Raw genomic sequence first — 85937 nt, forward strand, 5'->3', positions numbered from 1 at the left:
ACAGCATTGGCAGTTCGAAATAAATTGTGCTGAATAATTACTGACGCAGAATACAAGGAAGCATCCAATGGCAAGAATGATTGGCATCTACAACAACAAGGGGGGCGTCGGCAAGACGACCCTGGCGCTCTTTCTTGCGGATTTTCTGTCGTCCGTCACCATAAAGGGGAAAAAATCAAGGGTGCTGGTGATTGATTTTGATCCCCAGGCGTCCTGCTGCAATGCCATACTTGGCCCGGAAAAGGTTGCTGGTCTCAGGGAGACGGGGAAAACCCTTCCCCACGCCCTGAAGGAAAGGGCAGAAGGAAAAAATGGCCCTGATCTTCTGGGGTATATTTTTACAAGAAAGGAAAATCTCCGTTCAAAAACCAAAAAAACACGGCTTGGCAATCTGGATGTCATTGTATCCGAGGCCGAGCTGGCTCTGGCCTTTGAAGAATCCGCATCCATGGAACATGTCGCGGACATGGCTTCATGGATCAAAACATCCCTTTCGGAACACTACGATTTCATCTTTATCGATCTGCCGGGGAGCCTCTCCAAAAGGAACGGTTTTTCTCTGATTGGTGCTTTTCTGGCGGATTATTTTCTTGTCCCCATAGAACCCAACAGAATGAACATCAATGCCATTCCCCTGACCCTTAAAATGCTCAACGACATCAGAGGATGGCGGGGAAACAAAAGGCCGTTCAGGCTTTTGGGTTTTGTTCTGAACAAGGCGGACAGAAGAACCCGGCAGTACAAACTCCATAAGGATGCGCTTGTGCATTATGCAGACGTGGCATCATGCAAAATCTATGACAATATCCTGCCCCCCACCCCCAAGCTTTCCAATGCAACGGATGATTCCATTCAGTTCATTACCCTCTCCGACCGCTATGATACCTATTATGCCCATGTGAAAAAACTGGTGCTGGAAGTCATTGACGATCTGGGTTTTTCGGTGAAGCCCAGACAGGAAAAATCCTGATTGTTTTGCCGTTAAAATACAAGTATGAAACCTGCATTTATTTCCGTTGAATGCAGCCCGAGGTTCTCATGGATTTTGCCTGGAAAAAAACAGAACCTGTGCTTTATTTCCATGGCAGAACGGCTGTCTGACTGAATGCATGAATTTTTCCCGACCAGTCAAAATGACCCTTTGTGGTATTATTCAGTACCACTGGAAGGAATGATCTTTTTATGAAGAATGTTCACCATGATTCCGGTAAAAAGGGAGCGCCTCCCCTCTCTGGTCTGAACATGAAGACCCTGGCTCTTTTTCTTGAGGATCTTGCGGACAGGGATGCCAGAATCCGTGAAAGGGTGGAAGCCCTTTATCTTTCTTCGGATGCATCGGCCTTGTCTGCCCATCTGAAAAAGCGACTGGACGGATTCTATGGTCTCCCTGAGACCCTCGGGTTCAGGGATCTCATGCCCCTGGCCCGGGATTTCAGGGCTTTTCTCTCTGATACGAAAATTCTGATGGCCCCGCTGGAAGCAGGTGTGGCCCTGGATCTTGTGGATCGTTTCCTTGATCTGGACAGCCTGCTGGAAGGTCTCGAAGAAAACGGCGGACCTCTTCAGCCGGTTTTTTCAGAAGCCTGTGACCTGTGGCTGGCCCTTGCTGCCCAAAGCGGGCTTGCCATGGACTGGGGCGAAAAAATTCTGAAACATTTTCTTAAAGACCGTTTTGGTGTCCGGGTCAATCTCATGCGCCATGCGGACAGGCTTCTCGGTCCGGAGCAGCTCACCCGCCTTGCGGACCAGATGCTTAAAGATGCCGGAGAAAAAGCCATGGATGCAGGCGGAGAATGGCAGAGATACCGCCTTTCCATGGGCTTACGTTACCTTTCCCAGGCACTTAGAAATCCGGACCTGATGGCACAGAGCGTTACCCTTGTGCAGACAGACCCCAGCCCCCGCCAGATCGGAGATATCGTGCAGGCCTATCTGGACTATGAAGGGCCGGAAGCCGCCCTTTCATGGCTGGCTGGCGACTGGGGAGAAAGGGAACTGGAAAGACTGGATCTGCTGGATCAGGTGTATGCTGCCATGGATGACGCTGAAATGCTTTTTCAGATCCGCAGGGAGCGCTATGCAGCCCAGCCTTCGGCGGATTATCTTCTCGCCCTGCTGGAAGTCTGTGATGCGGACGAGCGGGAAGGCTTTCTGGCCTCTGCACCGGAAACGGCCCGCTACACAAGCAGTCTTTATTCCGGGCTGAACCTTCTTCTTGCCATCGGTTCTGTAAGGGAAGCAGAAGCCCTGCTGGTGGAGCGGCTGGAAGCACTGACGGCCTATGATTATACGGCTGTCCTGCGCATACAGGAGAAGTTTGAATCCGCAGGCGCTGTGCTGGGTCGCATCCTGTGCTATCGCACCCTCATTGAGGGGATTCTGGATGAAGCCCGTTTCAGAGCCTATGGAAAGGCAGTGGCGTATTGCAGAATTCTGGAAGATCTGGAGGTGGCGGCCGTTTACCATGGGGGACTTCCGGGCCACTCGTCATATATGGATCTCCTGCGTCAGAGGTATGGAGACAAACAGGTTTTCTGGCAACGCCTGGATGGAAGGGATGAAAGCCCCGAAGCGGATGAGATTATCCCTGATGCCCATGATTTTGACAATGAAGCGGACCTTTCAGGCCATGATGGGGTCGGGGATGGAATGGATTTTTCTAAACCCGGCACCGATCCTGTGGCCAAAAAAACGGAGGCTTCTTTCTGGGGTGCTGGCAAGTCTGTCCACGGAGATTTTGGGGAAAAGGTTTCACGTGAAACATATGGGAAAAATATCCGGAAAAAGGTTCCACGTGGAACAACAGGGGGAGGAAAAGTACCAAAGGTTCCACGTGGAACATCCGGCGGCGTGCTGGGTTAGGTTTTTCCCACGCGGCATCCCATTCAAAGACTCAGCATGAAGATATGGGATCTTTGGTTGAAGCCCCCTGTTTTGGGTGCTATAGGAAGACGGCATGTAAAAAAAGACCAGCAGCCTGAACGGTTGCTTTTAAGGAAAGGATACCATGGATTTTTCACCATTTTTCAAACAGTATGAAGTGCTGGTTGCCTCTGCGGAAAAAGCGTTCAACCGCGTAAGGGAGATGCACCCCGAAGCCGTTCGCTGTACCACCCGCTGTGCAGACTGCTGCCATGCCCTTTTTGACCTCAGCCTTGTGGAAGCCATCTATATCAAACAACAGTTTGATGCCCGTTTTTCAGGGGCAGAAAAACACAGTATTATGGAGAGAGCAAACCGGGCAGACAGGAAAATTTACCGCATTAAAAAGGATGCTGCCAAGGCCCGCAATGAAGGGGTTTCTGAAGTTGAGCTTCTGGGTCGTATGTCCATGGAACGGGTACGCTGTCCCTTTCTCGGAGATGACGATATCTGCCAGCTTTATGATTACAGGCCCATCACCTGCAGGCTTTATGGTATCCCCACCTCCAGTGACGGTATCAGTCACAGTTGCGGAAAATCCGGCTTTGAACAGGGCAAACCCTATCCCACGGTGAATATGGATACCCTGCACGAAAAACTGTATCAGGTTTCCAGGGAAATGGTGGAAGCCATGGGTACACGCTACACCCGCATGGCGGAAATGCTGGTCCCCCTCTCCATGGCCCTTCTTACGGATTATAATGATGAATATCTGGGAATAACACCGGAAACTCCGGAAACAAAGGAGGAAACCCCCTGATGCAGGGTCCAAAACCAAAGGCCGAAGCCCCATTGTTTTCTCCCGAGGAAATCGCCACAAGAAAAAAAGCCATTTTCGATGCCATGGGAAAAAGGGGACAGCAGAAAATTCTGAAAGACGGTTATGATGAATGGGATCCCTTTGCAGAGCCCAAGGAGCCCATTGATATCCGCACCGAGGGCACGCGCAGAACAACCCATGACCTGATCCATGAGTTTCTGAAAACAAAGCCCCACGAGAGTATTTCAACCTCCTTTGGCAAGGCTGCCTACGAAATGGCACTGGGCATCGTTAATAATGATGACCGTGTCCGGGGCCTGTATGAATTCTCCCTCTGGTACAGGGATCTTCTTATCCGCGAGGGGAAAAATCCGGACTCCCTGTGATCGGATAAAAAACAGGGAGAACCCTCCATTGGCGGCAAAGGATGCTTCTGTATGAATCACATCAATTTAGCAGATCAGATGCTGCAGCGGATTCTGGATGCAGAAAAGGCATGGAGCCCTGCAGAGCTTTTGCGGCAGATGGCTGTGGAAACTGGTGCTTCCCGCCGCATGCTTCAGGATACCCTTGCCTCTCTGGTGGCAGCAGGAGACCTTGCCTATCTCGTCCGCCACGGTCAAACCTGTATCCAAAGGGGCTGGCACAAACCCCTTCCCGTTGGAAAGAAAACCCAGCTCCTTGCTCCGGGACTTTCATCCCTTCCCGGAAGGGAGTCTGTGATTCTGCTGCCGGGAGCCAGTTTTGGCGGGGGGGATCACCCCACAACAAGACTTTGTCTTGAAGCCATTGAGATCTGTGTCAAGGAGAATGGTACCATGCTGGACGTGGGGACAGGAACGGGAGTCCTTGCGATTGCTGCGGTGCGGCACGGTGCGAAAAAAGCACTGGCCGTGGACAATGATCCCCTGGCCGTCCATGAGGCAAAGGAGAATGTCCGCCTCAACGGGCTGGAAGATGCCGTACAGGTGGAAGAGGTCTGGCCGTTAGGATGCAGCTGGGATCTTGTGGCTGCCAATCTGAGGCCCCCTACCCTCATGGAGCTTGCAGAGGCACTGTCAGGCAGTCTTTCTTCCGGAGGCTTCCTTGTGCTTTCCGGGATGAGAAAGGAAGAAATGCCACTTCTCATCCAAACCTATGGGCGTTTGCTGGAAACCGTCTGCAGCAAAGAAGAAAAGGGCTGGGGCAGCCTGATATTCATAAAAACACAGGATCGCCCCAGGTCGCCCTTTCCAAAGGGGCTTGATTTGCCTTCTGGCTGGTGCTGTGTCTGATGCAGGCCATGGCCTCCGTCTTTGGGCTATCGCAAGACAGGCTTGATTTTATAAAGCCTTTTTTGGGGGCAGTTGACATAAAAAAATCCCTGCCACTTCCTTTTCAGGGTAAGGCAGGGATTTTTTTATCATGGAAAGATGAAGAGCTTTTCAGCAGGCACTTCGTTTGTTCGCTGCATATCCGTCAAAGGGTCATGCGGTGGCCATCAGCCCCGTTTGGCAAAAACCAGTTTACCACCCAGGTGTCCGGCAAGGCCCGCAGCTCCCAGGGCAATCAGGTGCAGGAGAATGAAGAAAAAACCACCCGCATCCGCACTGAAGCTTCTCCAGATCACAAGAACTGTAACACAGAAGGCCGTGATGGCAGCACAGAGAATCTTGGTTTTAAAAAGGGAGGTCATGGCAGATCTGTAACGATCCCGCCATTCCACAAAGCCCGTATACAGAACCAGAGGCAGGGCCAGAAAAACCATGGTCATATTCAGATAGGCCGCAATCTTAAAGGTCTGGGCATTGAAAAGGCTTCCAACAAGCACAAAAAATACGGCAATGGGAAGCACTCCATTGGGAATATGAACGGAAATGGGATGGGCATGGTGAACAAGGATCTGTTCATCCGCCCATTCCCTTGGATGGCTCTGGGGTGTGAATTTCTTTTTTTTCTCTCCCGAAAACGGGGGCGGATCATTCGGGTCTGCAGTATCTTCAGCAGCCTTGTCACCGGGCTCTTCCACGGGCTCAAAGGCGCTGCGGTCTGCACCGCATACCGGACAGGTTTCCGGTGGCCCTTCACCTTCATGGATATACCCGCAGACAACGCAGCGCCAGCGGGATGAAGCCCTTGCAGCTCCGGTTTCTTTTTCACCCGAAGACATTTCCCCGGCTTCCGCAGCTTCAAAAAGACTGCTGCCTGCCCCACAGGCAGGGCAGGATTCAGGGGGATACGGATCTTTTTGCTTGTAACCACAAACGGTACATGTCCATTCCTGCATATTTTCTCTCCTTTCATTCTGTTAAAAAGGACGGTCTTCCGATGCCATGGACGATACACCATCCAAAGGGCTTTGCAAAGCCCTGTGCTACATGATTCTGATGGATGTGAAGGTGGAAGGGGCAAGGGGGGAGACATGCGTGTTTTTCAGCATAAAAAGACTTTCTCCGGTTCCTTGAGAGATGCCGGAGAAAAAAGGCAAGGGATACATTTTACTTTTTGGTAATTTTCAGCGGATAGCCCCGTGGGTGTCCTGAAGACGTTTTAAAAAACCACGGAATACTTCCTGCTCTTCGGGTGAAAAATCGGCCAGAAAAGCCTGATGGGCTTCTTCAAAGCGCCGGTCAAGATCCAAAGCCTTTGTCCTGCCAAGATCCGTCAGAAAGAGAAGAATGGCCCGGCGGTCTTCGGGGCTGCGTTTACGTGTGACAAGCTTCATGCCCACCAGCCTGTCTATGATGCCTGATACCGTGGCGCTGTCCAGCTGGGTCTGCTCGCCGAGCTGCCGGGAGGTCTGCCCTTCTTCGCGCCCCAGAAGAATGAGAAGCATGGCCTGTACCGTGGTCACTTCAAGGTCTGCGATATAGTTCCCCCAGAAGCGATAGCCAGCCTGACTGTTTTTTGCCAGGAGAAATACAATGCAATCCTTGAGTTCCATCACCCGTCTTTCTGCAGTATGGATATAGGGTATCCGCAGCACCCTGGGGTGCAGCGGATACCGGGCTGAAGGATAAAAATTATCCTTCCATGGTTGCCTGAACAAACTCCAGCGTGGCTTTTACATTGGGATCAAAGAAGCCGTGGAGGGAAGCCCGCCAGTCAAGCTCATCCAGCTTGGTGCGGATACGCTGGGCGCTGTCGTACTTGAGGGTTTCCTTTAATGTGATGAAGGCACGTCCGGGATTGTCAATCCAGGAGCAGATAATTTCCTTGGCTCTGGGAATCAGCTGATCCGCCTCCAGCACCTCATCCACAATTCCCCTTTCAAGGGCTTTTTCAGGACTGATCATCTCACCAAAATACATGACATCCCGGAATTTTTTGTCCGTATCCAGACCAAAGCGCATCACCTCAAGTTCAGCGATGGTCAGGGCAAGGCCCAGTTTGATTTCGCTCATGCCAAGCTTCACCTTGGGATGGCTGGTTACAAGGCGGTAATCCGATGCCATGGCCATAATCATGCCCATGGCTGCGGTGTGACCGTTCATGGCGGAGATGACGGGTTTTTTGCAGACAAAGAAATTCAGAAGAAATTCTTCTTCAAATTCAAAGAAGTTTACCGCATCGGCATGATCTTTGAAGTTGATGAAGGTGGGCAGGTGGAATCCACTGGAAAAGAACTTGCCTTCTCCGGTGAGGATAATGCCCTTGATGCTGTCATCCGTATTGGCTTTATCCACGATCACAGCAATTTTTTCCATGGTTTCCCGGGTAATGGAATTGGTTTTTCCATGGCTCAGGGTGACAATAATGATGCCGTCTTCCAGGCTTTCCTTAATCATACACGCCTCCTTCACAAGGATAAATACAGTTAGAATCAAACCACTCTCAGAAAGGCTTGCATACTAATCAAAGGGGGCTGGACTGTCAACAATCCGGAAACCACAGCCCTGCCCCCACCGGAGCCTTTCTGCCCTTTTCCCATGGAGATACGAGGTCATTGGAACAGAGCCCTTGCCAAGGGACCTGTGATTTTATAAGGTAGAAAGCTGTTCAGGGATGGCCTGCGCTGCCTCCTGAAAACACCTTTTCAGCAGGATGTGCCACCATGCTTTTTGGAAAGATCGCCGAAGAAAAAATTAAAGAAGCCCAGCAAAAGGGGGCCTTCAACAACCTTGAAGGGGCAGGCAGACCCCTGCCGGAAGAAAACATGGCTATCCCGGAAGACCTGCGCATGGCCTACCGCATGCTGAAAACCGCGGATTGTCTGCCACCGGAACTGGAAATGCGCAAAGAAATCCACTCCACCGCAGAGTTGTTGACAGCAACGCCGGATCTTGCGGAAAAACAAAAAATTCTCACCCGCCTCAATGTTCTTATACGAAAAGCCAACATGAGCCAGCCGACACGTCCGGACAGGGAAATACCGGAGTATTATCTGCCCGCACTTGTGGAACGCATGGAAAAATAACAGCTCAACTTAAAAAAGCAGACGGAATCTATGTTCTTCAGACGAAAGAAAAAGGAAGAAAAAGCAAAGGCAGCTCCCAGATCAAAAAGGCCTCCGAGGCCCAGGCGAGAACCTTTGCCCACGGAAGGAATTGCCAGCAGTATTTTCATGGCTTACGGCATTGTTCTTCTCAATGTGATGCTTGTAGCCGTCATCGGCCTTCTTGTTCTTTTTTTCCGGGGCATTGTCCATTACATGACCTGGATTTTCATTGCAGGCATCCTTGCGGTCTTTGGTACGGGTTACTATTTTCTCCGGCGCATGCAGGCAGAAAAAAGATCCCTTAAGGAGATGCTGGCCCTGCCGGAATTTTCCGGCAGAAATGTGGAAATCAGTCTGCTGGGTGGCTTTGCGGCCCTGCGCATGGGAGAAAAGGAAAAAAATCCCAATGCCATGCTCCAGCTGGAATCCTCTGAGGGTATCAGAGTCCGGGAGCTGACCGAGCTTGGCCGCATGTATGAAAACGAGCTGATCAGCCGTGAAGAATATGAAATTGCCAAAAAAGAGATTTTCCGGCATACGGATCACAGGGCCCTGCCCGGATCCACAGGCGCAGATGTCAGAGAAGATTCTGATATTGTGGATGTTTTTCCTTCAAAGCCGGAAAATGGAAGGTAATTATCCGTATTATGAAAAAGCTTAACCTTGCCCTTATTACCGGCGGCTCCTCCAACGAAAGGGAGGTTGCCCTTGCAGGGGCAGCAGCCGTGGAAGCCGTCCTTGATCCCGAAGTTTACAGCATCAACCGTTATGATGCGGCAACGGATATCGCCCGCATTGTTCAGGATAAGGAAAAAATCGACTTTGCCTTCCTTGTCGTACACGGTGAGAACGGTGAAGACGGCAGGCTGCAGGGCCTCCTTGATCTTCTCCACATCCCCTATCAGGGGTCAGGTGTTCTCGGCAGCGCCATGGCCTGCAACAAGCCTGCGGCCAAACAGGCCTTTGTGTGCAGCGGCCTGACAACCCCCTCCTGGATGACCTTTGATGGTTTCAGCCCGGAAATTGAGGCGGAACTTATCCGGAAAATCGGGCTTCCCATGGTGATCAAGCCCGCCCATGGCGGCTCCAGTCTCGGCATGAGTATTGTCCACAATAAAGAGGATATCCAAAAAGCCTGTGAGCTCTGCCTTTCCTGCGGTTCTTCCGGCATTGCGGAACCCTGTATCCGGGGACGGGAGGTGACCTGTGCCGTATGGGGCAATGACCCCGTAGAAGCCCTGCCCGTCATAGAAATCCGTCCGGGCAGGGAGTTTCAGTTTTTTGACTACACAGCCAAGTACACCCCCGGCGCAACGGAAGAAATCTGCCCGGCCCCCATTTCAGAAGCCCTGACCCGCAAGGTGCAGGAGGCCGCCATCCTTGCCCACAAAAGCCTTTACTGTGAAGGCTACAGCCGTTCGGATTTCATTCTTGGGGATGAAGAGCTTTTTATTCTTGAAACCAATACCCTGCCCGGCATGACAAAAACCAGCCTGCTTCCTCTGGCTGCAAAAACAGCTGGCATTTCCTTTGCAAAATTGATTGACGAACTGATCCGCTTACGGTTAAAAAAAAGCCCGTTACAGCTTTAGGGAATCCAAATAAAAACAGGCCAGCTCTCCGGCTCTGGTGAAAACCAGAGCTTTTTTATACTAAAAAACAGATGCTACCCAAGGAGTCACCATGAATATACTTGTCATTGGAAGCGGCGGAAGGGAACATGCCCTTGTCTGGAAAATCAGCCAGAGTTCCAGAGCAAAAAAAATCTTCTGTGCACCGGGTAATCCCGGTATAGCTGCCATGGCCCAGTGCGTGGACATCCCGGCAGATGCCATTGAGGAACTTAAAACCTTTGCCCTCTCCAATGCCATCGACCTTACGGTTGTGGGCCCCGAAGTCCCCCTGGCCGCAGGCATTGTGGATCTCTTTGAGGCTTCCGGCCTTAGGGTTTTCGGCCCTTCGGCAAAGGCGGCGGAACTGGAAGCTTCCAAGGCCTTTGCCAAAGATATCATGGTCCGCTACGGCATTCCCACGGCAAAGGGACAGAGTTTTAAGGATGCAGATCAGGCACTGGCTTTTGCCCAAAGCCTCAAGGGTCAGGTTGTGGTCAAGGCCGACGGCCTTGCGGCGGGTAAAGGGGTTGTGGTCTGCTTTGCCATGGAGGAAGCGGAAAAAGCCATACAGAGCATGCTGGGAGACAAGGCCTTTGGTGAAGCCGGTGCCACCATCCTTGTGGAAGAAAGACTGGAGGGCGAGGAGGCTTCCATCATCGCCCTCACCGACGGAAAAACCATCCTCACCCTGCCCTCCTCCCAGGATCATAAAGCGGTTTATGACGGTGATAAAGGCCCCAATACCGGCGGTATGGGAGCCTACTCCCCTGCCCCTGTGGTGGATTTTTTCATGCAGAATAAAATCGCAAAGGAAGTGCTGGAACCCGCTGTCAGGGCCATGGCAGCCGAAGGCCGGCCCTTTAAAGGGGTACTCTATGCGGGAATGATGATCCACAGGGATCAGATCCGGGTACTGGAGTTCAATGCCCGTTTCGGTGATCCTGAAACCCAGCCCCTGATGCTGCGCATACAGTCTGACATTGTGGAATTAATGGAAGCCGTGGTGGAAGAACGTCTGCACACCTGTTCCCTGAAGGTGGACCCAAGGGCTGCCGTATGTGTTGTCATGGCAGCAGGCGGATATCCCGGCAGCTATGGAAAGGGCGAAAGCATTTCCGGCCTGAACGAGGCCGCCTCCCTTCCGGACACCATGGTTTTCCATGCGGGCACGACCACGGATAAGGATGCCATCGTATCGTCGGGCGGAAGGGTTCTTGGGGTCAGTGCCCTTGGGGACAGTGTGCAGCAGGCCACTGTCAATGCCTACAAAGCTGTCTCCTGCATTTCATTCAATCATTGCCATTACAGAAAGGATATAGCCATGAAAGCCATTGAAAAACAGGACCGTGCGCCCAGAGTGGGTATTGTCATGGGCAGCGATTCTGACCTTCCCGTCATGATGGAAGTGGTCAGTGTACTCAAAAAATTTGATGTTCCCTATGAAATGACCATCGCTTCCGCCCACAGAACACCGGAAAAGGCCGCCCTTTTTGCCTCTTCCGCAAGGGGCAAGGGCATGGGTGTGATCATTGCCGGTGCGGGCCATGCCGCCCATCTGGCAGGTGCCATGGCCGCAGGCACCACCCTGCCCATCATCGGTGTACCCATTGATTCTTCCGCCCTTCAGGGGCTGGATGCCCTTCTCTCCACGGTTCAGATGCCCCCCGGAGTGCCTGTGGCCACGGTGGCCATCGGCAAACCCGGTGCCTACAATGCGGGCATTCTTGCCGTACAGATGCTGGCCATTGCCGATGCGGAGCTGGCCGCAAAACTGACGGAATACAAAAAGGAAATGGCAGACAAAGTAGAAGCAAAGGCAAAGGCCCTTGTTTCCTGATACGCCATGGTCCCAGCACAGAATATTTTCCATGGCTTCTTCTTCTGAGGACGCAGAAGTGGTGGAAAGGGCCGGTCTCTGCATCCGCAAAGGAGGTCTGGTTATTTTCCCCACCTTCTGCCTCTACGGTATGGGTGTGGATGCCATGAATCCGGAAGCCATTGAAAGGGTTTTTGCGGCCAAGGGCAGACCGGAAAGCAATCCTCTGCTCATACTGGTGAAAGACAGGGAAGCCGCCCTGAGCCATGTGCAAGCGGTTTCCGAAGAAGCCCGGCTGCTGATGGATGTCTTCTGGCCGGGTCGCCTCACCCTTGTTTTCAGGGCAAAGGATCATCTGCCGGAAAGTCTGACAGCAGGCACGGGTAAAATTGGTATCCGCGTGCCGGAACATCCCGTGGCAGCGGCCCTTGTCCGGGCTGCAGGCGGTCCCATCACAGGAACCAGTGCCAATCTGTCCGGCAGACCGGGCAGTTCATCCGTAAAAGATCTGGCTCCGGAACTGCTCTCACTTGCCGACTGTGTTCTGGATGCAGGTCTCCTTCATGGCGGTAAAGGTTCAACTGTGGTGGACACCACATTCTCCCCTCCCCGCATTTTGAGGGAAGGTGCGGTTTCTGCCGCAGCCATTCAGGAGGCCCTCTTGTGGAAAACAGCAAAGTGATTGACAAAAACAGGGCTTTGCACTAAAAAAGCAACGCAGATGCCGGAGTGGTGGAATTGGTAGACGCAGCGGACTCAAAATCCGCCGGGCTTATGCCCTTGAGAGTTCGAGTCTCTCCTCCGGTACCATTTGAAATCCCTAAAGATCCTGAAGGCCAGAAACAGGCTTTCAGGATCTTTTTTTGTAATTATTCAGCACCTTTTTTTATGCATGATTATGCTCTAATTTCAAAGCATTGGTTCCAGCAAAAGACAATCGGGCTGTTTGTGAGTGACATTGCAATCGTTTCGGATCAGAGCTTTGCAGACCTGTGCGAAAGAAGCGGCAAACTGTCTGAGCCGCCACAAAGGCAGCGTGCTTAAGCCTGCTATGGTAATCAAAAAACTTATCCTGCCTGTGGCGGCGAGTTTTGCCGCTTCCGCACAGGGCAAGAAGCTCCCGAATAAGATTGCGTCACGAACAAATGGTCCGGTTGCCTATGCACCTGATTAATTGTGTTGAACAGTTACCTTTTTTTATGGCTCTCAGATGGTACACTCGCAAAAAACTCTTTTTCAGAATTTGGGTATCAATAATATCAGCCTGTTATAATCCTGCCAGCGCCTGCGGAATGGCCCGGACAATTTCTGCCACCTGGGTTGCGGGTGTGGGCCTTGTCAGCATGCCTGCATGACGGTTGGCAAGGGCTGCCATGTGGCAGGCCTTTTCCATGTCCATGCCGGAGGCAATGAGGGCGGAGGCCATTCCCGTGATGGTATCTCCCGTGCCGCCCATGGCTTCCATCACTTCGCAGCCGGGGCTGTCTATGCGCCAGTGAATTTTTTCTCCTGAGGCAAACATGTCAACAGATCCCTTCACCAGCAGGCGGGCGGCGGCATTGTCGTGGGCATAGGCCCTTTCGATGAGTTCCGGTACGCTCTGATCCCGATGGAGAATAAAGCCTCTGGTGTAAAAGGGGTGGGGGGCCTTTTCATCGGCAAGGAAGGCCAGCTCGCCCACATCCGGAGTGAAAAGATCATAGGATGCGGCATAACCGCTCATTTTTGCCGCATACATGAATCCTGCATCCGCAATGCGCACAGGCGGCAGGGAAAGGGCGTCCAGAGCCATGAGGATGCGGTTGTGCCAGTCCACGTCGGGCTGGAGATAGTGAAAGGTGAGGGTGGTCTCTGCAAAGCTCCGGGCGTTCTCCACGATGTGCTGATAGACAAGGCGGCTGCCACTACCCCGGCCCGTATCTCCGGCCAGAATCACGTGGGGAGGCTGGTTTCCCGCAACTTCCGCCGTTTTGATGGCCGCAGCCACAAGGGCCGGTGTGCCCCTGAGAACGGGGATGAGGTGGCCTTCCACCTTCAGGCTGTCGCCCTCAAGGCAGGCCGGTCCTGTAACCAGTGGGAAATCCAGATCCGGTACGGTTCCTGCAATCACAAGCATTGGCGTTTGATCTCCTCATAGGCAAGCTGCAGGGCATATCCGCAGAGGGTATGCCCGATTTCCCTTGGCTGGGGGGCTTCTTCCAGAATTTTTCCCGTGAGCTGGTCTGCCAGAAAGGGAACATCGGGGCAACCCCCGCCGGAAATATTGACTATCATGCGGCTTTTTTTCTCTATGGTGATTTTCATGTTGGCGGCCCGGACCATGAGGTATTCCCCGAAATCCTTGGTGTGGAAAAGATCCACCGGGGAAAGGAGGGGGCCGGTTACGGGCACCACATCCACGGGATGCACCTTGGCACTTTTCAGGGTTTCCAGAATACGCATCTGCTCCATGAGGGGAAACTCCACCACAAGGTCGCAGCCCCTCTGGATTTCCGGTGGTGGTCCCATGACTTTAATGGTCCAGCCTTCGGCCTTGAGCAGGTTTTCCGCCCGAATCACATCGGAGGTGTGGTCAAAGAGAAGCATGCCCCGGTCTGCCCGGGAGGCCTTTGCTTTTTTTCTGCCGAAGAGTTTTTTGAAAAACATGGACTTTCCTTGAAGATGGCAGCAGGTGGGTAATTTTTAAAAACACCCGCCGAAAGAATTTTCAGCGGGTGGTCTTTTTCAGGATTTTTTTACCAGATGCAGGGTGTAATCTCCATCTTTTTCATCCACGGATGCCAGCTGCCATCCTTTGGATTCGGCGGCTCTGGCCACGTTTTCCCTGGCGGCTTCCGTATCCACCAGCACACTGAGTTTTCCCCCCTGCACCGAGGGCAGGGTTTTCAGGGTATCCAGTACGGGCTGGGGGCAGGAAAGGCCCCGTTCATCAAGAATTTCTGTCATGGAAAATCTCCTTTATGGATCAGCCGGATACCGGCCGTGAAAGTTTTTTGGAAAAGCCTCTTTTTTTCTCCCCTCTCCCTCCCGGTGGTGGCTGAGGCTCGTAAAGCCAGAGGGGCCGGGAGTGAGGGGGAAGGCCCTGGAAGGGGCTTTTTTGCCTCAGGCCTGCTTCCGCATACCGAAGAACCCGATCCCAAGGCAGACCACAAGGCCGATGACAAGGCCCGTGATGCCGTTGGCACCGATGCCCGCAGGGGAGCTGGCCATGGCAAAATTGTGGGCAAAGGCAGCCCCCACAATCATGCCCACCACAAAGATGGCCGCATCTCCGTCTCCCTCTCCGGAAAGAAAAAGCTGGCGGCCGGGGCAGCCCCCTGCAAGGACAAAGGCGAGGCCTGCCAGCACCATTCCCATGAAATTCCATATGCCCATGCTGTGGGCTACGGGCTGTCCTTCAAATCCCGGTTTGAACTGCCCGAAGGCAAGGTTGGCCAGAAAGGCCACAGCCACAAGGGCAATGAGACCGGAGAAGAGATGTATCTGTTTAAAGAGGATGAGATCCCGCAGGGCACCCATGGTGCAGAAACGGCTTCGCTGGGCAAGGCCACCCACAAGAAGGCCGATGGCAAGGGCGATGAAAAGGGGGGCATACATGGAGCCAGGGCCACTTAGGCTGTAAAAGAGTACGCCACTTTTTCCTTCTCCTGCAACCGGCGGATTCATAAAGGCCAGAACCAGAAGCCCTGCCATGATAAGGGGCATGGCCAAGCCCACAAACTTCGGTGCTTTTCTGGCAGGCCCCAGATTGTAGCCGCCCTTCAGGAAAAGGGTGCCGATGAAAACACCGCCCGCAAGCCCCAGAAGTCCGAAGATGGCGTTCCAGTCCCCACCGGCCAGCCGGAGCAGGGCCCGCCATGGGCAGCCGAGGAAGATCAGGGCGCCGATCATGGCAAAAAAGCCAAGGGCAAAGCGGATGACGGGTGCGGATCCCGTGCGGGGCCGGAAGTCTCTGGCCAGAAGGGCCGCCACAAGGGAGCCCAGCACAAAGCCCATGATCTCAGGGCGCATGTACTGCACCACTTCCGCCCTGTGCAGACCTAAAGCCCCTGCGATGTCCCTTTCAAAGCAGGCCACACAGATACCCATGTTGGGCGGGTTTCCCATTTTCTGCAGCAGTGCCGCCAGAAGACCGATGAGGGCACCTACGCCAATGATGCCCCATCGGGTGGAAAAATAGTTTTTCATCTCTCTTTCTTCTCCTATTATTCAGGTAATATGGATGATGTCACCGCAGGTCTTTGGAAAATAGCGGTGAAAACGTAAATTATGAGGCCAGTTTTCTGAACGTCTCCGTTCTCCGGAGTGTGGCCCCGTTTCCTGCTGGCCGGGGCCAAGATTTTTTGTATGAAAACCTGCATGGCTGATAGATATAGGCAATGAGGCCGGCGAGGATCAAATCGTTCCTTTCGATGGGCATTGGTTTTGGGATAGATTTTTTCTATTTTCGTGCAGGCGTGAAATTTTTGTACAAAATTTGTATGGTGTTTGTTCTTTTTATGGTGGGGCTTTTGTTGTGCTTGAAGGAAGTGGCTGGGATGTTAAAAAAATAAAAGGCAGGGGGGCTGGTTTTTTTTTATTGTTTTTTATATCAATTGTTTATTTTTGGCGTTGCGTTTTTTTGGCTGGCTTGTCTGAAGTTTTTTCCGGGCGTGGCATTGAAAATGCTTTTGAAGGCGGGGTGTTTGTTCGGGAGTCCTGTGTGTGATCCTGAACAGAAGCACGGCAAGGGGAGAACCCCGATACCTCCGCAGGCCGCCAGAGGCGGATGAGCGGTACAACCCATGTTTTATAAGGAGTCTACAATCATGTTTTCCCTCACCTTTCGCAGTCCGGATTATGACATCAGTGCCATTCAGCCCGTATTTACAGGTCAGAACAAAGAACAGAAGACAGAGCTTCGCAAGTGGGCCGATGAAGTGGCTGCCTTTTCCGAGCGCATGGACAGCCTTTCGGCCAAGTCCAAAGTTCTCTCGGAGCTTTTTGCGGAAGCTTCTCTGCCTTCCCTTCCCAATGGCGGTATCCGGCAGTTGAAAAAGGAGCTTTTTGCCATCCATGATCTCATGAGCCAGGCCCTTGTGATTGCAGGACGCATTGAAAATGACCTGATCCAGCCCCGTCTCCACTGATCCTCACCTTATTTTAATAAAAAAGACCGGTTATGTTCTTTTGAGAACCTAGCCGGTTTTTTGTTTGGACCAAACCTACTGCCAGACTGTTTTTACTGTAAGTACAGGCTGTTCATTGTTTTTGAAAAAAAGGGGTTGGATTCTTACTCAGCGTCCATGGAGTCAGTAAATCTGCCAATACCATCTGCAATGGCAGCTGCCAGGGTATTCTGGTTATTGGGGTCTGCCAGCCAGAGGGCATCCCGGGGGGAACGAAGATTGCCGATTTCCAAAAGAACCGAGGGCATGGTCAGGGGTTTTAAGAGGAAAAGATCTGCTGTCTGAACCTTTATTCTTTGGGGAAGATTCCTTTTTTCCATGGCCCTTGCAAGGCTGTGGGCAAGTTTTGTGCTTTGCTCTGTATGGGGGATATGGCCCTCATCCCAGATACCGGAATCCCTGCTCTGGATGGTATGGGACGGGAGGTGAAAAATCCTTATGGTACCGGATATCTGCGGAGGAGAGCCTTCGGTGTGCAGGCTGATAAACAGGTCTGCTTTTCCCCTGTTGGCTGCGGATGTGCGCTGCACTGGATCCGGGTTGTGGTCGCCCTCCCGGGTGAGAAGAACCCTGCTGCTGTCCTTCAGATTCTCTGATATTTTTTTTGCCAGTAGAAAGCTGATATTTTTTTCCATGCTGCCGTCCGGTCCCTTAACGCCAGTGTCATTGCCGCCATGCCCGGGGTCCAGCATGACTATGGCTTTTCTCTCCTGAAAACCATTTGCCGGGCTAAGGTTGGCGAAGGTACAGGTCAGAATAAGGAATAAAAAAAAAGCATATTTGATTCGCATGTTTGTATGTCCGGCAGCTGCCTTGATCCGTCGTTGGTTTTTTCTTGACACATATAGGCGGCATGATTAAATTTGAAAGATTGCTTCGTGTTTTGTTCTATGGAACTGATACGGGCAGAGTATCCTTAACTAAAGGAGATACTTTAAAGGAAAAGCCTGGATTCCGTCAAGCAACGAACGGATACCCTGTAGCCCCCGTTATAGATTAAAGGTGGCTGCTGTAAGGTAAAAGTCACTAGAAACAATAAATGATTTGGGTATTTTCTTTTTTTTTATGTTAAAGGCATTCCCGGTACTTATGGGTCTGTCTGTCCAGGCAGGTTCTGATAATTTGAAAAGAATGTAAGTTTGGTTCGCTTACCATAGACCCCCATGGGCTTTTAGGGTTTTTACGAAGAAAGGATCATCATGCAAGTTACGGTAGAAGATCTTAGCACGGTCAAAAAGGCCCTGCACATAGAGATCCCGGGTGAAGCAGTGGCAAAGGCAGTGGATGCCGCATATCAGGATCTGAAAAAAACCGTGAAGATCAAAGGTTTTCGTCCCGGAAAAACTCCCCGTTCCGTTCTGGAGCGCATTTATAAAAAGGATGTTCACGCAGATGTCTCCCAGAAGCTGATTCAGGATGCCTTTGTGGATGCAATCCGGAAGGAGAACCTGAACTTTATCGGAACACCGGACATGGATCTGCCGGATCTGGAGGCCTTTGATGAGAAGGGTCCCCTGAAGGTGGGAATTACCGTTGAGGTTCGTCCGGAGATCGGTGAAATTGATTTTAAGGGTATCCCCGTTAAAAAGACCCTGCATGTCTTTAGTGAAGATGACGTGGATGCGCAGATTCAGATGCTGCGCAGAAATCTTGCCAAAAAGGTTCCCATTGCAGAGGAAAGACCTGCACAGTCCGGAGATTTTATTCTGATGGACTATGAAGGCCTTGTGGAAGGTCAGCCCTTTGACGGTACCCCCAGAACGGAAAACCATGCCTATCTGATTGGCCGCAACACCCTTTCCCCTGCCTTTGATGAAAATCTTGAGGGCATGAATATCGGGGAAACCAGAGCCTTTGACGTTGCCTATGATGATCAGTACGTGAATAAGGCCTTTGCTGGCAAGACCATTTCCTTTACGGTGACCCTGAAGGCCATCCACGAGGAGATTCTTCCGGAACTGGACGGGGATTTTGCAAAAAATTTCGGAGACTTTGAAAGTGTTGAGGATATCCGGGAAAAAATCCGTGACAATCTTCAGCAGGGCTATGCCAAGCGCATTGAGCAGGAGATGAACGAGCAGATTTTTTCTGCCCTCATCGAAAAAACCAGTTTTGAGGTGCCCGATGTCATGGTAAACTATGAACTCGAAGGTATTCTGGAAGAGGCGGAACGAGCATTTTCCGCCAATGGGGTTACCTTTGAACAACTGGGACAGACCAGAGAAATGCTGGCTGAAGAATATCGTGGGCTTGCAGAGAAGCAGGTACGCCGCCATCTGATTCTGGGAGCCATCATTCAGCAGGAAAAGCTGGGGCTGGATGGTGATGAGATGGTTGAAGGCTTTGAAGAACTGGCAAGAAATTTCAACCAGCCCGTAGACCTGATCAAGGGGTTCTATGAGAGTAACCCTGAAAAGCTTGAATTTTTCAAGCACACGATGCTTGAAAAAAAGGCGATTCAGCTTATTTTGGATAACAGTTTGATTGAGGAGGTCTCTCCGGATGCCGCTGAAGATGCGGAAGGTACGGAAGACCAGACTGCCTGAAGCCTGATGCGTTGCCTGTGTGGGAGGATTTTTCCTTCCGGACCGTAAATGCAGATGTCGGGCCCAACAAGGAGAAAAAAGGGAGGTTCGTCGTGCCGCTGATTCCCATGGTTGTGGAACAAAGCAGCAGAGGCGAGAGAGCATACGATATTTATTCGCGGCTTCTCAAGGATCGTATTATTTTTCTTGGTTCCGCAGTAAATGACGAGATTGCCAATCTCATTGTGGCCCAGTTGCTGTTTCTGGAGTCCGAAGATCCTGAAAAGGAAATTAATTTTTACATCAACTCTCCCGGAGGCGTGGTAACGGCCGGTATGGCCATTTATGACACCATGCAGTACATCAAGCCGGATGTGGTGACCGTATGTATCGGTCAGGCCGCCAGCATGGGAGCCCTGCTCCTGGCTGCAGGAGCCGATGGCAAGCGTTATGCCCTGCCCCATTCCCGTATCATGATTCATCAACCCCTGGGCGGTGCCCAGGGCCAGGCATCGGATATTCAGATTCAGGCCCGGGAAATATTAAGGATTAAAGATACCCTGAATCATATCCTTGCAAGACATACCAAGCGGGATCTGGCATCCATAGAAACGGATACGGATCGGGATCACTTTATGAGTGGCGAGGAAGCAAAAGCCTACGGTATTGTCGATCATGTGGTGGCAAGCCGGGATGACCTTGCGGCCACTATTGAGAAAACGGAGGGCTAAATGACGGATAACGGCGATACCGAAGACAAGCTTCACTGCTCGTTCTGCGGCAAGAGCCAGAAGGATGTCCGGAAGCTCATCGCAGGCCCTGCTGTCTATATCTGTGACGAATGTATCCAGCTTTGCAGTGAGATCATTGAGGAGGAAGGAGACAAGTCTCCGGAGGCCCCTGAGCATCTGCTGACGCCCAAGGAAGTGAAAAAGAAGCTGGATGATTACGTGATAGAGCAGGATGCGGCCAAAAAAACCCTGGCGGTTGCGGTAAGAAATCATTACCGGAGGCTGGAATCTGCGGCCGGTCTGGATGTCCATGATGATGTGGAAATTCAGAAAAGTAACATCCTTCTCATTGGTCCCACGGGCAGCGGCAAAACCCTTCTGGCCCAGACCCTTGCCCGTTTTCTGGATGTCCCCTTTACCATAGCGGACGCCACCACCCTTACGGAAGCCGGTTATGTGGGAGAAGATGTGGAAAATATCATCCTCTCCCTTTTGCAGAATGCCGACTATGATGTGGAGCGGGCCCAGCGGGGTATTGTCTATATTGATGAAATTGACAAAATTGCATCCCGGGGCGACAATCCTTCCATCACCCGTGACGTGTCCGGGGAAGGGGTGCAGCAGGCTCTCCTTAAGATTATCGAGGGAACCACAGCCAGTGTTCCGCCCAAGGGCGGACGCAAGCATCCGCAGCAGGATTTTGTGAAGGTGGATACCTCCAAGATTCTTTTTATCTGCGGTGGAACCTTTACGGGGCTGGACAAGATTGTGCAGCGCAGGATCGGTCAGAAGGCCATGGGTTTTGGGGCCAAGGTAACAAAGCCCGGTGATAAATCTGCCTCTGAGCTGCTTCACATGGCAGAGGCAGGGGATCTTGTGAAATTTGGTCTGATTCCGGAATTTCTTGGACGCCTACCTGTAATTGCCATCCTGGAGGAACTGAAGGAAGACGCTTTGGTAAAAATTCTGAAGGAGCCGAAAAATGCGCTGGTCAAGCAGTTCCAGAAGCTTTTTGCCTTTGAGGGTGTGAGCCTGCGCTTTACGGACGGTGCCCTGGAGGCCATAGCCAAAGAAGCGGTGCGAAGAAAATCCGGCGCAAGGGGCCTGAGGGCCATTCTTGAAAATATCATGCTGGATATCATGTACGAGATTCCATCTCTGGAAAACGTCAAGGAATGTGTAATCAGTGAAGAAGTGGTGCTGAACAAGGAAGAACCCATTCTTTTGTATGCGCAGTCCAGGCAGCAGGCATAGATTCGATTCGTACCAGTAAAGGGTTTAGGGTCGCGGGGCTTTTTTTAAGACTGCGGCCTGAACCCTTTTTTTAATATCTGTTTGCTCAAATTATTTATATTCCGGGAAAGTTTATTTTTTTCGGATATATCCAATCCGAGGATAACACTATGGCGGTATTGACGCTTCCCCTGATTCCCTTGCGGGATATGGTTCTTTTTCCCCACATGGTTGCGCCCCTTTTTGTCGGGCGTAAAAAATCCATCCGAGCCCTTTCTGCCGCCATGAATGGTGACCGGCGGGTTTTTCTTATCGCCCAGACCGAGGCCGATGTGGATGATCCGGAAGAAAAGGATCTTGCTGAAATAGGTTGTGTGGGCCGGGTGTTGCAGCTTCTTAAACTGCCCGACGGAACGGTGAAAGCCCTTGTGGAAGGGGAGGGCCGGGCCCGTATGCTTGCCTGTGATGAAGACAGGGAGGATTACGGCCGTGCCGATGTGGAGCTTTTCACGGAAACGGGTGTGCAGCCATCCGAGGCCCAGGCCCTTATGCGGGCGGTGATGGAAAGTTACCGGGAATATGCAAATCTGAACAGAAAAACCTCTTCAGAAACCCTGGATGCCATTGCGGCAATTCAGGATCCTGTCCATTTTACGGATGCGGTGTCTGCCCAGTTTTCTTTTAAGATTGTCGATAAGCAGCAGCTCCTTGAAACGGAAGATCTTGCGGAAAGAATGCTGCTTCTGGTGAATCTGATCCGTACAGAAACGGAAATTTTCTCCATGGACCAGAAGATCCGCACCCGGGTGAAGCGGCAGATGGAAAAGAATCAGCGGCATTATTACCTGAATGAGCAGATCCGGGCCATACGCAAGGAAATGGGAGATGCCGAAGATACCCTTGAGGAAATAGAGGGGCTGGAAAGAAGGCTTGAGGAAAAACAGCCTCCGGAAGAAGCCATTGTCAGGGTCCGGTCGGAAATCCGCAAGCTGAAAATGATGCCCCCCATGTCGGCGGAAGCGACGGTGGTGCGCAATTATGTGGACTGGATTCTGTCTCTGCCATGGAATGAGATCTCTGAGCTTTCTTCGGATCTTGATGCGGCGGAAGATGTGCTGGATGAAGATCACTATGGTCTGGAAAAGCCCAAGGAGCGCATTCTGGAATATCTGGCCGTACAGACACTGGTGCAGAAGATCAAGGGACCCATCCTTTGTCTGGTAGGCCCTCCGGGTGTGGGCAAGACCTCTCTGGCCAGAAGTGTGGCCAGGGCCACAGGCCGTAAATATGTGCGTCTTTCTTTGGGGGGAGTCCGGGATGAGGCGGAAATACGGGGGCACAGGCGTACCTATATCGGTGCCATGCCGGGCAAGATTATTCAGAGCCTCAAAAAAGTGGGCACCAGAAATCCGGTTTTCTGTCTCGATGAGGTGGATAAGATGAGCATGGATTTCAGGGGAGACCCCTCGGCAGCCCTTCTGGAAGTGCTGGATCCGGAGCAGAATGCCACCTTCAGTGATCACTATCTGGATCTGGATTATGATCTTTCGGAAATTCTCTTTATCACCACGGCCAATACCCTGCACAATATTCCTTTGCCCCTGCAGGACCGTATGGAGATCATACGTATTCCCGGCTACACGGAGATAGAAAAGTACAATATTGCCATGGAGCATCTGATTCCCAAGCAGATTGAGCAGCATGGTCTGGTCCTTTCCCAGATACATTTTACCAGAAATGCCCTTTATCATATCATCCGCTACCATACCCGGGAGGCGGGGGTAAGGAATCTGGAAAGGCAGCTGGCGGCTGTCTGCCGTAAGGTGGCAAGGGATCTGGTCCGGGAGCGGGGAAAAGCGCCTTTTTCCATTGATGTGGCTGCGGTGCGTAAATATCTGGGGGTGGATCAGTACCGTTTCGGCTCTGTGGAAAAGGAACATTTTGTGGGAACGGTTACCGGTCTGGCCTGGACCCAGGTGGGCGGAGAGCTTCTTACCATTGAGACGGTACTCATGCCGGGCAAGGGGGAGGTTACCGTAACGGGTAAGCTTGGGGATGTGATGAAGGAGTCCGCAAGAGCGGCGGTGAGCTATGTACGGTTTAAGAGTGAAGCCCTTGGCATTGACCCGGATTTCTACAAGGAAAAGGATCTGCATATTCATTTTCCCGAAGGCGCCATTCCCAAGGATGGTCCCAGTGCAGGCATTGCCATCTGCACGGCACTGGTTTCTTCCCTTACGGGTCGGCCAGTGGACAGAAACGTGGCCATGACCGGAGAAATCACTTTGCGGGGCAGGGCGCTGCCCATCGGAGGTTTGAGGGAGAAGGTGCTGGCCGCCCACAGGGGGGGGATTGACCGGGTTCTTTATCCTGCGGAGAATGAAAAGGATATCAAGGAGATACCTTCGTCCGTCCTGAAGAAGGTCCGTATGATAGCGGTCAGCCATATGGACGAGGTGCTGGAGCAGGCCCTTCTTCCGGCAGAGCAGCAGAAAAAAAGTAAGAAGAAAAAATAAAAACGTGTTTTTTTGCTTGACGGGAAAAACGCATGCTGGTAGATAGATCTCGCTTTTGTGACGGAAAGATTGTCGCAAAACGGGCGAATAGCTCAGCTGGGAGAGCAACGGCCTTACAAGCCGTAGGTCACAGGTTCGATCCCTGTTTCGCCCACCACCTCAAGGGGGTGTAGTTCAGTTGGTTAGAACGCCGGCCTGTCACGCCGGAGGTCGCGGGTTCGAGTCCCGTCGCTCCCGCCAACAAAAAAATAAGGACTTACGGGTTGATCCTGTAGGTCCTTTTTTTTGTTGTTGGAATCATTTTTTGATCCACAGGTTTATCCTTCTGGTCTGACCGAAAAGGAGCTTTTTTTGATTCCTGCCCAAAAACCTTTTATTATTCCCCTTTTCCTGCCCCATGCCGGATGCCCCCACCATTGTATTTTCTGTAACCAGAAGACCCTGCACCCGGAAAGCGGGAAAAGGGATCTTTCCATGCTGCGCAGGGAAAGGGACCGCTGGCTGGCATTCCCAAGGGATTTTCAGCGGCCTGTGGAGCTGGCATTTTTTGGGGGAAACTTTCTGGGACTTCCGCCAGGGGAGCTTGAAGCCTGTATGGAGCTGGTACAGGAAGTTCCCGGAGCAGGCTTAAGGTTTTCCACCCGTCCCGATACGGTGAACAGGGCATCCCTTGAGCGGTTCAGGGCATCGGGTCTCCATGTAACTGCGGAGCTGGGGATTCAGTCTCTGGATGAAAGGGTGCTGCGGCTTTCTGCCAGAGGGCATGGCGTGGATGCGGTTGTGGCGGCATTTAAGGCGCTGAAGCAGGCTGGAATACGTGTAGGCGCCCAGATGATGACAGGTCTTCCGGGGGCCTCTGCGTCTTCGGATCTGGAAACGGCGGCAGGGCTTGTCGCCCTTGGGCCGGATTTTGCCCGTGTGTCACCGGCACTGGTCCTGAAGGGGAGTGGGTTGGCAAAGCTTTATGCCAGAGGGCGGTTCAGGCCCCTTGAATTTTCAGAGGCCGTGGAACGGACAGCGGCCTATGTGAATATTCTGGAAAAAGGGGGGGTGCCTGTGGTGCGCATTGGTCTTCAGGCGGATACCCATCTGGAGGAGAGCCTTCTTGCCGGTCCCCATCACCCCTCGCTGGGGGAGTGGGTGCGGGGGCGGATACTGGGGGATGCTGTTCTGGAGGCCTTTGGCCGCATGGGAGGGAAAAGGGCCGGACAGCCTTTGCGGATTCGGGTTTCTTCGCACTTACGCAGCCGTATGCAGGGCATGGAAAGAAGCAATGTCTCACGTTTTGAGAAGGCTTTTTTTCCGGCTCCCTTTTCCATTGTCACGGAAAAAAATCAGGGGCCGGATTTCTGGATCATTGAATATGCAGGCGGTTTGTTTAAAGACCCTGCTTGAAAAAATCCTTTTCATCCTCAATCTGTCCGGATCTGGGTGAAAAATCCACAGGCTCATGGCCTTTTTTAAAATACTCAAAGGTGGTGGACCTGGATTCTGCAGTGGGCAGAAGGCCTGTATCCGCATCGATATTGACGGTAACAATACCCGGAGGCGGTGGTGGAAAGGTTTTTGGTATCCGGTTTTCATGGACGGCCTCCATGAAGTCAACCCATATGGGGGCTGCGGCTCTGGATCCGGTTTCTCCCTCCCCAAGGTTTGCCTCTTCATCCATGCCCACCCAGACCCCTGTGATATAGGCAGGGGAGTAGCCCACAAACCAGGCATCCTGAAGGTTATTGGTGGAGCCGGTCTTAGCGGCAACGGGCCAGCCTTTCTGAATTATCGTCCGGGCCCGCCATCCCGTACCGTTGGTCACGGCGCTTTCCAGCAGACTGGTCATGAGGAAGGCCGTTTCATCGGAAATAACTTTTTCGCTGAACGGTCGGTTTTTCTCAAGAAGCTTACCGTCCCTGTCCCTGATTTCCGTAACAAAGATGGGATCTGAAAGCCTGCCCTCATTTGCAAAGACGGCGTAGGCATTCACCAGTTCAAGCAGGGAGTGGCCAGAAGACCCCAGGGCAATGGAAAGATCCCTGTTGATGGGTGAGGTAAGTCCCAGCTTCCGGACATAACTCAAAGTATAATCAATGCCGATATCCTGAAGGACTTTGACGGTAATGACGTTTCTGGATTTGTTGAGAGCTTCCCTGAGCATGGTGGGACCATAGAAGGTCTCCTGATAATTTCTTGGTTTCCAGGTAAAATCCCTTTCCTGATCCCTGAAAACAAAGGCCGTGTCTACAATGATGGATGCCGGGGTGTACCCTTTGTCCAGGGCTGCAGCATAGACAAAGGGTTTAAATGCCGAGCCCACCTGCCTTCTGGACTGTATGGCCCGGTTAAACTGGCTGGCTCTGAAATCCCGACCACCCATGATGGCCCTGACTTTGCCATTGCCAGTTTCCATGCAGAGGAGGGCGGCCTGGGCCTTTGGGATCTGTTCCAGACGCAGCTCCCATAGACCGTTTTCCAGTTTTTTTACAAGGCGGACCAGAATTTCATCCCCTGTTTTCAGGGCCTGACCGGGGCGTTGCAGGCGGACATTGTAATGGGCCACTTCAGGATTGGGTCTGCGGGCCCAGCGCATGGAGGACAAGGGAATTTCCCCTGTGTGTTTTCCAAAACGTACCCGGGTTTTTCCGTTCTGGTTGTCCACATCCACCACGATACCGTGGGTCAGAGTGTCCGGACCGGGATTGTCAAGGGTTTCTCCGATGGCAGCCACTGCCGCTTCTATACCCGTGATTCCGACATGGCGCAGGGGGCCGCGGAAGCCCTGCCGTTTATCCAGATCATCAAGGCCTTTGTGAATGGCTTTTTCCGCATTTCTCTGAATGGAAAGATCCAGTGCCGTATGAATCTGAAGCCCGTCTTCGTAAAGGGCTTTTTCTCCGTACCGGTTCAGTACATACTGGCGGACATGTTCCGTATAATAGGGAGCCATTTCAATATAGATATTCTGGCGCGGATGGATTTCCAGTTTTTCATTTCTGGCTTTTTTTGCTTCTTCCTGTGATATGACTCCATCATGTACCATGCGGGAGAGGACATAGAGCTGGCGTTCCTTTGCCCGTTCCGGGTGGCGGAAGGGAGAATAACGGCTGGGGGCCTGGGGAAGGCCTGCCAGTATGCTGGCCTGGGCCAGGGAAAGATCCCTGGCTGAGGTACCGAAATAGTTCTGGGCCGCAGCTTCCACACCGTAGGCGCCGTGCCCCAGAAAAATCTGATTCATATAGAGGTGAAGGATGGCCTCTTTTTCCAGTGCCGTCTCAATCCTGTAGGCAAGAATGGCTTCCCGGATTTTTCTGGCATAGCTCCGTTCCGGAGTAAGGAAAAAGTTTTTTGCTACCTGCTGGGTAATGGTGCTGCCGCCCTGTGTAATGCTTTTATCCTGAGCCGCCTTAACCAGTGCCCGTGTAATGGCCAGAGGGTCAATGCCCCGGTGTTCAAAGAAGCGGGAATCTTCCGCAGACAGAAAGGCCTGTACAAGCTGTTCGGACATCTCTTCAAGGGGAATGACAATACGCCTTTCCCTGAAAAACTCCGCAACAACGGTGCCGTCCTGGGCGTAGACCGTGGAAATGGCGGGAGGGCGATAGGATTTAAGGCTGGCAACGGATGGCAGATCTTTGGAAAAGTATAAATAGGCAGCAGCAAGGGTGATTGATGCTCCGAGGATAAGAAAAAACAGGCTGAAAAAAAGCCATTTACCTGTTTTTCTGAGTAGGCGTCTGGGTGCCGGACGGTCTGCTTTGGGAGAAGGGGATGTCATATTTTGCTCTCTTAAATTGATGCCTGAAGATTCCCTGTCTGGGTTTTGTATCTTCTGATGTCTGTTTTCGTAGCAGATTCGGCCTTCGGGGGCAAGATAAGCTTCCTGAATGACCGAGCTGTTTGACAGCTTTGGCAAAGGCAGCTTAGATAAAGCCTGAAAAAAAGGGAAGAAGTTCTTTTATTTTTGATATTATGCATGGGTCCGGGAGGAAAATTGTGATAGATTTTGAAAAATGCGGGGGACTTATCCCCGTCATTGCACAGGATGTAAACTCAGGGGAAGTGCTGATGCTGGCCTATATGAATGGGGAGGCCCTGCAGCAGACCCTTGAAACGGGAAAAGCGACTTATTACAGCCGCTCCAGAAAAGCCCTCTGGGTAAAGGGGGAAACTTCCGGTAATGAGCAGGAAGTGAAGGAGGTGCTTCTGGACTGTGACGGAGACACCCTGCTTTTGCGGGTGGTTCAAAGGGGCGGTGCTGCCTGTCATACGGGACATGCTTCCTGTTTCCACCGGCGGGTGGCAGGGGATGGCAGTCTGGAGACCGTGGGGGTTCCCCTTTTTGATCCCAAAGAAGTTTATGGAAAATAAAGGTTAAGGGTAAGTGCTCAGACAATTTTTCTTTGGTAAATCGAATGCCTATAATCAGGTCTATAGACAACCGGACCATTTTGTTCGTGACGCAATCTTATTCGGGAGCTTCTTGCCCTGTGCGGAAGCGGCAAAAACTCGCCGCCACAGGCAGGATAAGTTTTTTATTACCATGGCAGACTTCAGCACGCTGCCTTTGTGGCGGCTCAGACAGTTTGCCGCTTCTTTCGCACAGGCCTTCAAAGCTCTGATCCGAAACGATTGCAATGTCACTCACAAACAGCCCGATTGTCTTTTGCGGGAATCAAAATTTTGAAATTAATGAACAATTTTTTAAAATAAAATGTACTGAATAATTACGGTTAAGGATGGTTATGCATATAAAATCCGCAGAATTTATTACCAGTGCTGTAAAGCCAGCCCAGTATCCGCCACCGGATTTACCGGAAGTCGCCTTTATCGGCCGGTCCAATGTGGGGAAATCATCCATGATCAACTGTCTGGTTCAGCGCAAAAGCCTTGTTAAAACCAGTCAGACGCCGGGAAAAACGCAACTGGTGAATTTTTTTCTGGTAAACGGATGCATGCGTTTTGTGGATCTTCCCGGTTACGGGTATGCAAAGGTTCCCAAATCCGTACAGCAGCAGTGGGGTCCCATGATTGAAACATACATTGATCAGCGGCCCAATCTTTGCGGACTTTTTCTGCTTCTGGATATCCGCAGGGATGTCAGGGAGGAAGAAGGCCATATTCTGCAGTGGCTGATGAAAAAGAAGCTTCCCGTGCGTCTGGTTCTGACCAAGGCGGACAAGTTCAGCCGGTCTGCAGCCCAGAATCGCCTTAAGATACTGCTGGAGCAGACAGGACTTGAGAAGAACGATCTGCTTCCCTTTTCATCCGTGACCCGTCAGGGCCGGGATGAGCTATGGAGTCTTGTTTCATCCATGACAGGTATTTATGAAACTCCGGTATAATGAAAAAAAGGTCTTTTGTGCAGCATAAACAGTCAGCAGAGGAAGAATCCATGTCAGAAAGCCCGTCTTTCCGTTCCGGTTTTGTGGCCATCATCGGTGCCCCCAATGCGGGAAAATCCACCCTGATGAATCGTCTCATTGGTGAAAAAATTGCCATTACATCGAAAAAACCCCAGACCACAAGGAACAGAATTCTGGGCATTGTTCACAGGCCCCTGTGTCAGCTTGCCTTTGTGGATACGCCGGGTGTGCATAAAGCGGGTAAAATACTGAACCAGCGGATTGTTGAAGCCGCCCTTGGCGCCATTCCCGATGCGGATGTGGTTTTATGGCTGATGGATGTGAGCCGTTCGTTTTCCGGGGAAAACGATATGATTCTCGATCATCTCAAGTCCTTTAAAAAACCCGTTATCCTTGGCTTGAACAAGATTGACCTTGTGGCAAGGCCTGAACTTCTTAAATGGATGGAGCACTGGAACAGCCGTTTTTCCTTCCGGGAGATTGTTCCTGTTTCAGCACTGGCAGGGGATCAGCTGGACATTCTTCTGGACGTCCTGGAAAAATATCTGCCCGAAGGACCGCCGCTTTTTCCCGAAGACAGCCTGACGGATATGCCCATGCGCTTTATTGTGGCAGAGCTGATACGGGAAAAGGTATTGCGCCGTACGGGCGAAGAAATACCCTATTCCATTGCCGTCACCATTGAATCTTTTCAGGAGGGAGGCCCCGGAGAAAAGGCGGAGATCCATGCGGCCATCCATGTGGACAGGGATTCCCAGAAGGGGATTCTGATCGGTAAGGGAGGGAGCCGCTTAAAGCAGATAGGTATTGATGCCCGCAGGGATATAGAAGAGCTTGTGGGAAAACAGGTTTTTCTCAAGCTCTTTGTACGGGTGCAGAAAAACTGGACCCGGGATACCAGGGCCATGGAAAGGTTCGGGTATTGACCGGACTTCGGAAGGATATCCCGAGGAGTATCAGGATGATGGAATATCAGTGGTTTGAAGATGATGTTTTTATAAAAAAAGAAAGGCAGAAGGCCAGGGAGCTGCGTCAGACCCAGTGGTGGAAAAGGCAGTGCGCCAAAGGAAGCTGTTCTTACTGTGGCGGTTTCGTTGCTGCTGCTGAGCTTACCATGGACCATGTGGTACCCCTGGCAAGGGGGGGCAGGAGCACAAAGGGAAATGTGGTTACGGCATGCAAGGCCTGTAATACAAAGAAAAAGCAGATGATGCCCCTGGAATGGGAAGCATGGATTCTGCAGATGAAAGAAGGCAGGGAGAAGGACTGATGCCTTTTCTTTGAAAGTGGGGGGGTTGTTATCTGATGAGCATGGTCTTTCAGCCACAGGAACCTTCAGCCAGAAAAGTTGCACGGGAAGATTCTGCCCTTGCCTGTGGGCACCCGTAAGGGTGCCCCTGCAAAACAGGCCCGTAAAAACCATTCACAGGGGCAGGCCTTCAAGCCTGCCCCATTTAGGTATCCGCTGGCACCATGGTCTGGCAGTAATTTTGACCTGCACCTGCAGGCTGGGTCCGGGTGGTATCTTATCTGCACAGCCTGTGTATGGTCTGGGCATGCCAGCGTCCACGGCCGGAGAAGGTGGGGTAATCATTGTCCGTCAGATAGGCCGCAATCTGCTCATAGGTCATGTTGTCTTTTCTGAGCTTTTCGATGAGCTTCAGAATGTATTTACGGCTGGTTTTTCTTACATCGTCTTCGGTGGTGTCAAGGAACTCCGGGTCTCTGACAGGATTCTCTCTGGCTGGTGTTCCATTGTTTTCTTCTGCTGGGGGGGGAGGCGCAGCAGAAGGAGAGGATATGTTATCCAGCAGCCTGTCCAGGCTGTCTGCAAGGCGTTCAAGGGCCTCTGCCTTGCGTTCTTCTGCCTCTGCCTTGCGATCCTCCATAAAGATACGATCCCGCTGGGTCTCTATGAGGCTTTCAAGGGAAGCCTGCAGGGCAAGGATGGTTTCTTCCCGGATGACGGGCGCTTGTCCCTGAGGCATGCGGGACGCCCTGCGGTCCTGGCCGGTTCTTCTTTCCGTATGGCCGGGAGTGTTCGGGTTGTTGTCATGGCTGCCCTTGGCTGGTTTGTTGAAGCGGCGTTCCTTTGCCGCAGACTGGTTCCTGAGGTTCTGCAGAAAATCATTCATGGGGTATCCTGTTATAAGCTCGCACGCAGGCGATGAGAAGTAGGCTCTCTACTGGAGCATGGGGCGTTTAAGAAATACAATAAAATCTGTAAGTATTTTTCCTTATGGGAGAAAAAAACAAATTTTCCTGTATTGATATATCAGATAATAAAAGATGTCAAATCTGCTTTGTTTAAATAAATAAGCTTCTTTTGTAAAAGATGGTGGTTTTTTTCCACTCCTGAACTATAAAATAATAATCGGACCAGAAACGCTTCTTACGTTCTGGTCCGATTGTTTTTTTGTCAGGTTATCTGTTTGAAAAACAACTGGTTATCAGAATCGGTAGGTAAAGGTGATTCCGGCTCCCAAAAGATACCCTTCGGCCTTCGCGTGAACCCGTGTGGGTTCAGGGGAAACCTCTCCTGCAAAAACCTTGTTCAGATTGACCGACTCTCCGCCAACAATGCGAGTCTGCTCAATGGCTGTGTACTGGAAAACCGTATCAATGGTGAATCTATCAAAGTTGAAGCCAGCACCAAAGGAATAGGTCTTTTTGTCCGCATCCGGCCACATGGTGTCCAAGGTGTCATCGGGGATGGGGGTGGGGTCATAGAAATAGCCCGCTCGCAGGGTGACAAGGTCATTCATGATGTATTCACCACCAAAGCGGAGCTGCCTTGTGTTTTCCCAGTTACGAGGGGATGAAATTTCTTTTTTTCCTAGGGCTTCCAGATCAATACCAAGGCTGTTTTGAATGGTTGTGATGGGTTCTGTCTGGTTTTTGTTGATTGACCACTCAGTCCATACTAAGTCCATCTGTATGGAAAAACGTTCATGGGGGGTATAACGGATACCTGCATGAATCTGCTGAGGGTGGTTGTAGTCCAGGGTGGCTTTAGCGACTTTGATACCATTTACATAGGCATCGCCTTCAAAGTCCACGTCTGTTTCACTTCTGTAGGTAAGTCCCAGGGTAATGGTTTCCACGGGCCTGTACATCATGCCAAGATTAAAGGAGTAGTTGAGTTCATCTTCAAGTTCTATCTTCAGATGTGCACCGTCCAGAGTGCGGAGCATGTCTGGTACTGGACCCTCGCTGGTTAGATTCTGAGCGCCAACGTAGTATATCTTTTCTGCTGCGGATTTGGTTTGGCCAATGGATACACCAAAACCTAAAGACAGCTTGTCGTTGACTTTATAGGCAAGGCCGGGATTGATCACTTTACGGAAGTAGTAGGAATGGAAGGAGCTGTATGCTGTGGGGTTGATCCTGGGGTCGCTGGGGAACTCCACCTCAAGGCCAAAGGGAGAATAAATGGCAACACCCATGGCGAGCCTGTCCGAAAGAGGCATGGCAAAACCTACATGGGGGGCATAAAGATTTTCCGAGGTGTCGGAAAAACGCATAGCTTCATTTTTGCTTCTGGGAAAATCAGGGTTGCTGGACCCTTCTATGTAAAAATCCTTTAGCTTGATGGTCGGATCAATCATGTGAAGTCCGCCAGCTATCGTCGGTCTTTTTATCTGGGTAAGACCTGCGACATTATAATAGACTGCAAAGGGATCATCCGCATAGGCGCTGTAGGCGCCGCCCATGGAAGTTGCCTTGGCTCCTATGCCAAAGGTGTCAACGCAGCCGGCATAGGCCGTACCTGCACCCAGGGCTAAAGCTGTCGCCAGACAAAGAATCTGCTTTTTCACGTAGGCCTCCTTGATGATGGTTTTAAAACGATGGTTAGACAAGCAGTACATTAAAAATTTCGGATTTTAAAAATCACATCCGCCTGTTTTTTGATGGAGCCAATGTCGTGCATGGATTTCTTTTTTAAAACCCGTGTTGGTATGGGCTTATCCGGTTTTTTGCCTGAAATATGCATTGTGAAAAGCGAACGGTGTTTCAGATTTAGCGGAGACAAGTGGGGAAGTCAAGAAAAAAGGAAGCTGTCAGGATGAAAAGGGGGCATGCCCCCTTTTTTCAGATCGTGGTTCAGTGGAAAAGGACACAGTTCACAAAGCGGGTTTCAGGGGAGAGGGAGAGATCTCCTCCGCCCTTTACAAGGGCCAGGATGATTCTGGCAGGCTCCCCGTCTCTGGCAGGAATATGAATAAAATCTGCAATGTATCCGTCAAGATCCGGTGTCCGGGCACTTACTTCCATTTCATAGCCATTCCATGAAAGCAGGTGAAGACTGCCCGTGCGGAAGATGCGCAGTCTTTGAAAAAGACCGCCTGCGGCTTCCGCATTGTGAATGGCAAGAAGATCTTCACTGTCTCCGGTCGGGCTAAGAATCCGGGTACGGCCGGAAAAATAATAACGGCTTTTTTCATCATGGCGGCTCTGGGTCCGGCTAAAATCCATGGATACGGGAATCCCCCCATAGGACTTCCGGCTTTCCCACAGGGTTTCTTCTGTTCCGGAAACCAGAGACAGGGTTCCGTTTTCTGCAATGAAAAGGCGGTCTCCCGGCATATCTGTCCGGAAACGGACGGGGATGGCATCAAAGAGGTGGTTTTCGGGGTGGGAGCTTTCCCGCAGATCAATGCCTTTTTCCCCAAGAACTGCTTCCATCACGGGTCCGGAAAAGAGCCTGTCCCGGAAACCCCGCAGGCGGGTCAGTATGACATCCCCTCCCTCGGCGTTGCGGCCCCGGGCAAAAAAACGGTTTTCCGGACCTGCGGCGACATGGATTGTATTCTTTTCCAGAACCAGCACCCTGGAGCGCATTCTCTCATTGCCGGGATTCACGGCGGTCAGCCAGATTTCTGCCCGGCCGTTTCTTTTGGTATCCAGCACATGCATCTGCAGGATGTTTTCATGGTGGGGCAGGGAGAAGGAGGCGAGGGTGCTCTGCAGTGCAGCGTCCATGATGCGCACTTCCCGCCGGTCCGCAAAGACAATTTCCATTTCCCCGTTTCCTGTGAGGTCGCCCTTGTCCATGGCCACCACAGCTCCTTTATGGGGGCTGCTGATACCCAGAACCTCAAAGGAGGGTTTTGGGTCTGCTGCGGTCTGCGGTTCCGGAATCTGGCTGGCGGACTTTACAGTGGGGGCAGGCCTTGTTGTCTTCTGTAAAAAAGCAAGCACCTGATCCCCAAAGGCCGTGACTTCGGGAAGGATCTCTGTCTCATCCTTTGTGCTGCGTCTTTGGGATAGGTGAACATTGTCTGTTTTTCTGCTGATCAGGGCAAAATCCGTGATCATTGTGCCGCCAAAGGCGGTGATGCGGGTTCGGATTTCAAATGAGGCCTCTTCCGTATTCCGGGTCAGCCACCCTTCAGCATCCAGTTGGGCATCCAGAAGGGACTGTACGCCGTCGGCCAGAAAGGACAGGTCTTCGGATGCGTGGACGACGGGGGGGAATATGACTACCTTTTCCTTTGCCTGCAGGGGCTGCAGACCTGCAAAGATAAAAAACAGAATGACAAAAAGAACGCGCCGTTGCATGGAAAGGCTCCTTAAGGGTTTGGACGGGATTGGCATGGGGTGACATGTTTTCGTGTACCTGAGAGCAGATTTGTGATTCAGCATTCAAGCTATAAGCAATTTTTTAATGGATGCAAAGGGAGGATGGTAAAAAAAGGTTAAAATATAATATGGGGAAATTTGCGGGTTGACTTTAGGGGTTTGCCTTGCTAAGCATAATCCTGAATTTTTCCTTTGGAAGGAGAAGGGTCAGGCCTCCAGAGGAACAGGCTGTATTTTTCTATTTTATAACTAAATAATCAGGAGAATGCCCATGAAAAAGCTGTTTGTTTCCGCCGTTGCGGGTCTGGCCATGCTTGGTCTTGCCCTTCCGGCATCTGCCTTTGAAAGTGAGTTCGGTGGTTACTGGAGAACCAGAGCCTTTACTCAGGGAGATTTCGGGGCTGACGGATCCCAGGATCTTTCAAGGGTGGATACCCGTACCCAGTTGAATTACACGGCAAAGTTTTCCGACAACCTCAAGTTTGTAAACGTCTTCCAGATGAATGCTGTCTGGGGAGATGAAGCAAACCAAAACACTTATGGAAAAGTCGGTGCTAAGGGTAATAATGATGTTCAGGTAAGAAGATCTTATCTGGATGCTGGTTTTGGTGACTTTAATGTCAAAATTGGTGTCCAGCCTGCGACAGTTGCAAGAGGATTCCTCTTTGACGATGAAATGGCCGGTGTCAATGTTACCTATGCTGGGAGTGGTTTTGACGTTCCAGTTATGTGGGTGAAAGCCGTTGAAGGTGGTCGCGGGAAAGACATGAACAAGCAGGATGTGGATATGCTCATCGTATCTCCCAACCTTGAAGTGGCTCCCAATATTAATATAAATCCTGTTTTAATGGGCCTGTATTCAGACGATTCTCGGCTTGGATTTAATGAAGAAGGTGATTTTTTGCTTAGAGGTAGCAAGCACTATGATAATCCTGGAACAGAGTATTCTTCTGAAATAGCCCTGCTATATCTTGGTATGAATGCGGATATGGACTTTGGAGTGGGTTCTGCCTGGTTTACTGGTATTTATCAGTTTGGTAGTATGGACTTCTATAAATCAGGTTGGACAGGTGCTACTGAAAGCCATGATGTACGTGCTTTCCTTGTAGCCTTGGGTGGTGAAGTGAATATTGATCCCTTCAGTATCCATGGCCAAATGTTCTACGCTTCCGGGCAGGATGAGAAAGGTTGGAAAGACGGTGATGATATAAATGTTTTCGTGCAGCCCTATGGTCAGTCTTATTACTGGTCTGAAATTATGGGTTTCGGAATCTTTGATAATCAAGCTTCTCACGGATCTCCTGCTGATCAGATTGGCAACATAATGGCTGTTAATTTGGGAGCATCTATGTCTCCTATGGAAAGACTTACCGTTACGGCTGACATTTGGTACGCTGAGTTGGCAGAAGATGCTTATATGGGTACCGTTGATGGTGTTGAAAAATGGGAAAAAGAGCTGGGTACGGAACTGAACCTGAAAGCCACCTATAAACTGATGGATAACCTGACCCTGGACGTTGTGGGTGCCTATCTTTTTGCTGGCGATGCTACAGGCAAGGATGACCCCTACCTTGTGGGTACCCGCCTTGCCCTTAGCTTCTAATCTGACTTTCTCTTCCTGAAAGAGGAATACAGAGTGTAAAATGAGCCCCGGGAGACAAAGGTCTTCCGGGGTTTTTTGGCTTTATGGGACCACGATAAGACTGGGGCAACGGGCAGTCCCATCAAAGGGCAGGGCGCAAGGCCTGCCCTTAACGTTTGGTTTTTACGGCCCTGTTTTGTAGGGGCACCCTTTACGGGTGCCCGCACCGGGACTGCCCGTTGATGTGTCAATGATCCTCTCTGCAAATACAGCTTTCATCTGCAAGACTTAAAAATACCATCACTTGTCTCTGGTGATTCTCCCATAAAAAAGGGTTCCGGAATGAAAAAAAATTCCGGAACCCATATCTGTATGTTTTATGATAAGGCTTTTTATCCCAGCATACGCTGCAGCAGCTCCGTTACCACTTTCGGGTTGGCCTGACCCCTTGTGGCCTTCATGACCTTGCCCATGAAAAAGGACATGAGCTTGGTTTTGCCGCCTTTATAGGCTTCCACCTCTGCGGGGTTTTCTTCCAGCACCTTCTGCACAGCCGCTTCCAGCTCGGATGAGTCCGACACCTGTGAAAGCCCCTTTTCCCTGATGATCACCTCTGCGGGCCTGCCGCTTTTCGCCATATCCTCAAAGACTTCCCTTGCAATTTTATCATTGATATCTCCCTTTTCCAGAAGCTGCAGCAGTTCTCCAAGGGCTTTAGCGGATACGGGAGTCTTTTCAATGGAAAGCCCCCTGGCATTGAGAAGTCCCAGCAGGTGCACCGCTACCCAGCTGGTGCAGCGGCGGACATTGCTGCATTTTTCAAGGCAGGCTTCAAAGTAGTCCGCCAGTTCACGGGAAGCGGTGAGTGTGGCAGCATCGTCGCCTTTCAGGCCAAGACTTTCCATAAAGCGGGCCTTGCGGATTTCCGGTAGTTCGGGAAGGTTTTTTTTGAGCTCTTCTATCCAGTCTTCATCCAGTACCAGAGGCACAAGATCCGGATCCGGGAAATAACGGTAGTCGTGGGCTTCTTCCTTGCTGCGCATGGAAAAACTCTGATTTTTCACACTGTCCCAGAGTCTGGTTTCCTGAATGATTTTACCGCCGCTGCGCAGAATGCTTTCCTGACGTTTGATTTCATAGTGAATGGCTTTTTCAATATAGCGGAAGGAGTTGAGGTTTTTCAGCTCCGTCCGGGTTCCCAGCTTTGTTTCTCCCTTTGGCCGGAGGGACACGTTGGCGTCACAGCGGAAGCTTCCCTCTTCCATGTTGCCGTCGCAGACATCCAGATAGCGGACAATGGCATGGAGCTGGCGCAGATAGGCCACGGCTTCGGCAGGGGAAGACATGTCCGGTTCACTGACCACCTCGATGAGGGGAGTGCCTGCCCGGTTCAGGTCCACAAGGCTTACCGGACGAAAGGGGTCGTGGCTGGATTTGCCCGCATCTTCTTCCATGTGAATGCGGGTGATGCCGATGCGTTTTTTTTCAGGTCTGCCTTCCACCTCAATGTCCAGCCAGCCGTGCTCGCCGATGGGCATGGCAAACTGGGAAATCTGGTAGGCCTTGGGAAGGTCCGGATAAAAATAGTTTTTCCGGTCAAAACGGCTTTCTCTGTTCAGGGTGCAGTTGGTGGCCAGCACGGCTTTGGCGGCCATTTCAGCGGCTTTTTTGTTGAGTACGGGAAGGCTGCCGGGAAGGGCCAGACACACGGGGCAGGTATGGGCATTGGGACCGGCACCGAAGGCTGTGGAGCAGCTGCAGAATATTTTACTTGCGGTCTTGAGCTGCACATGTACCTCAAGACCGATGACCGTTTCAAAATCCATGGAAATATCCTCATTTGGGGTAAGCTGTGTATATCCAGTCAGGAAAGAAAAATTAGTATGCAGAAGCCTTTGTGTCAATCTTCTTGCGTGCTTCAGGCTGAGAAAGCCCTTCTTTTATCCTTTACATGCCGGGTAAAAAATCGGAAAAGAACCCCTGTGGTGTAGATGTCCGCAAGGGTATTTCCGGCTGAATGCTTTCTTAAGGAGGATATTTGTGGCTTTTTTTCTCTGTGTCATTGGTATGGTCATGATTGTGGAAGGCATTCCCTACTTCGCTTTTCCGGATAAGATGAAGGCCATGATGGCGGAGATTCTCAGGCTTCCTTCGGCAAGGCTGCGGCGTTTCGGCTTTGTTCTCATGATGGCAGGGCTGGCTCTGGTTTATCTTGGTCGGGGGGCTTAGTGCTTATTAAATACGCAGAGGACCTGTTTTTTGTTTGAAAGGGTTTTTCATGTTCAGCCTCTCGGATTATGGCTATGATCTGCCTGCGGAACTGATAGCGGACCGCCCGGTTCCGGAGCGGGATACTTCCCGTCTTCTGGTGCTGGATCGCAGGAAGGGTGATGTGGCGCACCGCCATTTCAAAGATATAAAAAACATATTTCAGCCCGGAGATCTTCTTGTTGTCAATGATACCCGTGTGATACCGGCCCGTCTCCATGGCGTGAAAGCCACGGGTGGCAGGGTGGAAATTCTGCTGCTGGATTATGTGGGGGGCTGTCTTTGCCTTGAAAGGGAAGGGGTTTTTCAGTGCTCCTGTCTGGTGAAGGCATCCAAAAGACCGGCTGTGGGCAGTGAGCTTTTCATAGGGGACCGCATACGGGTCCGGGTGGAGTCCCTTGAAAGGGATGGCTCGGCCATCCTTTCCTTTCATACGGAAGATCCCATGCCCCATGCCCTTTTGGATGCGGGCAGCCTGCCCCTGCCGCCCTATATTGAAAGAAAAGAGGAAAATCCTGACGATGCTATCCATTACCAGACCGTATATGCCAGCAGACAAGGGGCTGTGGCTGCGCCGACGGCAGGGCTGCACTTTACCGACGCCCTGCTTGGGGAGCTGCGGACAAAGGGTGTGGAGTTGCGGCATCTGACCCTGCATGTGGGGTATGGCACCTTTGCCCCGGTGCGGGTGGAGGATATACGCAGCCACAGCATGCACAGCGAGCGTTTTGAGATCAGTGAAGAAACAGCGGAGGCCATTTACAGGGCAAAGGCCGAAAAAAGGCGTGTGATTGCCGTGGGCACCACCTGTGTGCGGACCCTGGAATATGCGGCCATTCAGGAGGGCGGGCTGAAGCCGGGGGCGGGTTTTTGTGATCTTTTTATTTATCCGGGCTTTGAGTTCCGGGTGGTGGATGCCATGCTCACCAATTTCCATCTGCCGGAAACAACGCTGATGATGCTGGTCTCCGCCTTCGGAGGCTATGATCATATCAGAAAGGCCTATCAGGAAGCCATCGCCGAAAGGTACCGTTTTTTCAGCTATGGGGATGCCATGCTGATGCTTTGATTCCTGTGGGGTTTGTAGCTGTTTTGCATATTTTTTTCTGGTTAACACTCTCTTTCAGCCATAGGAATTTTAAGCCATTGAAATTACATGACCAGATTTTACGATTGTTGGCGGGCACCCGTAAAGGGTGCCCCTACAAAACAGGGGCCGTAAAAACCAAGCGTTAAGGGCAGGCCTTGCGCCTGCCCGTATTAAAGCCTGCACCATAGGCCTGGCAATAACCTGACCAGCAAGCTGTGGCTGAGTCAGGGTAGTAATCAGAAATGAAAAGGGCAGGAAATAATGAGGTATGTCTGTAACCGTTTTTCCCTTTGAACCTGTTGAAAAGAAATTATAAATACCATGCTCACCTTTAAACTGGAAAACCGCTCTTCAGACTCTTCGGCCAGGGCCGGGAGTATCCATACGGCCCATGGAGAAATACAAACCCCCATTTTTATGCCCGTGGGCACCCTTGGTACGGTCAAGGGCCTGACTCCCGAAGACCTTCTGGACTGCGGCAGCCAGATTATTCTGGGCAATACCTACCATCTCTACCTGAGGCCGGGGGCGGAGCTTCTTTCCCGTTTTGGCGGTCTGCATTCTTTCATGCACTGGGATAAGCCTCTCCTCACGGATTCCGGCGGATTTCAGGTTTTTTCCCTGGCGGCCCTTTCTAAAATCACGGATGAGGGGTATCGTTTTCAGTCCCACATCGATGGCTCCTCTCATCTTTTCACCCCGGAATCCGTGGTGGCCATGCAGGATGTCATCGGCTCTGATATCATGATGTGTCTGGATCAGTGCATCCCCTATCCTGCCGACCGGATTCTGGCAGAAAAGGCCCTTGAGCGCACCACCCTCTGGGCCCGGCGCTGCAGAAAGACCTGGCAGGAGGAAACGGGATGCAGAAACAGCCTCTTCGGCATTGTGCAGGGGGGGATGTTCACGGATCTGAGAAAGCGCTCAGCGGAAGAACTTGTGGCCCTTGATTTTCCGGGATATGCCATTGGTGGCTTAAGTGTGGGGGAGCCTGCGGAGCTGATGTATGAAATGGGGGCTTTCACCCTGCCCCTGCTGCCGGAAAACAGGCCCCGTTATATCATGGGCGTTGGCACTCCTGAAAATCTTGTGGAACTGGTTTCCCATGGTGCGGATATGTTCGACTGCGTGATGCCCAGCCGCAATGCAAGAAACGGCAAGCTTTTTACCCGTTATGGTGATATCAATATTGCCAACAGCCGTTTCCGCATGGATGAAAAGCCTCTGGATGAGACCTGCACCTGCTACACCTGCCGTCATTATTCCAGGGCCTATCTCCGGCATCTTTATAAAAGCAGGGAGCTTCTGGCCTACCGCCTGAATACCCTGCACAATATTCATTATTATCTGGATCTGATGCGATGCATGCGTGCGGCCATTCTTGGGGACAGATTTGCCGCTTTCCGCAGAATTTTTACGGAAGAACGGGCCCGGGGCCTCTAAATGACTTTAACCCGATCACGAAAGGAAGGGACATGAGCATTACCGCAAAAATGGAAGGATTCATTGAAAAATCATCCTGGATCCGCAAGATGTTTGAGGAAGGGGCCCGCCTGAAGGGGCTTTATGGTGCGGAGAATGTTTTTGATTTCAGTCTGGGCAATCCCAATGTGCCACCGCCTGAGCTTTTTCAGAAAACCCTGATGGCCGTTGCTGCGGATAATCCTGAGATGATCCATGGCTATATGCCCAATCCGGGATACCCTGCTGTCCGTGCCAAGGTGGCGGCCCAGGTCAGTCTGGAACAGGGAATGGAGGTCAGCGGGGATGAAATTCTCATGACCTGCGGTGCTGCGGGTGGCTTGAATGTGATTTTTAAAAGTATTCTGGATACAGGGGATGAGGTGGTGGTGCCTTCTCCCTACTTTGTGGAATACAATTTCTACGCAGATAACCACGGCGGCAGCATCCGTGCGGTTAAAACAAAGCCGGATTTTTCCCTGGATCTTTCTGCCATTGAGGCTGCCATCTGTGAGCGGACCCGCGCCGTTCTGATCAACTCCCCCAACAACCCCACAGGTCAGGTGTATTCCCGGGAAAGCCTCGAAGCCCTTGGCCGGATGCTGGAGGAAAAGAGTGCGGCCCTTGGTCGGACCCTTTACCTGATTTCCGATGAGCCCTACAGAAAAATTATATATGACGGTGTGGAAGTACCGGGGCTTTTCACCTGTTACCGCAACACCATGGTAACCACTTCTTACTCCAAGGATCTTTCCCTTGCAGGAGAGCGCATCGGTTATGTGGCCCTCTGTCCTGCGGCGGATGCACGGGATGCCCTTCTCGGTGGCATGGCCCTTGCCAACCGGATTCTTGGCTTTGTCAATGCACCGGCCCTGATGCAGCGGGTGGTGGGTGAGCTGCAGGGCGTTACCGTGGATATCGGAGAATATGCAAGGAAGCGCAGCCTGCTCTGTGACGGCCTGAAGGATGCGGGATATGAGTTCACCGTTCCCGGTGGTGCCTTCTATCTTTTCCCGAAAAGCCCCATTGCCGATGACGTGGCCTTTGTCCGTCTGCTGCAGGAGGAGAAGGTGCTGGCCGTACCCGGTTCCGGTTTTGGCGGTCCCGGTCACATCCGTTTGAGCTATTGTGTTGCCGATGCCACCATCACAGGGGCCATGCCCGGATTCAGAAGGGCCATGGAAAAGGCCAAGGATCTGTAATTGTTCAGTACCGTTTATTTTGAAGAATTGTGTTTTAATTTCAGGGTCTTGATTTCAGCAAAAGACAATCTGATTACCACTGTCTTTCAGCCATACAAACCTTCACCATGGAAATTATATGACCAGATTTTCGCATGTTAGCGGGCACCCGTAAAGGGTGCCCCTACACAAAACAGGGTCGTAAAAACCATTCGTAGGGGCAGGCCTTGCGCCTGCCCGTGTTAAAGCCCGCACCATAGGCTTGGTAACAACCTGACCAGCAAACTGTGGCTGAGTCAGGGTAGTAATCAGAAAAGACAATCGGGCTGTTTGTGAGTAGCTGGATTGTGTCACGAACAAATAGCCCGGTTGTTTTTATGTCATGGGCGGGTGGTTTGATGCGGGCAGGCACAGGGGCCTGCCCCTACAAAACAGGGACTGCACAATTCATTTGCAGGTGCAGATTGTGTCTGCCTTACCTGCTCCTTTATGGCGTTGAGGCCGGTCGTGCGTATGTCGTTAAGGACCTTAAGGACTTTAAGGTCATTAAGGAAAATGAGGGAAAAAGGTAACTGTTCAGCACAGTTTATTCTGAACTGCCAATGCTGTAATTACAGCAGCATCGTACTGTTGCAAGGCTCCGTGGCTATTTGCAAGTGACATTGCAATCGTTTCGGATCAGAGCTTTGCAGGCCTGTGCGAAAGAAGCGCAAAACTGTCTGACCCGCCACAAAGGCAGCGTACTTAAGCCTGCCATGGTAATCAAAAAGCTTATCCTGCCTGTGGCGGGGAGTTTTTGCCGCTTCCGCACAGGGCAAGAAGCTCCCGAATAAGATTGCGTCACGGGCAAATAGCCGGGGCCTGTGCATCTGTCTTGCAGGTATGGTACTTGAAAACGGTGCTGAATAATTACATTGTTTTTTCACAGCAGACTCTGGATTTATGGTTTGAGTGCCGGAAATTGAAATGATTGCAATGTCACCCACAAACAGCACTGGGTGCCTTGTGTATGAACCGTCTGTAAGTAATCACGCTCCGTAATCAAAGAAATACAGTCCGTTTGACGGAATTTTTGGATTTTTAGGAGTATATAATGGTTTTATATAAAATAATATCTGTCCTTCTGCTGCTTTGTTCCATGGCTTTTCCTGCCATGGCCGCAGATCAGGTTCTGCGGGTGATGAGCCACGACAGCTTCAGCATGGATGCTGCCCATGTAAGGGCCTTTGAAGAGGCCCACGGCGTCAAGGTACGCTTTCTCAAGGCTTCGGGAACGGGGGCGGCCCTGAATCAGGCCATCCTGAGCCGGGGAAAACCCATGGCCGATGTTTTTTATGGTGTGGACAACACCTTCATGGGAAGAGCGCTGGAGGCGGATATTTTTCTTCCCCATGCATCGCCCCTTCTGGAAAATGTGCCGGATCACCTGAAGCTGGATCCTTCCTTCAGACTGACACCCATGGCCCATGGGGATATCTGCATCAACTACGACAAGGCATGGTTTGCACAGAAGGGGCTTCAGCCTCCGGCCAGCCTGAAGGATCTGCTGAAGCCCGAATATAAGGGCCTGCTGGTGGTGCAGAATCCGGCCACATCCTCTCCGGGGCTGGGCTTTCTGCTGGCTACGGTGGATGCCTTTGGTGAAGATGGCTGGCTTGCCTTCTGGGAGGGTCTGCGGAAGAACGATGTCCGTGTGGTGGCTTCCTGGAAAGAAGCCTACTGGGGCCATTTTACGGCGGCATCCAAGGGAAAAAGGCCGCTGGTGGTGAGCTACGGAGCCAGTCCTGCGGCGGAGGTGCACTTTGCCGAAAACAAGCCCGAAAAAAGCCCCACCGCCGCCATAACAGCCAAAGGCACGGGATTCCGTCAGGTGGAGTTTGCGGGTATTCTCAGAGGAACAGCGCTGCCGGAGCTGGCGGCCCTGTGGCTGGACTGGATGCTGGATAAGCCGGTTCAGGAAGCCATTCCCCTTTCCATGTTCATGTTCCCTGCCAATGAAAAGGCAGAGCTGCCGGAAGTTTTTCAGCGCCATGCCGTCAAGCTGGAGGGAACAGGGGGGCTTTCTTCAGAACGGATTCATGCCATGCGTGAAGTCTGGATGGATTCATGGACACGGGCGGTTCTGCGGTGAGAAAGGCTGTTTTTTTTAAGGGCCTGCTTTTTCTCATCCCTGCTCTTTTTCTGGCGTATTTTTATTTTTATCCCCTGCTGCGTATGGCAGGTCTTGGTTTCTCCGGTATCTGGGCCGGAGATCCGGGGCTTGCCCGTTTTTTTGGCAGCAGGGATTTTGTTTCCGTTCTGGCCTTTACCTTCTGGCAGGCCCTTTTGTCCACTCTCCTTACCCTCGTCTTTGCCCTTCCCGGAGCATGGGTCTGGGCCCGCTTCCGTTTTCCGGGCAGGGGGATTTTTGCCCTTGTGGTGAGCCTGCCCTTTGTGCTGCCTGCGGTGGTGGTGGCTGCGGCCTTCCTTTCCCTTCTGGGACCATCGGGAATTCTTGCGGATCTATCCTCTTTTCTGTTCGGTCGCCCCCTTTATCTGGAAGATTCCCTGATACTGGTTCTTTTGGCCCATGGCTTTTTCAATTATGCCGTGGTGTTTCGTATTGTGGGCGGATTCTGGGCCAGAATTCCTGAGTCCGTCTGGGAGGCGGCCCGGATTCTTGGCGCAGGTTCCTTCCGTTCTTTTTTGCATGTAGCCCTGCCTCTTTTGGCACCGGCCCTCTTATCCGCCTCTCTGCTGGTGTTTCTTTTCTGTTTTTCCAGCTTCGGCATTATTCTGATGCTGGGCGGACCCGCCATGTCCACTCTGGAGACAGAGATTTACCGCAGGGCCATGCATCTCTTTCAGCTGCCCGTAGCCACCCTGCTGGCCTGTGTGCAGCTCATTTTGAATTTTGCCGTGATTTTTGTTCAGGGCCGCCTTGAAAAAAGATTCCAGACGGCACTCGCCTTTTCCGGAAAACCTGAAAACTCCCTTTCCCATGGAAAAAAAAGACTGCCTGTGCTGCTGGCCCTTGTGTCCGGCACTATCATGGCCCTGCCCTTAAGCGCCATGGTGCTGGCATCCCTGCGTGTGGGGGATAGCTGGTCCCTTGCCGCCTACACCCAGCTTTTCCGGGAATCCGGGGACGGGCTTTTCCTGATTTCTCCGGCTGCGGCCATGGGGCATTCCCTGATATTTGCCCTTGCATCCATGTCCGTTGCCCTGCTTACGGGACTTTGTGCGGCGGCCTTTCTGTCCCGCTCCGATCTCCGGGGTAAAAACCTCATGGAAACCTTTTTCATGCTGCCCCTTGCTACCTCTGCCGTGCCTCTGGGGCTTGGGTTCATACTGGCCCTGCACTGGCCCATTGATCTTCGGGGAACGCCCCTTCTGATTGTCATGGCCCACAGCCTTGTGGGCTTTCCCTTTGTGATGCGGGTGCTGCTGCCCGCCTTCCGCAGTGTTCCGAAAAATCTTATGGAAGCAGCCATGACGCTGGGGGCTTCTCCGGCCCGAACCTGGCGCCTGGTCCTTTTTCCTCTGGTGCTGCCCGCCGTGGGGGCTGCGGCCATTTTTGCCTTTACCATCAGCCTTGGAGAATTCGGAGCCAGCCTTTTTGCCGTGCGGCCGGAACTGGCCACCCTGCCCGTGAGCATTTATCGCTACCTTTCCCATCCCGGCGCATTGAATTACCCCAAGGCCATGGCCATGGGTGTCTGGCTGATGGTCATGACTGCGGGCAGTTTCTGGCTGCTTTCCCGTCTCATGGGGCTGATGAAGACCCGAAGTACACAGGATGAAAAATGAAATGCCTTCTTGAGGTGGAAAATATTGAAAAATGGCATGGCCTGCTGAAAACACTGGACGGCATTTCCCTCTGCCTTGGGGAAGGGGAAATTCTTACCCTTCTGGGGCCTTCCGGAGGCGGAAAAACCACCCTGCTGCGTATCCTTGCGGGCCTTGAAGCTCCGGACAGGGGGAGGGTCTGTCTGGACGGCAGGGATCTGGCCCCTGTGGAACCCCACAGGCGGGGGGTGGGGCTGGTTTTTCAGGATGCGGCCCTCTTTCCCCATCTCAATGTGGAGGCCAATGTGGCCTTTGGTCTGCGCATGGCAGGGATGAAAAAAAGGGAAAGGCAGCACCGGGTCTTTGAAATGCTGGAACTGGTGGGGCTTTCCGGTTTGGAAAAAAGGCGGGTGGATGGCCTCTCCGGCGGAGAGCGGCAGCGGGTGGCCCTGGCCCGGAGTCTGGCTCCGTCTCCTAAGCTCTTGCTGCTGGATGAACCGTTGGGGGCACTGGACCGCAATCTGCGGGAGCGTTTGGCAAGGGATCTGCGGACGATCTTAAAAAAGCAGCAGCTTACGGCCGTTTTTGTCACCCATGATCAGGAAGAGGCCTTTTCTCTGGGAGACCGCATTGCTGTTCTTCTGGATGGCCGTCTGGAGCGCATGGATACGCCGGAGGCCCTTTCCGCATATCCCGGAAGCCCTGCCGTGGCCCGTTTTCTGGGGGAACCCAATGTTTTTACCTTAAAGGATCTGCCCGCAGCTTTTCGGGGGCTTTTTGGGGATTCTTCCGAAGAAACGGCGGTTCTGATACGGCCCGAGGGTATCGTCCTCCGGCCTCTGATTCCGGTGGATGGAGAGGCTGGCCCATTCCCTGTTTTGGCATCCGGGGAAAAAGATGCCGCTTTTCTGTCGGCCCATGTGAAAGAACGCCGGTTTTTTGGCGCATTTTTCCGGGTGGAGCTGGACTTTGGCGGGGGCTTTGTTCTCACCGCAAGGCTTCCCGTATCCATGGTGCCGCCGGATGAGGGAGCAAGGGTGGGGGTTGCTTTGAAAGAAGGCATGTTTTTTGCATTGAACGATGTTCAGAAGGATCGCTGAAGGAATGGTTCTTCAAGCTTTGGACCAAAGATGCCGAAAAAGGGTACAGGAACTTAAAAGGACTGTCCGCAAATGGAGATTTTTCCAGCATGTCGGACAGACCGGATAATCCAGAAGAGGGGAGGTTCCCCATGTGTCCCGTACAGATATTCCTCATATCAATGATCCTTTCACTGGATGCCTTTGTACTTTCTTTGGCTCAGGGCCTCAGGACAGAAGGTCTTTCATGGAAGCACTTGCTGCGTGTTGGCGTTTTTTTGGGTGTTTTTCAGGGGGGAATGCTGATTCTTGGCTGGATGGGGGGCCTTCTTGCCGGGATGTGGCTTTCGGGCTGGTATCCCTGGCTGGTTTTTGGCATACTCCTTTTCATCGGATGCAGCCGCATCCGCTGTGGTCTGCGGCGAAGGGGCAATCCTCCCCGCAGGGTGGTATGCTGCCGTATGTCCCTTTTGATGCTTGCCCTGATTCTGAGCCTTGACGCCTTTGCCGTGGGCCTTGGTCTGGGGCTGGGTTCAGCAGTCATACCTGTTTTGACGGGCTTTGTGATTCTTGCTACCATGGGCATGGTGGTTACGGGGATGTCTCTGGGATTGTTTATGGGTGATATTCCATGGATGCGGAATCTTTCCGAGTGCGCAGGCGGAGTGTTTATTCTGGCGCTGGCTTTCCGCTCCATGCCCGTTCTTCCTTTTTTTCTGATTTAAGCGCCATTGCCATCAACGGGCCTAAGCCCTCAGAATGATAATTTATGACACTTTTCCATCTCTTTGCCATATCCCTGGCCCTTGCTGTGGACGCCTTTGCCGTTGCCCTTGCTGTGGGTGTCCGGATGCAGCATCTGGGACTCAGGGATATTTTGCGCCTTGCCTGGCATTTTGGTTTTTTTCAGGCAGGCATGGCAGGCATCGGCTGGAGTTTCGGTATGGGCCTCAGGGACTGGATACAGCCCTGGGATCACTGGCTGGCCTTCGGCCTGCTCTGGCTGGTGGGCCTGAACATGGTACGCTGTGGAATTTTTGGAGAAGAAGATGTCAGGTATGTGGCTGATCCTACACGTGGCGTAACCCTGCTGATTTTATCGCTGGCCACCAGTATTGATGCCCTTGCCGTGGGTATTTCCCTTTCCGTTCTGGAAATTTCCGCCACATTTCCCCTGTTGGTCATCGGCAGTGTGGGATTTTTCATGACAGCTCTGGGCATGGTCTGGGGGTATCGCATGGCAAAAAGTTTTGGTATTGGTGCCTGGGCAGAGGTGCTGGGGGGGCTTGTGCTGATGGGCATTGGCGTGCGCATTGTCATGGAGCACACGACAATTTTTTAGGGGCATGGGCTTGCGAGGCAGGCCGGAAAGCCTGCCTCACCTTTTCAGTCCGTGGCCTGTCCGGAACTTTCTGGCATAAGTCCGTAACTTTTTAGTTTTTTATGCAGGGTCTTGCGGGTGATGCCCAGCTGCCGTGCGGTTTCGCTCTTGTTGCCGTCCAGGGCATGCAGGGTTTTGATGATGGTGGCCTTTTCCACTTCTTCCAGGGGAAGAATGGCCTCCGGCTCTGCCATGGCAGGCAGAGGCTTTTCATCGGAAAAATCCGGCAGCATGAGACCGGCTTCCAGATAGGCACCCGTAGAAAGAACAACGGCCCTCTCTATGCTGTTCATCAGCTCCCGGACATTGCCTGGCCAGCCATGGCGAAGCATGCGGTCCATGGCCTGGGGAGAGAATCCCTTGATGTCCTTTCTGTTTTTTTCGGAAAAATCCTTAAGAAAACGATCCGCCAGCAAGGGGATGTCCTCCCGTCTTTCCCGGAGGGCAGGCAGTTTAAGGGTCACCACATTGAGGCGGTAATAAAGGTCTTCCCTGAAGCTGCCCTCTTTCACCATCTCCTCTAAGGGGATGTTGGTTGCCGCCACCACCCGGACATCCAGCCGGATCACATCCTCTCCGCCTACCCGTGTCAACTCCCTTTCCTGAAGAACGCGTAAAAGCTTGGCCTGCATGCTCATGGGCATGGAGCTGATTTCATCCAGAAAAAGGGTGCCGCCGTGGGCCTGGACAAAGCGGCCTTCCTTTCTTTTGTCGGCACCGGTAAAGGAGCCCCGTTCGTGGCCGAAAAGTTCGGATTCCAGAAGGGTCTCCGTGATGGCCGCACAATTGATTTTAACAAAGGGCCCGTTTCTTCTGGGGCTGTTGTAATGGATGGCTCCGGCCACCAGTTCCTTTCCCGTACCGGATTCCCCCGTGACCAGCACCGTGGCTTCCGCAGGGGCTGCCTGGGTAAGGGTTTCCAGAAGCTGGCGCATGGCAGGACTTTTACCCACAATGTTTCTGCGGTCAAAAAGTTCCCCGGCCTGGGCTTTCAGCCGGTAATTCTCATCCTTCAGGCGCACATGTTCCATGGCCCGGATCAGGGTGATTTTGAGTTTTTCAAAATCCAAAGGCTTGGTGAGATAATCATAGGCCCCCTTTTTCAGGGCTTCCACAGCCGTATCCACGGAGGCATAGGCCGTCATGAGTACAATGGGAATGGCGGGGTTGACCTTCTGTATGGCATCCAGAGCTTCAATGCCGGACATGCGCACCATGCGGATATCCATGAGAATGAGGTCATAGGCCCGTTTTTCCACAGCCGCCAGGGCCGTATCCCCGTCATCGGCCGTATGGGGTTCATAGGCCCAGCTTTTTACCATGGTTTCAAGCATGGTTCTGTGGGCAAGGTCATCATCCACGATGAGGATGGCAGGACGCATCCTGAAGATCCTTTCCGGAAAAAATCAGCGTAAAGGTACTGCCCTGCCCGGGTATGGAAGAGACCACGATTTTTCCGCAGTGGGCTTCCATGATGTTATGGGCAATGGCAAGGCCAAGGCCTGTACCCGAAGACCGGGTAGTAAAATAGGGGTCAAAAATATGGGGCAGGGCATGTTCATCTATGCCTATGCCCGTATCCCGTATTTCTATGCATACTTTTCCATCCAGAAGATAATCTGTGATGGTCAGGGTGCCCCCGGTGTCTTTCATGGCATCCATGGCGTTGAGAAAGAGGTTCAAGAATACCTGCCGGATGCGGTCTTCGTCAAGGGACATGAGAAGATCTTCTGAAATCCGGTTTTCCATGGCCTGCCTTGCATCAGCGGCAAGGGAGCTGACCAGCTGCAGCGTGGCTTCGGCAAGGTCCCGGATACGGATACAGCGTTTTGAAAGGACAACGGGTTTTGAAAAGTCCAGCAATTGTCCCACCACCCGGTTCAGGCGGTCCACTTCCTGTATCATGATATCCGCAATCCCGCTTTCTTCCGGGCTGTTGCCCTGTCTCTGGCGGAAAAGGGTGGCAAAACCCTTGATGGAGCTTAAGGGATTGCGGATTTCATGGGCAACGCCTGCCGCCAGTTTGCCCACGGTGACCAGTCGCTGGTTTCGCAGTATTTCCTTTCTCAGGGCATCGATTTCCGAAAGATCCCGAAGTAAAAGCATAATGCCGCCGGGTTCTTCTTCCGTATCCGGAGAAATTCTCGAAAGGCCTGCTTCCAGATGCAGGGGTTTTTCCTTCAATGTGCAGGGAATTTCCCGGTAGAAACCTTCTCCGTCCAGAAGGGGGGAGCTGAGGTCAGCAGATGCGAGAAAATCAAAAAGGGGGGCAGGCAGTACTTTTTTTGCGGGCGTGCCCGGTCGGGGCGGATCAATGCAGAGCAGTTTTTCTGCGAAAGGGTTGAGGGTTTTCAGCATGAGTTTATCATCAAAGGCCATCAGACCCATGGGCATGTTTTCCACCAGATGGTTGGAAAAGGCCCTTACCCTGGACAAGGTGGTTCGGGTCAGCTGAAAACTCTGGAATAAAAGGATGAAAACAATGCCCGCAAAACCCACGAGCAGCATCATGCCGCTCATGAGCAGGGAGTGCCACATGTCCGAGCTTCTGGCCCTTTCCACATTGTGCATGTCCAGACCGATGAAAATCATAAGATTTTCCTGATTCAGACGGGAAAGGGAGGCCAGGGAGGGATCCATGCTGGCCAGCATGCGAAGGCGCTGCTGGATCAGGCTGTCTTCATCGGGACTGGGAAGAAAGGGGCGATAAACCTCAAAAACCGGGGGGTTGTCTCCGTTCTGAAGAATACGCCAGTAAAGAATATTTCTTGTGCTGTCCGGATGTTCAATCCCTTCGCTCCGGATCTGGGGAGAGGGAGGCAGGAGGGCCTGCTGAATTTTCATGCCCACCCTTTCGGGCTGGCTGTGGGCAATGATCGTACCGTTTTCCCGGATGACAAAAAGGTAACGGATGTCCGGCTGCCTTGCGGTTTCTTCCAGCAGATGCTGCAGTCGGAATCCCTGCCAGTGGGCTGTGGCCATGCCCGTGCGGGTGCCTGCTTCAAAGGCCCGTATCAGGGCGGCCCCCTTTTCCAGCAGCAGGCGGTAGGCACTTTCCTTCTGGCTTTGTATGGTATTGAAGGTGGCAAAGCCCACCAGGGGAAAGAGGACGAGGGAGGCTCCGGCAACCACCCAGGGAGGCAGGGAGGCCCAGAATCGTCCGGAAAGCATTTCCTTACTCATAAATATTTCAATCCCGTCGGTCTTTGGTTTGCGTTCAGCAGCCTTTCTGTTGGCAGCAAAAATCAGACCATGGTAAAATACAGGAAATACGGTGTTTTTATGGGTGTTTGGATACAAAATAACCACATCGTCCCCGGACCCAAGGACCTTTGTGGTTATTTTGTATCCATTATGGGCAGGGCATTCCCCTCAGGAAGCCACCAGTTTTTTAAGGGAAAGGGAGATCTCCGTCAGCTGGCCTGCTTTGGTATCCACATGCTGGCCGTTTTCGGCGAGTTTACGGCTGGTTTCACGGATATCCCGGATGTTTTCCGTAATGGCGGCGGCATTCCGGGCATTCTCACCGACCCTTGTGTTCACCTCTCCCACCCCTGCGGTGGCCTGACCGATGTGACCGGCAATTTCCTGCATGGTCACGGACTGCTCCTCAACGGCGGAGGCAATGGCAGAGACCCCCTCGTTGGCTTCATGGACCACGGTGGAAATTTCCCGGATATCGGTGATACTCACATGGGTGGCATTCTGAATTTGTTCAATCTGCCTGCGGATATCCAAAGTGGCATCGGCTGTCTGTCTGGCCAGATTTTTGATTTCATTGGCCACAACGGCAAAGCCCTTGCCCGCCTCACCGGCTCTGGCCGCCTCTATGGTGGCATTGAGGGCAAGGAGATTGGTCTGTTCGGAAATTTCCGTAATGACTTCAGTAATTTTTCCGATGGCTTCCGCACCCTGACCCAGTGCCCGGATTTTTTCCGTGGAAAGGGTGGCTTTTTTGACGGCTTCTTCCGTGACCTGACTGGCCCCCTGGGTATTTCTGGCAATTTCCTGAATGGTGCTGGTCATTTCTTCCACGGCAGAGGCAATGGAGTTGAGGTTGGCCGTGGCCTGATCCATGGCTGCGGCAACACTCTGGATATTCTCCCCCATGGCTTCCGTGGCAGAGGTAACATTTTCCGCCTTGGCAGAAAGGGCTTCGGTATCCTCTGCGGTTTCACCGGAGATATCCTTTAGTTCCATGGCGGCATGGCCCAGATTTTCGGCTTTTTCCTTCATGGATTCAAAGATTTTTTCCAGTTGTTTTCCCTGTTCTGCAATCTGTGTCTTGTCTTTGATGCCCGTCCAGTACCAGTTGTGGTTGGATCGGGTCACCATGAGGAGCATGGCGGAAAAAAAGAAGATGAAAACGGCAAAGGCAAGGGATACGGCATCCCCGTGGATCAGGCCCCACAGGATGCTGGGGGCAATGACCAGCACAACAAAAATAAGGGCCGAAGACAGTCTGGGGGACATGGATGAGGTGGCTCCGGAAGCCAGTCCGCAGAGGGAAAGCACCGCAAGGAGGGAGACCCATTCAATGCCGTAGTGCTGGAGGGAAATGAATCCCAGGAGACCCCACAGAAAGCCAACACTGTAATTGCCGAAAAGAAAAAGGCTGTGCCACAAAACCGGTGCGCTGTCATAGGAGTCCGCTGTTTTTCTGGATACAATGAAGCGAAGGGGGGTTATCAGTACAACCCCTGCGGTGAGCATCCAGAAAAAAGCAGGCAGATCCTGATTGATGGGGGTAAGAAAGTAGAAGAGAAGCAGGCCCATGGGATAGGCGGCAATGGAGGATCTGGATCTGGCAGCCAGTTCCAGATCCGCTTCCCGCCGGTGCGCTTCCTTAAAAGATCTGCTGATTTTTTCCGTACTTGCTGTATCTGTCATTTTTTTTGCCTCCTGATATGTCATTCATTGTTTGAATGCAGCCTTATGGCAAATTCATCATATCAGGGCAAGGGTTTTATTGAACGGTTGGTTTACGGGCAGGGGCAAGGCCTGTCCTGGAGCCGGTGGCTGAGGCTTTCGAAGCCCAGGACGGGGCCGCACACAGACGCCAGATCTGCTCCTGTGATTTTTTTTGTACTTGTTCAGCATTATTTTCGAGCTACCATATCTGCCAGGCAGATGCACAGGCACCCAAGCTATTTGCCAGTGACGCAAACGATTGCAACGTCACTTTCAAATAGCCAGGGTGCCTTGCAACACTTTGAATCTGCTGTAATTACAGCATTGGGATTTCAGAATAAACGATGCTGAACAGTCACGTTCTTTTGTAGTCTCACAGGCCTATCCTTTTAATCCCTGTCTATATCCAGACGCAGCCCCGTATCTGCGGGGGGCTTTGCCTTTTTCTGCCATAAAGATCCCGTCATCAGGGCCTGCCATGCCCATGGCGCCCATGAAAGAACCCGTCCCGCCAGCCAGAGCGCCCAGGCAAACATCAGCAGACGCCAGAAAAAGAGGGGCATGGTGAACACACCTGCTGAGGGCAGAAGGCCCTCACTGCGGTCTGCGGTCCAGCGCAGCAGCCCTGTGTGGGAGCCGTTGCCTGCTATCTGCATGTCCGGGATACCCAGCAGACCGTTGCGGACCCCTTCCAGAAGCAGCAGGGCCATGGTGACAAGTAAAAGCCCCAGACCACACTGCCAGAGGTTGTGCAGCACTCCCATGGGGGCGTTTTGTCTGCTGCGCCAGTCAAAGATGAAAAATCCAGCGCCCACAATCAGCACGGCAAAGGGGGAAAGGGAGACCAGTCCCAGACCCAGAAGCAGCCAGTCCCTTGTTCTGAGGGGGGATTTATCCGGCCTGAAGCTGAGAAGGGCCGTTGCCGTCAGCACCAGAAAAATCCAGCCCCAGATGCGGACGCCCGGTCCCAGAAGGGGACCATAGGTCCAGAGCAGCCACTGATTTTTATCCAGATGGATTTCCTGGGTAATATTGGCCGTGGGCATGGCCATGTCCATCTTTGGCATGGAAAGGATGCGGGGCCGCAGCAGGGGTTTTTTCTGCTCTTCCATTTCCCATACGAACTGAACCCTGTGGGTTCCCGGTGTCAGGGGAAGCAGGAGGTCTTCATTTTCTCCGGGAAGGGGCTGCAGTTCTCCGTTGATGCGGATTTCTTTGATTGTGGCCCCTTCCGGATTCTTTATGGGATGGAGAAAGGCCTTGCCGGAACGGATCGCTGCTTCCATGGTCAGCCGTCTGCGCTCCCTGCCGTCTTCAAGTTTCAGCAACACATTTTCTGCCGTGCGTGTGGGGCCGGGGGCAGGCTCCATGGCAGTGAGGGAAAGGGTCAGGCTTTCACCGGGAAGGGGTGTCCATACAAGGCCCCGGCCTGAGGGTCGGGGTGCCGCCGGGGTGCCGGACCATGAAAGGTGACGGTCCGTATCTCCGTGAATCTCCCACTGCTCTGAAAAAAGAAGGGTTTCTGCAGCAAAAAGCCGGATGCTGTCTTCTTCGGGAAGGCGGCTTTCCCAGGCAATGCGCTGCCTGTGGCCGGGGATGGGAATTTCCACATGCCCGTCCCTTACGGGAAAACCATCGCTGATGACGGTTTCATCGGGAATCAGGGGAATGCGCAGACTGCCGGACACAAGGCCCGGATAGGGTCGGCTGACCTCGGTTCTGACCTGCCAGTAGCGGTCCCGGCTGATGATCCTTTTTACCTGCACAAAGGCTTTCAGTTCCGGAGATGCGTCTTTGGGAATGTCTTCGGCCCTGCTGTGTGCAGGCGTGAAGGTGAGGCTGTCCCGTACCCTTCCTGCGGCATCCAGCCCCTCCGTGTTCCAGCCCGGCGCTTTAAGCACGAGGCTGTCCGGCGGCAGGGGAAAATTCAGGCGGAAGCGGTTTTCCGGCAGGCTTCCCTGAATGCGGAGGGTATGGATGCCTGCGTCCACGGGGATATGGTTTTTTCCCCGCCAGAGCAGAAGGGATTTTTTTTCTCCGTTGAGAAGGGTTTCAAAGGAAGGAAGGCTTTCATCGGTGGCCGGTATGGGAAAGGCCAGTTTTTTACCCGCATGGATTTCCATTTCAAGGGCAAAGCCGGGGTTTTCTGCCTCGGGATGGTCCAGCACAAGGCTTGCGGGGCCGCTTCTGGCGCAGTGGGGATCACAGAGGTGTTCCGTCTGCATTCTTTTTTTTAAGTCTTCCAGCATCCATTCCGGAGGAAATTCTGCCCTGACTCCCGTGGCGGGGAGGAAAAGGAGAAGAATAAGGAAGGCACCTGCGGTTTTGCCCAGAGGGGAAAGCCTGTAGGGAAAGCCCGCAGCCAGACGCCCCAGAACCAGCAGAACAAAGCCGACCCGGAGCAGGGCCGCAAGGGAGGCCGCAAGGGGCGGTATCAGATAAAAGACAAGGCTGTGGGAAGATCCGGTAAGGCCCGTATGCACCGGGATGCTCCGCCACTGCCAGTCAGGAACGCCGGGGCCTGTCTGGGTGACGGCCGGGGCTTTGGCGGGGGCTTCCATGGCATGGAAGGGTTGGGCATCCTGTCTGCTCAATACCTGTCTTCTGGCCTCACCGGCTTCCATGGCTTCCATGGCCACGCTGGGAAGGGCATCGGCGACCATGGCTTTTTCCTGCATCATGGTTTCGCTTCGCAGGGTCCTGAGGGCGGCTTTGTCGCCTGCCCTGTGGGAAGGGGCCCTGTCCAGCCTTTCAAGCTGGGGATAGATGGCCGTTCGGATCTGATCCGCAGCATAGGGGAGGGCCACAAGGCCTGCGGTAAGGAGCAGAAAAACATGGATTCCCGACAGAATGACAAGGCCTGCAGCCGGTATGTTTTCACGCGTACTGGCATATTTTCCAAGGGCTGCCGTGGCCGCAAGACCGAACCAGAAGAAAAGGGGCAGGGGGAAGCTGTGGTGGAAAAGGGCGATGGCAAGGCCGAAACCAAGGCCCCATCCTGTGCCCCAGATGCGCAGGGCCACGCCGGAAAGCATGACCAGAAAAAAGACATCCAGCAGGGTCCAGCGGGAAGTGAAGCTGTCGTCCATGGCGGTTTTTCCTCCCTGCATACCCGCCAGATGCCAGCCCGGAGGCAGATGCAGGGTGATATCCGTCTGCTCATGGCGGTGCTGCCATCCCCCAGGAAGGGGGGTGCCGGAGAGTTTGCCGTCCATGCGGCTGAGTACCGTAAGGGAAAGGGGGCCCGGTGGCAGCTCTATACCCTGCAGGCTGTCCTTGACGGTGATCATGCGATCCTGTTCATTGAGGGCCATGCGGCCGGGCAGGAGGGGGCCCTTTGTATCCATACCCATATAACGGCGGGTGTTGAGGGTACCCGTAAGCTGATCCCGGACCGTGGCTCCTTTGCCGTCAAAGTCCAGCCAGATATCCCTTTTCATCCGGAGCCTGTCTTCCGGGGGCTGCTGCAGCGTTTCCCGGATGACCAGTCCGGGGCTGGCATCGGGGGCCATGCGATAGGCGGCATGGCGTTTCCAGGCATCGGGCAGGGGGGTCTGTCTGGGATCTACGGACTGTCCGCCCGTAAACTCTGCGGCCCTCAGTTCAGGAGCAGGAATAAAAACCCAGAGTTCATCTTCCCTGCGACCTTCCAGACGGAATTCTGTATCTGATCCGGAGAGCAGATGCACAAGGCGGATGGTGAAATTGCCGGGCCGCAGATCCATCACAAGGCCCTCTTCCAGCCCCGGTTTCAGGGGCAGGGGACTTTCCACAAATACAAGGGAGGCCTTTTCCGGCATGGGAACGGCCAGTCTTTCCTGACGGGGGCTTCCCGAAACAGCCAGTTGTATCCGGGTTTCCAGCTCCAGGGGATGGCCGTCCTGAAGTTTTCTGAAAATACGCATCTCCGTATGACCCTGTGCCCTCCCTTCTCCGGTGGCAGGCCGGGCTTTCAGCCAGAGCCTGCCACCCGTATCCCTTTGCAGCCCATGGATGGCTTTCTGATTTTTTTCTACCCGGATCAGGGAAATTTCAGGGGGAATGCTAAGGGTATCGGGAAGGGCTGACCATGCAAACTCACCTTTTATAATATGACTTCCCGGCTTAAGGTAGATAACGGGTCTGTTTTTTTCCAGAAGCACCGGTTCTTCCCTGCCATTGACCCGCACCCTGCGGGGCATGCGCGCTGCATCTCCGGGAAGGGGGACGGCACTTTCAAACAATACATCCCAGCCAATGGTAAAATGGCCGCCCTTTTCTTCCAGTTCAAGGCTAAGGGGACCGGGCCAGATACAGAGGCTTTCCGCCGTATTATCCGCTGTCTGGGGGCAGATGTTTTTTCTGTCCTGCTCCTGCACCCATGGCACCCAGGGTTTCAGGGGCTCAGGGATGTTTTCCGGGCTGCGGGCCTGCACACCGGATAAGGGAAAAAAGACAAGCATGGAAAGGGCAAGGCAGAAAAGGAAGATGGGGAAAGGGCCTTTTTGGGACGGGCAGGTGTGCATGGTTTTCTCCTTTTGGGGAATCCGTGGTATGCTGTAATCCTTCAGAATCCGGAAGAGGGAATCCTCCTAAGCAAATTTGAGAATTTGAGTTATAAGGTGGAAATTTAAAAAAGAATCTACAGGGCCGAAAAACCATTCACAGGGGCAGACCTTCAAGCCTGCCTGTATTAAAATATCCAATCGTACCCCCATATCCTCTGTCCTGCCATATAAAAATGCAGGTCCTGCCCTGTAGCCCATGCATCCAAAGGCATTTTTGTCACAGACCCCAGGGTATAGGAGAAGTCCGTTCCCGCTGAAAAAAACCTTCTGCCCTGAAAGGGAAGAACTGGCAGAAGCTTCCACCGGGACGAGACTCTGGATCTTTAGGAAATATTCTTTTACCTTGGCAGGGGAAGTGCAAAATGCAGACATAGGGGCTACGGCGGCAGGCTTGCCATCCATGAAGTGTTTGTGATGACGGAAGCTGTGCGTGCCCTCATTGCAAAGGGGGCGTCCATCCTTGAAATCAATGAAATGGCAAGGCAGGCGGGTTTTCAGTCCATGCGGTACGATGGCATGAAAAAGGTACTGGCCGGTCTCACAAGCCTTGACGAACTGGAACGGGTCACCATGGGAGATGTGTAGCATGAAAACGGATTTTGCCCCGCCTGAAAGGGCCTCTGAGAAAAGGGGACTGCTTTTTCAGCATAAAGATCTTTGAAATTACAGACAAATATGGATAGGCACAAATTTTTTTAATCACAGAATACACGGAAATAGTATTGAAAAAGGATGCGTTAGCAAGATACTCTCCGGCTCTTGCCCTATGTTGCTTTCTTTTTGAACTACCTGGAATTTATGGTCCGTTTGCTGTTATACATTCAGCCATCCTCATTCTTACCCCTCCCTGTCCAGTTCTTTCTCAATTTCCTCAATGGAAGGGAGGCTTGGCTTAAGATCTTCCGGTAAAGACTCCGTTATCTGCTGTTCCCACCCGGCAACGCCTATGGGTTTTGTATTGCCCGCAAGGGCGTATTTGACAACGGTATGATTTTTATCTTTGACAAGCAGCAGGCCAATGGTCGGTTTATCGTCCGGATGCCGAAGCATGTCATCGACGATATTCATATACATGGTGAGTTGGCTGACATGGCCCGGACAGAACTTTCCGGCCTTCAGCTCCACCACCACAAAACATCGGAGCTTTAGATGATAAAAAAGCAGATCAATATAAAAATCATCTCCGCCGACTTCCATGGGAACCTGCCGCCCGACAAAGGCAAAACCCTGCCCAAGCTCCAGAAGAAATTTTTCCAGATGCTCGATAAGCTTATTTTCCAGCTCCGCTTCTTTTCGGATTGCAGCCGTACCAAGAAAATCAAAGAGATATGGATCTTTGAAAATCTGCTTGGCCATATCGGAATCATCCGGTGGTAAGGTGGCTTCAAAATTATTGGCACTCTGCCCGATTCTTTGATGCAGCTTTGTTTCTATCTGAAAAGACAAAACATCACGGCTCCAGCCATTCTTCTGATTTTGTTCAACATACCAAATGCGTAATTTCATATCTTTCACTTTGTACAAAAGAAGCTGGTTGTTACGCCATGGTATTTGTGCAGCGCTGCGCTGCACTATTTCTCTATCGGGCCAACATTCAGCAAACTTACGCATATCTTTAAGATTTCTTACGGAAAAACCATTCATCTCCGGAAATGCCTCCCGTAAATCAACAGAAAGGCGATCAATGATTCTTGCTCCCCAGCCTGACTGCTCCTGCTTTTCCAGAATATCACGACCAATATCCCAGTACATGAGAATCTGGGCAACATTGGCAGACAAAACCGCTTTCAGCCGTTCCGTTTTTACCCGGTGCTTAACCTGCTTTAAAAAATTCGCATAATCACCGGGTAACTCCATCGGGGCAGCAGGAACCGGCAAAATCACTTCTGTATTCTTACCCTTATCCCGCCTTTTTCTCTCACTGTCTTCATTGTGTTCCGTTGCTTTACCCAGTTTAGGCCCGCTGGTATCCATGTGAGGTTTTTTCTTCATTTTACAGGCTCCTTACATCAAGGATAAGGATATATAGGTATCGGGAAAGGCACGAAAGTTGATTATTCATGGTTGTCTCCTCTCCTCTGTTTTGGACTGCCGAGGAATCCTCATGGCTTGCTTCCCATTCGGCATGAGCTTCTTCCGCAGAAATCCGAGACAGTGTCTCGGAAATTGGCAGAGACTAAAGATTGAACAGGTATCGCCTGTTGAATCTCAATATAACCGCCGTAAAACTTCCGCATTAATTCCAAATTATCGACGGAAAATCCTTTGCCCAGCTTGTGAGTCAACCTCTCTGATAAATTTTGAGCAAATTTTTCCCATATGCCGCTCGATCAGAGCCGCTCTGCTGATATTCCAAAATATATCGGCCAAACAGCCAGTTCCGCAGCCACATTTCCCAACGATTTGTTATCAAGAATTCCCGGAGACGGTTTCATTTTTTGTTCTTCCCTTCACTGGCAACCGCATCATGCACGGAAGCCATAATAAATGACCTTCTTTCTTTGCAGTTTTTTAAGAATACCCCCATATCCTCTGTCCTGCCATATAAAAATGCAGGTCCTGCCCTGTAGCCCATGCATCCAAAGGCATTTTTGTCACAGGCCCCAGGGTATAGGAAAAGGCCGTTCCCGCTGAAAAAAACCTTCTGCCCTGAAAGGGAAGAACTGGCAGGAACTTCCACCGGAACGAGACTCAGGATCTTTCGGAAATATTCTTTTACCTTGGCAGGGGATGTGCAAAATGCAGACATAGGGGCCAGGGCGGCAGGCTTGCCATCCATGGGGGTTTTGTGATGACAGAACCTGTACTTGCCCTCATTGCAAAGGGGGCGTCCATCCTTGAAATCAATGAAATGGCAAGGCAGGCGGGTTTTCAGCCCATGCGGTACGATGGCATGAAAAAGGTGCTGGCCGGTCTCACAAGCCTTGACGAACTGGAACGGGTCACCATGGGAGATGTGTAGCATGAAAACGGATTTTGCCCCGCCTGAAAGGGCTTCCGAGGAAAGGGTAAGGCAACAGACCCTTAGCCTGTTCGAGCATCCTTATATTGAAAAGCTGTATGACGGTATTTCAGAAGGACTTTTGATTCTGAACCCGGAACGGCAGATCGTCTATGCCAACGGGAGTTTTCTTAAGGCCTTGGGAGTGGATTTCAAAGCGATAAAAGGACTGCGCTCCGGTGAGGCCCTGCGCTGTATCCATGCCTTCAAAACCGAAGGAGGCTGCGGCACCACGGAGTTCTGCCGGGAGTGCGGAGGGGCTCAGGCCATTCTTTCTTCCCAGAAGGGTTCGCCCGATCTCAAGGAATGCCGGATTCTCCAGAAGGACTCCGGAGATGCCCTGGATCTTCAGGTAAAAACCTCGCAGCTGCAGGTGGACGGGGTGGAGTATACGGTCTTTGCCGTAAAGGACATAAGCTCAGACAAACGCAGGCGGATTCTGGAAAAAATATTTTTCCATGACATCATGAACACGGCCGTGGGGGTACGGGGGCTTTCCGAGCTGCTTTCCATATCATCTCCGGAAACTCTGGATGAGTTCAGAAACATGATCTACAGCGGTGCGGCCAAGCTTGTGGATGAAATCCGCTCCCAGCGGGATCTTGCCAATGCGGAAAACAATGAGCTTCAGGTACAGCCTGTAAAAATCCATTCCCTTGATTTTCTGAAAGAGGTTTTCAGCCTCTACCAAAACCATGAGGTTGGAAAGGATAAAATACTGCATCTGGATACGGATTCAGAGGATCTGCCTTTGGAAAGTGACAGGGCCCTTCTTTTCCGGGTTCTGGGTAACATGACCAAAAATGCCCTTGAAGCCTCACAACCCGGTGATACCGTCACCCTCGGCTGCCGGAGGGAAGGGGACAGAATCCGTTTTTTTGTTCACAATCCCGCCTTCATGCCAAGGAAGATCCAGCTTCAGGTTTTCCAGCGTTCCTTTTCCACCAAGGGCGCAGGCAGGGGCCTTGGTACTTACAGCATCAAGCTTCTTACGGAACGTTATCTGAAAGGTGAGGTTTTTTTCACCTCATCGGAAAAAGAAGGAACCTGTTTCTACGGGGTTTATCCCCTTTCAGAAAATGCAGAAACAACAAAAAAGGCATAGCCCTTTGTCTGGCTGATGGTCATGGGAACTCATAGGCCTTAACGGGATCAGCAGCTTCAGGATCTCCAAAGGATCAGCCCCACAAGGCAGATGATGATAATCATCCACACAAGCAGTCCGATCTGCCCTGCGGTTTTTGCGGAGTCCTTTCTCCATGAATGCATGGGAGAGACCCCCTGAGCAATGAGGGTCAGGATGGCTGAGAGATTAACTCCGCTGATATTGACAAAACAAAGGAGAAAGGCAGCGCCTGCCAGCTCCCATGCCCCTGTCCCGAGAAACATGCCACATACCACAAGGGGCGGCATCAGGGCTACGGCAACCATAACACCCGTCAGTGCCGCAGGTGCGCCTGCTGTAAAGGCAAGGGTTCCTGCACACCCTGAAGCAAGGGAAAGCAGAATATCACCAAGCCCCACTTCCGTACGTGCGGCAATGGCGGGAATATCCTTGTCCACCCCCAGAAAAAAACCGATGGATGCGGCAAGGATCAGGGTCAGCCCGAGACCCAGAGCATTGGCGCTAAGGGCGGTTTTTGCAAGATTGCGGCTGCCCAGCACAAAGGAAAGGGCCAGACCGATATTGGGTGTCAGCAGAGGGGCGATAACCATAGCACCGATGACTATGGCCGTATCTCCCCTGCGCAGGCCGATGGCTGCCACAATGGCGGAAAGAATAACGGTAAGAATAAAAAGTCTTGAAATTTCTGTTCCGGAGGCAATATCTGAATAAAGTTCTTCCCGGCTGATTCTTCCAATGGCCTTTTTTTTATGTTCTTCACTTTCTTCATAGTAGGGGAGGGTCGCTTCCACGGGAAGAAAAACGGCCCTGAATCCGGTCTGGTTACCAAAGTGCTTGCGAAGAAGGTCTGAAACCGACTCCGTATGGTTCTGGGGAAGCAGAAGACGTACGAGAAATCCCCCACCTTCAAGGGGTTCTTCCCAGCGGTCAATGATTTGTTGCTCTTCCCTGAAAACGGCATCCAGAAATTCCCGGGTGGTATCCGGAATCTTTGCCTGAAGCAGACGCAGTGCCATAGGGCTCTCCTTGAAAAGGTACGTTCCTGTAAAAATTATGACGGAAATATCTCAATGTTTATGATTTTTTTTAAGCTGTTTTTCTGGCAATGAAAAGAATAAAGCAGTTCTCTTTTAAAAATATCTGTTTGCCTGTTTTTCTGATGCTGTCGTTCCGGCGGAACCGGGGAGGGGAGGCCAGAAAAGGATCTGTTGATTTTGCAGGTCGGATACGGGTATCCTTTTTGGTATTTTGAAATCATGTGGGTTTATTCCTTTACCGTCACCCTAAAAGGAGATGCATAGGTGAAATCATTCAATCCCTTTCAGGGGCTGCGCTATTTTCTGGAAAGACTTTTTGTCCGGGGAACCTTTTACCAGTTTCTGGTGATGGCTTTTGTGATTGGCATGGTCTCCCTTGTCGGAGGCCTTCTGGTTTACGGATCAGGAGATCCGGATGCAGGCCTGCCCGGAGAAATCTGGTGGGCCTTTCTCAGGTTGTCCGATCCCGGCTATCTGGGAGACGATGAAGGCCTCTGGCGCAGAAGCGTTTCCACGGTGCTGACGGTGGGTGGCTATGTGCTTTTTCTTGGTGCGCTGGTTGCCATTCTGACCCAGTGGCTGGGTCGGCACATGCGATCCCTGGAAAAGGGCCTGACACCGGTCCGGCTGCGCCATCATATTGTGATTCTCGGATGGACGGACCGCACCCTGCCCCTTCTTCGGGAGCTGTGGCTGGCAGAGGGCCGGGTAAAACGCTTTCTTTCACGCATGGGCGGACCGGGACGCCTGCGTATCGTTGTGCTGGCAGAGGATCTTCAGCCGGAACTTGCCGAAGAACTGCGCACAGACCCGGTTTGCAGAAAAAATCTCAATTCCATTATTCTGCGTTCCGGCTCGGCTTTGAACAATGAACACCTGAACCGCGCCGCCTGTCTGCATGCCGCAGCCCTTCTTGTGCCTGCCCGAACCTATGAATATACGGGTGGCGTGTCTTCGGATGTGGAAGTCATTAAAATCCTGCTGGCACTGAACAGTCAGGCCAGCGAAGCCGGGCTTCACCTGCCCTATGCCGTGACGGAAATTCAGGATACCAAAAAGGTGCTGATTGCCCGCCGTGCCTTTCATGGCCCCCTGGAGGTGATTGACGGCAACAGCTTTGTCAGCCGGATGATGGTACAGAATCTGCGAAACCCCGGCTTATCCATGGTATGCCTTGAACTCTTCAACCATGGTATTGGTCAGAATTTCTATATCCACCGGGATTCTCTGTTTGAGGGAAAGGAGGTGGGCCAGATCCGCATGGGCTTCAGCCGGGCAACTTTCTGTGGCTTTGTGCGGAAATGCGAGGGCGTTTTTACACCCTTTCTGAACCCTCCGGCCACCATGATCCTTCAGGGGGAGGATGCCCTTGTGCTTCTGGCCCCGGACTATGGGAGCGCAAGACGTTTTATTCCTTCAGAAGAGCAAAATGATCCTGAAACAGCTTCGGATGATAAAAAACATCTTCAACATCAATCCAAACGCCAATCTGTTCTTGTGGTGGGCTGGAGCCACAGGATTCCGGAGCTTCTGCGGGCCTTTTCTGCTTGCGGAGATACCCCGTATGAAATCTGCATTTTTTCTTCAAGGCCCGTGGAAGAGCGTCTTCAGCTCCTCAAAGAAGCCGGATTTTCTGACCATGAAAATTCCTGCACCCATCTTCACGCCGAAGTGACCAGTGAAGAGGCATGGCGAAGCCTGAATCTCAGCCGCTATGACAGCATCCTCATGATCAGCAGTGACAGGCTGAGCTCCGGCGAAGAAGCCGATGCCCGGACCATGGCGGGGTATCTGCAACTGGAAGCCCTGCTGGAAAACACGGATCACTGCCCCCATATTCTGCTGGAACTCTCTGACCCCAATAACAGACGTCTGCTGGGCTCCCGCAGGGGGGAGATGATGATCAGCCCCCTGCTTCTCAGCCATCTCTTGGTACACGTTGCCCTTCGCAGGGAAATCCTTGCCGTTTTCCATGGGCTCTTTCGTGCAACAGGCCCGGAAATCACCTTCCGAAGGCCTGAAGAACATGGTCTTTCCACAGGATCTTTTTCCTTTGATACTCTCCGCAGACAGGTCTGGAAGCAGGGCGAAACCCTTTTGGGGATACTTTCGGACAAAGAAGGGGAAGGCTCTTCCGGAAGCCTGATTTTAAATCCCGATCATAGGGCTGTTTTTCATCTGGAATCCTGGGACCGGCTGGTGGTCATCGGAACCCATGGACGCCATGGATAAATTAAGGGCCAGAAATCAGAGGCTGGTTCAAAGGCTGTCACCGGATAAATTCATCAGAATACAAGGCTATATATGCACTTGAAAATACTTCTTTCTTTCCTGATTCTTCTGTTGTCCCCCCTGTTTTATGCCCATGGAGAAGACGCCTCCCTTGAAGAGCTCAGGCTTTCCCTGAAGGCTTCCCTCCATAAGGAAACAGCGCTTTTTCAAGATTTGCAGGCTGAGTATGCCCTTGAGCAGAAAAATCAGGCGGCCTTTCTTTCAGAAATACGAGCGTACAGAATCCTTGGCGCATCCCAGCGCAACCTTTTGCTTTCTCCCCAGACCCGGCTTTCCGATCTTGAAAGGGCCAGAGCGGATCAGCAAAGAATACTCAATGCACTGGATACCCAGCTTCAGTCCTTGCAGCGCGAGAAAGAGCGCCTTGCAAATCTGAGCCTTCAGATAAAAAACCGCCGGAGTATTTTTCTGGAACAAAGGGATGCCCTTGATGTGGAGGCTCCTTTAAACCCGATGGCTCATGGGGCTGCGGAGAATATCCGGGCGATACTTGATCTGCTGGAAAAAAAATCTGAAATGATCCGTGAAATGGATGAAATGAATGCCAAAAGGGAGCAGGATATCACTGAGGTCCGTCAGGATATGCTTGCCCTTGCCCAGATTTTTCAGCAGACCTTAAGGGAACGCAGGGCCGCAGAGCTTTTCCAGAGACAGGATGGTTTCCGCAGCCTCCTTGATCCGTCAACGCCTCTGGCCCTTCTTGTCCAGATCCGGGACCATGCCCTGCGCCTGCTGCAGCCATCCTTCTGGCTTGCGGAAACAGCCCCTCTGCTGGAGGTTCCCCCCCCTGTTTTCTTTCGTTTTTTTCTGGCAGGCCTCCTGCTTTTTCCCCTTACCCTGAAAGCCAGATCCTTTTTAAGGGGCTGGGAAAAGGCATATCCCCCCGGCTGGCGCTGTGTTCTCCTTGAAACCCTTCACAATGCCCTGCCCTATTTTATTGTGGCTGTCCTTCTGGAAGTCCTTACAAGCAGTCAGCCTGCTCTTGGCGAAGCAGCCTTTTTCAGGACGCTCGCAATGCTGCTATGGTTTCTGGCCGTTTACAGGATGATTATGGCCTTTATCGGCGCATGCCGTAAGGAGGGCTGCCCCGGCCCTTCCGGGGAGGTGCTCCTTTTTCTTCTGAGAATTACCCGCATCTCCGGTTTTTTTGTTCCGCTTCTTCTGGTTTCCATATGGATTTTTCCCGCAGACAGCCCCGTTCTTTTCATTGAAAGGCTTGTCATGGAAATCTCTGTTCTGGTTCTTGTATACAGGTTCTGGTCCCGCAGCGATTACGGAAAGGACAGAACATCCCTGACCAGAACTGGCCTCCATGTCATCAGCAAAATCATTGCCACAGGCGCACCTGCTCTGGAATTTTTTGGGTACGGGAATCTGGCACTCTTATGGTTCTGGGGCTGGTTTGTCACCTTTACGACCACAGGTGCTTTTCTGATATTCTGTGCTGCTGTCCGGGAATGGACACCACCGGATGCGCCATTGTCCCCGGAAAATGAGGATAAGGAAATAATACGTTCCCGCTCCCTCAGACGTCTTGGCATACAGAGTCTTCCCTTTGCAGCAGCTCCCTTTGGTATCATGTTCATTGCCAGAGGCTGGGGTGTGGAAGACAGCCTTCTGTTTTATCTTTCGGCCATTCTGAAGTATCCCCTTGTTTTTGGGAGTATGGAGTTCAGCCTTCTGCGTCTGATACAGGCCTTTTCAGTCCTGCTGCTCACCTACCTTGTGACCCGTCTTTCCCGGAGTTTCATAGAAAACCGCATTCTGAAGGCAAGCGGTATGGATCAGGGACTCAAGGCTTCCATTCTCACCCTGGAAGGTTATGTTATATGGGGTATCGGTATCCTTTCCGCCCTCAATGTCTTTGGTCTCAACACCACGGCCCTGACCGTGGCCTTTGGTGCCCTGGGCGTGGGGCTGGGCTTTGGTCTTCAGGCCATTTTCAACAACTTTGTGAGCGGCATTATTCTGCTTTTTGAAAGGCCCATACAGGTAGGAGATGTCATAGAAATTGACGGCATATGGGCCAAAGTCACCCGGATCAATGTGCGTTCCACCGTTGTCCAGACCTTTGACAATGCCTCCCTCATCATCCCCAATGCAGACTTCATCAGTGCACGGCTCACCAACTGGAGTTTTAATGACCTGCGTATTAGAAAGAATATCGATGTGGGTGTTTCCTATGGCTCCGATGTGAAAAAGGTGGAAAAAATCCTCCTTGAGATTGCAGGCAACACAAAGCATGTGCTGGTACATCCGCAGCCGGATGTACATTTTCTGGATTTTGGTGACTCCGCACTGATTTTCAGGCTGCGCTTCTGGAGCACCATTGATAATTTCAGGGCCGTTGAAACACAGATCCGTTTTAAAATCACCGATGATTTCAGAAAAGAAGGCATAGAAATTCCCTTTCCCCAGCGGGATCTTCATATACGTTCGGACTTCCGTGATTTAAAAAATCCGTCCGAAAAAATCACAGAGATTTAAATGCTCCAGATTCATGCCCCCAACAGGGGCTTTCTCCACAAAAAAAATGTAGTTGTTCAAAACAGTTTATTTTAAAATTCCAATGCTGCAATTGCAGCAGCTTCGTACTGTTGCAAGGCACTTTGGCTATTTGCAAGTGACATTGCAATCGTTTCGGATCAGAGCTTTGCAGCCCTGTGCGAAAGAAGCGGCAAACTGTCTGAGCCGCCACAAAGGCAGCGTACCAAGGCCTGCTATGGTAATCAAAAAGCTTATCCTGCCTGTGGCGGGGAGGTTTTGCCGCTTCCCCACAGGGCAAGAAGCTCCCGAATAAGATTGCGTCACAGGCAAATAGCCTGTGTGCCTGTGCATCTATCTGGAAGGTATGGTAGTTAAAAAATTGTGCTGAACCGTTACAAGGAAATAAAAATGCTGCCCTGTGGTTGTGCTGCGGGCTTTGTCCCTATAAGCTCAGGTTGCCTGTAAATGTTTTTGTCTTTTTTTATGGTGGAAAAAGGCAGGGAACACAGGGCTTTACGCCCTGTAACAAGAAAGAGAAGGAGAAAATACATGACCCTTTCCAGTTCCGAAAGACTGCGCCGTTTTTATGCCTGTTTTTCCGGAGAGGATCAGGTGCTTGTTCTCATCAATGCCGATCCCGATGCCATGGCCAGTGCCATGGCAGTGAAACGCCTGCTCTGGCGTAAAGTGGCAGGGGTCACCATCAGCCATGTCAATGATATCCAGAGACCGGACAACCAGTCCATGATCCGTCTCTTGGGCATTAAAATGATCCATTTCAGGGATTTACCGAACTGGCGTTATAACCGCATTGTTCTCGTGGATTCCCAGCCCGATCACCATGACTGCTTTGGCATGTTCCGGCCCGATGTGCTCATCGACCACCATCCGGAATCCTGTGTGGTGGGACGTTTCTGCGATGTCCGCCCTAAATACGGTGCCACCGCCAGCATGATGACGGAATACTTAAGGGCTGCCCGCATTGTTCCCTCGTCAAAACTGGCCACTGCCCTTTATTATGGCATTAAAACGGATACGGCCGATTTTGCCCGTAAAACCGTCATTGAGGATGTAAAGGCCTTTCAGTATCTTTTCCGTTACATCAATGTGCAGCTTGAAAGAAGAATAGAGAGCGCGGAAATTCCCCTTGAAACGCTGGATGTGCTTGAAAAGGCACTGAAATGCAGAATCATCAGGGGCAACAGGCTGTATGCCCATCTTGGCGATGTGGTGAGCCCTGATGTCTGTGTGCAGATGGCGGATTTTTTCATGCGTGTGGATGTGGTGAGCTGGACCATTATTTCCGGTATCTATGAAAAAAAACTTATTATTATTTTCCGCAACGACGGTATCCGTAAATCTGCGGGTATCGTGGCCGCCGCAAGTTTCGGTAAGCTGGGATCCGCCGGAGGACACAAAGGGGCGGCCAGAGCAGAAATTCCCCTTGAGGCCCTGGAAAAAATGGTGGATGTGAAAAAATCAAAGCAGATTTCCCGATGGATTCTTGATCATGTGGAAATGCGGACAGAAAAAAAATGCCGTCCTTCTGCCGTGGCAGAAAAGGATGCATCAGACGGGGGCGTCCAATGAAAATCACCATGCTGGGTACCGGAACCTGTGTGCCCCGTCTGGAAAGGGCCTGCACGGCCCTTCTTGTGGAAGCGGAAGGTGTGAATATTCTCATTGACTGCGGCCCCGGCACCATGCACAGGCTGCTTGGGGCAGGAAAAGACCCATCAGATATGGATCTTCTTTTTCTCAGCCATTTTCATCCCGACCATACGGGCGAGCTGGTCTCCCTGCTTTTTTCAGGGAAATATGCGGGCAGGTTCGGACGGAAAAAACCCCTGACCCTTGCAGCAGGAAAAGGGCTTTCGGATTTTTATGAAGGCCTTTGCGGCATCTATGGAGAATGGGTGGACGCAAACGGCCTTCTCTCCATAAAGGAACTCTCACTGCCCGGAGACAGTCTCTGGGATTTCAACGGGGTAAGGCTTTCCTTTGCTCCGGCATGTCACAGGCCGGAAAGCCTTGCCATTGGCGTGGAAAGCTGTGGCAGGAGGATGGTTTTTACCGGAGATACGGATGTCTGCCCGGATCTGGTTTCCTTTGCAAAGGGAGCGGATCTTTTTATCTGTGAGGCAGCCATGCCGGATGGTATGAAGGTTCCCGGTCATCTGACGCCTTCGCTGGCCGCTGCCATGGCAGAAGAGGCCGGAGCCAGCCATCTGGTTCTTACCCATTTTTATCCGGAATGTGATGGGGTGGACATGGCCGCTGCCGCCGGAAAGATCTTTCATGGCCCCCTTACTCTGGCAGAAGATTTGATGGTGATGGATCTGTAATTCCAACGCTGTAATTGCAGAAGCTTCGTACCCTTGCAAGGCTCCGTGGCTATTTGCAATGTCACTCACAAACAGCCCGATTGTCTTTTGCTGGAACCAGTGCTTTGAAATTAATGCATAATCGTGCATAAAAAAATGTACTGAATAATTACAAAATAATATCTGATTACTACCCTGATTCAGCCACAGCTTGCAGGTCAGGCCATGGTGCGAGCGGATATTTTAATGCGGGCAGGCGCAAGGCCTGCCCCTACGAATGTTTTTACGGCCCCTGTTTTGTAGGGGCACCCTTTACGGGTGCCCGGCGACAAGCGTAAAGCATGGGTATTTAATTTCAAAGACTTAAGGTTACTATGGCTGAAAGATAGTGGTAATCAGAAAATAATAAGCTTTTTCAAGCTTGAGTGCCGGATTGGATCACGGGCAAATAGCTTGGGGCCTGTGCATCTGTCTTGCAGGTATGGTACTTGGAAAACTGTGCTGAACAGCAGCTCACGCCCTGCTAGGGCGTCTTGTCATAGAGTAACTTGTGCAGGATTCAAACTAATTTCGATCAGTGATGGATAATTGGCCATTTTTTAAGCTTTTGAATTAAAAGAACTAAATTCAAGTTACTCAGAAGTTACATTTTAATTTTCTGGAGAGCGTTTTTTGTCCTATCCTGTTTTTCTTAACATAAAAGATCTGTCCTGCCTTGTGGTGGGAGGAGGACGCGTGGGCCTGCGCAAGGCCCGTGGCCTTGCGGATGCAGGTGCCAGGGTCAGGGTGGTGGAGCCGAAGCCTTCGGAAACTCTTCTGGAGATGGAAAAAAAGGGGCTGGTGCAGATAAAAGAAGCGGAGTTTGCTCCCGAAGACCTTGGGGGAATGCGCCTTGTCTTTGCCGCAACCCAGAAGGCTGAAGTCAATGCACTGGTGGCTCAGGAGGCCGGAAAGCGTGGCATCTGGTGCAATATCGCCGATGCCCCTTTGGCTTCGGATTTTTTTCTGCCCGCTCTGGTCAGGCGGGGAGATCTCATGCTGGCCATTTCAACGGGGGGGAAAAGCCCGGCACTGGCCCGGAAACTGAGAATGGATCTTGAAAAAATCTTTGATGCCGCCTACCTTCCCTTTCTGGAGCTGATGGGCAGGCTGCGGGAGATGCTGCTGGCCCAAGGCCATGATCCGGACGGACACAGGGATCTTTTCCGCAACCTTGTGGAAGGCCCCCTGCTGGAGTATATCCGGGAAGAAGATGTGGAAGCCGTGGCCCGGCTGCTGGAACCCATTGCCGGAGCAGATGCCATGGCCCTTGCCGTATCCGTGACGAAAGAACATCCTGCCGGAAAAATCCCTGAGATACCGGGAGACTTTTCTGAGAAAGGGGATTCATGAGTATTCCTGTTCTTCTTTACACATTGAGTACCCTTGGGTATCTGATTTTCATGCTGTTGAGAAGGGAAGGCTGGCAGCGGTGGGGATTTGTGCTCTTATGTGCGGGTTTTATCTCCCATGCCGGGGTTCTTGGCTGGAAATGGTCCCAGAAAGGCTTTCTGCCCATCTATGATCTTTCCGGCAATCTTTTCTTCTGCGCCTTTGTTTTTGCAGGGGTATTTATTGCCTTGCGGCATCGTTACCATGTGAAGATACTTGGTATTTTTGTTGCCAGCGTAACCATGGGCCTGAGCCTTGCCGCCTGGCTTCTGCCGTCGGCCTATGTGATGCCGGAAGAGGCCTATATCAGCCCATGGGTGATTATCCATGTGGCGGCCAGTTTTGCCGGTAATGCGGCCTTTACCCTGGCCTTTGCCGTGGGGGTGCTGTACCTGCTTCTGGAACGGCGGATCAAGGAAAAACGTAAAGATATTTTTTTCAGGCGTCTGCCATCCCTTGAGCTGCTGGATAAAACGGGCCATGCCTGCATTGTTGCGGGCTTTTCCTTCATCACTCTGGGGCTTGCAACGGGGGTGCTGTATGCCCGCAGCGTATGGGGGCACTTCTGGAGCTGGGATCCCAAAGAAGTCTGGTCCCTTGTGGTCTGGCTGGTTTATGCGGCCCTGCTCCATGGTCGCCTGTCTTCGGAATGGCGGGGCCGCAAAGCCGCAAAAATGGCCATATTCGGTTTTCTTCTGGTGCTTTTCACCTTTCTCGGAGTAAATTTTCTTTTTACGGGACACCATGAAGGTTTTACCCGCATCGGGTCTTAAGGCCCGATGCGGATGATGAATGATGCCCCTGCAGGCATCGGGATGGGATGGCATGTCAAGACTTCCGGGTATTGTACTTTTAGGAATGAACCATAAAACCGCAGCCCTTGAGGTGCGGGAAAAGCTCTCACTGAACACAGAAGAAGTCACATATCTCCTGCTTGCCCTGAAACAGGCCGAAGGTATTTCAGAAGCCATGATCCTTTCCACCTGCAACCGGGTGGAATTTCTTCTTGTGGCAGAAAACATGCAGGATGCCCGCAACCGGGTTTTTTCCGAACTGGCCCTGCGCAAAAATCTGAAGCCGGAGCTGTTTTCTCCCTGCTTCTATACCCATGAGGGACTGGACGCGGTGAGGCATCTTTTCCGGGTGGCAGCCAGTCTGGATTCCATGGTGCTGGGAGAACCCCAGATTCTGGGGCAGGTGAAACAGGCCTATCAGGGTTCCACCGGAGCCGGAGCCTCCGGCCCCATCCTGAACCGTATGCTGCACAGGGCTTTTCAGGTGGCCAAGCGCATCCGTACGGAAACGGGTATTGGTGACCATGCCGTATCCATCAGTTATGCAGCCATTGAGCTGGCAAGGAAAATTTTTGGTTCTCTGGAAGGCCGGAAAGCCATGCTGCTGGGGGCCGGGGAAATGGCGGAGCTGGCCGTAGAGCATCTGCTCCGGCATAAAATCAGCGGGATTCTTGTGGCCAACCGGACCTTTGAGCGGGGTCTGGCCCTGGCCCGGCGTTTTGGCGGAGAAGCCATCCGCTTTGAAGATGTCTTTGAAAACCTCGGGGACGTGGATATTATCATCAGTTCCACAGGGGCACCGGATTATGTGATCCGAAGAGCCGATGTCCGTCCCCTGATGCGCAAAAGGCAGAACCGCTCCCTCTTTTTTATTGATATCGCCGTACCCAGAGATGTGGATCCGGCCATCAATACCCTGGACAATGCCTATGTGTATGACATTGACGATCTGCAGGGAGTTGTGGATGACAACCTCAATGAGCGGAAACAGGAAGCAGGCCGGGCCGAAGGCATCATAGAAGAAGCAGTGCTGCGCTTTGCGGACTGGGTGGAAGGGCTGGCACTGGTACCCACCATCAAAGAGCTGAGAACCAAGGTGGGGACCATCCTTGAAGATGAACTGAAGCGCACCCTTGGAGAAGACTGGCTGAGGCAGGGGGAAAATCCGGAAGCCCTTGATCGCATGGTAGAGGCCATGGTGACCAAGGTGCTGCATGATCCCATCGCCCTTTTGAAAAGTGGCGGGATGCACGGTCACAGGGATCGCTATCTTGGCTGGATACGTCTCCTTTTCAACATGGACCCCGTTGAAAACCATATTGATTCTGAACAGATGCCCCGGATGACGCCCTGCATGAGAAAAAGGGAAAGGGGTGACATGGACTGTTCAGGACAGGCCGTATGTCCGGGCCAGTCCGGTGAAACCGGCACCCTCTGGCGTCTTTGCTGCGGCCGCGAAAAAAAAGACAGATGTGAGTAAAAAAAAGAAGAAAGACCTTTACATAAAAAAACCCCTTGTGGTATGCAGTCATACTTTTTTGCGGGTAAATGTTTTTGTGGTGGATTACCCGTTGTATGACCTGCGTTTCGCCAGCGGGATGCGGTTCGGTTCACAAGCGATATGATATGTAAGGGGGTGCCCATGGATAAAGAACAGATAGAGTTTTTTAGAACATATCTTGTCACACAACTGGATGAGCTGATTCATCAGGCAGGTGATACCGTCAGCGGTATGACAGCCTCAACGGAAAGCTTTCCTGATCCCACGGACAGGGCTTCCCATGAATCCAACCGTAATTTTGAACTGCGTATCCGGGACCGGGAACACAAACTCATCAAAAAAATAAAGCAGGCCCTGGACCGCATTGATAACGGAACCTTTGGTTTCTGTGAAAGCTGCGGGGAAGACATTGCCTTTGAACGCCTCAAGGCAAGGCCCGTAACCACCCAGTGCATTGACTGTAAAACAAGCTCGGAAAAAATGGAAAAGGCCCTTGGTCTGTAAGGCCATGAATATGGCTGTGGATCTGCATACCCACAGCACAGCTTCCGATGGCACGAGGTCTCCCATGGAACTTGTGCGGGAGGCAGAGGCACTGGGGCTGGGAGCCCTTGCCATCACAGATCACGACACAATGGCCGGCGTCCTGGAAGTTCTGGATGCCGGTTTTTCTTTTGATACTCATTTCCTTACGGGGCTGGAGATTTCTGCCCGGCCACCCGATGATTTCAACCGGGGGGATGAGCTGCACATCCTTGGCTATGGCATGGACCCGAAAGATCCCGGACTCCGTGTTCTTCTGGACAGGCTGCAGGAGGCAAGAAGGGAAAGAAACCCTTCCATGATCAAGAGGCTTCAGGCCATGGGGCTGGATATCTGCCTTGATGAGGTGGAAGAAAAAGCCCCTGGCGGACTTGTGGGCCGCCCCCATATGGCGAGGGTGCTGGTGGAAAAGGGAGTGGTTTCCGATATGGATGCCGCCTTTACCCGTTACCTTGGCAAGGGCTGTCCTGCCTATATTGAAAAATACAGGGAACCCTGGAAGGATGCCATTGCAGCCATCCGAAGGGCCGGAGGCATTGCCGTGCTGGCCCATCCCGGCCTGATCCGGGGGATCGGGCCAAGGGGTCTGCGTCTGCTGCTGGGAATGATGAAGGAGGCGGGACTCGGCGGGGTGGAAACCTATTATCCCAGGCATGATGCCCAGATGATTTCCACCCTGAAAGGTCTGGCATGGGAGATGGATCTTCTGCTTACGGGGGGATCGGATTACCATGGAGATTTTAAAGAGGCTATCTCCATGGGTACGGGGGCCGGGGATCTTTTTGTACCCTTCAGCCTTTACACGGAACTGTTGAACAGACTTGAAAAAGGGTGATGCACAGGATGCGTTTTTGGCAGGATGGATTTAGCAAATCGGACAGGCAGTGTCGGATATGCTAAGTCAGGCCTTCCGGAATCCCGTCTGCTGCCCTCATTTGATCCGGGATGACACCCGCTTTTCTTACACCTGATACCACAATGGATAACTTAACAATGCCTGATTTTCCTTCCATGGCCGACCTTGAGAAGGCCATGAATTACTGTTTTAAAAATCTTCAGATACTGGAAAATGCCCTCTGCCATTCTTCCTATGTCAATGAACAGGCTTTAATCTTAAAGAATAACGAGCGTCTGGAATTTCTTGGTGATGCTGTCCTCAGTCTGGTCATCGGCCATCTTCTGATGGAACATTTCAGGGAAATGCGGGAAGGGGATCTTTCCCGCATACGCGCAAGCCTTGTGAATGAACGGCAACTGGCTTCCGTGGCAAGGAAACTGCACCTTGGCAGTCATCTGCGCCTTGGCCGGGGCGAGGAGCAGACCAATGGCAGAAACAAAGACTCCATTCTGGCGGATGCCTTTGAGGCCCTTGTGGCCGCAGTGTATAGGGATGGGGGGTTTAATGCGGCCTTTGGCTTTATTTCCCGTTGCTTTCTTCCCATTATACGGCATATGGATGTGGCAGAAAGCATCAACGATGCCAAAAGCCGTTTGCAGGAAGAAATACAGATGCGGTATAAAGTTACACCCTCCTACAGAATTGTGGGAGAGGAAGGGCCGGACCACGATAAGATTTTCCATGTGGAAGTTTCTGCTGAAAAAATCTGTGCAAGGGGTTCGGGAAAAAGTAAAAAGATTGCGGAACAGGATGCTGCCAGAAAGGCCCTTGGAATGCTGAAGAGACAGTCTTGATCAGAAAGATTTTTGTCCGGTCCCCCAACAAAGGAGCAAGACATGATCGAAAGCCGGTATCTTAAAGATAATATTGAAAACATTCAAAAACTCATGCAGATTCCCGCCCTGCGCCACTTTGAGGTTCGCAGCCTTTCCAGACTTCTGAGACTGAGCAAGATCCGGGAGTACGATGACGGTGAGTTTATTATCCGTGACGGCGATGAGGATACCTGGCTGTATTTTCTCCTTGGGGGAAGCGTACGCATAGAAAAAAACGGCCATGAAATTTCCACCATCCACAAAATGGGAGAAATTTTCGGAGAAATGCGCCTCATCGATAAAAGGGCCCGCAGTGCCGACGTGGTGGCTGCGGGTACTGCGGTCTGCCTTGCCGTGGATACCAGTGCCAAAAATCATATGGCTGGAGAAGAGGGCAGTGATGCCCAGATGGATTTTCTCCTTTTATTGTATAAGATTTTTGCAGAATATCTTTCTGCCCGCCTTCGTCTGGCCAACGAGGAGCTGGTAAAGGCCAAAGAAGAAACAGAAACACTGAAAAAAGGTCCGGATGTAAAAAAATGAAACAGAATACCGTTGCTTTCCAGCCCCATGCCACCAATCTTTTCTTTCATATTCTCACGGCCTGTAATCTGAAGTGCCGTCACTGTTACATCCGAAAGGATCAGCATGGAAGCCGGACCCTTTCCATGAAAAACATTAAAAGCTGGCTTTCTCTTTTTGCCAAAAAAAAAAAAACCGCCAATGTCATTTTTCTGGGTGGAGAACCCACCCTGCACCCGGAACTCGGCCGTGCCATAAAAACGGCAAAGGCCATGGGCTATGCCTCTGTCACCATTGACACCAATGGCTATCTCTTTCACGACATTCTGGAAAAGGTAAGTCCCGAAGAGCTTGATTTTTTAAGTTTCAGCTTAGATGGTGCCACGGCCCCTGTCTGCGATGCCATACGGGGTGAGGGGGTTTTTGAGGTCTGTACGAAGAATGCCAGAAAAGCCGCCGAAAAAGGTTTTTCAACCAGCCTCATCTATACGGTCAGTGAAAAAAACATCCATGAACTGGAAAAAATGCCCCTCCTTCTCAAGGATCTGGGAATTTCCCGCTTTTTTATTCAGGTGCTGGGCATGCGGGGCAATTCCCTTCAGAATCCCGGACAGAAGCAGGTGAACCGGCATACATGGACCTCTCTGGTTCCGGAAGTGGCAAGGGAGGTGGCTTCCCTTGGCATTGGTGTCACCTGGCCAAAGGTGTTTCTCGGACCTGAAGATTCCTTTGAGTGCGCAGGCCTTGTGGCGGATAATTTTTTTGTTTTTCCCAACGGCCGGGTTTACCGCTGCCCCCTGTGTGAGGATTATCCCATCCATGCCTTTGAAATAAAGGAAAACAGGCTCATTGAACGCCCTCCCCTCCATGAAGGACAGTTTTTTGAGCTGAATATCCCCGAAGGCTGTGTCATGAACCGCCTTGTGCAGCCGGGTAACCTGGATTATGACAAAGACGGTCACCCCCTCTCCCGCATTGCCTGTTGCCTCCTTAAGGAAGAAATCCTGCCATAATCCTTTTCAAAACGTATTTATTCAGAACGGTTTATCCTGAACTGCCAATGCTGTAGTTGCAGCAGCTTCGTACTGTTGCAAGGCTCCGTGGCTATTTTCAAGTGGCATTGCAATCGTTTCGTCACGGGCAAATAGCATGGGGCCTGTGCATCTGTCTTGCAGGTATGGTACCTGAAAAACTGTGCTGAACACTTACTACAAATCAAGCCCCGTCATCCCGCAATGTTTTTTTGGGTCCCGAAAAAATATCTTTAATTGGCAAAAAACCTTGACAAAGCCTTTGTGCCAAATTAGTTTCTGGAACGTGTTTGTCTTGGGCAAAAATAAAAATTGCCCGGATGAACTTCTTTGGCAGACATAAAACATGCTGTGTTTAATTGAAGCATAAAGTATTTGCGCAGCTCATTTTCGTCCTTCGAAAGATATGGGGAGAATCCAAATGTTCTATCGTATGCGCAGAAAAAAAAATAAAGACTGCTGTCAGTGCACCCAGACCGCTGCAGACAATCAGGTTTGTGATATGAATTGTCAGGTTCTTACCGAGGTGGGCAAGGGATGCCGCTGCCGTATCCGTGGTCATCAGTCCGTTGGTGCGGTACGCCAGCGCCTTTTGGACCTTGGCTTTGTTCCCAACATGGAAGTGGAGATGGTGCGTTGTGCCACTCTGGGAGATCCCCTTGAAATGCGGGTAGGGGATTATTACGTAACCCTGCGCAAGCGGGAAGCCGCCCTCATTGAGGTGGAAAATATTTAGTTTTCTGTTCTGATCCTTTTGGGGTCAGAATTTTCTTATCAGGCTTCAGGCAACCCTTTCAGAAGGTTCGTATGGCATCCACCGCAAGCAACATCATCATTGGTCTGGCAGGTCAGCAGAACGCCGGCAAGTCCACCACCTTTAATATGCTCACCGGAGCCAATCAGCACATAGCCAACTATCCCGGTGTCACTGTGGACAAGAAGGTGGGCAGCTACAAGGACAAAGCGGGCAGGGTGGAGGTTGTGGATCTGCCCGGCACCTACAGCCTGACCTCCTTTTCCCTTGAAGAGCGGGTCGCCAGGGATTTTCTGCTGCAGGAAAAGCCCGAAGCCATTGTCAATGTCATTGATGCATCCAGCCTGCGCAGGGGGCTTTACTTTACCTTTCAGGTACTGGAAATGAATTTTCCGGTAGTCATGGCCCTCAATATGGTGGATGTGGCCGAAGCCAACGGCCAGCGGGTGGATGCCATGAAGCTGTCCGCAAGGCTTGGCATTCCCGTAATCCCCACGGTCGGTCGCAGGGGCAAGGGTCGCAATGAACTGAAAAATGCCATCAGGGAAACGGCGGTAAAGGGCAAAAAACCGGAAGCCCTGCGCATTGATTATGGTCCCCTTGAAAATTCCATAGAAAAAATACACGCTCTCCTTGGGGCATCCCTTGCCATGGAACGCGCGGTTCCCCTGCGCTGGATGGCCGTAAAATTGCTGGAAAGGGACGCGGAAGCCCTGCGGCTGCTGGAAAAATTCCATGAAAACCATAGGGTCGTGCAGGAAAAAGTGGACAGCGCCATTGCTGATTTTCATCAAAGCGAGGGGGTTTCTCCGGCGGATCACATTGTGGCCTGCAGGGACAGGCTGGCCGTATCCCTTGTGGAAGAATGCGTAGAGTTCGCGGAAAAAGGAAAGGTGCGTAAATCAGAACTCATTGACCGGGTTCTGCTTCACAGGGGACTTGCTCCCTTTTTTCTGGTTTTTACCGTGTACATGATTTACGAGCTTTCCATTGTGCAGGGGTACAAGCTGACGGAAATCACATGGCCCATACTGGCATGGATCAGGGGAACTGTCGCGGGGCTGCTTCCCGATCCCGGCATGCTCAATGACACCATCATCCGTTCCCTGCCCCTCTGGATGCTGGACAGTGTCAACACCCTTTTAAATTACATTCCCATTTTTCTGATACTTTTTGCCCTCATCGCCATACTGGAAGACTCCGGCTACATGGCTCGCATTGCATTTATTCTGGACAGAATTTTCCAGAGTTTCGGACTCCATGGTCAGTCCACGCTGCCCTTTATTCTGGGTGGCGTTTTTACAGGGGGATGTGCCGTGCCCGGCATTATGGCCACCAAGGGCATTCCCGATGAACGCTCCCGCATGGCGACCATTCTCACTGTGCCCTACATGAACTGTCTGGCAAAGATTCCCCTTTATGCCCTTCTGGTGAACATTTATTTTGCGGCCCATCAGTCATGGGTCATGCTTTTTATCTCCACGATCACCATCATCATGGCCATGATTGTGGCAAAGCTTCTCACCATGACCATCCTGCGGGGGCAGGAAACCGCTCCCTTTGTCATGGAAATGCCCAACTATCACCTGCCTACAATTTCCGGCGTGCTGCGCAGGGCCTTTGACCGCACCTGGGAGTATATTAAAAAAGTTGGAACCATTGTCATTGCCGTTGCCGTGGTGGTTTATGTGCTGCTGCAGTTTCCGGGGCTCCCCGAAGAGCGCATGGCTGCATATGAAGACCGGATGGCTGTGGCACTGGCGGATTTTCAGGAAACTCTCCGGGATACGGAGTTTGCGGGGCTGCTGGAAAAGGAAAATCAGGTGCTGGCCCTTCTCAACACGGCCAATACCTACAGGGATGCCAAGATGGCAGCTTCTACGCAGGAGGCATCCACAGCCGTGGATCTGCGCTACGAAGAAACGCATCCGGAGATTTTTCCTCTGCTGCGCCCCAGAAGCAGGGAAGCACGGACCATCAACCGGGCCATGCGTGACCTTTCCGCTGAGCGGGCAGACATACGGGCTGCCATACGGGAAGACACCATCGTTTACAGCTATTTTGGCAATGTTGGCAGGGCCCTTGAGCCTGTGACACAGTTTGCGGGCTTTGACTGGAAAATCAATGTGGCCCTCATCAGCTCCTTTGCCGCAAGGGAGTCCAGCGTGGCCACTCTGGGTGTTCTTTTTCAAGATGGTGCCGATGAAAATATCTCCCTTGAGGAACGCATGGACAGGGAAGCCAAAAATTTCGGCAGCACCCCCCTCCATGCTTTGGCCCTGATTATTTTCTTTGCCCTGTATCCGCCCTGCCTTGCCGCCACCATCATGATCAAGGTGCAGACAGGTTCCTATAAGTGGATGATTTTTGCCATTGTTTTCCCCACGGCCTTCGGCCTTGCCGTTGCAAGTGCTGTTTTCACCATCGGCTCGGCCCTTGATTTAAGCGGCATACAGGCCATGGCAGGCTTTTATTTCATCGCCCTTGCCACGGCCATTGGCCTTTCTTTTGTAAAGGATCCGGCATGGAAGGCCGAACAGCTTGAAAGATCTGCCAGAACAGGAGGTGCATAATCATGTTTCTGGAATACTTTATTCTCGCAGTTGTTGTGGCATGGGCCGTTTTTTATCTCTGGCATCTTTTCTTCAGAAAAAAAGGCTGTTCCTGTGACTCCTGTCCCTCTGCACAGCATGCTTCGTGCACGGCACAGAAGCTTGGGATCATCTGTCCGGAAGAGGATAAGGGGCAGGGAGAAGAGGGAGATTCAGAAGAAAAAAAGTAATTATTCAGTACATTTTATCATGAAAAATTGTGGATTAATTTTAAAGTCTTGGCTCCACAAAAAGATAATCGGGCTGTTTGTGAGTGACATTGCAATCGTTTCGGATCAGAGCTTTGAAGGCCTGTGCGAAAGAAGCGGCAAACTGTCTGAGCCGCCACAAAGGCAGCGTGCTTAAAGCCTGCCATGGTAATAAAAAAGCTTATCCTGCCTGTGGCGGGGAGTTTTTGCCGCTTCCGCACAGGCCAAGAAGCTCCCGAAAAAGATTGCGTCACGAACAAATGGTCCGGTTGTCTATGTACCTGATTAAAGGTATTCGATTTACCCAAGGAAAATTGTGCTGAACAGTTACGAAAAAAATACAGACAAAAAGTAAGGTTCTCTCCGGGTAACTTTTCAGGTTACTCAGCCGTAGAGGAATGGCCTTGCTATAAGGAATACGGATATTGTGTCCTGTTTCTTTGGCAAGCAAAAAAAAACAAGACACAGCAACGCTATTTTGATTTTTAATAGATTATATGGAGGTTTTTATGAAGTTTAGAAAACTACTTACTGTTCCCCTGGCCATTGGTTTTATGTCTTTGCCCCTGACCGCAATGGCCCACACCCCCCTTTTCTCCTGCTTTGATAACGCAGACGGAACCATTTACTGCGAAGGCGGCTTTTCCGATGGCTCCACCGCAGCAGGGGTTCCTGTTATTGTGAAAAACGGAAAGGGCGAGGAAATTCAGCGGCTTGTATTATCACGAACCAGTGACATAGAGTTTGAAAAGCCCAAAGGAAACTATTCTGTTCTTTTTGACGGCGGTGAGGGGCATCGCATTGAAATTCCCGGCTCACAGATTTTTGAGTAATGTGTTCACCATGTCTGCGTCCATGAAGGCGCAGGCATTTTTTTCTCCTTATTTATTAAACCGATAAACCAGAAGGACGACAGATGAAAAAAGGATTTATACTTGCCGGCCTCATCACCCTTTTCTCGGCGGCATCCGCCCTTGCCCACTTCCAGATGATTTATACGCCCCAGTCTGCCCTTGAAAGGGGGGGAGAGCTGGATATGCGGCTTATTTTCACCCATCCCTTTGACGGGGATCACACCATGGACATGGGCCCTGTGGAAGAATTCTACGTTATTCACCAGAGAGGGGAAGACGGAGATGCAACCAAAACCGATCTGAGGGAATATCTTTCTGAAATTTCATGGAAGAGCCATGACAACGAAGGAAAAGCCTATGCCGCCAAAATTCCTTCCCGTGTCATGCGTTCCATGGGCGACTATGTTTTTGTTCTGGTGCCTTCCCCCTATCTTGAGGGTGATGACGAGTACATCAAGCAGTACACCAAAATGATCATGAACGTGGGTGGTGTTCCCGGCAACTGGCACGAACCCGTGGGGCTTCCCGTTGAAATCGTTCCCCTTGACAAGCCCTATGCCAACTGGACAGGGGGGGTTTTCCGGGGCGTGGTCATGGCCAATGGCGAGCCGGTCCCCCATGCGGAACTGGAAATTGAGTACCTGAATTATGAGCCCGATCTCAGGAGAAATGCTTTCAAAAAACGTCCCGGCATTCGCAAGGCACCCCATCCTGCCTTTGAATCCATGGAAATCCGCGCCAACGCCAGCGGTGAATTCACCATTGGCCTTCCCAAGGCAGGCTGGTGGGGTATTGCTGCGCCGGACCTCATTGAAACGGAATACAAGGATATTGATATGGTAAAAGAAGCTGTCCTCTGGATTCAGGTGACAGATATCAAATAATCATTTAGAGTATCTCATATTCTTTTACATACAGGGCAGACAGACAGTGTCTGCCCTGTATGCGTTCTGCCCAGTTCTTTTCTCAGGGGAAAAGCCATGAAAAAAAAATTTGCCGTCCGCCACGATATTCCCGGTCGTCTCCGCATCCGCGCCCTGTCACTCCGTCTGGCAGATACGGAAAAAAAACTGAAAGAAAGATCGGAAGGTCTGGAAGGGCTTCTCTGGCTTCGCATCAATCCCCGATGCGCCAGCCTTGTGCTGCTCTATGATCAGGAAAAGCTGTCCAGAGAGGATCTGCTTGATTTTCTGCATCTTTTTTTTGACAGGGATGATGGCACCCCCCTTAAAAATCCGGCGGATGAGAATCCCGAATGTGTCTGTGTTGAAGAACATGCCGTTCGCAAGGCCTTCACCCGCTTTGCCGCCGTATCCCTTGTGATGGGTGGGGTGCTTCTGCGCAATGCCATTTTTAAAACAGCCACCCTGCAGACCCCCTTCAGCCCCCTTGGCCTCATCACCTTTGCCCTTACGGCCCCCCTGATAAAATCCGCCCTGAAACGGAGCCGGGAAAGAAAACTTACCCTGGACGGATTCCTTGCCGCAGGAAGTACGGCAGCCATTGCCGCAGGCGAAGCCATGACCGCCCTTGAGATTCTCTGGATCAACTCCGGCGCTGAACTTCTCTCCGCATGGATAGCGGAACGCTCCCGCAAAAGCATTGCCTCCATTCTGGATATCACCTCCCACCACACCTTTGTGCTGAAGGATGGCGTTGAAGTGGAGTGCCATGTATCCGAGCTGGAGCCGGGCGATATTGTGGTGCTGCACACGGGTGAAAAAATATCCGTGGATGGTGTCATTGTCCATGGTCAGGCCCTGGTGAACGAGGCTCCCATCACCGGTAGGGATGAACAGGTGCACAGAAAAGAAGGCGATACCGTTCATGCGGGTACCTTTGTCCGTCAGGGAGTCATTCAGGTCAGGGCCGAATTTGTGGGGGACAGTACCTACCTTGCAAGGGTCATGCATAAGGTGGAATGCGCCCTGGAAAGCAGAGCCCCCATTGAAGGCGTTGCGGACAGGCTGGCATCCAGTCTGGTAAAGGTGGGGCTGGGTGTGACGGCTGTCACCTTCATCACCACGGGCAGTGCATGGCGGGCCTTTACGGTACTTCTGGTCATGGCCTGTCCCTGTGCCACCGTACTGGCCGCCTCCACGGCCATCAGTGCCGCCATCAGTGCGGCGGCCAAAAGCCGCATCCTCATCAAGGGCGGACGCTATCTGGAAGAGGCAGGTAAATGCGATCTGGTCTTTTTTGATAAAACCGGCACCCTCACCACAACGGAACCCGTACTGCAGGAAGTGATCACCCTCCCCGGCATCGAAGAGGATGAACTCCTGACCCTTGCCTGTTCCACGGAAACCCACAACCATCATCCTCTGGCTCAGGCTGTGATGGCCGAAGCCCGGCGCAGGGGGCTTTCCTCCCTTCCCCACGAAGTCTGTGAATATTATCTGGGCATGGGCATGCGGGCAGTGATCAATGGCCGCGAAATGCTGGTGGGCAATGCCAAGCTTCTCGGCATGTTTGATGCCCATAACAGCCAGCTTGCAGCAGAATTTGACCGCATGAGCAGCAGAGGACTTACGGTGCTTCATGTCTTTCAGGATAAAAAGCCCTTAGGGCTCATGGGTTTTGCCTCCCAGGTGAGGCCCGAAGCAAGGCGGGTGCTGGATCGCCTCCGGGAGATGGGGGTGCGTCGCATTGTGCTCATCACAGGCGATGAGGAAAACAGTGCAAGGCAACTGGCCGAAAGCCTTGACATAGAAGAATACCATGCCTCCCTCATGCCCGAAGAAAAGGCTGAGATTGTACAGAAGGCCATGGCGGCATCCTGGAAAACCATGGTGGTGGGGGATGGCATCAACGATGCGCTGGCCCTGACCTCCGCCGATGTGGGCGTGGCCATCGGCACTGCGGGATCTGAGGTTGCCGTGGAAGCGGCAGACATTGCACTGGCTTCGGAAGATCTGGATGCTCTGGCCGATGTTTACGGTCTCAGCCAGCAGACCCTTGGCATTGTGCGGCAGAACTTCTGGATAGCCACGGGTTCCAACCTTGTGGGGGTCAGTCTCGGCGCTCTGGGGCTTCTGTCTCCTGTGGCCGCAGGCCTTGTACACATGGGACACAGCCTTGGGGTTCTTGCCAATTCATCCAGACTTCTGGCTTTCCATAAAAAAAACAGTCTTTGATCTTGCAATGCATTATAAAAAAGGAAATATTAAGATCAACATGTAAAAAAACACTGTTCCACAGCTCGCCACGTCTTTTATACCAGACTGTCCGTTTCATGTATTCCATTCAAGGCAGAATTCCTTTGTTCCACCCCCAAAGCAAGGAGAAGAACAGATGAGCCATGACGACAGCAGCAAGGGCGGAGTTTATCCTCCTCCGTCCCAGCCCCAGCCATCATCCGGAAGTTCCGGACAGGGGCATGGCCACTTTACAGAACATGCCACAGGCCAGCTCTCTGATGTGGGCATGCAGGGAGCGGCCATGGCAGCCGGGTCTGCCCAGCCCGGTCCGGATATGGGCCAGCCCCACTACGCTTCGCAGATTCCCGGAGCAGAGCCCTATCAGGGAGCCCCCATGGCACCGGATGAAACCCAGGCCCGTTATGCCTGGGGAGAAGGCGGCAATGCGGATATGACGGCTCCTGCAGATGCCACGGGTGGGGAAAAGCAGGGCGGATACGGCAAACAGACGGATAAGGCAGGAGAATCTGTGGCATGTAGCGATGCTGCAGCAACAGCTTATGCCCCCCAGAGCCATCCCATGCCGGGACAGCAACCGCCCCAGTTTGCGCCTCAGGGCTATCCCATGCCGGGGCAGCAACCGCCCCAGTTTGCGCCCCAGGGCTATCCCATGCCGGG

General features: G+C 52.0%; 73 protein-coding genes and 3 tRNA genes. 57 read left to right on the forward strand and 19 right to left on the reverse strand.

All coding sequences use genetic code 11. The annotated features are described in order from the left end of the window. Nucleotides 1–67: 67 nt before the first annotated feature. From LZ24_RS03180 to LZ24_RS03200, 5 genes are all read left to right on the forward strand, one after another. Nucleotides 68–970 carry a ParA family protein gene (locus tag LZ24_RS03180; protein WP_144682271.1) on the forward strand — a complete coding sequence of 301 codons (903 nt, stop codon included), beginning with the start codon at nt 68–70 and terminating at the stop codon, nt 968–970. A 212-nt stretch (nt 971–1182) separates the two neighbouring features. Then, the gene (locus LZ24_RS03185) at nt 1183–2862 is read left to right on the forward strand and encodes a DUF6880 family protein (RefSeq protein WP_144682274.1); all 1680 of its coding nucleotides are present in this window, start codon (nt 1183–1185) and stop codon (nt 2860–2862) included. 145 nt (nt 2863–3007) lie between these two features. Next, complete coding sequence (locus LZ24_RS03190) at nt 3008–3682, forward strand: YkgJ family cysteine cluster protein (protein WP_144682276.1); 675 nt, start codon at nt 3008–3010, stop codon at nt 3680–3682. After that, complete coding sequence (locus LZ24_RS03195) at nt 3682–4068, forward strand: hypothetical protein (protein WP_144682278.1); 387 nt, start codon at nt 3682–3684, stop codon at nt 4066–4068. The genes LZ24_RS03190 and LZ24_RS03195 overlap by 1 nt, the downstream gene beginning before the upstream one ends. A gap of 51 nt (nt 4069–4119) precedes the next feature. After that, nucleotides 4120–4956, forward strand: coding sequence for a 50S ribosomal protein L11 methyltransferase (locus LZ24_RS03200; protein WP_144682280.1), 837 nt, complete (start codon nt 4120–4122; stop codon nt 4954–4956). Nucleotides 4957–5162: 206 nt separating this feature from the next. On the opposite strand, the gene LZ24_RS03205 is transcribed toward LZ24_RS03200, so the two are convergent. Next, complete coding sequence (locus tag LZ24_RS03205; protein ID WP_144682282.1) at nt 5163–5948, reverse strand: rubredoxin-like domain-containing protein; 786 nt, start codon at nt 5946–5948, stop codon at nt 5163–5165. 46 nt (nt 5949–5994) lie between these two features. Here LZ24_RS03205 and LZ24_RS17910 point away from each other — a divergent pair, with 46 nt between their 5' ends. Further along, entirely contained in the window at nt 5995–6126 is a 132-nt protein-coding gene (locus tag LZ24_RS17910; protein ID WP_281282266.1) for a hypothetical protein, read from the forward strand. A gap of 50 nt (nt 6127–6176) precedes the next feature. Here the strand turns inward: LZ24_RS17910 and LZ24_RS03210 are convergent, their stop codons facing one another. Together LZ24_RS03210 and LZ24_RS03215 are read right to left on the reverse strand one after the other, a co-directional pair. Continuing rightward, nucleotides 6177–6605: a MarR family winged helix-turn-helix transcriptional regulator gene (locus LZ24_RS03210; protein ID WP_144682284.1), complete on the reverse strand. Its 429-nt coding sequence runs from the start codon at nt 6603–6605 to the stop codon at nt 6177–6179. Between the two features lie 79 nt (nt 6606–6684). After that, nucleotides 6685–7449 (reverse strand): enoyl-CoA hydratase/isomerase family protein, encoded by a 765-nt coding sequence (locus LZ24_RS03215; protein ID WP_144682286.1) that lies wholly within the window; start codon nt 7447–7449, stop codon nt 6685–6687. A gap of 266 nt (nt 7450–7715) precedes the next feature. On the opposite strand from LZ24_RS03215, the gene LZ24_RS03220 reads away from it, so the two are divergent. The 6 genes from LZ24_RS03220 (at nt 7716) to LZ24_RS03245 (ending at nt 12338) form a co-directional block, all read left to right on the forward strand. Continuing rightward, nucleotides 7716–8078, forward strand: coding sequence for a DnaJ family domain-containing protein (locus LZ24_RS03220; RefSeq protein WP_144682288.1), 363 nt, complete (start codon nt 7716–7718; stop codon nt 8076–8078). Nucleotides 8079–8192: 114 nt separating this feature from the next. Beyond that, nucleotides 8193–8735, forward strand: coding sequence for an SHOCT domain-containing protein (locus tag LZ24_RS03225; protein ID WP_144682290.1), 543 nt, complete (start codon nt 8193–8195; stop codon nt 8733–8735). An 11-nt stretch (nt 8736–8746) separates the two neighbouring features. Beyond that, entirely contained in the window at nt 8747–9691 is a 945-nt protein-coding gene (locus LZ24_RS03230) for a D-alanine--D-alanine ligase family protein (protein WP_144682292.1), read from the forward strand. A gap of 91 nt (nt 9692–9782) precedes the next feature. Continuing rightward, nucleotides 9783–11549 (forward strand): phosphoribosylamine--glycine ligase, encoded by a 1767-nt coding sequence (gene purD, locus LZ24_RS03235; protein WP_144682294.1) that lies wholly within the window; start codon nt 9783–9785, stop codon nt 11547–11549. A gap of 31 nt (nt 11550–11580) precedes the next feature. Further along, nucleotides 11581–12210, forward strand: a complete 630-nt coding sequence (locus tag LZ24_RS03240; protein WP_144682296.1) for an L-threonylcarbamoyladenylate synthase — start codon at nt 11581–11583, stop codon at nt 12208–12210. Nucleotides 12211–12251: 41 nt separating this feature from the next. Beyond that, a tRNA-Leu gene (locus LZ24_RS03245) sits at nt 12252–12338 on the forward strand. Nucleotides 12339–12795: 457 nt separating this feature from the next. Here LZ24_RS03245 and LZ24_RS03250 read toward each other — a convergent pair. From LZ24_RS03250 to yedE, 4 genes are all read right to left on the reverse strand, one after another. Continuing rightward, complete coding sequence (locus LZ24_RS03250) at nt 12796–13644, reverse strand: NAD(P)H-hydrate dehydratase (RefSeq protein ID WP_144682298.1); 849 nt, start codon at nt 13642–13644, stop codon at nt 12796–12798. Continuing rightward, nucleotides 13635–14174: a DUF3343 domain-containing protein gene (locus tag LZ24_RS03255; RefSeq protein WP_144682300.1), complete on the reverse strand. Its 540-nt coding sequence runs from the start codon at nt 14172–14174 to the stop codon at nt 13635–13637. The genes LZ24_RS03250 and LZ24_RS03255 overlap by 10 nt, the downstream gene beginning before the upstream one ends. Before the next feature lie 78 nt (nt 14175–14252). After that, complete coding sequence (locus LZ24_RS03260) at nt 14253–14474, reverse strand: sulfurtransferase TusA family protein (protein ID WP_144682302.1); 222 nt, start codon at nt 14472–14474, stop codon at nt 14253–14255. Between the two features lie 156 nt (nt 14475–14630). Further along, nucleotides 14631–15716, reverse strand: a complete 1086-nt coding sequence (gene yedE / locus LZ24_RS03265) for a YedE family putative selenium transporter (RefSeq protein ID WP_144682304.1) — start codon at nt 15714–15716, stop codon at nt 14631–14633. Nucleotides 15717–16044: 328 nt separating this feature from the next. On the opposite strand from yedE, the gene LZ24_RS03270 reads away from it, so the two are divergent. Both LZ24_RS03270 and LZ24_RS03275 read left to right on the forward strand, forming a co-directional pair. Further along, on the forward strand, nt 16045–16236 hold the full coding sequence (locus LZ24_RS03270; protein WP_144682306.1) for a hypothetical protein: 192 nt from the start codon (nt 16045–16047) through the stop codon (nt 16234–16236). Between the two features lie 100 nt (nt 16237–16336). After that, a complete protein-coding gene (locus tag LZ24_RS03275; RefSeq protein WP_144682308.1) occupies nt 16337–16657 on the forward strand; it encodes a hypothetical protein in 321 nt (106 codons plus the stop codon). 143 nt (nt 16658–16800) lie between these two features. On the opposite strand, the gene LZ24_RS03280 is transcribed toward LZ24_RS03275, so the two are convergent. Continuing rightward, on the reverse strand, nt 16801–17487 hold the full coding sequence (locus LZ24_RS03280; RefSeq protein WP_144682310.1) for an N-acetylmuramoyl-L-alanine amidase family protein: 687 nt from the start codon (nt 17485–17487) through the stop codon (nt 16801–16803). A gap of 408 nt (nt 17488–17895) precedes the next feature. Between LZ24_RS03280 and tig the strand changes: the two genes are divergently transcribed. The 7 genes from tig to LZ24_RS03315 all read left to right on the forward strand — a co-directional run bounded on the left by tig (nt 17896) and on the right by LZ24_RS03315 (nt 25096). Then, nucleotides 17896–19242 (forward strand): trigger factor, encoded by a 1347-nt coding sequence (gene tig / locus LZ24_RS03285; RefSeq protein WP_144682312.1) that lies wholly within the window; start codon nt 17896–17898, stop codon nt 19240–19242. A gap of 92 nt (nt 19243–19334) precedes the next feature. Next, nucleotides 19335–19952: an ATP-dependent Clp endopeptidase proteolytic subunit ClpP gene (gene clpP / locus LZ24_RS03290; protein ID WP_342779255.1), complete on the forward strand. Its 618-nt coding sequence runs from the start codon at nt 19335–19337 to the stop codon at nt 19950–19952. Continuing rightward, nucleotides 19953–21206 (forward strand): ATP-dependent Clp protease ATP-binding subunit ClpX, encoded by a 1254-nt coding sequence (gene clpX / locus LZ24_RS03295; RefSeq protein WP_144682314.1) that lies wholly within the window; start codon nt 19953–19955, stop codon nt 21204–21206. It abuts the gene before it with no gap. A 149-nt stretch (nt 21207–21355) separates the two neighbouring features. Further along, nucleotides 21356–23701, forward strand: coding sequence for an endopeptidase La (lon, locus tag LZ24_RS03300; protein WP_144682316.1), 2346 nt, complete (start codon nt 21356–21358; stop codon nt 23699–23701). An 81-nt stretch (nt 23702–23782) separates the two neighbouring features. After that, nucleotides 23783–23858 (forward strand) — tRNA-Val (locus LZ24_RS03305). A gap of 6 nt (nt 23859–23864) precedes the next feature. Next, nucleotides 23865–23941 (forward strand) — tRNA-Asp (locus LZ24_RS03310). Between the two features lie 111 nt (nt 23942–24052). Beyond that, complete coding sequence (locus LZ24_RS03315; RefSeq protein ID WP_186442901.1) at nt 24053–25096, forward strand: elongator complex protein 3; 1044 nt, start codon at nt 24053–24055, stop codon at nt 25094–25096. Here the strand turns inward: LZ24_RS03315 and LZ24_RS03320 are convergent. Next, on the reverse strand, nt 25080–27470 hold the full coding sequence (locus LZ24_RS03320; RefSeq protein WP_144682320.1) for a penicillin-binding protein 1A: 2391 nt from the start codon (nt 27468–27470) through the stop codon (nt 25080–25082). The genes LZ24_RS03315 and LZ24_RS03320 overlap by 17 nt on opposite strands. 194 nt (nt 27471–27664) lie before the next feature. Here LZ24_RS03320 and hisI point away from each other — a divergent pair, with 194 nt between their 5' ends. The 4 genes from hisI (at nt 27665) to LZ24_RS03340 (ending at nt 30328) form a co-directional block, all read left to right on the forward strand. Continuing rightward, on the forward strand, nt 27665–28063 hold the full coding sequence (gene hisI, locus LZ24_RS03325) for a phosphoribosyl-AMP cyclohydrolase (RefSeq protein ID WP_186442902.1): 399 nt from the start codon (nt 27665–27667) through the stop codon (nt 28061–28063). Between the two features lie 374 nt (nt 28064–28437). Continuing rightward, entirely contained in the window at nt 28438–29037 is a 600-nt protein-coding gene (gene yihA / locus LZ24_RS03330) for a ribosome biogenesis GTP-binding protein YihA/YsxC (RefSeq protein WP_144682322.1), read from the forward strand. Between the two features lie 50 nt (nt 29038–29087). Continuing rightward, a complete protein-coding gene (gene era, locus LZ24_RS03335) occupies nt 29088–29984 on the forward strand; it encodes a GTPase Era (RefSeq protein ID WP_144682323.1) in 897 nt (298 codons plus the stop codon). A 35-nt stretch (nt 29985–30019) separates the two neighbouring features. Further along, nucleotides 30020–30328: an HNH endonuclease gene (locus LZ24_RS03340; RefSeq protein WP_281282267.1), complete on the forward strand. Its 309-nt coding sequence runs from the start codon at nt 30020–30022 to the stop codon at nt 30326–30328. A 256-nt stretch (nt 30329–30584) separates the two neighbouring features. Here the strand turns inward: LZ24_RS03340 and LZ24_RS03345 are convergent, their stop codons facing one another. The 3 genes from LZ24_RS03345 to LZ24_RS03355 all read right to left on the reverse strand — a co-directional run bounded on the left by LZ24_RS03345 (nt 30585) and on the right by LZ24_RS03355 (nt 34620). After that, nucleotides 30585–31193: a hypothetical protein gene (locus LZ24_RS03345; protein ID WP_144682325.1), complete on the reverse strand. Its 609-nt coding sequence runs from the start codon at nt 31191–31193 to the stop codon at nt 30585–30587. A 315-nt stretch (nt 31194–31508) separates the two neighbouring features. Then, the gene (locus LZ24_RS03350; RefSeq protein ID WP_144682327.1) at nt 31509–32876 is read right to left on the reverse strand and encodes an OmpP1/FadL family transporter; all 1368 of its coding nucleotides are present in this window, start codon (nt 32874–32876) and stop codon (nt 31509–31511) included. Nucleotides 32877–33162: 286 nt separating this feature from the next. After that, a complete protein-coding gene (locus LZ24_RS03355) occupies nt 33163–34620 on the reverse strand; it encodes a hypothetical protein (protein ID WP_144682329.1) in 1458 nt (485 codons plus the stop codon). Nucleotides 34621–34912: 292 nt separating this feature from the next. On the opposite strand from LZ24_RS03355, the gene LZ24_RS03360 reads away from it, so the two are divergent. Continuing rightward, nucleotides 34913–36244, forward strand: coding sequence for a hypothetical protein (locus LZ24_RS03360; RefSeq protein ID WP_144682331.1), 1332 nt, complete (start codon nt 34913–34915; stop codon nt 36242–36244). Between the two features lie 371 nt (nt 36245–36615). On the opposite strand, the gene gatB is transcribed toward LZ24_RS03360, so the two are convergent. After that, complete coding sequence (gene gatB / locus LZ24_RS03365; protein ID WP_144682333.1) at nt 36616–38049, reverse strand: Asp-tRNA(Asn)/Glu-tRNA(Gln) amidotransferase subunit GatB; 1434 nt, start codon at nt 38047–38049, stop codon at nt 36616–36618. Nucleotides 38050–38263: 214 nt separating this feature from the next. On the opposite strand from gatB, the gene LZ24_RS03370 reads away from it, so the two are divergent. The 9 genes from LZ24_RS03370 to LZ24_RS03410 all read left to right on the forward strand — a co-directional run bounded on the left by LZ24_RS03370 (nt 38264) and on the right by LZ24_RS03410 (nt 48412). Continuing rightward, nucleotides 38264–38452, forward strand: coding sequence for a DUF2065 domain-containing protein (locus LZ24_RS03370; RefSeq protein ID WP_144682335.1), 189 nt, complete (start codon nt 38264–38266; stop codon nt 38450–38452). 49 nt (nt 38453–38501) lie between these two features. Further along, nucleotides 38502–39560 (forward strand): tRNA preQ1(34) S-adenosylmethionine ribosyltransferase-isomerase QueA, encoded by a 1059-nt coding sequence (gene queA / locus LZ24_RS03375; RefSeq protein WP_144682337.1) that lies wholly within the window; start codon nt 38502–38504, stop codon nt 39558–39560. Nucleotides 39561–39902: 342 nt separating this feature from the next. Beyond that, a complete protein-coding gene (gene tgt / locus LZ24_RS03380; protein WP_144682339.1) occupies nt 39903–41024 on the forward strand; it encodes a tRNA guanosine(34) transglycosylase Tgt in 1122 nt (373 codons plus the stop codon). Nucleotides 41025–41056: 32 nt separating this feature from the next. Further along, nucleotides 41057–42244 (forward strand): pyridoxal phosphate-dependent aminotransferase, encoded by a 1188-nt coding sequence (locus LZ24_RS03385; protein WP_144682341.1) that lies wholly within the window; start codon nt 41057–41059, stop codon nt 42242–42244. Nucleotides 42245–43316: 1072 nt separating this feature from the next. Beyond that, on the forward strand, nt 43317–44354 hold the full coding sequence (locus LZ24_RS03390; RefSeq protein ID WP_144682343.1) for a thiamine ABC transporter substrate-binding protein: 1038 nt from the start codon (nt 43317–43319) through the stop codon (nt 44352–44354). Beyond that, nucleotides 44330–46012, forward strand: a complete 1683-nt coding sequence (locus LZ24_RS03395) for an ABC transporter permease (RefSeq protein WP_144682345.1) — start codon at nt 44330–44332, stop codon at nt 46010–46012. The genes LZ24_RS03390 and LZ24_RS03395 overlap by 25 nt, the downstream gene beginning before the upstream one ends. Then, on the forward strand, nt 46009–47091 hold the full coding sequence (locus LZ24_RS03400; RefSeq protein ID WP_144682347.1) for an ABC transporter ATP-binding protein: 1083 nt from the start codon (nt 46009–46011) through the stop codon (nt 47089–47091). Before LZ24_RS03395 ends, LZ24_RS03400 begins: the two co-directional genes overlap by 4 nt. Before the next feature lie 89 nt (nt 47092–47180). After that, a complete protein-coding gene (locus tag LZ24_RS03405) occupies nt 47181–47795 on the forward strand; it encodes a manganese efflux pump MntP (protein ID WP_144682349.1) in 615 nt (204 codons plus the stop codon). A 44-nt stretch (nt 47796–47839) separates the two neighbouring features. Next, nucleotides 47840–48412 carry a manganese efflux pump MntP gene (locus LZ24_RS03410; protein WP_144682351.1) on the forward strand — a complete coding sequence of 191 codons (573 nt, stop codon included), beginning with the start codon at nt 47840–47842 and terminating at the stop codon, nt 48410–48412. A gap of 44 nt (nt 48413–48456) precedes the next feature. Here the strand turns inward: LZ24_RS03410 and LZ24_RS03415 are convergent, their stop codons facing one another. From LZ24_RS03415 to LZ24_RS03430, 4 genes are all read right to left on the reverse strand, one after another. Continuing rightward, entirely contained in the window at nt 48457–49833 is a 1377-nt protein-coding gene (locus LZ24_RS03415) for a sigma-54-dependent transcriptional regulator (protein ID WP_144682353.1), read from the reverse strand. Continuing rightward, complete coding sequence (locus tag LZ24_RS03420; RefSeq protein ID WP_144682355.1) at nt 49805–51634, reverse strand: ATP-binding protein; 1830 nt, start codon at nt 51632–51634, stop codon at nt 49805–49807. The genes LZ24_RS03415 and LZ24_RS03420 overlap by 29 nt, the downstream gene beginning before the upstream one ends. 189 nt (nt 51635–51823) lie before the next feature. Then, a complete protein-coding gene (locus LZ24_RS03425; protein WP_186442903.1) occupies nt 51824–53341 on the reverse strand; it encodes a methyl-accepting chemotaxis protein in 1518 nt (505 codons plus the stop codon). Between the two features lie 410 nt (nt 53342–53751). Next, nucleotides 53752–57867: a hypothetical protein gene (locus tag LZ24_RS03430; protein ID WP_144682359.1), complete on the reverse strand. Its 4116-nt coding sequence runs from the start codon at nt 57865–57867 to the stop codon at nt 53752–53754. A gap of 372 nt (nt 57868–58239) precedes the next feature. Between LZ24_RS03430 and LZ24_RS17100 the strand changes: the two genes are divergently transcribed. Continuing rightward, nucleotides 58240–58494: an ATPase, T2SS/T4P/T4SS family gene (locus LZ24_RS17100; protein WP_456236625.1), complete on the forward strand. Its 255-nt coding sequence runs from the start codon at nt 58240–58242 to the stop codon at nt 58492–58494. 252 nt (nt 58495–58746) lie between these two features. On the opposite strand, the gene LZ24_RS03435 is transcribed toward LZ24_RS17100, so the two are convergent. Continuing rightward, a complete protein-coding gene (locus tag LZ24_RS03435) occupies nt 58747–59901 on the reverse strand; it encodes a PDDEXK nuclease domain-containing protein (protein WP_246118503.1) in 1155 nt (384 codons plus the stop codon). Between the two features lie 715 nt (nt 59902–60616). Between LZ24_RS03435 and LZ24_RS17105 the strand changes: the two genes are divergently transcribed. Next, nucleotides 60617–60871, forward strand: coding sequence for an ATPase, T2SS/T4P/T4SS family (locus tag LZ24_RS17105; RefSeq protein ID WP_456236626.1), 255 nt, complete (start codon nt 60617–60619; stop codon nt 60869–60871). A 1-nt stretch (nt 60872) separates the two neighbouring features. Next, nucleotides 60873–62015: an ATP-binding protein gene (locus LZ24_RS03445; protein ID WP_186442906.1), complete on the forward strand. Its 1143-nt coding sequence runs from the start codon at nt 60873–60875 to the stop codon at nt 62013–62015. A 56-nt stretch (nt 62016–62071) separates the two neighbouring features. On the opposite strand, the gene LZ24_RS03450 is transcribed toward LZ24_RS03445, so the two are convergent. Next, the gene (locus tag LZ24_RS03450; protein ID WP_144682363.1) at nt 62072–63052 is read right to left on the reverse strand and encodes a TIGR00341 family protein; all 981 of its coding nucleotides are present in this window, start codon (nt 63050–63052) and stop codon (nt 62072–62074) included. Between the two features lie 285 nt (nt 63053–63337). On the opposite strand from LZ24_RS03450, the gene LZ24_RS03455 reads away from it, so the two are divergent. The 19 genes from LZ24_RS03455 to LZ24_RS17110 all read left to right on the forward strand — a co-directional run. Beyond that, complete coding sequence (locus LZ24_RS03455) at nt 63338–65305, forward strand: CASTOR/POLLUX-related putative ion channel (RefSeq protein WP_144682365.1); 1968 nt, start codon at nt 63338–63340, stop codon at nt 65303–65305. Between the two features lie 72 nt (nt 65306–65377). Further along, a complete protein-coding gene (locus LZ24_RS17785; RefSeq protein WP_246118504.1) occupies nt 65378–67852 on the forward strand; it encodes a mechanosensitive ion channel domain-containing protein in 2475 nt (824 codons plus the stop codon). 549 nt (nt 67853–68401) lie between these two features. Continuing rightward, a complete protein-coding gene (locus tag LZ24_RS03465) occupies nt 68402–69442 on the forward strand; it encodes a DHH family phosphoesterase (RefSeq protein ID WP_144682367.1) in 1041 nt (346 codons plus the stop codon). Further along, a complete protein-coding gene (locus LZ24_RS03470; RefSeq protein WP_186442907.1) occupies nt 69439–70197 on the forward strand; it encodes an MBL fold metallo-hydrolase in 759 nt (252 codons plus the stop codon). Before LZ24_RS03465 ends, LZ24_RS03470 begins: the two co-directional genes overlap by 4 nt. 651 nt (nt 70198–70848) lie before the next feature. Next, a complete protein-coding gene (locus LZ24_RS03475) occupies nt 70849–71568 on the forward strand; it encodes a precorrin-2 dehydrogenase/sirohydrochlorin ferrochelatase family protein (protein ID WP_144682371.1) in 720 nt (239 codons plus the stop codon). Continuing rightward, a complete protein-coding gene (gene ccsA / locus LZ24_RS03480) occupies nt 71565–72380 on the forward strand; it encodes a cytochrome c biogenesis protein CcsA (protein ID WP_144682373.1) in 816 nt (271 codons plus the stop codon). The genes LZ24_RS03475 and ccsA overlap by 4 nt, the downstream gene beginning before the upstream one ends. A 19-nt stretch (nt 72381–72399) precedes the next feature. Beyond that, a complete protein-coding gene (hemA, locus tag LZ24_RS03485; protein WP_246118505.1) occupies nt 72400–73881 on the forward strand; it encodes a glutamyl-tRNA reductase in 1482 nt (493 codons plus the stop codon). A gap of 162 nt (nt 73882–74043) precedes the next feature. Further along, nucleotides 74044–74406 (forward strand): RNA polymerase-binding protein DksA, encoded by a 363-nt coding sequence (dksA, locus tag LZ24_RS03490; protein WP_144682375.1) that lies wholly within the window; start codon nt 74044–74046, stop codon nt 74404–74406. Beyond that, nucleotides 74396–75280 carry a PHP domain-containing protein gene (locus tag LZ24_RS03495; protein ID WP_144682377.1) on the forward strand — a complete coding sequence of 295 codons (885 nt, stop codon included), beginning with the start codon at nt 74396–74398 and terminating at the stop codon, nt 75278–75280. Before dksA ends, LZ24_RS03495 begins: the two co-directional genes overlap by 11 nt. A 158-nt stretch (nt 75281–75438) precedes the next feature. Beyond that, nucleotides 75439–76137 carry a ribonuclease III gene (gene rnc, locus LZ24_RS03500; protein ID WP_246118506.1) on the forward strand — a complete coding sequence of 233 codons (699 nt, stop codon included), beginning with the start codon at nt 75439–75441 and terminating at the stop codon, nt 76135–76137. 42 nt (nt 76138–76179) lie between these two features. Then, nucleotides 76180–76701 (forward strand): cyclic nucleotide-binding domain-containing protein, encoded by a 522-nt coding sequence (locus tag LZ24_RS03505; protein ID WP_144682378.1) that lies wholly within the window; start codon nt 76180–76182, stop codon nt 76699–76701. After that, nucleotides 76698–77693: a radical SAM protein gene (locus LZ24_RS03510; protein WP_144682380.1), complete on the forward strand. Its 996-nt coding sequence runs from the start codon at nt 76698–76700 to the stop codon at nt 77691–77693. Before LZ24_RS03505 ends, LZ24_RS03510 begins: the two co-directional genes overlap by 4 nt. A 439-nt stretch (nt 77694–78132) precedes the next feature. After that, complete coding sequence (locus tag LZ24_RS03515; RefSeq protein WP_246118507.1) at nt 78133–78447, forward strand: FeoA family protein; 315 nt, start codon at nt 78133–78135, stop codon at nt 78445–78447. A gap of 71 nt (nt 78448–78518) precedes the next feature. Continuing rightward, nucleotides 78519–81038 (forward strand): ferrous iron transport protein B, encoded by a 2520-nt coding sequence (feoB, locus tag LZ24_RS03520; protein ID WP_144682384.1) that lies wholly within the window; start codon nt 78519–78521, stop codon nt 81036–81038. A gap of 2 nt (nt 81039–81040) precedes the next feature. Next, complete coding sequence (locus LZ24_RS03525) at nt 81041–81247, forward strand: FeoB-associated Cys-rich membrane protein (protein ID WP_144682386.1); 207 nt, start codon at nt 81041–81043, stop codon at nt 81245–81247. A gap of 527 nt (nt 81248–81774) precedes the next feature. Further along, nucleotides 81775–82098: a hypothetical protein gene (locus LZ24_RS03530; protein ID WP_144682388.1), complete on the forward strand. Its 324-nt coding sequence runs from the start codon at nt 81775–81777 to the stop codon at nt 82096–82098. A gap of 83 nt (nt 82099–82181) precedes the next feature. After that, nucleotides 82182–83003 (forward strand): DUF4198 domain-containing protein, encoded by an 822-nt coding sequence (locus LZ24_RS03535; protein ID WP_144682390.1) that lies wholly within the window; start codon nt 82182–82184, stop codon nt 83001–83003. 96 nt (nt 83004–83099) lie between these two features. Then, the gene (locus tag LZ24_RS03540) at nt 83100–85256 is read left to right on the forward strand and encodes a heavy metal translocating P-type ATPase (RefSeq protein ID WP_144682392.1); all 2157 of its coding nucleotides are present in this window, start codon (nt 83100–83102) and stop codon (nt 85254–85256) included. A 157-nt stretch (nt 85257–85413) separates the two neighbouring features. Beyond that, nucleotides 85414–85937 (forward strand): hypothetical protein (locus tag LZ24_RS17110; RefSeq protein WP_222427513.1); only part of this gene is annotated, 524 nt, incomplete at its 3' end.

The sequence above is a fragment of the Desulfobotulus alkaliphilus genome, from assembly GCF_007830435.1.
Classification (GTDB): domain Bacteria; phylum Desulfobacterota; class Desulfobacteria; order Desulfobacterales; family ASO4-4; genus Desulfobotulus; species Desulfobotulus alkaliphilus.

What these genes read in the sequence shown, in the direction of transcription:
- LZ24_RS03405 (WP_144682349.1), top strand. Translation starts at nt 47,181, where the DNA reads ATGTCGGACAGACCGGATAATCCAGAAGAGGGGAGGTTCCCCATGTGT.
- LZ24_RS03190 (WP_144682276.1), top strand. Translation starts at nt 3,008, where the DNA reads ATGGATTTTTCACCATTTTTCAAACAGTATGAAGTGCTGGTTGCCTCT.
- hisI (WP_186442902.1), top strand. Translation starts at nt 27,665, where the DNA reads ATGCATGGGTCCGGGAGGAAAATTGTGATAGATTTTGAAAAATGCGGG.
- LZ24_RS03275 (WP_144682308.1), top strand. Translation starts at nt 16,337, where the DNA reads ATGTTTTCCCTCACCTTTCGCAGTCCGGATTATGACATCAGTGCCATT.
- ccsA (WP_144682373.1), top strand. Translation starts at nt 71,565, where the DNA reads ATGAGTATTCCTGTTCTTCTTTACACATTGAGTACCCTTGGGTATCTG.
- rnc (WP_246118506.1), top strand. Translation starts at nt 75,439, where the DNA reads ATGCCTGATTTTCCTTCCATGGCCGACCTTGAGAAGGCCATGAATTAC.
- LZ24_RS03385 (WP_144682341.1), top strand. Translation starts at nt 41,057, where the DNA reads ATGAGCATTACCGCAAAAATGGAAGGATTCATTGAAAAATCATCCTGG.
- LZ24_RS03200 (WP_144682280.1), top strand. Translation starts at nt 4,120, where the DNA reads ATGAATCACATCAATTTAGCAGATCAGATGCTGCAGCGGATTCTGGAT.
- LZ24_RS03280 (WP_144682310.1), bottom strand. Translation starts at nt 17,487, where the DNA reads ATGCGAATCAAATATGCTTTTTTTTTATTCCTTATTCTGACCTGTACC.
- LZ24_RS03240 (WP_144682296.1), top strand. Translation starts at nt 11,581, where the DNA reads ATGGCTTCTTCTTCTGAGGACGCAGAAGTGGTGGAAAGGGCCGGTCTC.
- LZ24_RS03415 (WP_144682353.1), bottom strand. Translation starts at nt 49,833, where the DNA reads ATGCGTCCTGCCATCCTCATCGTGGATGATGACCTTGCCCACAGAACC.
- LZ24_RS03510 (WP_144682380.1), top strand. Translation starts at nt 76,698, where the DNA reads ATGAAACAGAATACCGTTGCTTTCCAGCCCCATGCCACCAATCTTTTC.
- LZ24_RS03430 (WP_144682359.1), bottom strand. Translation starts at nt 57,867, where the DNA reads ATGCACACCTGCCCGTCCCAAAAAGGCCCTTTCCCCATCTTCCTTTTC.
- LZ24_RS03410 (WP_144682351.1), top strand. Translation starts at nt 47,840, where the DNA reads ATGACACTTTTCCATCTCTTTGCCATATCCCTGGCCCTTGCTGTGGAC.
- LZ24_RS03395 (WP_144682345.1), top strand. Translation starts at nt 44,330, where the DNA reads ATGGACACGGGCGGTTCTGCGGTGAGAAAGGCTGTTTTTTTTAAGGGC.
- dksA (WP_144682375.1), top strand. Translation starts at nt 74,044, where the DNA reads ATGGATAAAGAACAGATAGAGTTTTTTAGAACATATCTTGTCACACAA.
- LZ24_RS03400 (WP_144682347.1), top strand. Translation starts at nt 46,009, where the DNA reads ATGAAATGCCTTCTTGAGGTGGAAAATATTGAAAAATGGCATGGCCTG.
- purD (WP_144682294.1), top strand. Translation starts at nt 9,783, where the DNA reads ATGAATATACTTGTCATTGGAAGCGGCGGAAGGGAACATGCCCTTGTC.
- LZ24_RS17785 (WP_246118504.1), top strand. Translation starts at nt 65,378, where the DNA reads ATGCACTTGAAAATACTTCTTTCTTTCCTGATTCTTCTGTTGTCCCCC.
- LZ24_RS03470 (WP_186442907.1), top strand. Translation starts at nt 69,439, where the DNA reads ATGAAAATCACCATGCTGGGTACCGGAACCTGTGTGCCCCGTCTGGAA.
- LZ24_RS03255 (WP_144682300.1), bottom strand. Translation starts at nt 14,174, where the DNA reads ATGTTTTTCAAAAAACTCTTCGGCAGAAAAAAAGCAAAGGCCTCCCGG.
- LZ24_RS03230 (WP_144682292.1), top strand. Translation starts at nt 8,747, where the DNA reads ATGAAAAAGCTTAACCTTGCCCTTATTACCGGCGGCTCCTCCAACGAA.
- LZ24_RS03390 (WP_144682343.1), top strand. Translation starts at nt 43,317, where the DNA reads ATGGTTTTATATAAAATAATATCTGTCCTTCTGCTGCTTTGTTCCATG.
- LZ24_RS03210 (WP_144682284.1), bottom strand. Translation starts at nt 6,605, where the DNA reads ATGGAACTCAAGGATTGCATTGTATTTCTCCTGGCAAAAAACAGTCAG.
- clpX (WP_144682314.1), top strand. Translation starts at nt 19,953, where the DNA reads ATGACGGATAACGGCGATACCGAAGACAAGCTTCACTGCTCGTTCTGC.
- tig (WP_144682312.1), top strand. Translation starts at nt 17,896, where the DNA reads ATGCAAGTTACGGTAGAAGATCTTAGCACGGTCAAAAAGGCCCTGCAC.
- LZ24_RS03505 (WP_144682378.1), top strand. Translation starts at nt 76,180, where the DNA reads ATGATCGAAAGCCGGTATCTTAAAGATAATATTGAAAACATTCAAAAA.
- LZ24_RS17910 (WP_281282266.1), top strand. Translation starts at nt 5,995, where the DNA reads ATGGACGATACACCATCCAAAGGGCTTTGCAAAGCCCTGTGCTACATG.
- LZ24_RS03525 (WP_144682386.1), top strand. Translation starts at nt 81,041, where the DNA reads ATGTTTCTGGAATACTTTATTCTCGCAGTTGTTGTGGCATGGGCCGTT.
- LZ24_RS03220 (WP_144682288.1), top strand. Translation starts at nt 7,716, where the DNA reads ATGCTTTTTGGAAAGATCGCCGAAGAAAAAATTAAAGAAGCCCAGCAA.
- LZ24_RS03435 (WP_246118503.1), bottom strand. Translation starts at nt 59,901, where the DNA reads ATGAAGAAAAAACCTCACATGGATACCAGCGGGCCTAAACTGGGTAAA.
- LZ24_RS03215 (WP_144682286.1), bottom strand. Translation starts at nt 7,449, where the DNA reads ATGATTAAGGAAAGCCTGGAAGACGGCATCATTATTGTCACCCTGAGC.
- queA (WP_144682337.1), top strand. Translation starts at nt 38,502, where the DNA reads ATGTTCAGCCTCTCGGATTATGGCTATGATCTGCCTGCGGAACTGATA.
- LZ24_RS03320 (WP_144682320.1), bottom strand. Translation starts at nt 27,470, where the DNA reads ATGACATCCCCTTCTCCCAAAGCAGACCGTCCGGCACCCAGACGCCTA.
- yedE (WP_144682304.1), bottom strand. Translation starts at nt 15,716, where the DNA reads ATGAAAAACTATTTTTCCACCCGATGGGGCATCATTGGCGTAGGTGCC.
- LZ24_RS03260 (WP_144682302.1), bottom strand. Translation starts at nt 14,474, where the DNA reads ATGACAGAAATTCTTGATGAACGGGGCCTTTCCTGCCCCCAGCCCGTA.
- lon (WP_144682316.1), top strand. Translation starts at nt 21,356, where the DNA reads ATGGCGGTATTGACGCTTCCCCTGATTCCCTTGCGGGATATGGTTCTT.
- feoB (WP_144682384.1), top strand. Translation starts at nt 78,519, where the DNA reads ATGGCATCCACCGCAAGCAACATCATCATTGGTCTGGCAGGTCAGCAG.
- LZ24_RS03425 (WP_186442903.1), bottom strand. Translation starts at nt 53,341, where the DNA reads ATGACAGATACAGCAAGTACGGAAAAAATCAGCAGATCTTTTAAGGAA.
- gatB (WP_144682333.1), bottom strand. Translation starts at nt 38,049, where the DNA reads ATGGATTTTGAAACGGTCATCGGTCTTGAGGTACATGTGCAGCTCAAG.
- yihA (WP_144682322.1), top strand. Translation starts at nt 28,438, where the DNA reads ATGCATATAAAATCCGCAGAATTTATTACCAGTGCTGTAAAGCCAGCC.
- LZ24_RS03515 (WP_246118507.1), top strand. Translation starts at nt 78,133, where the DNA reads ATGTTCTATCGTATGCGCAGAAAAAAAAATAAAGACTGCTGTCAGTGC.
- LZ24_RS03465 (WP_144682367.1), top strand. Translation starts at nt 68,402, where the DNA reads ATGACCCTTTCCAGTTCCGAAAGACTGCGCCGTTTTTATGCCTGTTTT.
- LZ24_RS03420 (WP_144682355.1), bottom strand. Translation starts at nt 51,634, where the DNA reads ATGAGTAAGGAAATGCTTTCCGGACGATTCTGGGCCTCCCTGCCTCCC.
- LZ24_RS03345 (WP_144682325.1), bottom strand. Translation starts at nt 31,193, where the DNA reads ATGAATGATTTTCTGCAGAACCTCAGGAACCAGTCTGCGGCAAAGGAA.
- LZ24_RS03185 (WP_144682274.1), top strand. Translation starts at nt 1,183, where the DNA reads ATGAAGAATGTTCACCATGATTCCGGTAAAAAGGGAGCGCCTCCCCTC.
- tgt (WP_144682339.1), top strand. Translation starts at nt 39,903, where the DNA reads ATGCTCACCTTTAAACTGGAAAACCGCTCTTCAGACTCTTCGGCCAGG.
- LZ24_RS03180 (WP_144682271.1), top strand. Translation starts at nt 68, where the DNA reads ATGGCAAGAATGATTGGCATCTACAACAACAAGGGGGGCGTCGGCAAG.
- LZ24_RS03340 (WP_281282267.1), top strand. Translation starts at nt 30,020, where the DNA reads ATGATGGAATATCAGTGGTTTGAAGATGATGTTTTTATAAAAAAAGAA.
- LZ24_RS03250 (WP_144682298.1), bottom strand. Translation starts at nt 13,644, where the DNA reads ATGCTTGTGATTGCAGGAACCGTACCGGATCTGGATTTCCCACTGGTT.
- LZ24_RS03360 (WP_144682331.1), top strand. Translation starts at nt 34,913, where the DNA reads ATGAAAAAGCTGTTTGTTTCCGCCGTTGCGGGTCTGGCCATGCTTGGT.
- LZ24_RS03540 (WP_144682392.1), top strand. Translation starts at nt 83,100, where the DNA reads ATGAAAAAAAAATTTGCCGTCCGCCACGATATTCCCGGTCGTCTCCGC.
- LZ24_RS03205 (WP_144682282.1), bottom strand. Translation starts at nt 5,948, where the DNA reads ATGCAGGAATGGACATGTACCGTTTGTGGTTACAAGCAAAAAGATCCG.
- LZ24_RS03445 (WP_186442906.1), top strand. Translation starts at nt 60,873, where the DNA reads ATGAAAACGGATTTTGCCCCGCCTGAAAGGGCTTCCGAGGAAAGGGTA.
- LZ24_RS03450 (WP_144682363.1), bottom strand. Translation starts at nt 63,052, where the DNA reads ATGGCACTGCGTCTGCTTCAGGCAAAGATTCCGGATACCACCCGGGAA.
- LZ24_RS03355 (WP_144682329.1), bottom strand. Translation starts at nt 34,620, where the DNA reads ATGCAACGGCGCGTTCTTTTTGTCATTCTGTTTTTTATCTTTGCAGGT.
- LZ24_RS03535 (WP_144682390.1), top strand. Translation starts at nt 82,182, where the DNA reads ATGAAAAAAGGATTTATACTTGCCGGCCTCATCACCCTTTTCTCGGCG.
- LZ24_RS03530 (WP_144682388.1), top strand. Translation starts at nt 81,775, where the DNA reads ATGAAGTTTAGAAAACTACTTACTGTTCCCCTGGCCATTGGTTTTATG.
- era (WP_144682323.1), top strand. Translation starts at nt 29,088, where the DNA reads ATGTCAGAAAGCCCGTCTTTCCGTTCCGGTTTTGTGGCCATCATCGGT.
- LZ24_RS03195 (WP_144682278.1), top strand. Translation starts at nt 3,682, where the DNA reads ATGCAGGGTCCAAAACCAAAGGCCGAAGCCCCATTGTTTTCTCCCGAG.
- hemA (WP_246118505.1), top strand. Translation starts at nt 72,400, where the DNA reads ATGATGCCCCTGCAGGCATCGGGATGGGATGGCATGTCAAGACTTCCG.